This window comes from Marinomonas alcarazii (genome assembly GCF_003208215.1).
GTDB classification, from domain to species: domain Bacteria; phylum Pseudomonadota; class Gammaproteobacteria; order Pseudomonadales; family Marinomonadaceae; genus Marinomonas; species Marinomonas alcarazii.
In genome coordinates, this window is record NZ_QKLW01000009.1 from 1 (window position 1) to 115,343 (window position 115,343).

Genomic DNA, 115,343 nt, shown 5'->3' on the forward strand with positions numbered 1-115,343 from the left:
TTTGACCCCCTCCCAGCCTCCCCCTTAGCAGGGGGAGGAGTGAGAGTCTGTTTTGTTCCCTCCCTTTATCTTCAAGGGGAGGGTTAGGGTGGGGTTGGTAGGTTTTTGACCCCCTCCCAGCCTCCCCCTTAGCAGGGGGAGGAGTGAGAGTCTGTTTTGTTCCCTCCCTTTATCTTCAAGGGGAGGGTTAGGGTGGGGTCGATAAGTTTTTGACCCCCTCCCAGCCTCCCCCTTGCCAGGGGGAGGAGCTAGAGGCTGTTGGAAAAAAGGCTTATGGAATGAGCGAACGAACATTTAATTTGAGAAGTAACCAGTATTTAAGAATCGATTTGAGAAAAAATATGCCAGAGCCCGAACGGCGGCTATGGTTTCATATAAGAGGCCGGCAACTTGGTGTGAAGTTTCGAAGGCAGCATGGAGTGGGTTCTTACATAGTGGATTTCTATTGCCCTGAAAAGCATCTTGTTATCGAGGTTGATGGCGATAGCCATTACACCGATGAAGCTAGAAAATATGATATTGAACGAACAATTTATCTTAATAGAAAGGGGTTACAAGTTTTACGCTTTACCAATGAACAGGTTATGAACGAATTGGATGCTGTTCTTAATGTTATTTTGGTTGAAATTAGTTAACCCTCTCCCAGCCTCCCCCTTAGCAGGGGGAGGAGCTAGAGGCTGTTTTGTTCCCTCCCCTTATCTTCAAAGGGAGGAGCGAGAGGCTGTTCTCATTCCTATTTTTATCGGTAGAGGAATTAATAATCCTACCGCTGAAATTCGTAGACACTTCCTAAGTTCATTATCTGAGTCAGTTCGTCTAATGCACTTCGGCTTTCGATTAATAGTTGCGGGTCGGCTAGGTCTTTTTCATGCAGTTGGTCGCGGTAGTGTTTGTCGACCCAATGGTTTAAGCGTGCAAACAAGCTGTCGTTCATGAGGGTTGATGGGTTTATAGCTTGTTGCTCGGCTTGGGTTAGGGCGACGCGAAGTCGGAGGCAAGCTGGGCCGCCGCCGTTGCTCATGCTTTGTTTTAGGTCGAAGACTTTAATTTCATGGATTGGTGAGGGACCCGTAATTAGGCTGTTTAAATACGCCCAAACGGCTGGGTTGTTCTCGCATTCACCTGGTACAACCAACACCATGTCATCGTCGCTACGGCTCAGTAGTTGGCTGTTAAACAAGTAAGACTGGATGCAGTCTTGTACCGATACGGCATCGCTTGGGACTTCTATAAGGTGGAATTGAGACGCTCTTTCTCCCCAGGCGGTGAGTAAGTCTTGTTTCATTTTGGCTGTGTCTAAAAAGGCTTCTTGGTGGTAGAAGTGCGCGTTGCGATTACCTACGGCGATGACGTCGTTGTGGAATACGCCAGCGTCTATCACATCTGGGTTTTGTTGCGCGTAAACCACTTGATTGGCTTTTAAACCATGACGGCGAGCCACGGCTTGAGAGGCTTCTAAGGTATGGCGAGCCGGGAATTTAGCCGGTTTAGGGGCGTTGCTGTTGAAGGCTTCCATTCCGTAAACAAAGAATTCGATGCCTTGTTCGCCATAACCATGACAAAAACGCGTATGGTTCGCTGCACCTTCGTCACCAAAGTGGTCTACGCTGGGTAAGGCGGGGTGGTGGGCGAAGTGTTTATCGTCGTTGAACGTCGCTTGCAAAATCGCGCCTGTGGTTTCGTGTTCAATGGAGCGATGGAATTTGTTAACCAAGTTGGCTGGGGTGAAATGCACGCGTTTGTCGCTGGTGTCTCCACTTGGTGAGACGGTTGCGGCGTTGGCGGTCCACATACAAGAGGCAGAACTAACCGCTGCCAGTAGCTTTGGAGCTTGTTTGGCAGCTTGCTCTAATATACTGGCGTCCGTCCCTGAAAAGCCTAAACGACGCAGCGTCGGAATATGTGGTCGTTCGTGTGGCGCGAGTACGCCTTGTACGAACCCCATGTCTGCCAAGGCTTTCATTTTGACCAAGCCTTGTTTGGCTGCTGCTTTTGGATTAGATGGACGTGCAGAGTTGTTCAATGAAGCGACGTTACCAAAAGATAGGCCGCTGTAGTTGTGGGTTGGGCCCACTAAGCCGTCAAAATTGGCTTCTGTCGCTGTGTTCATAATTGCCTCTTGTTATACCTGAATGTGCGTTGTCTATTGGGTTTTAGATAAAGCTTTACAGCGTAATACCGTGCCCCAGTTTTTCTGGCATGGTTAGGCTATCGGCTTCGATGCTGGCAACGGGGTAAGCGCAATAATCTGCGGCATAATAGGCGCTGGCTCTGTGGTTGCCGCTTGCTCCTGTCCCTCCGAATGGGGCGTTACTGGATGCACCTGTGGTCTGGCGGTTCCAGTTGATAATGCCAGCACGGCTGTGTTGTAAGAACCATTCATATTCTGCAGCGTCGTCTGACAAGATACCTGCCGATAAGCCAAACTTCGTATTGTTGGCGATCTTCATTGCTTGATCCAAGGAGTCATATCGAATCACGGTAAGCAGTGGGCCGAAGTACTCTTGGTCGGGAAGTTTATCTAGCATGTTGGTCGCATCAATAATGCCTGGTGTCACAAAGCCGGTTTGGCTGTCGCCACGGGTCATTTCTAAGAGAGGATCAGCACCTAGCTTAATCAGTTTTTGGTAGGCTTGTAGTAAGCCGTCGGCGGCTTGTGCTGATACCACTGGCCCCATGAAAGGCTGTTCGACGGCATCGAAACGGTCGATTTTTAGCGCTTTGGTGGCTGTTACTAGGGATTGCAGAATCGCATCGCCCAGCTCGCCTTTGGGCAACAATAAACGACGGGCGCAGGTACAGCGTTGTCCTGCTGAGATAAACGCCGATTGGATGATTTCGTGCACCGCTGCGCGTTGGTCTGCGACTTTATCCGACACCAATAATGGGTTGTTGCCGCCCATTTCTAACGCTAGGATTTTCCCAGGGTGACCGGCAAAGTCGTTATGCAAAATATGACCGACTTGTGGACTACCGGTGAAGAACAATCCGTCTATGCCTTGGTGATTTGCTAGGGCAACGCCTGTTTCACGTTCCCCTTGAATCAAGTTCAGTACGCCTGCTGGCAAGCCGGCTCTTTCCCATAATTGAATGATTAGGTCGGAGGTCGCGGGGGCTTGTTCACTAGGTTTAAAAACGACGGTGTTGCCGGCAATCAGTGCAGGAACAATATGACCGTTAGGTAAATGCCCCGGAAAGTTATAGGGACCAAATACGGCAACCACGCCATGTGGACGATGACGCAGTCGCGCCGTTGCGCCTGGCATAGGGGTGGTTTTTTCACCTGTCCTTTCATGATAAGCCTGTTGGGAAATGGCGACTTTGCCCACCATGGCCGCGGCTTCGGTACGCGTTTCCCAGATTGGCTTACCTGTTTCACGGCTGATAACGGTCGCTATGTCTTCACTGTGTTCTTTAACTAGGGCTGCGAAGGCTTCAATAATACTTATACGCTCTTCTAGAGGACGGTTTGCCCAAGTAGGAAAGGCAGCACGAGCGGCTTCGATTGCTAAGTCGACTTGGCCTTGTGTGGCTGTGTTGGCTTGCCAAACTAAACTGGCGTCCGCAGGGTCGATAGAGCGCAGTGTCTGGCCTTCGCCTGCTAACCATTGACCATTAATGTAGTGTGCTTGTTTCATGGTGACTCCTGTTTATTCGTGCGTGTTTATCTTGAATAGGGGGATAATTCCACGATTCGAACGGGCTCTTTGTTGGTAATACAAAGATTATCTGCTTCTTCCTGTGTTAGGGTCATGGCGCTACCTGGTGGAATGCTGCGCTGGACGAGTATGCAGCGAAAGTCTGCTACTTTGGCATTGGAGACTAGGTAGTAATTGCCTTCGCTGACCCCTTCCGTTGTGCCTTTTGGTTGGCCTATGTTGGCAAGGCAAAGACGGCTTTCGCGTACGGCCCGAATGTCTTGAACGCGAGCTTCTAAGCTTGGCCCACCATCAAAAATGTCGACATAGTTTTCATAGCGGAAGCCTTCTTGCTCTAATAGACGACGAGCCGGCACAGTGTTTTTGTGAACTTGGCCTAAAACTTCACGGGCTTCCGGTGGAAGTAAGTTTACGTACACTGGGTTGTTTGGCATCAGTTCGGCAATAAACTGTTTATTGCCTTGTGCGGTCAGTTCATCGGCTTCTTTGAAGTCGATGGAGAAAAAATGGCGGCCAAGACTTTCCCAAAGTGGTGAAACGCCATCTTCGTTGCTTATTCCTCGCATTTCGGCAAAGACTTTTTCGGTGAAGCGTTCAGGAAATTGCGCCATAAACATGAAGCGGGCTTTTGACAGCAGCTGGCCGTTTTTTGAGTGGCGGTAATCTTCTTCTAGGAACAGCGTGCAAATTTCGCTGCAGCCGGTGAAGTCGTTGTTTAGCACCAGTGTGGGAATGACATTGTGCACTTTCAGTTCACGGGACGCATGAGTGATGCTGCCTAGGTGATAGCTGTAAAAGGGTTCGTCTAATCCGACAGTGGCTAAGATGCCGCAGGTGCCGACGATATCGCCTGTGCTGGTGTCTTCTAACACCATTAAGTAATCTTCATTATGAGGTTCTGTGACGTCTTCTTTGTTAAAAGAGCGCACCGCTCCGTCGATTTTTTTTTGTAAAATGGCTTCGTCTGATACCAAAGAGGTAAAACCAATTCCGGTTTTTTCTGCAAGTCGATATAGTGACTTTAGGTCATTTTGACAAATAGGGCGTATGACCATCATGATGGCTTTCCTCTGCTAATGTTATTTACAGTGCGACCCATTGGATGCGGTGTCCTGATGAGATACCTAATCGTTCTTGTGTCGCTTTTTCTAAGGCGAGTCCCGCGACTTGCGGTTCTGCTGGTGCGGCAGTGACTCTAAAGTGTTCTAAATGTCCGGCAGAAATAAGGTGCATTGGGCCTTTAGCGGTATCGGTTAAACTCAGTGCTTTGTCCATTTTCTGCTGGGTAATTGTGTGTAGGCTTTCTGTTCTTGCTTCGATGCTTGGGCCTGCGTCAAAAATATCGACATAGCCACGGAATTCGAACCCTTCATTGAGCAGTATTTCGGCGCTCTGGTCTGAGTTTTCATGGATTACGCCGATAGCCTCTTGCGCAGCTTCAGGCAAGGTTGGAACATAAATCGGATAACGTGGCATTAGCTCTGCGATAAAGTTTTTGTTGCTGACACCTGAAAGATAGTCGGCTTTTTTGAAGTCCATGGTAAAGAAGTGTTTCCCTAGCGCATCCCAAAATGCGGAATAGCCTTTTTTATCACTCTCGCCACGTAATTCTGCAAACAGTCGCTTAGTAAAGCGTTCAGGATAACGAGCAATAAAAAGTAGGCGAGCTCTGGACAGCAATGACATAGCGACATTGTTTTGATGAGCTTTATCGACGACCAGCGCTATTAGTCGGCTGGTGCCACTGTAGTCATGACAGAGAAAGAGAGCGGGTATGCGGTTGTGGATTTGCAACTGTGGGGAGGCATGCACGACTTCGTCTATTCGATAGCTGTAAAAAGGGGTATCGACACCCACCATTGCGTCTATTCCGCAACAGCCAACAATCTGGTCCTTGCTGGTATCTACTAATACAAACAAGTAGGATTCATCGCCCGGTTGGACTACGTCAGTTTGTAATGAGCGACGTGAAGAGGCGATTTTGTCGTTTAAGCGCTCTCTGTTGGCGGGAAAATTGGTAATGCCTATACCAGCCTGTTGGGCAAGACGTTCCAGTGCGGGGAGATCTGCAAAATCGGCTGGGCGTACTAGATACATAGCGCATTCCTGAAAAATGAGTAATCAACGATAGTATGAGAAGTATTATCACCAAGTTATGTTTGTTGCGTAAGATAGAAACTTTCTAATTGGCGACACGTTTTTGTGGTTATTGGCTTTTTATTGTCGATTTTTAAAAAGTATGAAGAGGTTTTGTATGAAAAAGGGCGTGTATCAACATTATAAAGGCGCACTTTATTGGGTTGAGAGAGTGGCGAAACACAGTGAAACAGAAGAGGAGTTAGTAATTTATCAAGCTTTATATGGCGACTTTGGCTGGTGGGCAAGACCACTTGATATGTTTCAAGAAACTGTGGAAATAAACGGTGAACGTATCCCACGCTTTGATTGGCTTAGAGCCGAGCGCGACGCGGGATAATATTTCAACGAGCTATCATGGTGTGGCAGGTTAAATCGATTGGCTAATCGGGCAGGTGCATCCACGGCGATTCACGCATAAAGTCGATAATCTGTTCTCTTAGCCAGCGATGAGCAAGGTCATTATTGAATCTTTCATGCCAGAAAATATGAATAGGGTGTCGGCCTTTGAAATCATCAAGCTCTAATACTTCTTTTGGAATCGGTAATAATTTCACTGGATAGAAGTGAGCTTTTTCACACATAACTTGCAAAAATAAGTCACCAATAGAGCGCGAGGTGACCAGCGCCATACCGCGTTTTACCGCCTGCATAGCCACCATCAAACTGTCTGTTTCTAAGTCTGGCTGGATGACGTGGCCTCTTTGTTTGAGCTTTTGTTCTGTTTTCGAAAATGAGCTGTTTCGATTGCTACGCAAATGATGGGTGACCACCTTGTGAGACAGTAAGTCTGTGACGGATATTTCATCTTGATGAAACAGTGGGTGAGCTTCACTCAACACGATACAAGCTTCCATGTAACCAATTAACTTGCTACGAATATTGCTTGGTGTATCGCTAATTCGCATGATGCCAAGGTCAACATTGCCTGTAATAAGTTCATCTAGCTGTGAGTCACCCCATGAGGCAATGGATAATCTGAGCTTTGGGGTTTGGTACTGTATTGAAGCTAATAAAGGTTCAATGAAGTTTTCTAAATCCCCTTCGTCTGCACGCAGCTTGAAGCGTCTATCTAAGTTTTTCAAATCCAATGAATTTGGGCTCATTAGCTCAGAAAGAGAGCTTAAAATAGGCTGTATTAGGTCATGAAGCTCTGATGCGCGCGCGGTTGGGCTTAACCCATACGCTTGGCGGGTGAAAAGAGAATCTTTAAAGAGCTCTCTTAGTCTTTGCAGGCTTTTGCTCAGTGCAGGTTGCGTGACTCCTAGTCTTTCAGCGGCACGAGAAACACTGCCTTCTTCCATAATAGTGACGAAGGCGACGAGTAGCTTAATGTCTAATTTTAAGATGTCGTCTAGATGCATGTTTTTCTCAACACAATAAATAGAGGCGTTTACACGATGACTGCCATCACCAATATTTGGTGTAAAGGTCTCTAATAGTTTAAAAACAGGAGCCTTATCAAAACTTGATAAGGCTCCATTCTTTGGATACAAGGTGTCGTTAGTATTCGGTCGTATTATTCAAAGTCTTCGTGATGACGATATTTGACTCGGAATAACACAGCGTAAAAGACCGGTACAGCGATCAGTGTTAGCAAGGTCGCAAAACCTAGACCGAACGAAATTACCACGGCCATGCCTTCAAAGAACCCGTCATACAGTAATGGCACCATGCCTAGAATGGTCGTGATCGCTGCCATACAGACAGGTCGAACACGACTTACTGCAGACATAAAGATCGCTTGGTATTTTTCTGTACCTTGTTCTAGTTCGTAGTTTATTTGATCGGCTAAAACGATACCATTTTTTATCGTCATACCCGATAAACTTAAGAACCCAAGCAAAGCCATGAAGCTGAACGCGGTATTCATCACGATCAATCCAGTAGAAACACCGATCAACGCTAAAGGTACGCAGAACCAAATCGTTAACGGCACTCGAATCGAGTTGAATAACAAAACGGTAATGATGAACATAAATAAGTAGCCCATTGGAAGCGCTTTAAATATGTTGCTTTGAGCGTCTGTACTGCTTTCGTATTCGCCACCCCATTCCATTGCATAACCTGGAGGCATAGGAATCGCTTCGATCGCTGCACGGGTGCGTCCAAAAATGGTCATTGCGTTTTCATCACCCAAAATCTTAGGGTCAGCCATCACAGTGATAGTACGTTTACGGTCACGACGTTCAATGATCGGATCTTCCCACACGGTTTCAAAGCCAGAGACCAGTGTAGAAAGGGTCACGTAAGAGCCTGACGCAGGGCTGTAAATTTGCAAATCACGAATTTGATCAATAGAAACGCGCTCGTTTTTTGGTGCAGTGCGTACGATTGGTAGCAAATCTGTGCCTTCACGGTACAAACCGATTTGAGATCCCGTGAAGTTGGTTAATAGCACGTCGTCCAATTCTTTTTTGCTGATCCCTAAGCGTCGAGCTTGGGCATCATTAAAGATAGGGCGAAGCACTTTAACTGGTTGGCGCCAGTTATCCTTAATGTTCTCCAAACCACCATCAGCACGATAAATTTCTTTGATTTGAGCACTGATTTGGCGAAGTTTTTCAGGATCCGGACCACTTACTCGGGTTTCCAGTTTAGCGCCACTAGCAGGCCCTAATTGTAGTCGTTGCAACTTCACATCCAGTCCTGGGTATTCTTCCTGCATTTTGTAATACAGGTCTTGCAGTAGGTCTGGAATAACGTCTGCATTTTTGGTGCGGATAATAAATTGAGCGTAACTGGAATTAGTTTGCTCCGCATTGTATGTCAGCATGAAACGCAAAGCGCCTTGCCCTGTGGTTGAGGTGACAAACTCAATACGATCATCTTTTAACAAGTCTTTTTCGATTTGTGTGACCGTATTATAAGTGCTGTCTATGTGCGTACCTTCAGGCATCTGAATGTCCATATAGAACATAGGCGTTGTGGACGGTGGGAAAAACTCATGTTTAACATACGTCCCAAATGCCCAGCCTGAAGTAATAAGGCAACCAACCAAAGTGATGATTGTTAGCCAGCGATAATGCATGGCTTTATCTAGCATAAATTTGTAGCCAGTGAAGATGAAGCCTTTGTATGGGTCCGCTAGTTCTGCTGCAGAGCCATCTTCGCTGTTGTTTTTTGCAACCGTTTCTTTGAAGAATAAATCACAAAAGAAAGGTGTTAGGGTAATGGCGGTGATCCAGCTTAGTAGCAAAGAAATCAACAGTACATAAAACAATGAGCCTACGAATTCACCAGCAGAGTCTGGCGATAATCCAATCGGGGCGAACGCTGTAACGGCAATAACGGTTGCGCCGAGTAATGGCCATTTAGTTTGTTTTACTACTGCACTGGCGGCTTGCAGTTTGCTCATGCCGCGTTGCATACCAATAAGTACGCCTTCCGTCACGACAATGGCGTTATCGACGAGCATCCCCAGCGCTATGATTAACCCACCAAGGGAAATACGCTGTAGGTTGATCTCGAAATAATCCATCACGATAAAGGTGCCAAGAATGGTCAGCAGTAGAATGAGACCAATCAAAATGCCTGAGCGAATGCCCATGAACACCAATAGCACTAGAATAACGATAGCAACAGCGGCAACAAGGTTCAGTAAGAAATCGGATACGGAACGTTCAACTTCTTTTGACTGGAAGTAGATAGGCTCCATGTTTAGACCAACAGGCTGTTGGTATTCTAATTCTTCGATTCTTTTTTCTAGGTCTGCACCAACTTTTACTACGTTGACATGGGATGAGAAGGACACGCCAAGTAAAAGTGATTTCTGACCATTAAAATCCACAATATGAGTTTGCGGTTCAACATACTCTCGTTTGACCGTGGCGATATCGCGTAGACGAATTAGATTGCCATCAGTTGGTGTACCAACAATGAGGTTTTCAAGTTCTGAGATGTCTTGAAATTCACCAGTAGGGCTAATACGAATATACTCACTGCCGACTTTTACACGGCCAGCGTTAGACACACTGTTTTGGTTTGAAAGTAAGCTTTCTAGCTGGCTTGGCGCGATGCCCATATTGGCCATTTTAGAACGAGAAATTTCAATAGTGACTTGCTCGTTCTGTTCAGCAGCAACGGTTACTTTCGCTACGCCATCGACCAATACTAATTCACGTTTGATGTAATCAACGTAATTTTTAAGATCTTTGTACGGATAGCCTTCACCATTGATCGCCAGCATGACGCCGTATACATCACCAAAGTCGTCTAGCACCATAGGGGACGCGACACCGCTTGGGAATTGGCCTTGAATATCACGAATCTTTTTACGTACTTCGTCCCAAATTTGCTTAAGCTCTTTGGCGCGATACGTATCTTTGATCGTCAATTGAACTTTTGAGTAGCCCGCTTTTGACGTTGAGGTGATTTTATCAACGTATGGCAGGTTTTGTAGTTCCGCTTCAATCGGGTAGGTGACTTCCTCTTCCACTTGTTCTGGAGAAGCACCCGGGTATTGCGTAATAATCAGCGTATCTTTGATTGTGAATTCTGGGTCTTCTAACTGACCAAGACTGTTAAATGCGATGATACCACCGATCAATAGGATCAGTGTGATCATCCAGCTTGTTACTTTGCGTTGAATAAAATAAGCCGCAATATCCATTATAGGCCTCGCTCACGTGTCCAAGGGCGAACTTGCATATCTTCAGTAAGGCTGCTTACTCCAGCGGCAACCACTTGGTCACCGGCATTTAAGCCTGAAGTAATTTCAATGTTGTTGCCTTGTAATGAACCTACCGTGACGACACGTGGGCTGACTTTCTGAGTCTCTTTGTTGTACACCCAAACGGTGCTGTTAGACTCGCCTGTCTTGGTATCTTCATGGCGAATGACAGCTTCAACAGGAATAACAACGTATCTGTTCTGTCCTACTAGGCGACTCAAATCAATGTCTACGTTTGCAGTCATGCCAGGTAATAGGGTGTGCTTTGAATCTTTATTACGAATCAGACTAAGTGACACATCATAAGCCATGGTGGTTTGGTCTGGGGTCGTATTATGTTCTTTGTAAGTGCCTGATAGCTTTTCATCTGGTGCGACATCAACAACGACATTTGGTTGGTAATCTGATTGCGTTGATTTAATGCTGACGACCAAGCTTTCTGGAACCTGAAATTCTACGTCTAAGTCGTCTATGTTTTGAATGTGCATAATAGGCGCGGCAGCACTAATGTACTGGAAGTTTTCTGTCGCTACAGAGGCAATAACACCTTTAAACGGTGCGTAAACTTTGGTGTATTGCAGTTTGTTTTTCGCCGATTGAAGTGCGTTGTTGGCTTGATCCAAGGTCGCTTTTGTCGAATCGTATTGAGATTGAGTCGTTGCGCCTTGACGTAATAGGTTTTGAATACGTTTGAATTGCGCTTCGGCAAGGCTTTGATTTGCTTGTGCAAGTTCGACTTCCAGTTTGAAATCTGTTGGGTCAAGTACAGCAAGAAGCTCGCCTTTTTCAACACGTTGTCCGGCAACAACATTAAGCTGCATTAACTGACCACCGACACGGAAGGCAATGTCTGCTTCTTCACTGGCTTTTAATTCTGCAGGAAAGCGACGAATATTGATGGCATTGCTTTCGGCAATAGAGATCAATTTGACTGGTCGAATAATGTCTTTTTCGACAACCACTTCATCTTCGCTTGATGAGCAGCCCGCAAGCAGAAGTGAAGCTGCTAGCGTCATACCAATAATCGTATTTAAACGTTTTTGGGAATTCATTCATTGCTCCGTAAATATATTGGAAATAGTTAGATGAAAGTATTTTATATCTCTTGTCTTGGGATATGAACATTTAAATATATATTAGAGATATTACTGATAAAGAATATCTTGCTGTAATCGCCTGCATTCGCCTATTGCGTTTTTTCAAGTTCCGCTAAAAAAGTTTCTAAAATTAGGTTTGCACGCGCCCCTTTGCGCGTTATGGCCGAGAATTGTGTTATGTAGTGACACTCTTTTGGCAAGATGGCGCGCATGCGACCGTCTCTAATCCAATGCTCTGCAACGTGGTCAGGTAAAAAACCTATGTAGCGCCCAGTTAGAATAAGAAAGGCAATTCCTTCACGGTCGGTCGCTGTCGCACTGGCGGTGAGAGGCTGATGTTGTGCTTTGATATCTGGAGTTTGTGCATAAGCTGGCAAGACGGCATCATATTCTTTTAATGTGCTTTTCGAAATTGAGCTGTCATCCATATTGTACAAGGGGTGCGTATCGCTGCAGTAAAGCTTAGATTCCTCTTCATACAAATGATGATAATCCAAGCCACTGAGGATTTTTAAATCTGGCACTATCCCCACGTGTAAGCGGCCATCTAATACGCCACGCTCTACATCTGTGGGTGGAATCATCCGAATATTAATCGCGACTTGTGGGCCTTTGTCTTTTAGCCCTGCTAATGCTTGTGTAATGCGTGTGTGGGGCAGGGTGACTAGGTTGTCTGTAATGCCAATGTTAAGTTCGCCTTTTAGGTGTTGATGAAGCGCATTAATATTGGTCCTAAAGTCTTCAATAGACGATAACAGCTGCAAGGTGTAATCGTAAACTTGGCTGCCTTCATTGGTCAGAGAAAAACCGGATCTTCCCCGTTGGCATAAGCGAAAGCCCAAGCGTGTTTCTAAATCTGATATTGCGATGCTGATGGCCGCTCGGCTGATATTAAGCTCAACTTCTGCAGCAGAGAAACCGCCACATTCCACCACTGTACGGTAGATGCGTAATATGCGAAGGTCGGCATCGCTGACCTGACTTTGAAATTTATTCATCCCTTTACCTTCTGTAAGTCGTTATGAAGCTTGGTTCGTAATGCGTCAGCAACTTTGTTAACTAATAACTTAAGTAAGCGTTAATAGATTGGAGTTTTTGTAATCTATTCCCCTTGGCATAGTAGTGTCAACAGACAACATTTTGAATTTGCGGAGCCTACATGGACATCATTGGACACTTAATCGACGGTAAACATTCACAACAAGCTGAACGTACTCAAGACGTGTTTAATCCGGCGACAGGTAAGGTCGCCAAAAAGGTCGCCATTGCTTCTCGCGAAACAGTGGAAGAAGCCATTGCAGCGGCGCAAGCGGCCTACCCAGAATGGCGAAACACTCCGCCATTAAAGCGTGCTCGAGTCATGTTCAATTACAAAATGTTGTTGGAAAAACATGCGGATAAGATTTGTGAATTAATTGGTGCCGAGCACGGAAAAATTTGCCATGACGCTGCAGGGGAATTGCAACGTGGTATCGAAAATGTGGAATACGCGTGTGGTGCACCAGAATTGCTAAAAGGTGAATACAGCAAAAATGTCGGCCCAAATATCGATTCTTGGAGCGAATTTCAACCATTAGGTGTGGTGGCAGGCATTACGCCATTTAACTTTCCAGCCATGGTGCCTTTATGGATGTTTCCTATGGCCATTGTGTGTGGCAATACCTTTGTTTTGAAACCTTCAGAACGTGATCCAAGTACCGCGTTATTTATTGCGGACTTGTTACATGAAGCGGGCTTACCAGCTGGCGTATTTAACGTCGTTAATGGCGATAAAGTGGCGGTAGATACTCTGTTAGAAGACAAGCGAGTGAAAGCCGTAAGCTTTGTAGGTTCAACGCCCATTGCGGAATACATTTACAGTAAAGCCAGTGCCAATGGTAAACGTTGCCAAGCTCTAGGCGGAGCAAAAAATCACGCGATTGTCATGCCTGATGCAGATATGGATAACGTGGTTAGCCAGTTACTTGGCGCGGCATTTGGTTCCTCTGGTGAGCGTTGTATGGCCTTGTCCGTTGCAGTGGCCGTTGGTAAAGCGGCAGGTGATGCTTTGGTCAGCAAAATGGCTGACGCTATGAAGCCGCTCAAAGTAGGGGAGTGTTCTGATAAAAATAATGACTTTGGCCCTGTTATAACTAAGGAGCATAAAGACAAAGTCGTTGGCTTTATTGACAGTGCAGAATCCCAAGGAGCGACTGTTGTGGTGGATGGGCGTCATCCACAGGTCGCGGGTTATGAGGATGGCTTCTTTGTTGGGGCGACATTGATTGATGGCGTGACTAAAGAGATGGAAAGCTATCAGCAAGAGATTTTTGGTCCAGTGCTTCAAGTGGTGCGTGTCGATACCATGGAAGAAGCCATGACTTTGATTAACGACCATGAATACGGCAACGGTACTTGTATTTTTACTCGCGATGGAGAAGCGGCGCGTTATTTCTCTGATCATATAGAGGTTGGCATGGTCGGCATCAATGTGCCTTTGCCCGTTCCTGTGGCCTACCATAGTTTTGGTGGTTGGAAGCGCTCTTTGTTTGGGGATTTGCATGCCTATGGTCCAGATGCTGTGCGCTTTTACACGAAACGCAAAACAATCACTCAGCGCTGGCCTTCGGCGGGCGTTCGTGAAGGAAAGAGTTTTTCTTTTCCTTCTTAAAATGAAGGGATAAGTGTTTTTGATGTGTCCCAAGCGTTTCTATTTGGTGGTTGTCCTCTTTTAGAAATGTTTTTTAATGGCCGCTTACAACTTGGTAGCGGCCATTTTTTTTCGCTTGATAAAGCGAGTCGTCAACACGTTTTATCGCTTGTTCGAGTGATTCATTGGTTTTAACCTGAATGAGGCCGAAACTGCAGCTAATGATCTGCTGCCATTCCTCCAGTGAAACATGATTGGGTAGGTCTTTGCAGATCGCCTCAATGCGTTGCTGTATCTCAGGCAGTTCGACATCGGGAAGAATGAACAGAAATTCTTCACCACCCCAACGACTTGATATATCTGCTTTGCGCATGGATTGCGATAAATAGCCTGATATTTTCACCAGTACTTCGTCGCCTTTATTGTGACCGAGCTCATCGTTGACCTGCTTGAAATTATCGACATCTACTAAGCTGATACAAAATGGTGTGCCATTGCTGCTTTGTTGTTGCATATAAAAGGTCAGTGCTTCAATCGCAAAACGCCGATTAAAGAGCTTGGTTAGTTCATCTTTTTCAGCGAGTTTGACCATCAATTCATATTGGCTCATGTACGTTGCACGTGTCAGAGCGGCAGCCACAATAAAGGGAATGCTTGCACAAGTGACATTCATTATAAAGAGTACGGAAGAGAGGCTGGTGACCGTATCTTGCTGGGATGGGTAATATAATACGAGTAGTGCAAAGGTGGTCATATGGAACAAGGCAATGGCGCTAGACCATGTGATTTTGAGACAAGGGGTTGTCATTATTAGCAATGTCATAGGCCATAAATAATACTGAAAGCCAGCTTCTGCACCGAGTATGCTGGTGGCGAAAAACGCATGAACGGATACTTCGGCGCTCATGATTAAAATAGAAATATTATGTTGCTTTAATCGGTTTAGCCTTACTGTTAGCAGCCATGCCCCTAAAGACAAGACATTGAGCCAAGCAAGTGTGGTTTGGTCGAGATAAAGAAATAAGAAAATGAAAGCAAAGTGAGCAATGGAACCCGCTGCTGACGCGATATTTAAAATCCGAGAGGTTTGCTCCAGACTGTTGGATACATGGTTTGAAGTAAAAGGGTGCTGGTGCTTTAATTGACTATTGTTCGCCACGACGGTTGCAATCCTTTACAAGTTTAGTTGACTATAGATAGGTGTTTTTCCTTATACTTTTAGAAACATAAAAAGCGTTTCTACTGGACTACTAACTTTTTCTACATTACTGGGCCGCATATGGAAAAAAAGAAATGCAATCTTGTTGTGTTATCAAGATTCTCATATCTATTTATAGCTGTATTTTTAACTGCTTGTGCAGAAACGGCGATAAATAAAAAAATAGATAACACCATAGTTGACGATTTGACCATGGAAGTAAAAGAAAATACGGTTTTTTTATCAGGTGTCTTAGGTAGCGATCTGGTTCAGCAGTTGAGTGAGATGGTGCGTAATAACCCTAATGTCACGGATATGGTGTTAGTCGATGTCCCAGGCTCTGTTGATCAACAGGCGACTATGGAAGGCGCACGTCTTATTCGCCGACTTGGATTGAATACTCATATTGCTTCGACAGGTTATGTGCTTTCTGGTGGTGTGGATCTGTTTTTAGGCGGCGTAAAACGAAGCATAGGTGCAGGAGCAGGCGTTGGTGTTCACGCTTGGTCGGATGGTACAAAAGTAAAAGCGGCCAATTTAAATGAAGCAGATCCGATTCATGCGACCTATGTGAATTTTTATTTGGAGATGGGAGTGCCAGAGCGCTTCTATTGGTTCTCATTGGATGCGGCACCAGCTGACAGGGTGTACTTTTTGTCACCCGAAGAAGTGTATGATTTTGATTTGGCGACAGAGTAGCGTCGCCTTATATTGACGTTCGCGGGAGGGCATTATGGAGCAAATAGAACTGTTCGCCATAGAAAGCCCTTGTCGAGGCGTGTGCGAAAATAGCAAAAAGGGGTTCTGCAAAGGCTGTTTACGCAGTCGAGAAGAGCGATATCATTGGTTCTCTCTTTCCAATGAAGAACGTCATCGCGTATTGGATTTATGTCAGCAACGCCGAGCGCGTCTAATAAAGGCACGCCAAGAACGATTAGAAGCGGATTCTGCCAAGGCGCTTCCCTATGGGATGGAAGATGAACCTATGGCAGATCTGTTTACATTAACGAACGACTAATTTTAACCTTGTACAGCAATGGCTACGTTAGTTTTCAAATATCGCGTCTAGCGCTTCAGATAAACGTTCAACTCCGATGACTTTCATGCCTTCAATCGGTTTTTTCGGGCAATTAGCTTTTGGCACCACGGCTCTAGTGAACCCATGTTTCGCGGCTTCACTAATGCGTTCTTGGCCAGATGGCACAGGTCGAATTTCTCCTGACAAACCCACTTCACCCAGTACGACCAAATCATGGGGCAAGATTTTATCGCGGAAGCTAGAAACAACGGCTGCGATAGCGGCGAGATCGGCACTGGTTTCCAGTACTTTGACACCACCCACTACGTTTAAGTAGACATCTTGGTCTGATGTGAGTAATCCACCGTGTTTGTGTAAGACCGCCAATAACATAGCAAGGCGATTATGATCAAAACCTACTGTGACACGTCTTGGGTTGCCTAAAGCCGAATCATCCACCAAAGCTTGAAGTTCGACCAACAAGGGGCGAGTGCCTTCCCAAACCACCATAACAAGGCTGCCAGCGGCAGGGTGGTTACTGCGGTTCAAGAAAATAGAGCTTGGGTTTTTCACCTCTTTTAGGCCATTTTCTAACATGGCAAAAACGCCTAGCTCATTGATCGCGCCAAAGCGGTTTTTCATGCCGCGAAGGGTACGAAAGCGCGAGTCTTCCGAGCCTTCTAATAGAACCGAGCAATCTACCATGTGCTCCAGTACTTTGGGGCCTGCCAAAGAGCCGTCTTTGGTCACGTGACCGACAAGCAAAACAGCCGTTTGAGTTTGTTTGGCGAAGCGCGTTAAAACAGCGGCACTTTCTCGTACTTGTGACACGCTACCTGGGGCGGATTCTACGCCATCTAGATGCATCACTTGGATCGAGTCGATCACCATGACTCTGGGTTTCACTTGCTGAGCGATGGTTAAAATCGCTTCCACATTGGTTTCCGACAGCATTTTGAGGTTTTGTGTCGGTAACCCAAGACGTTGTGCTCGCATGGCAACTTGCTGAAGGGATTCTTCACCTGTCACGTATAAGGCACTTTGTTGCTGCGCTAGCCAACACATGGTTTGCAGTAATAAGGTACTTTTACCGGCTCCTGGGTGGCCACCAATGAGCACGACACCTCCAGGAACCAAGCCACCGCCTAATACTCGGTCGAATTCGTTTGCGCCAGAGCTAAAGCGTGGCACATCGCCTAAGTCAACGTCAGATAAATTCTGAATACCTGTCACAGCGCCGGCGTAGCCTTGATAGCGCGGATCTTGGCTAGCGGAAACGCGAGCGGAAGTTTTTCCAGAGGTAAGACGTATTTCAGATAGGGAGTTCCATGCGCTGCAGGCTTGGCATTGTCCTTGCCATTTTGCGTAGTCGGCTCCGCATTCATTGCATACAAAAGCGGTTTTTGCTTTGGCCATGATAGTCTCTTGTGTTCTTTTAATGATGAATTAAAGGCTTGCGATAACGTCCATGTTATCGCTGGGTTGTGCTTTTTAGTGCTGTTTTTTCCAGTTTACGGAATAAAGATCCGTGCGGCGGTCTTTTAAGTTGTTTACTGAGCCTTCGCTGCGAGTCAATTTCAGCTTATCCAAGTCCAAATCAGAGAACATAATCATTTCTGTGTTTGGTGTGGTTTCCGCCATAACGGCATCGTGAGGATAAGAGAAGTCAGAAGGCGAAAATACCGAACTTTGTGCGTATTGAATATCTAAGTTTTCCACCTGCGGAAGGTTGCCACAGCTTCCACAGATAACGACGTAACATTCGTTTTCTATCGCGCGGGCTTGGGCACAACGACGCACACGCAAGTAACCGTTTTTGGTGTCGGTCCAGAATGGCACAAACAAAATGTCCATGTCTTGCTCCGCCAATAGACGACCCAATTCAGGGAATTCTACGTCATAACAAATGAGTATGCCCACGCGACCAGCATCAGTATTAAAGACGCGTAGGTCGTTACCACCTTGGATAACCCAGTCACGACGCTCGTGCGGTGTAATGTGGATTTTCTTTTGCTCTTCTACGGTACCGTCACGGCGACATAAGTAGCTGACGTTATAAACAATTTCATCTTCAATGACAGGCATGGAGCCTGTGATGACATTGATGTTGTAACTGACCGCAAACTGCGACATTTCATTGATAAAGCGTTCTGTGAAGCTAGCCAAAAAACGAATGGCTTCGGTCTGATTGCTTTGGTCTGGGCTAAGCCCAATCAATGGTGCATTGAAGAATTCTGGGAAGAGAACAAAGTCACTCTTGTAGTCTGAAACGGCATCTATGAAGTATTCAACCTGCTTCAACAGCTCGTCAACGCTTTCTACTTCACGCATTTGCCATTGAATCGCACCGATACGCACTTGGGTTTTGCGTGAACGAATCACGTTGGTGTCTGGTTCAAAGAAGATGTTTTTCCATTCCAATAGCGTTGCATAGCCTTGAGACTTTTCATCTTCTGGCATGTAGCGTTTTAACAAACGAGTGACTTGGAAATCGTTTGATAGCTGGAAGGTTAAAATAGGGTCGTAAATTTTACGTTCGCGTACCGCTTCTAAGTATTCCGCCGCGCTCATTTCGTGAGCGTGTTCGTGATAGTTAGGGATACGACCACCCGCTAAAATGGCACGTAAGTTATGCTGGCGGCAGAGGTCTTTCCTGGCTTCGTACAAGCGACGACCAAGACGGTAGCCTCGATATTCAGGCGCAATTAACGCATCCAAACCATACATGGCATCGCCACGAGAATCGTTTAGCACGTTCTCTTTTTGGTCGATAAGGTCGTCATAAGTATGTGGGTTACTAAAACGCTGATAGCTCACTTGAACCGACAGTGCTAAGCCGACAATTTTTCCGTGGTCTTCTAAACAGATCTGACCTTCAGGAAAATCTTTGATGAGTTTGTGAATCGTATGCTTTGGCCAAGAGCCACCAATATCGTGATAGACCTTATCCATCAATACTTTGATTTCGTCATAATCATCTTTGGTGATATTACGAATGGTTAAATGTAAGTCGTCGTGCTGCATGTTGGCCTCTATCAATCGATCTTATGTATTGCTCATGATAACGCGTATTTGTGTAAGGAGGTAAGGGATCAGTGCCTTATAAAAGGGGATATCGTTTGTTCAATAAGGATATAAAAAGAAAACCCCCGCCAAGGCGAGGGTTTTGATATTTCAAACAATTTGGTTTTTAGCAGAGTGATTAGTTCTTGCTGAATTCTGGGTACGCTTCCATACCACATTCAGAAAGGTCAACACCTTCGTACTCTTCTTCTTCGCTAACGCGAACACCCATGATGGCTTTGATGATTAACCAAACAACCAAGCTAGTGAAGAATACCCAAACGAAGATAGTAAGTGCACCCGCGATTTGTCCGCCGAATGTTGTGCCATCGTTCGTTAGTGGCACTGCTAGCAAGCCCCAAAGACCCACAACACCGTGAACAGAGATAGCGCCCACTGGATCATCAATTTTAAGCTTGTCTAGTGTCAGGATAGACACAACCACAATCAAACCACCAACTAGACCGGTTAGAGTCGCACCTAGAGCAGATGGAGTATCAGGACCTGCCGTGATTGCTACCAAACCAGCTAATGCGCCGTTTAGAAGCATAGTTAGATCGGCTTTACCGAATAGAATTCGAGCTAGGATAAGCGCACCAATTGCACCACCAGCGGCTGCCGCATTGGTATTTAGGAATACCATAGCAACAGAGTTAGCGTTTGCGATGTCGCCAAGTTTCAATACAGAACCACCGTTGAAACCGAACCAACCCATCCAAAGGATGAATGTGCCTAATGTTGCAAGAGGTAGGTTAGCACCAGGAATGGCACGTACTTCGCCGTTAGGGCCGTATTTGCCTTTACGAGCACCAAGTACCAATACACCAGCTAATGCGGCTGCCGCACCTGCCATGTGAACGATACCTGAACCTGCAAAGTCAGTGAAACCGATGTCGCCAAGGCTAAACATACCGAATACAGAACCGCCGCCCCAAGTCCAGTTACCTTCCATTGGGTAGATGAAACCTGTCATAACAACAGCGAATACTAGGAAAGCCCAAAGCTTCATACGTTCAGCAACGGCACCAGATACGATAGACATGGCTGTTGCAACGAACACAACTTGGAAGAAGAAGTCAGACGCGCCTGCGTAAATAGAACCGCCTTCAAAACCGCCGTCACGGCCAGCGAAGTCAGTCAAGGTAGAAGCAACATCTACGTCTTGAATGCCTGTTAGGAACCACTCGCCACCGTACATGATGGAGTAACCACAAACTAGGTACATGACACAAGAAATGGCAAACAAAGCCACGTTCTTAGTTAGAATTTCTGTGGTGTTTTTAGCACGTACTAGACCTGCTTCCAACATGGCAAATCCTGCTGCCATCCACATAACCAGTGCGCCGCACACCAAGAAATAAAAGGTGTCCATCGCATATTGTAAGTGAAAAATTTGATCTTGCATGTTTCGCCCCCCTAAAGGCTAGGATAATTCGAGCAGTATTTAGACTGCTTCTACACCAGTCTCGCCGGTACGAATACGAACCGCTTGTTCAAGGTTAACGATAAAGATCTTACCGTCGCCGATTTTGCCAGTGTTTGCTGCGCTTGTAATGGCTTCCACTACTTGGTCAGTCATGTCGTCTGCAATGGCAAGTTCGATTTTTACTTTCGGTAGAAAATCGACTACATACTCAGCGCCGCGGTATAGTTCTGTGTGGCCTTTTTGACGTCCGAAACCTTTCACTTCTGTTACGGTAATACCTTGTACACCGATTTCAGAAAGTGCTTCTCGAACATCATCGAGTTTAAATGGCTTGATGATGGCAGTTATAAGCTTCATACCCACTGTCTCCTTAAAAAGTCAGTTTTATTGTCGTATCGCAGGTAATTAGCTTTATTCAATATGCGTGCCATATATGGACGTTCCTACGTATCAAAGGCTTTGTAAGGATTTTGTCGTTTTTTTGAAATTAAAAAGAGTCATAAATTGCTTGGTATAGTGCGGCATATTGGTGTGCCCTATAAATATCCTGCATTAATATGGTGCAAATGATGTTTTAAATGGGCGAGTGAGCGTAGCGAAGGGCTTTATCTGCTTGCTTCTGATCAGGAAATAAACCTTTGCTTGGCATGGTTGTGTGTGCGTCATTTAGAGGATTTGTAGGGCTTCAATATTGCCTTGTTCGATTTTCTGCACAAAAAAGAAGCAATCTCTAAAAACATTTGTTCCTATAAATGGGCATCGACATGAAAGATGCGCTCTGAGAGCTTGTTGGTATCTATGCCTGACTTCTATACTATTAGGCAAAGAGACGATAAATAATCACAGCAACGATGAAAAACGAGAGTGAGATGATTGATCAATTTATAAAGCAATTGGGTACGGGATTAGGCCAAGCGGCAGAAACCTTGGGTAAGTTGCCAAAAGAAGAAATTCAGGCGCAATTGCATGAAGTGGCACGCAATACATTAAGCAAGATGGATTTGGTTACGCGCGAAGAGTTCGAGGTGCAAGCCGCGATGCTGGCAAAATATCGTGAAAAGCTCGCTGTGTTAGAAGCACGTTTAAATGAGCTAGAAAAGAACGACTAAGTTTTTCGCAGGGCTGGGACTGATTTATTTCCAGCCTTGCAACCAATCTTCAGAAGAGGTCAGTGATTGCCAAGGTAATTGGTATTGGTTTTTGTTGATGACGGCCTCAAGAATGCATTCGATAACGACGTTTTCTTCGTCTCGAATGAGTGTAGTAACGATAAAGTGTTTTTCTTTTTGCTGCGGGGACGTTGACGTCCACTTAGATAGAAGTAATTTATTTGGATTAATTCGGTTCACAACCACTTTTTCCTTTTAGTGTATTAAGTAGATATACGAAGCACGTGAATAGCTGGATTGCTTTTCTCGTCGCAAAGCGTCAGAAATAAATAAGTTGATCAAGGAGTGATCATGAGTTTAGCCACGATTTATAGTCGCGCCCGTGTTGGCGTGTCTTCCCCGTTAGTGACTGTTGAAACCCATATTTCAAATGGTCTGCCTTCCCTCAATATTGTTGGCCTTCCCGAAGCGGCCGTTCGAGAAGCGAAAGACAGAGTGCGCAGCGCGATTATCAACAGCCATTTTGAGTTTCCTACCCGACGCGTCACCATTAACCTAGCGCCAGCGGATTTGCCTAAAGAAGGTGGTCGCTATGATTTGGCGATTGCGATTAGTGTCTTGGTTGCCTCGGGGCAGTTGGGTGAGTTGAATTTAAGGGACACTGAATTCATTGGCGAATTGGCATTATCGGGAGACATTCGTGGCATTCCTGGATTATTGCCGTCTGCCATTGCTTGTCATCACGCTAATCGTCAGCTTATTCTCCCTGAAGAAAATCAGCAGGAAGCTGCGCTGGTGGAAGGCAATGCTGTATTTGCTAAACATTTAACGCAAGTGACGGCGCATTTATTGAAGCAAACAGCGTTGCCTGCTTGTGTTTCCAAGCCTGCTGAACCATTGCCGTTAGACCATAAAGACATGCGAGATGTAAAAGGCCAGTATCAAGCCCGCCGAGCCTTAGAAGTCGCCGCGGCTGGTGGTCACAATTTGCTGTTTGTTGGTCCTGCTGGAACGGGAAAAACCATGCTGGCGTCGCGACTGCCGAGCATTATGCCAGCGATGACAGAAGCTGAAGCGCTTGCTGTGGCATCGGTGCAATCGGTGGCGGGGCGTAAAATGGGCTTGGATTGGCATTGGTCAGAAAGGCCGTTTCGGTCTCCTCACCATTCTTGTTCTGCGGCGGCACTGGTTGGTGGTGGTTCAATTCCTAAGCCGGGTGAGGCGTCTTTAGCGCACTGTGGTGTGCTTTTTCTTGATGAGTTACCAGAGTTTGACCGCAAAGTGTTGGAAGTATTACGGGAGCCATTAGAAAACGGTGAAGTTCATATTTCGCGTGCTCGTGGGCAAGTTACCTTTCCGGCTCGCTTTCAATTAGTGGCTGCGATGAATGCCAGTAACGAGGCTTACAGTGGAGGGCAAGATTATTATCAATCCAGTGCTAGCCAGAAATACCTTAAAAAACTCTCCGCGCCATTTTTAGATCGCATCGATTTGCATGTAGAAGTGCCACCTTTACCGTCTAATGTGTTGGTGAATGCTGATGAAGAAGGGGAGTGCAGCGCTAGCGTTCGCGAACGAGTAGAGCGTGCTGTCGCAAGGCAAAGAGGACGCCAAGGCCTACAAAATTCGCAGTTAAGTGGTCGTCAGCTAGAGAATATTTGTGCTTTGAGCCAAGAGGACAAAGAGTTTATGCAGCAGGCATTAGAAAAATTAAAACTCTCGGCACGGGCTTATCATCGAGTATTAAAAGTCGCGCTAACCTTGGCGGATTTAAATGACTCTCCTGTTACCAGAGCGCATTTAATGGAATCGTTAAGTTATCGCAAGATGGAGAAAACCTTATCCATGGCGGTGTCTTCATAATCTACGCTGTTATTCCATCTGGAAAATACGGATAGAACAATGCGTTAGACATTGCTAGATAAGGGTTAAAAAGCATAAAAGCTGTTTTAACCTATGCCTTTTAGTTACAATTCTCAGCCCATTTTTGTCGTCCCTTCGAGGGACGATATTTGTAATGGGGCCAATAATAATTAATTGTGGGTCTGTTCGCTTTTGCTGATTTTATGGCAGCAAAACTGAGTGGACTATGTGGAGTTTTGTCTATGGTTATCCAGCTGTTCCCTGTTTGGGCTTTATTGCTATCTGCAATCGCCTTCTTTCAACCTGATTTATTCGTGGGGTTGAAAGCTCAAATCGTTCCATTGTTGACCATCATTATGCTCGCAATGGGATTGACCCTAAGTCCTACTGACTTCAAACAAGTATTGAAGAACGGTAAAGCCGTAGGCGTGGGTGTATTATTACAATTCTTAGTTATGCCGATTGCCGCTTTTGGTGTGGCTTTTGCCTTTGGTTTTGATTCTGAGCTGACTGTGGGCATGTTGCTGGTGGGCAGTGTGGCTGGCGGTACGTCCTCAAATGTTATGTGTTATTTGGCAAAAGGCGACACGGCCTTGTCTATTTCCATGACCGCGATCTCGACCTTGTTGGGCGTAATATTAACGCCATTCTTAGTGTCTTTGATGATTGGGCAAAGTGTTGATGTACCTGTTGCTGGTATGTTGATGAGCTTGTTTAAAATTGTTCTGCTTCCTGTTGCGGCGGGTGTGTTGATCAATACTTTCTTCTCAAAATTTGTCCGTAAGGCAGAACCAATTTTCCCTTATATCTCGATGTTTGCCATCGTGCTTATTATCGCCATTGTAGTGGCATTGAGCGCCTCTAAGATTGTTCAAGTTGGTCTTATGGTTGCGGCGGCAGTGATTATTCATAATGCGATTGGTTTGACCTTGGGTTACTGGGTGACTTACTTACTTGGTTTTGATGCGCGCGTTTGCCGCACCATTGCTTTTGAAGTGGGTTTGCAAAACTCTGGCCTAGCAGCGGCATTGGCAGTGAAATTCTTTACGCCTATGGCAGCACTGCCTGGCACTATTTTCAGTGTTTGGCACAACATTTCAGGGTCTTTGTTGGCGAGCTACTGGAGCCGTCGACCCGTTGCTGAAAGCAACGCTCAAGATACTGATAAATAAGATATTTGCTTAGCGTTAAAAAAGGGATGCCTGTTTGGCGTCCCTTTTTTATGTTTGTTGCCTAAACTGGCAAAAAACGCATGCCGCTGATGTTCATGGCTTGCAGTTGTTGTTTTAAGGTGTCGCTGACTAGGATCCAATCTTCAAAACCATAGATACGAAAGATGTGCATACCAGAGCGTTCGATATTGGCATGATCCAGTACTAAATGCTCAATGCTTTTGATGCTGTTATCGTCATCCACGGTATAGGCTGATTGCTGGTAGTCTATGGCCAATACGCGCCCCACGATGGAGATGTGAATCCAGCTTTCTGTATCTTGTTGTTCGTCGTTTAAATAAAATTTCACCGGCCTTACGGTGACATCTCGGGCTTGTTTATCCGCAAAGCATTCTGTAAAACGCGAGTGTAATACGAGCTCGTCATCAAACATGACATTGAGTTGGTCGGTCTGAATCTCGCCTTCTAGATAAGGTCCAGCATCCATATCGTCATTGGGCTTTAGTATGACTATGTCTCGATCACGATCAAAAACCGTGATGGTCTTTACGGTTAATTCATTAACCACTGGCATTTTTTCCCAACGCCAAAAGGTATTTGTTGTGCTCATAAAATCATGTCTCATACTGCAAGAAGAGGAAATTTAGGATTCATACCAGTCTGGATCGCTGCCATCGGTGGGTTCAAAACGAATACCAGTAGGGTTCACCGATTCAATGGCTTGCTTAATGCGATCGCTTATTACAATGGTGGTAAAGCGTCCATGCAAACGAAAGATGTCGTAGCCGGCACGGTCTGCTTTTTCTTCATCCACAACGAGCTTTCTCATGCGCTGAATGGAGCCATTTTCTCTTAGTTTTAATTCAGAGCGTTTAAAGTCAATGCAATCAACGTGAGCAGACATCGTGATTTTGCACCAATTATTATTTAACGAGCCATCTGGCAGCTTTAATGTAATGGGTTGATAAATCACCCCTTCTGGGTTGAATTTGGCAATTTCGTTAATTAGACGCTGACTAAATACTTGTTTCGGTAGGCCCGAAAAGAAAAGGTAGTCGTCGTTTAAATCTCCAAACACTTCACCTTCTTTATGAGTAGTGTCTGCGTATATTTTTTGACTAATGTAGTCTTTTTTAAATTCGGCCGATACTTGCAAAGCTTCTTGAGTCGCACCATACAACCAATACTTCATAGTCTTTCCTCTTTTAATATTTTATTAAGAGCTTGCTTGATTTGTAGGCTGTCTTCACGTAATAAATATTTAGGGTCCCAATCTTCTATATAGCCTTTGATTTCTTCAGATAAATCATGGAGTTCTTTTATGAGTTGCTTTTGATTACCGTTTTTACAGTGATTTAAGCACTCACCTTCTATCTCTATTAATTCAGATTGAATTAATTCCTTGTAGTTGGACGGATGTGGCCCGCGGTGTATCTGTAGATCATGTCGCAACATATCTGGTGCGAACACAGGTAAGAAAATACCATTTTCCGAATCATTAACGTCCCAGCCAATGAGGCGTATATTTTTTCTTAATTTTTTAAACTGTGTAGAGCCAAAAACACTAACCGGAATCAGGTGATGGCCTTGTACTGGGTAGGGGCTGCTCGCGCTTGGGTTGGCCGCCGACTGTTTCATCCGCTGTCGGGAAAGTGGGCTGATAAAGCCTTTAAAGCCTAATTCCCACGCGCTATGTTTTGGGTCGTGAAAAGGGGCTGGTAAGGCTTGCCCAGCGCCTCGTGACAACCAAGGTTGTAATTGCTCGTTTTTCCATTGTTTGTTAAAGCCCAAACGTCGGGTGGTGCGTCCGTTGTTCACGTATTTAATGGTTTTATCGTGCTTGGTTTTGCAGTCTTGCCATTGACAGTGTTTCGGTTCGTGGTCTTTTTCTTTGCCCTGGTTTGGGGTTTGGCTGTGTTTACTGTGGCCATTTATTGAGTCCGTACGCTTATTGCGTTTTTTGACCAAGGCTTCTGACAAAGACATGATGGTGTCGGATATTTGTTCGGCTATTTTAGCGGACTTTCGTCCTAGGGTTGCGGATACAGCCACGCCGCCAGTGATAGGTGCTGCCACACCACCAAGCGCTGCACCAAACGCCGTGGCACCGCTTACGGCGGTGACATCTATCCCTGTTTGAGTGGCTTGTGATGCCGTCATTGCGACAAGGGCATCTGTGGGTGCCGCTTCTAAAAAGCGTTGCGGTAAACTTAACAGTGTCTCTCGCACATGGCTGTCTTTCAGAAGAATCAGTACCATTTCCATCTGAGCGGAGGCTTCGGCATAGTCATCTCCCGCTCTGGCTTGCCATTGTTGAAAGGCTCGCTCTAGTTCATCTACATCGCCTGTTGCTAAGGCTTTAATAACAACTTGTGGCGGTACGTCTAATTGCATCTTATCTAGGAGCTCACCAAAAGACCCTAAGTCAGGCAGATACTCGGTGACGCCATTCATGCCACCTTCACCCGCCGCCAAGGCGATATCCCATGTTTTTTGATACCACGTTTGTCCGTCGAATTCCGCTGCCTGCTGCTTTAGTTCGTTAATTTTATCCGCGACGGCCTTTTCAAAATCCGTTCGGATTTGTTCTATCTTAGCTTGTTCTTCTGTTTCTTCAGCCGTTGGCTCCATATGACTTGGAGCGTATTCGCTAACAACATCCTCTGCTAAGGCTTCGGCATACAGGGCAAGTTGGTCTTCTAGTTGTTGGTTTAATGTCTTTAGAGAGGTATCTATTTCGTCTTCACTCTCTTCTGGATAAAACTCTACTTGAGCCACATCGGCCTCTAATGGGCCCATGACCACTTGACCCTTACTATCGGTTTTACCACTAATGATAGTGTTATTGGATAAAGTAATATTAAAAGGTGTTTTAGGAACAGGGGTGCTTTCTAGATCATCGTAAACATGGGCTAAAACAAAAGAGGGCAGCTTGATATAGGTGCAGTCATTCATCTTAATTGTTGTTTGTTGAGCTGCTGCTTGGGTAAGGTTATATTCTAGTACGCAAGTATTTCCGCTTAATAGTGTATCGACATAAACTTCACCACTTTGATCAGTTACACCAGAGGCTATTTCCTTTTCGCCTTGTAATAAGCGCCATGACACATCCGCCACAGGCTGACGGTCACCTGTCCAATTGCCATATTTCATTTGTTTGCCTTGATTGGCGCAGTAGAAAAAGCGAGCTTGTACGTATTGTTTCTTGTCTGCTTCATCCAGAGCCTTATAACGCTCTGATCGTTGTTGGGCGACACGTTCAGGTAATGTCTTGGTGGCTGGTTTTTCATACACCAGCTCTTTATGCAATAGGTAGACCCCAGCACCAGACGCTCCTGCACTGCCTGAGGTAATGTCCATTTTTTTCACTTCCGTTGCATAGTCAATATGCGATAAACGAGAAGTAATTTGAGTTGAAGCCGCAGCGGGGTTTAATAACCAATCGGGAGCGCCATAGTCACGATCTTTATTTTCTAGAAATAAGGGCACACGAGGTTGGTCGCATATTACTAGGGATTGACCTGTATTGAGAGCATTCAGCAAACTTTGACTTGACTGACCTGCGGGAGTTAATTCACGTAAAGTAGCTTCGGGGATATTGGCGATATCCGCTTCGATCATCGAAAGCTCGTAAGATGAGATGTGTTCAGGTGTGGCAATGAGGCGATAAGCCATATTAGAGTCCATTCTAAATAATCGAGTCAATATTTTAAGTGAGGCATAGTTATGAATAAAGCGCGATTACTGTAAAGGTATTGTGATTTTATTCTGCTTTTTTTGTATGCAAGAGGCTGCCGACAGCGTTTAGATTTCTGGGGTTGCTATTATGATTTTTATCACAGTGCGAGAAAGTGGATTGTCGGGTACACTTACGGCTGATTTTTAATAGCCTTACGAGCCTGAGTTTTCCATGAGTGAGTCCTTACCTTCCATCGCCCAGCGTCTTCGCAGTTTGAACGAAAGACAGTTAGATGCTGTGAAACAAATAGACGGTCCTTTGTTGGTGCTGGCGGGGGCTGGATCGGGAAAAACCAGCGTAATTACCACAAAAATTGCCTATCTGATTCAAACCTGTGGTTTTAAGGCAAGCAGCATTATCGCGGTGACCTTTACCAATAAAGCGGCGCGTGAAATGAAAGAACGTGTTGTCGGCATGTTGTCTAAACAAGAAAGTCGCGGCTTGAGTATCTCGACGTTCCATAATTTAGGCTTACGAATCCTTCGAAAAGAATATCGCCGTGCGGGTTTAAAAGAAGGCTTTACCTTATTTGATTCACAAGACTCTCTCAGCCTTGTAAAAGAAATTTTGGATAAAGAGTTTAATGGGCAAATGGATGCGGCGGCCTATTGTCAGAATACGATTTCCAATTGGAAAAACGATCTAACCACGCCACAAGAAGCTATGACCAATGCCGATACCGAAGAGTTTCTGTTGGCTGCGCAAGTGTATGTGCAATATCAGCGTTATTTGCGCGCTTACAACGCAGTAGATTTCGACGATTTGATCTTATTGCCGGTTAGTTTGTTAATGGCCGATGCTGAGTTGCGTGATCGTTGGCAAAACAAAGTCCGCTACTTGCTGGTGGATGAGTGCCAAGACACCAACGCCAGCCAGTATGAATTGATTCGTTTGTTAGCTGGATTTCGTCGTTGTTTCACTCTAGTAGGCGATGATGACCAATCCATTTATGCGTGGCGTGGTGCGCGCCCAGAAAATCTAGAGCGTTTATCGGTCGATTACCCGAGTTTGAAATTGGTCAAGTTAGAGCAAAACTATCGCTCGACTAAAACCATATTGAAAGCGGCCAATACGCTGATAGCGAATAATCCGCATATTTACGATAAAGCCTTGTGGAGTGATCACGAAGAGGGCGACCCGATTCGCGTTATGGTGACTCGTAACGAAGACGCAGAATCAGAGCGCGTGGCAGCGGAAATCCAGTCACGCCATTTGCGTCATGAAATTCCTTATCGTGATTTTGCCATCTTGTATCGTGGTAACCACCAAGCGCGCTTATTGGAAATCAAGCTGCAAGCCTACCGTATTCCTTACAAGATGAACGGCGGCACTTCGTTTTTCTCGCGGGCAGAAATCAAAGATTTAATGAGTTATTTACGTCTCTTGGTGAACCCATCGGACGACAATGCCTTCTTGCGCATTGTTAACTTACCGCGTCGGGAAATTGGACCTGCGACGCTGGAAAAAGTCGGTAACTTGGCAACTGAGCGTGACGTAAGCCTGTTTGAAGCATCCGGCTATAAAGAGCTTGAAGAGACGGTTTCTGGACGATCATTAAAAAGCTTGCAGGATTTTGAACGTTGGATGTCCAACTTGCGCCAGCGTTTAGAAGGCGCTTCGCCCGTGCCTGTTATTGAGCAAATGATCCATGACATGGATTATTACGGCTGGATTCAGGAGCAAACATCGTCTTCAAAGGCGGGCGATCGACGCATTGAAAACGTGCGCTTCTTGCTGGATTCCATTCAACGCATGATGGAATCCGCATGGGAGGAAGACGAAACCGCTGGTTTGGATCAGGCGATTAGTAAGCTGTTATTGATCGACATGCTCGAACGCCAAGAGGAAGAAGAGGACGAAGACAAAGTTCAGTTATTAACGCTTCATGCTTCCAAAGGTTTGGAATATCCACATGTGTTCTTGATCGGTTGTGAAGAGGAACTGTTACCTCATAGAAACAGTATAGAGAATGATGACATCGAAGAAGAGCGTCGACTGGCTTATGTGGGAATTACTCGAGCGAAAAAGACCTTGTGTATTACCTTGGCCGCGAAACGTCGCCAATATGGCGAAGAAATCGACTGTTTACCGAGTCGATTCTTGGATGAATTACCAGAAGAAGATCTTGTTTGGGAAGGGCGCAGCGACGAAGGTGAAAGCAGTAAAAAAGAGCGCGGCCAAGCTTCGTTATCGGCACTAAAAGCCATGCTTAATGGCTAAATAGCTATTTGCTTGAGCTTTTGTCGATCATGTATTGAATCGCATCATGCAGCTCGTCTTCACTGCAATCGAAACATAATCCCTTTGGCGGCATGGCTTTATAGCCACTTATCGCATCTTTTAATAACGTGTTTATGCCTTTTTCAATGCGTGGTTGCCAATCTTCAGCATGCCCAATTTTTGGCGCGCCTGCGACGCCATTCATGTGACAGGCAATGCAAAAACTGTTGTAAAGTGCCTCGCCTGAACGTGCGGCATGCGCCGAATTGCTCAGCAGCAAGCTCATAGCGAAACCACTAAATAAAAGGGCTGTAAAACTGAGCGGGAAACGCTTGCATTGCATCGGTAGAGACGCTCCTGATAACATGAATAAGTGAACAGCGAGAGAATTATCCTCGACTTCAACCACTAGGTAAATGAGAGAAAAGCAGATAAAAACATGAATCTGCGGCTTTCCGTCATTAAGCACTGGAATCCTGAAGAATTTCCTTTAGAATACGCACTCCAATTTGTTCTGGCTCACTTTGCATCGCGCAAAGTATTATTGCCACGCAACAAGTCATGCGCCCGTAGCTCAGCTGGATAGAGCGTCGCCCTCCGGAGGCGAAGGCCGGAGGTTCGAATCCTCTCGGGCGTACCATTTTGATAATGGCCACTAACTCTGTAGTCTTTGTATCTTATGCCTTATTAGGCAGATCTTTCTTTGATTTTCTTAATACTTATCTTAAAAAAAGATATGCTTAAGGAAATTCTTGACCTAATACCTCTTCTCTTAGCTTCTTTATATTGGGATTGCAGTCTCAAATTCATTGTGAGAACTTGTGTGTAACTTTGATTTTAACCATCTACGTACAAAGAGAAGGTCTTTCTCGATTAAGCTATCACTACAATTGTACAATTCAGTCAGCTCTTTAGTAGACAAGCCTACTAACTGCTTTAGTTTGAAGATTTCAACCTGCCTTGAATAGTTTGACTCTAATTTCAACAGTAACTTTTCAATAGAAAGGCTTGCTTCCATAAAAGATAATTCATCGTTAGTAGTATTACTATTAAATACACCAGCTGTACTATTTCTTTTTTTTGCTGTTTTCTTTCTCGATATATCCGATAAAACTTGATTGATCAAGGTGGCAATAGCTAGATAAAAATCTCGTTTACTATTTAATTCTTCACGAGGAAAATGAGTCATCTTAAGATATGCTTCGTGAACTAAAGCCGTAGTTTTTTCCTGATCTTCTATGATGTCTTTCGAAGAATTAGGATGGCGTTGCTTTTGAACACGAGCAATGTCTTTTAATCTTTGGTAAACAAAAGTATATAAAACCTTTTCGACATTTTTGTTTTTTTCACCAAATAAAATATATAGGTTAGTGTTATATTCCAATGCTTATTTTACTCTCTCGAATGTGGTTATAGAAAATATTTCTTTTTTCTTGTTTTTTATTTCATTTGGATTATATGAGTATTTATAAAGAGGAGCACTCTCTAAATCATCAGAAATGGGGAAGTACTCCCATTCAGTATATTGTATTATACTATTTTGATCTTTATATTTTACTGCGGCATTAACTTGAGCAATTGTTGCTGTAGCCCCTTCATTTTTAAGCCACCACATATCAATATATTTCGATGAAACATCTATTTTATAGCTTTCAACTGATTTTATGCAGTTAGAGTTTTTTTTGTTAGACTCAAAAATTTGATCGCCTTTTATTAAGATGCAACCAGTTTTAATTTCTTTTTGTCCTATCTCTCTATAGCGCCATAACCCGTTAAATTTTAAGCTATCTATATCTTCTTTTAAAGGCGTTAGCCAGAGGTATTCGGCTAAATTTAAATGAGAAAATCCATCTTGCTTACCGATGCCCTTACTCTTCTCGATCAAGATTTTACTATCTTGATCGTAATGCATTGCGACACTTCGATATTTCTCATTGCCTTCATTTTCTACGGCATAAGCAGTCAAAGAGTATCCATTAAGATCTTTAATAGAACATCCATTTAATGCACACCCGAGAATTCCCCCTTTAAAACGAGAGAAATCGTCGATTGGCTCAAAGCTTACACTTTTTTTGGTGCTAGGTTTGCGCTCACAATTTGTAAAATTGTCACCTATACTAGGGTACTCATAAATTCCTTTAGCAGTTACTTTGTAATACGTTTCACCAATTGGACCTGTATAATTTTCAGTAGAATATTTAGAAACATCATAAAAACATAAATCACCATTTTTATCTGCTTTCTGTACAACGTAATTTGTTAGTGTTTTATCTAATGGTTGAAAAACCACATCTTTAAAGTTTGTGTGTTTTGAATTTAATAATTTTTTATTTAGCTTTAATATTTCAATTTTTTTGTTTTCAGTTAAGTAGAAAGTAACATCGTCACCTGTATTGAAATTATAATATCCATTCTCTGTTAACCCCGATAAACCACTTGATGTTTCATAATATATTTCTATATCCATTTTTTCGGAGAGTTGAGCTTTTTTTGTGTCCGCAATTGTTTTAAATGACATCGTAGTTATTGTTATTATTAAAAATAATTTAATAATATCTGTTTTAGTTTTTTTGTTCACTGACATTTTTTTTGGTTTTCTCTTTATTTATGGTTGTAAATTTTCGATGGGCTTATTAGTTCTTTAATCAATTTGCCTTTCATTTCATCAGATAGATCTCGATTTGATAGGATTTTTCTTCTAGTTAGATCTAACATGGTTTCCAAAGTGGCTTGCCTGTATTTTCCATCATCGCTGTAGTGTAATAAATTTGCTATTTCGAATAGTAAACTTTCAGCTGCTTTTTTTTCAAATTCAATTTGTTGATTCTTTAAAAAGATAGATATCCACAAGGTAATTAACGTTATGAATACGATTGAAATTAATAGAGATGTAAGCCGCCTTCTTCTAATGAACTTTTTTAAAATATAAAAATAGTTTCCCTTCATCAATGATATAGGTTTTGTTTCTAATATATTTTTAATATCATTTTTTAGCTCTGTAATATTAGAGTATCGGCTAGATGACTCATGCTGAGTGGATTTGTTTATTATTTTTTCTAGCTCTTGAGAAATGTTATCTTTATTTAGTGCTTCTAATAATTTCCCAACTGAATAAATATCTATACTTTGTGTTAGTTCTTTTGACTCTAACTGTTCTGGGCTTGAATATTCAGAAGTGAATGCGGATATATCTTCTATGTCTGAGCCTGTGTTTGTTTTTATAAATAAATTGAAATCTATGAGTTTCGCCCTTCCTATCTCATCAATAATAATGTTCGACGGCTTGATGTCACCATGGATTATATTTCTTGAATGTGCATGTTCTAATGCACTGCAAATATCAATAAATATATTAAGTTTTTTGTTATGACTTATATTCTTGTTTTTTAAATAGTCTCCTAGCGTTGAGCCATCAATCCATTCCATAGAAATATAAATATGTCCTTCATGCTCTCCTCCATCAAATACTTTAGCAATATTTGGGTGATTGAGACTTGCAAGAAGTTGTGCTTCACGAAATAAAGCCCATCGACCAATAACATTAACCAAAGCAGGTTGTATAAATTTTACCGCTACAGATTGTTCAAAGGTTTGATCATTTCTTTCTGCTTTATAAACGACGCCAATCCCACCAGAGCCTAGCTTATTCTGTAGTTTATATTTCCCAACAATAGTGCTTTCTAAATAGATGTCAGAAGAGACCGCGTATGAAGCTGATACAGAGAGAATTTTTGTAAGGTCAAAGTCCGTATTGAAAGAAAGTTGATCATCAATATCTCTAAGTAAATCTGGATGTTTTCTCTTCAGGTCTTCAATGAATTCACAGCGTTCTTCCTCATCCATATAAGATGTTTTGTGAATTAATTCAGTAAGAAGTGGCATTAATTTAACCTTACGCAAGATTAGGTTTTCAGAGTTGTGTGAGTATAACTGATTAATTTAGATGAAAAAATAAAAAATAATTTACGGGTTTCCTTTCAAAATACGTATCTTTGCCTTAGGAAAATACGTTTCTAAAATCCTCCCCGATGAAATTTTAAAGTCGTAGCGTTTTTTTGTTTAAAAAACATCCAGCTAAGTCGTGGGAGATCGTGTTGAAGTCAAGTCACACAGGAATAATGCGAGTTATTAAAGCTGCGGGCTATTCATATCAAGGCTTTAAAGCAGCCTTTAAATATGAGGCCGCAGTCCGTCAAGAAACAACTCTAATTTTAATAATGGGGCCTATCGCCTTACTTTCAGATAGCACGGGTGTAGAAAAAGCAATGTTGATCTCAACTTTGTTACTCGTGCTTATTGTTGAGTTACTCAACTCAGGGATCGAGGCTGTCGTAGACCGTGTAGGGGATGAATATCATGAACTTAGCGGTCGAGCAAAAGACATTGGTAGTGCTGCTGTTTTTGTTTCTTTAGTGGCCTTAATCGCTAGTTGGAGCTTAATTTTAGGTGATGAGGTGCTGTCTTATGCCTTTAATTAGAGCTGTTTTAGCCAAAGGAAATATGCTTGGGAAGTTTGGAGTTGTACGTTTTTTTAAACGTCCTATTTCATATAGTTTTCTTAGCACATTGGTTGGGGTTTATTTGGGAACAGTTTTAAACCTTCCTATTATTAATGAATTAATAAAAGTAACAAAAGACACAGAATCATTCAGTTATACTTTGCTTATATCTGTTCCAATAATACTATCCTCATTTTTTGTTGTTATATTTCAGATTTTTTCTTTTCCTTTTGTAAATAAAATATTTTTTATACCCCTAATTATCACTTCAGCTTCTTGCTCATATGCCACTTTACATTATGGTGTTATTTGGGATATCGGAATGATTGAAAATACAATTGAAACTGACCCTGCTGAAGCATTAGGTTTTCTTTCTTTAGGTTCGATGGGGTTTGTATTTTTTCTTGGAATATTGCCTTCCATATTTATCCTTTTTAAAAAAAATAAGTTTAGAAAAAAATGGTCAAAAGAAGTTTTAGAAAGATTGGCTACTATTTTTATAGCTATATCTATTGGATTAATTGTTGCAAAAGTAAGCTATAAAGAAATTTCAGCAGTGGGACGTAATTATTCGTATATGAATAAATTAATTACACCTACTCACGTATACGGGACTTATAAATATTTAAGGCAACATGTTTTTTCTAAGCCTATTGAATATCGTGAACTTGGAAATGATGCGAAAATATTAACGAATAATTCAAATAAGCCTAATCTAATTTTTGTGGTTATTGGTGAAACGGCTCGCTCACAGAATATTCAATACAATGGTTATTCTCGTAATACAAACCCTTATACAGAAAAGTATGACTTGGTTTCATTTTCTTCAGTTGAATCCTGTGGAACAGCCACAGCACACTCTTTGCCATGCATGTTTTCAAATTTATCTCGGCAATCTTATAAAAAGGCAATCGCCAATAGTCAAAGCAATGTTTTAGATATCATTCAAAAAAGTGGCTATCAGCTTTTATGGAAGGAAAATGATGGTGGTGATAAGGGTGTCGCCAAACGTATTCCATTTGTCGAATTAGCACGAAATCGATCTGAATTTTGTGATGGCAGCTACTGTTACGATGAAGCACTAATCACGGATATAGATAAAAACATCCAAAATATGGAGGCCTCAAACAAACTGCTTGCTTTTCACATTATTGGCTCTCATGGGACGACATACTATAAAAGATATCCTAAATCTATGTCTGTATTTGAGCCAGCCTGTGAAAGGCAGGACATTGAGCAATGTACTGACCAAGAAATCGTTAATGTTTATGACAATACGATTGTTTATACCGATTTTATTCTTTCTCAATTGATTGAAAAGCTTAAAAAATATCAAGAGAAATATAATGTCGGTCTTATATATGTTTCAGACCATGGAGAGTCTTTAGGTGAAAACGGACTGTATTTGCATGGTGCGCCATATGCATTTGCTCCCGAATATCAGACTCAAGTGCCTTGGTTTGTATGGTTGCCAGAAGAAACAGCTACCGCTTTCAATATAGATCTGAGCTGTCTAAAAGCATCAAAAGATACAGACATTTCTCATGATTACTTTTTCCATTCATTACTTAGCCTTACTCGTGTTTCTACACAAGAGCTGAACCCAAAGCTGAATATATTTAACGCATGCTTGGGGGCTCAAAAATGAGATCACGACAAGCTTTTGTTAAATCTGTTATGGCGATAGTTGTCTGTTTATTTGTGTCTTGCTTTAGTGCGGCTCATGCTGATGATGGTATCGTGCGCGCTGGAGATAACCTTCAGATAGGGATTCCACTCGCAGCCGGTATAATCTCACTTTTGAAAAGCGATTATGAAGGGACTGGCCAATGGGCAGAGGGAGCCTTATGGACGTCAGTCGCGACGCATACATTGAAGTTTGCCATAGACGAAGAACGTCCAAACGGTATGGATGGTAACTCATTTCCGTCCGGACACACTTCTGCAGCGTTTCAAGGTGCAGCTTTCTTGCAGATGAGATATGGATGGGAATATGGCGTTCCAGCCTATACCGCTGCTACTTTTGTTGGTTATTCACGTGTTCATGGCGAATATCATTACTGGCACGATGTCGCTGTTGGCGCAGCTTTAGCTGTAGGCGTGCAATATCTTATTTCTGGTCAGGGAAATAGTGCTAGAGATCTTGTCGTTGCTCCAATCATTGATAGAAGTGCGTATGGACTTTATGCGTCTATGAGTTACTAGTTACTGTTTAGTTAACAAAAAGGGGCTTATTCTATCTTGAATAAGCCCCTTTTTTATTGGCTGAAGAAATTTTTAATATGAATTAATAATTAACGGTTTCTCGAGCCATTCTAAGAGTTGTTCACTCGTAGTGACGGCAGCGAAAAAACCGCCTCCATAGCCAGTCCCTCGCGTTTAAAATCGTCAATCACATTGAACAAACGATACTTTTGTTCATCGGCGAGTTGATTGTGCATAAACCGATTGACCATACTTGGTTTGGCCGAGTGGGTTCCTTTAAGGGGGCTGGTACGTTACGATTTAGACGTCGTTTGGGCGAATACGCAGATTCAGTGTTAGCTCACAATAGATTCAATAAACGCATTTATGGTTCCAACCATGACCTTTCATATTCCTTAGAAAAGAAAAACACACACCAAACCCTCTGTTAGACTGCTCTTCTGCAATATCAATAAGTAAGTTCGCTATGTACGAGTTTTCATCATTGAATTTTCCCTGATAGCGATAACAGGTTTCATTGATGGGCTGCATCTCTCAAGTGTTCAGGTGCTAAATGGGCATATCTCATTGTCGTTATGGAAAAGTGTGAGTATGTTGCCATCGTTCAGCATGAAGCGACTGGTAAAGCTATGCCTTAGTAGGTGTTATGGTTTTTATTGCCAAACAAGATACCGATAAAGCCTAAATAAAGTCTAAATATGGTCTATATCTTGATGGTTCGCTCTTTTTGGATTATTGTATCTGGGTGACACCTCTAATGCGCATTTGATAAAAAGGAAAATATTATGAGAGTTGAAACCATTAGTTACCTCAAGAAAAATGCGGCGAATTTACCACTTGAGGAACCTATGACAATTACCCAAAACGGTACACCGTCTTATGTTATTGAATCCTATGCAGAAAGAAAGCAAAGAGATGAAGCCATTGCTTTGATGAAGTTATTGTCTTTTTCTGTTGAAGATTCTAAGCAAGATAAGGTGATGTCTAGTGATTCTTTCAAGGAACGATTAGCCAATCGTAAGGTTGCGTTGAGGGCGGTTGCTGATGGCGAAAAAGGTTGAAATTTTTTACACTGAAACATTTGGTAATACTGCTGACAATTTAATTGATCATTTAAGCTTATATACTGATGAGTTAAGTGTAATTAACCGTGTAGAAAAGCTAATAGAGTCCTTCGAGAATAGGGTCATGACTTCGCCTTATTCTTGTCCAGTGTCACAAACCTTACTTTTAATCGGTATACCTAATTTTAGAGAATATCATTTAGATAGCTTCCGACTTATTTATCAAATAACGGAATTGAACGATAAAATTATAGTGCAAGCCGATGTTTTGCTTTCTCAAAAACAAAGTATAGAGCGCTCTTTGGTAGATTATTGTCTCTTGTTTAAGTAGTTTCTCACGCTGTAGCAATCCCTTCTGAATCTCTGTTTGTGTATTATTTATTGTCATCTTTTGCACTATGTTCTAGCCTTTTTATAAGTTTAAAAAACATAATTGAAACAAAAAAAGCCAGTATGGATATCCATACTGGCTAAATAAAAGGGATGATTTTCGATTTATTGCATTAGTGCTGTTTACCAGCTGTGATTTAAGGTGAGAGTGATGTCTCGGCCTGGGTTGTAGAAATCCGCTGAACCAGACCCCGCAACATATTCTTTACCAAGTAAGTTACTGATATTCATAGATAGTTGAGTGTCTTTCGTAATGTCATAGCCAAATGAAGCATCTACTATTACTGCGGATTCACTTTTCGAATCGTTGGTATTGGTGAAGTAGTAGGAGCCGATGTAACGAGCTCCTAGACCGACAGACATGTCTTGGCGTGGGAGTGTGTAATGCCCCCAAACAGAAGCGGAATGCTTGGGTGTGTATGAGATCATTTTGCCTTCGTAGGTGTCATCTTTGGTAATTTTTGGCTCCATGTATGAGTAACCACCAGAGATGCTTAGATTAGCTGTTAACTCCGCGCGAGCTTCTAGGTCCACACCTTTTACTTGGTTTTTACCAATGGTTTCGCGAACGATGCCGCTACTTTGGAAAGAGGCGGTTTCTACATTGCTTTTTTCAAGATCGTAAACAGCAATAGAGAACAGGGCGTTCATATTACTTGGTGAGTATTTAACACCGACCTCAGTCTGGTCGCCGCGGACAATTTTGGTACTTGTCGCTGATGGTGGAGCTACTGACTCTACTTGGCTTATGTAGGCAGACACTTCATCGTTAAATTTATATGTAAATGCCGAGCGGAAGGTATCTTCTGAAAAGTTATTTGATGACTTTGTGCTGGTTAAATAGTCAAACTGGTCAACATCAATTTTATCGTGACGTGCACCGAGAGTTAGGATGTATTTATCGTCTAATGCGAAGTTTTGTTGAACCAACACAGCTTTTGTTTGGAAATCGGTTTTTGTGTGGCTAGCGACTGGTAGATTAGCTGGTACACCAGTGTATACAGGATTCTTAATATTTATATCACTGATGGGAGATGTGTCGCCTCTTTTTGTGTAGCTTGAACTGGCATTTTTAGATGAGTTTTGATACTCGATACCAAATACAGTACTGCTGTCTAGGCGATCAAAACTAATGTCATATTGCCCGAGTAAGTTGCCGTTGAACTGCTCTAACTCTGAATCTTGGGCGTAATAATCACGTCCCATAATGTTGCCAGAGGTGTTTGCAGAATACTTATTCAAATATATATAACCAAAGTTATTCTCGGCATCGCTGTAGCGTAAATTTGAAATAACTTTAAAGCCATTATCAAGCTTGTGAGTAATATTGGCGCTGATGTTGGTTCGCTCTACATCGTGAAAATTATAATCAGGTTCACCATAAAATAGGTTGCTGTCATAGTTTTTGCCAGCAGGGTAGCCGCCGCTGTTTGGTGATGAGTCGGTTTTTAGGTAGTCAACGATTAGGTTGGCTCTGGTGTTGTCATTAGGCTCCCAAGCAAGACCGCCCATGATGAATTGCGAATCGTCTTTTGAGTAATCGTATTCTCGGTCACTGTCTTTGACCTTGCCCGTTAATCTGTAGGCTAGGGTTTTGTCTTCATCAAGTGTGTCGCCAACATCGATACCCACTTCTTTATGGTCGTTAGAGCCATAGGTGACGAAGGCGTTATTAAAGTTATAGAATTTTGGTTGTTTACTTACAAAGTTGATGGATCCACCTGGGTCAGCTGGGCCGAATAAGGTGGAGTTCGCACCGCGGATTACCTCGACACGCTCAAAAGCATAAGCGTCTTCTCTAATGTCTCTCATGGAACCAAGAGTGAGCCCATCGCGATAGGTTGTGGCGCTAAAGCCGCGAATTTGGAAATAATCGTTTCTGTCATCTGTGCTGTAGTAACCTGTCACGGTAGCTGGTGTATATTCAAGCACTTCTTCTGTGGTACTGGCGCCACGTTGTTTGATTTCTTTTTCAGTGATGACAGAGACAGACGCCGGTGTGTCTTGAATACTGGTGGCGACTTTACCACCAACCCAAAGCTCTTTGGCCACAACAGATTCTGAGTCATCATCGGCTATAGCTTGATCATTCACCATGATAGGGGAAAGTCGAAAGGTGCCTACTTCACTTTCTGTTTCTGCATACCCGGCAATTGGTGTAAGTACGGAGTAGCAGAAAAGTGTCGCGGCAGCGCAGTGGCTTTGCTTTAATTTTAGGGGAAGAGCGCTTTTCTTGTTCATCTTTGGTTCCTCTATTATCTAATATTATGAAAATAGTATTGCTAATGATTATTGATAATTTTCTGTCATAAATGACGGATTCAATTTGCTTTGTTTAAGTGTGTTTTATTCTCTTGTGACGTCCAATTGGTACAACCATTGGGCTGCCGGAAATAGGGTCTGTGATGACTTGGCTCTGGAGGCCAAAAACAGCGTGAATCATGTCTTCTGTTACCACTTCATTTGGCGCTCCATTGGCAAAGACTTGACCTTGTTGTATGGCGATGAGCTGGTCTGAATAACGCGCTGCCAGATTAAGATCATGTAATACCAATACGATGGTGGTGCCACGGTTTTGGTTTAGGTCAACAAGCAGGTCCAATACTTCAATTTGGTGAGCGACGTCCAAGAAGGTGGTTGGTTCGTCTAATAGCAATATGTCGGTTTCTTGTGCCAATGCCATGGCGATCCAGACGCGCTGGCGTTGACCGCCAGACAATTCGTCTATTTCTCGGTCCAAAAGCTCTGTGGTTTTGGTGGTTTCTAGCGCTTTGGCAATGGCTTCATCGTCTTCTTTGCGCCATCTTGATAGGAACCCATGATGGGGATGTCGACCTCGGCTGACTAGGTCGCTGACCGTTATCCCCTCTGGCGCAATCGGTGATTGAGGAAGCAGACCAAGCGTTTGCGCTAGTTGTCGTGTTGGCGTGTTGTGTATCGATTTGCCATCCAGTAAGACTTGACCATTAGACGGCGATAATAAGCGTGACATAGTGCGCAATAAGGTGGATTTTCCACAGGCATTGGCACCAATGATAGATGTAATTTGACCTGCTTTAATGTCTATATTGATGTCGTTAAGGATGGTTTTTTCACCATAACCAGCAGCAAGATGATCGACAACGAGTTGGTGTTTTAGTGTCATAGTGAGCCACCTTTACGATTAACACGAATAATAAGATAAATAAGGTAGGGCGCACCTAGGGCGCCAGTAATCACACCGACAGGGTAGCGACTAGGCAGCAAGAATTGTCCGATATAATCACCGCCCATGACTAAGCAAGCGCCCACTAAAGCAGAAGGAATCAGCAGCGAGCCATTGTTCTTCACAAGACGAACGGCAATGGGGCCTGATAAAAAAGCCACAAACGCAATAGGCCCTGTTATTGCGACTCCCACCGCAATAAGTCCAACAGCCGAAACAATAACGGTAATGCGCGTCATGCCAACTCGAACACCCAGTGCGTGGGCGGTATCGTCACCCATTCGTAATGCTTCTAGATCTCGGGTGCGACTCAGTAAAAATCCACCAAACACCAATAAAGAAATGATGAGCGGCAAGGCTTGATGAATTTGAGCGGAATTGACACTGCCACTGAGCCAACGCATGGCTTCTTGGCGATCCCATGCTTGAGCTTGTGATAACAAATACACAATAAAGCTTTCAATCATGGCGGAGACGCCAATACCAACAAGGATAAGTCGAGCACCTGACGCGCCATTTCGATAGGACAATCCATAGACCGCTAAGGCTACTAATAAGCCTACTGCGATTGAGAAGAAGGCCACACTGGCACCATCCATGTGCAGCACAATAATGGCAAACACTGCGGCGGCGGTCGCACCAGAACTTACTCCGATAATATCGGGGCTGGCTAAAGGGTTTCTTAGCATGACTTGGAATGCCACGCCTGCCATACCAAAGCTCATGCCGACAAGAAGAGAAATAATGGCTCTGGGAAGGCGCAACTGACCCACCACAAAAGAGGCACCAGGGACGTTTTCACCAAGCAAAACCTTTATAACGTCTTGTGGTGGAGTGAAGGATTGTCCCAAGGTTAAGGTGATTGAAAACGCAGCCACAGCCAATAAGCAAAGTAAGCTAGCCACGCATTTCCAGCGCTTGGATCGGTTTTTTCGTCCGCTGGTAACGCGTGCGAGCGTTGAGTTTGTGTTAATCATAATTCTTTCACCCTTTGTCTGCGGACAATCCAGATGAAGAAGGGGGCACCAACGAAGGCGGTGACAACGCCAACAGAAAGTTCACTGGGTCTTGCTATAACACGCCCTAGTACATCTGCGCTTAACAATAAGCAAGCACCGATAAGCGCTGAAAAAATGAGTAGCCAGCGGTTATCTACGCCGACAAGCAGTCGACATAAATGAGGAACCACGAGCCCGACAAAACCAATGGGGCCACAAATAGCCGTTGTTGCTCCGCATAGAAGTACCGCAGACAACCAAGCTAAAAGACGAATCCAAGTGACATTTTCTCCCAGTCCAGCGGCAATATCGTCTCCGAGCGCAAGCGTATTTAACTTCCTAGCAATAAATACGCTGAGTAAAAAACCAACAATTAAGAAGGGCAGAACGAGTTGGATGCTATCAAACGTGGCGCCACCGACGCCGCCTATTTGCCAAGAGTTGGCACTGCCAGCAATGTCATTTCGTGGCAAAACGACGGCCACAATAAAAGACGACAGCGCAGCCGAGGTTGCGGCACCCGCCAAGGCGAACTTAAGCGGGGTGGATTTGCCGTAACCTAACGAACTAATAAAATAGACAAAAATGGCCGTTATACCTGCACCAAGTATGGCGAGCCAAACATAGGTTTGCAGTTGGTTAATACCAAACCACGCCAAGCCAATAACCACAAAGAAAGCGGCACCCACATTAACGCCAAGAATTCCCGGATCTGCTAATGGGTTACGGGTCACACTTTGCATAATGGCACCAGATAACCCCAAGGCGCAGCCAGCAATGATGGCAAGTACTGTGCGTGGTATGCGCATCGTCACAGAGGCTTCCCCCATGGTGTTCATCTGGCCTTGTAGTGCTCCTATTATCTCTTGCCAAGAAACATCCCTCGTCCCTACAGCGATAGAGGAAAAGCACAACAGCAGTAAGACCGCCGTGACAAACAACAGAGCTATGGGCTTTTGTTTTAGAAAGCCTTTATGTTTGGCGTTGCTTTGGCTCATTTGGCTTTACGTGCCGCTTTTGCGAGCGCTTCAAGGTAATCATCTAATACCCAAGTAATAGACAAGGGCGTCGGATTAGCGGCGGTCGCTATTTTGCTATTTCCCAGCATGACGATCGAACCATTTTTAATGGCTCGCATCTTCGACATAAGAGGGTTCGATTCTAAAGGTGCCTGTAACTCTTTATTGCCATAGGTAACGAAAATATCCACGTCGTTAAACATGTCTATTTGTTCAATGCTGCTTTCGCCAGAGAAGAGCCCGTCTTTACTGATGTCTTTGATGCTTTGCGGAGAGTGCATGCCTAGGTCATCAAAAAATTTCACGCGGGTATCATTGGCAGTGTAAAAACGAATAACACTTAAATCGGTTGGATCAAGATGAGTGATAAACATGGCCGATTTGCCTTTTAGCTCTGGGTATTGATCAACGCGCTTGGCGATGTCTTTTTCAATGCTGGCAATCAGTTTTTCCCCTTCTTCTGCCATTCCCAGACCAGCACTGTTAATGCGAATCATGCTGCGCCAGTTGGTAGACCAGGGCTTGTCTGGGAAAGCGACGACAGGAGCGATCATACTTAGCGTGTCGTAATCGGATTGGCTTAAGCCGGAGTACGCCGCCAGAATAACGTCGGGCTGTGTGGCGGCAACCGCTTCGAAATCTATGCCATCTCCTTCATCAAATAATACGGGTGTCTTGGCGTTCAGTTCTTTAAGTCGCGCAGCAACCCAAGGTAACAAACCATCGCCATCGTCGTCTCCAAATGTGGCGGCAGCAAAACCAACAGGAACGATGCCTAACGCAAGGGGCACTTCATGGTTTGCCCATGCCACAGTCGCAACGCGTTTGGGTTTATGAGTAATAGTCGTCGTGCCGAAAGCGTGTTGAATCGTAATTGGGAAGCGTGAGTTGTCTGTAGCCCATGCATTGCTCAAAAATGCAGAAATAATGGTAATAACGATAATCATCTTCATATTATATTTGTGCCATGCCAATCAAATTTAGTGCGAAATAAAGGAGCGAGGGTGTTAGGTGTTACAACGTAATGAGTGAGTTTTTATGGGAATGAATCTCATAATCAATTGTAAAACGAGTCGGATAATAGAGCTAATCTTCAGAATATAATTGTATAAATCGGTCGTTTTCATCTTGAGCCAGTTGCTTTGGCGTTAGGCTAGAGTACTTTTTGATCAATTTTATATAGTGAGATTGGTCGTTAAAACCTTCTTTGGGAAAGAGTTCACCAACCTTGAGTGAGTCGAAGCTGTGGCGAAACCTCAAAATGTCACAGTAACTTTTTAGTGGTAAGCCAAGCCACTTATTAAAATAGCGGTTGATTTGGCGGCTGCTCCAGTTAGCCGCTTGGGATATCTCGGTCACGGTTATAGAACCGTGATTCTGATAAATCAGGTCTGACATGACTTTTTTACGAGGGTCTATTGGCGTTGTTCGTTGTGATGCAAAGTACAAACTAAGCTTGTTAGCAAAGGTTTCAAGGCTTGCTAGGTCGTTGAGTTCTATTCCCGCGAAGCCAATGTCGAGCGTAATGCGATCGTTCAGAATGTGCGCCACAGACGTGTTTAACAAATACTCTGCGGCCAATATTTTTAAGCGAACACCAAGTAAGACAGAGTGCTTTGGCATGGCGCCCACTTTGGCGTCTGTTTCTAGCCCAACCAAGGAAATATGCAGCGGATACTCGGCGTTGTGGAAAAAGTACAAATCAATGCCGCCATCCGGGAAAGTGGAAAGCTCTTCATCTTCATCGCTTGGATTTTCGATCATCCAAAAGCTTTCAACGAATGGGGATAAATCGTCACTTGGTTCTAATGACGTTAGTTGAATGGTCTCTTTCATTACCTAATCGCAAAAGTGGGAGGTGAGTGTCGCGCGTTCGTTCCTTCGATGGCTGCTTTAAATGTAAGTGGATAGTATAACGATTAAAAAAAGATCTTCTAGCTTCAATTGAGATAGGTTCGTATTAACGTTTGGTTATCATTATTAAATAGCAATAATCACGTATTGACATACGTCCAATTATTGCAGGGTTAAGAGTGAGCCAAAATTCATCTGACTCACTCTTATAGTGCTAAGACTTTGCCGAGCGCAGGCGACGGTAAATAGGCACGAGACACAAGATAACAAAGAGGCCAAATAGTCCCTTTGATAATGGCGAGTCAATCAAAGCCGTTAGGTCGCCTTGGTGAATCAGCAAAGTGAGTCGTAGGTTTTGCTCTATCATGTTACCAAGCACAAGCCCTAACACGATTGGAGCTAGGGGAAAGTCCAGTCGGCTGAGAATGTAACCAAGGATGCCCATTCCGAACATAATCCACACATTGAACATGTCATTTGAAAGGGCGTAAATCCCCACCAATGTTAGGCACATAATCATGGGAGCAAGGATTACTTGTGGTAAGCGCATTACTTGGGCAAAGAGACGTGTTGCCACATTCCCACCTAGAGCAAAGAGCATGAAAGAGGTAAAGAGCATTTGCCACATGAAGCCGTACACAATGTCTGGTGTATCACGGAACAGCTGAGGGCCAGGTTGTAATCCATGCACTAACAGTCCGGCAAGGATGACGGCAGAGACGCCACTACCAGGTACGCCCAATACTAATGCAGGAATCATCGCAGCGGAGTTATCTGCATTGTTGCCTGTTTCTGCTGCGGCAACGCCACGAATATCACCTTTACCAAAACGATCTGTATTTTTGGCGGTACGTTGAACTTCATTGTAAGCGAGAAACGCAGCCATTGACCCACCTGTCGCAGGTAAGATGCCAACACCAATGCCGATCAAGGAAGAGCGTAACCACGTTGGTAATAAGAATTTGAAATTTTTAAAGAAACCATCATCAGGATGGCCTTTGATTTCGATTCGTTGAGTATTCTCGCTGAAGCGCTTTTCAATCATACGAATGGCAGGCGGAATGGCATAAAGCCCCGTTAGAATAACCAGCAGGTTAATGCCGTCAATCAGTTCGAGTCGCCCGAATGTGAAGCGTTGCTGTCCTGTTACAACATCGGATCCAACTGTGCCTAATAGCAAACCAATGGCAGCAGCGATCAACCCTTTGATCGGGTCTTTTCCTAGCAGGATAGCGATAGATGACATGCCCAAGATCCCAAGCCAAAAATATTCAGCGGGACCAAACAGCAGGGTAACCATGACAAGTGGTGGTGCCAGCGCCATCAATGAGATAGCACTAAAAGCGCCACCAATCGCAGAGGACCAACAAGCCACTTTTAAGGCGAGAGCCGCACGGCCTTGCTTGGCTAATGGGTGACCATCAAAGGTGGTTACAATAGAAGGTGGCGTGCCTGGTACATTGAGCAAAATGGCGGGTACAGCACCGCCGTACATAGCGCCATTGTATATTCCAGCCATGATGCCGAGCGCTACCAGAGGCGTCATCGAGAAGGTCAGCGGAATTAAAACCGCAATCGCCATCGTCGCAGTCAGACCGGGAAGTGACCCAACGACCATCCCCGCCAAGGTACCAATGACCATAGCCAGAACATTATGCCATGCAAGAACAGCAGGAAGTGCATGAAAAATAGCTTGAAGCGTTTCCATCATATGTCCTTAAAAAGAAGTCGAGAGAAGCGTTATAAAGAACTCTTCTGGAAGAGGGCGTTCAAAAAGTGCCACAAAAATTGTGTACACAAAAAGACAAAACCCGACTGCTGAGAAGAAAAGAGGGATGGGTTTATTATATCCAGCGCCCCTCGCCATGCTGATGATCAGGATGAATGAAGTAGTGAAAAAGCCAAGATAAGGCAGGATTAGAAAATAGAGCGCAAGCATCGCGAATCCGATAAGCATGCGTTTGCTAGAAATCGCAAATCGCCAGTTTTTGGCTTCTTGGTTATAAAAGTGTGCCGCTTTGCCTATGATGCCACGCACGAGTAATGCTGCAGATAATACACCGATGATCAAAAGTAGAGCTGCAGGGAACATACGAGCATCCGTTGGCAGATCACTTATCTGAAACCATCCGAAAACTACCAGTAAAATCATGCCTAAGGCAGCATAACACTCTGCCATACGAAAGCTCATAGAATCGCTCCTAATATAAAATCTAATAGGGCCAAAGCGTAACCGCTGTGGCCCATTGAAAGCCGTTTGGCTTATTTACTCCAAGGCGTTGCAGCCCATGCAGCATCCAGTGATTTACTGACGTTAGTTAGAAAAGCGTCGTAATCTGAACCACCAAGATAATGCACTGGAACACCAGCGGACTTAGCTTTAGCAAGGTATTCAGGGTCATTCACAGCTTTTTCTACCGCAGCCGACAAAATGGCCACTATTTTTGGGTCGGTTCCAGCAGGAACAGCAAGACCGCGAGACGAGCCAGAGATCACATCCACACCTTGTTCACGGAATGTTGGTGTGTCTGGAGACATTGGACTGCGTTCTTCGCTCATGACACCAAGTAATCGCATAGAGCCATCTTCAACATATTCGTCTGCTTCAGACAAATTGAATGCCGCCACTTGAATGTGTCCGCCCAATAGTGCTGTACGCAAAGGCGCTGTTGCTCCGAATGGAACATGATTGAATTTTGCACCAGTTGCCGCTTCAACACCTAGAATCGCAATATGCTCAGATGAGCCGACGGAACCCGATGTGCCTATTGGTAATGCGCCGGGTTTGTTTTTACCGTAATCAACCAAATCTTGTAGGGTTTTTAATTTGCTGTCTGAACGCACAACAATGACACCTGGATCGTACACAAGGTTGGCAACACCCGTGAAGCTTTTAGGTGAATAGGATGTATCGCGTTCGTAAGAGTAGCTGTACATGGCAGGCAGGTTAATAAACCCCATTGTGTAGCCGTCTTTTTTGCCTGCTGCTAGTAAGGAAAAACCGACTTCGCCACCAGCGCCTGGCTTGTTGATGATGACAAGATCTTCACCAAGGTATTTTTCGATGTAAGGTTCGATAGTGCGTGCGGCAACGTCCGTTCCGCCACCTGGATTATAGGCGACGATGACATCAATGGATCTATCTGGAAAATCTTCAGCTATTGCTGCGCCTGAGCTCATCGCTGCAATACCAAGGGTCGCTAGAAGCGACAGTGAAAGTCTACGTTTAGTCATGGGGGGGTCCTTTTGTAGTGGTTGGAGCATCTGAGCCGCTTATGCGGTCTTTTTCGGAAAGCAGCGTTTTACTTGCGTCTTCCCATTCGTCACCTTCAAGTTCTGCTTTGTCGTAAGCTTGAAGACGATCGAAGTAGATATCTGCATCACTGGTAAATAATGCAGAGACAATGCCTCGCATGAGTCGGTCTGCCCCAGCTGAAATGGCTGGAATATCACCTGACAGTTTGCCGTGAGACAACATGGCGGCATCATTGAAACAATGAATGTGCGATAGCATCGGGCAGCTGCCTTGGGTCTTTTCAAGAAACTCGAAGGCGTCGCCTAAATAGGGGGCATTGAGCATAGCGGAAATGGGCTTGCCCATTGATGGATCATAAATGCCATCTTGCCAAGTGCGAATGTGTTCAGCAAAAGCGGCAAACTCCGGTCGCCCTGTGAAATCGTTACGAAAGCCTGTTGCGGCAATGATAAAGTCTGCCTGAAATGTATGCAGCGGTGTTTTTACTGCGATTTGATTTTCAGTTTCCGTAACATCTTCAACTGGGCAGCCTAAAAATGTCCGCGCATTTTCATGTTCTGTAACGCGTAATGTGGATGGACGCGGTGGTGGTACTTGCTGATCATTGACGTAGGCAAAGTATTTGTACTTCCAGTCGTCAGGCAAGTAACGCATGCCGTTCACGACACCTTGTGAGCTAATCCCTGTCATTTTATTGATGCGCGGCATTTCTTTGCGGCGTATTAGCATATCGACCTGCGCGGCACCTGCTTCAAGAGCCGTCGCAGCGTTGTCCATTGCTGATGCACCAGCACCGATCACAATCACGCGTTTGCCTTTTAAAGCGGTAAAATCGATAGGGTCGGCACTATGAGCCCAATATTTGCGGTTTAGCTTCTGCAAAAAGCTTGGTACAGCACCACCACCTAGACCAGACCGCCCGGTAGCCAGAACAAGGTGACGACAGTATTTAGTGTGAATCCCCGTGCTGTCTTCAATCTTAACGACGATAATATTTTCACCCGCGTCTTCAACATCAAACACGCGAGTTTCGTTCTGTACCGGAAGTGATAGTACATCACGATACCAACGTAGGTAGTCCATCCAAACATTTTTTGGGGCAAGGGTCAGTTCCTCAAAACCTTCTTCGCCCCATTGGGCTTCAAACCAAGCGCGAAAGGTAAGAGATGGAATGCCAAGGCAAGGACCAGCCAGTGTTTTTGGGGAACGTAGGGTTTCCATTCGGGCAAACGTTTCCCAAGGTCCCTCATATCCTTTTGGCGCGGTATCGTACAGGACAATATTATCCACTCCGGCCAATTTAAGCTTAGCTGCGCCAGCTAGGCCACACATACCCGCACCAACAAAAATCACATCCAACACACGCTGTCCGTTGTGATGTTTTTCCTCTACCCAAGACTTTGCCGGTAGCTCCAAAAGCGTAAGGTCTTTGGCAACTCGTTGGTTCAGCATGGCGATGCCGTCATGGTTATATGTCATGTTAACGCCTCTTAGTTGGAGTGTCCTAGGGGATGCATAAGTCGATTGGCCCAGCCAAAAATGGCGATAGCGTGAATTAGGTCGATGATTTCAAGTTGATCGAGGCCTGCATCTCTAAGTGCCTCTAGGTGTGAATGATCGGCCTTGGGCGGTGTCGCTGTTAACGCAAAGGAAAAATCAAGGATCGCTTTGTCACGTTTGGATAAGGTGTCTGTGCGCTCAGCAAAAAGTGCAGAAGTTACCTCGGTTGAATTTGTTAACTTTGCATGTTGGCGAGCATGTACGTTTGCGCAGTAGCGACAACCATTGATGATTGATGCGCCAAGAGCACCAAGTTCGCGGTCTTCTCGGGGCAACCCCCCTTCGACATACATTATGTCGTTAAATAAAGTGGTGCGAGAGACGTAGCTCTCTGGGTCATGGGCCAGTGTGCGCACATAAGGTGACACTTTTTTTGCGGATGGCGTTACCTTCATCGCTGCTAATTGTTCTTCCGTCGCATCAGCTATCTCTACTGGAGGCAAATACGGAGTCCAGGTTAAAGGCTTTAATTTTATTTGGACAATTGAATTCATGCTGATGCCTTCATTAGTGATAGACCATGTGTTAAGCGGATCTGAAAGCAGGCATAGGCACAAAGCTCTGATATGGCGATGATTTGCGGTACAGAGAAGCCAACTGACTGAAGGTCTGACAGGTGCTTCTCAGATGCTTTGTCGGGCTCTGACGCAATCATATCGACATGTTTCGCAAGCATTGCCAATTTTGGATCTTCACTGGATTCACCATTAGAAAATGCGAGTAGGGCTTTATCTTTCGGAACAGGATATTCTTTGAGAAGGTCGTCTGGTTTTGCCGCGGTTTTTGTGATTCTGCGAGCGACAGCTGCGCGTAAGTCATAGCTTAAATCAAGAGGATTTTGAGGGGTTAATACTGCTCTACGGCAGCTTTTTGCGCCTTCGTAAAATTCTGGTCGGAGTGTTTGGATGGTTTTATCCAACGTGTTGGGCGCGTTTTCCGTATTATTGTCTATGACATCTGGAGTATCGATCATTTGATTTCCCTTTGTAATTAACGCCTCAATATTTATGTGTATTATGACTAAAATGGATTGTAAGTGCTTTTTTATGCCTTTAATGTACTATGCATTAAATAGATCATACGGAGATATGTATGTCAAATAAGAATAATGAGATGCCAGATATTCGCGGTATTCAAGCGTTTGTTGCCGTTATGGCATCGGGTTCAATGACTGGTGCAGCAAAACAATTAGGCATTGGGCAGCCTATTATTACTCGGGTGATTCGTGATTTAGAGGCCACTATTGGCTTTCCTGTTTTTGAGCGTAATGGCCCGCGCATTTCGCCAACCCCTAAAGGTTTACGTTTTTTTGAAGAAGCCCAGCGGCTTTTGGCAGGTTATGAACAGCTAGCTGATCGTGCCGCGGCGATCCGTGATACACAGGTACGCTCTCTGACTATTGCGGCAACACCTACAATGGCAGCAGGTCTTGTTCCTACTATGCTTTCTTTGATGGAAGGTGGGCTTCCTGCCATGGTTTCTTTGATGACATTGGATGCGGAGCATCTCGCTCAAGCTTTGCAGTCTGGCGCGGTAGATTATGGCGTTTGCGCCTTGCCATTATCCCATGCAGGTTTAGATTGTTTAGCAATATCTAGCTCACGATTAGTGGCGGTGTTACCTGAAGATGATGCTTTGCAGGCTGTATCCTTTGATCTATTTGCTGAAAGACGTCTTTTGACGCTCGCCAATAGCTACCGAATTCGCCACAAAATCGACATGGTGCTGAATGAAAAATGCGTTGTGGCGAATGAGGTGATGTCTAGCAATAATTCTCTTAATGCTATTTTAGCGGCTCGAGAAGGGCTTGGGATTGCGATTGTGGATCCTGTTTCGGCATACGGTATAGGCCTTAGAGGCATCAAGGTTGTACCAACTGAGCAAGACATTCCTTACGAATGGGCTTTGTTTCGTCGCGTTGGACTAGATGACATGTCTTTTGATGATATTTTAAGGAAAGGCTTTCTTGAGGCGTCTGAAAAAATTTCTGCACAAGTTTTATAACCTGTTAGGCTAAGCTTATTTTCAGTGGTGTTTGTTTGAGGCTTACTTTTTAGCTTCAATAAACAATAAATTTTGGAGCATTTCCGAAAAGCCGAGGGTTGAAACGTGATCAGACAAGCAAGACGTATTAATGGTTATTACCTTGCTGTGTTCGTGGCGATTGTATTCTCTTGGTGGGGCTTTTTAGATACTAAGGCGGCTGATTATATTTCCTCATCTTTGGTGCAGGCGTTCGGTGCGTTTGGTTTAGCCAAGCTGTTTAATGCGACGGTATCGGTGCTGCAAAGCATTCAAATTAGCGTGTTTGTCAGCTCGGTGACCATTGGTGAGTTATTAGACCCATTTAACGACATGGTGGAAGACTTCTCTAGCGTGATGAAAGTGGCCGTGTCATCGCTTATTTTCCAGAGCATTTTGTTAAAAATCATTGCTACTGTGTATTTCAAAGTCTTTGTTACCTTGTCGGGTTTGTTGTTTGGTTATTTGTATTGGACAAAGAGCCGTTTTACCGAAGTGGCTTATAAAGTCTTTGTGACGGCGGTTGGTGCGAAGTTTTTATTGGTGCTGGTGGTGTTGTTATCGGCCTTGGTGGATGTGTCTTTTTTGAATGAAGAAAAGACGCAAGCGATCGATAAAATCCAAGTGCATTCTAATGAGATGAACGAAGTGACCACGGGGCTAGGCGTTGCTGCGGATCTTAAGCAGTCTCTCGATAAAGATAAACAGCTATTACAAATTCAGTTAGATGAAGCGCAACAAGCCTTATCGAAACATGACGAGCGTTTGGTGGATTTAACCGCTCAGAACGAGTCTTTGAATCGCTTAATATCAGCGCGTAAAGAGACATTATCTACTTTGGATATTCTGTTTAATAACGACGACACTCTGGCTGGGTTACGAACACAACAAAGCCTTTTAATGGCCGAGCGTCAACGAGCAGAGCAAGACATCAAAATATCGCAAAACAAGGTTGAGACACTGCGACAATCCATCAACGACTTGGGCAATATTACTTTAGAAGACCAAGGCTTTTTCTCATCGCTCAAACCAAACCCATTTGGCTTAAGCAATTTCAAAGACAAGATCAGCGAGTATGTAGAAACCCTCAATGGCTTGGTAAACGACTTCCTGACTTTGTTGGCGTTGTTTGCCTTTAATACTGTATTGATCCCAGTGTTATTTCTCTATTTGGGCGCAAAAGGCTTCAAATTAGTGTGGCAAATGAAGCCGTCTGACTTAATAGCGCGAGCCAAAAAAGGTGTGAAAGACAACCTATAATAGCTCGGCTATTTTTATTTATGTCTTAACCAGCCTTTCGCAGCGTCTGTGATGGCAATAATAGAAGGATTAGAGAGGCGTTGCTCGGTAGCAATGGCGAAGAACTGCTCGCGTATTTCTTCCGTGCTACCGATGATCTCCACCTGAAACTGCTTCGCCACCTCCATCGCAATGGCCGATGGGACGATAAACACGCCAGCGCCTGCTTGACCAAAGGTTTTCATCAAGGCTCTGTCGTCAAATTCCCCCATAATTTTCGGATGAATATGGTGCTTTTCTAGCCATTGTAAGAGTTGAATTTGTATTAACGATTGATCGCTCGGAATCAAAAAAGGTGTGCCTATTAGGCTCTTTGGAAAATCCGCTTTACCTTGTTCTATTAGATTTGGTGCTGCCATAAAAGACGTACCACATTCGCCCAAAAAGTGATTAAAACCACGCACACTCAAATGCGATGGAATCGGACCATCAGCAATAATAAGATCCAATTTATGCAAGGCTAATTCGCCCAATAAATTCTCTAAGCTGTTTTCTTTGCAGACAAGTCGTACCGGATTTTCTAACGTCATGGCTGGCGCTAATAATCGATAAGCGATGGATTTTGGTATCGAATCCGCAATGCCGACGCGCAGTAATTGCGTTCTATCGGTGGATGCGATGCGCACCGATTGTTCCAGCTCGCTGCCTAAGGAAAAAATCTCATCGGCGTAACTTAATACCATGTGACCAGTATCTGTTAATTCTAGGTTGCGTCCGACTTTGTTAAATAAGGCTTTTCCCAGCTGTTCTTCTAATAAGCTGATTTGTCCACTGATGGTTTGTGGCGTTATGTGCAAATGTTCACTGGCTTTTGTAATGCTGCCTTGCCTCGCCACCATCCAAAAATAATGCAAATGCTTGAAATTGATCATATTTCACCAATACTTCGAGAAAAGCTGATTGTTTACATAAATAATTCGATTATATCTTATGGGATTTTGTGAGTAACTTGAAGTTTCCAACATAACTTACTCATTCATGAGTGAAGGAGAACAAGATGAGAATCAAAGTACAAGCGCGTCGTCTAGCTCTTACCAAAAGCCTAAAAGCGTATGTGAAACGTCGTCTTAATTTTGCCTTGAATTCCCGTTATGACAATATTCAAAAAGTGACGGTCACGCTTACCGACGTGAACGGTCCTAAAGGTGGTGAAGACAAACACTGCCAAGTTCTGGTTAAACTCAATGGCCAGAAAGAAGTGGTAATTAGTGAACAACAAGCGGATCTATATTGTGCCATAGACAGTGCCGCTAGCCGTACAAGTCGCACAGTGACACGACGTATCGAGCGATTACAGCACAAAGCCACGCGCCTAAAAGCCGCTTTCCATAAGATGAGACCGCAGAAGAAAATGCCGCGTGACATCTATGAAGAATACGAAGACGAATACGGCTATTACCAACATGCCTGAGTAACAAACTCGATTCCCTGAACCGATAGGTGTAACAAACGGCCAAGGCGAACCCATAAACGGGTTCGCCTTTTTTGGGCTCTAAATACGCTATATTATTAATCAGTCATCTTTTTTTTGTTTCATTGCGTATAGTCTGTATTGTAAGAATTAGCGACGTTCGTTCCCGATAAGACAATAAGGAGATTATATGATCACGGTTCATCATTTAGAAAATTCTCGCTCTCAGCGCATTTTATGGTTGTTAGAGGAGTTAGGGCTTGATTATGAGATAGTCGAGTATAAGCGTGATCCGGAGACGGCTTCTGGCCCAGAGTCTTTGAAGAAGGTCCATCCATTGGGTAAGTCGCCCGTTATTACGGATGGCGATTTAACGGTGGCGGAGTCGGGAGCGATTATCGAGTATTTGTTGGATCAGTATGATGTGGAAAAGCGTTTGAGACCAACGGATGGCAAGGCGTTGCTGGATTATCGTTATTGGCTGCATTTTGCTGAAGGTTCTTTAATGCCGTTATTAGTGATGAAATTGGTCATGATGAAGATTCCTGAAAGTCCAATGCCTTTTTTTGTGAAGCCGATTGCCAAGGCGATTTCTGGCAAAGTTCAAGAGAAATTCATCCTGCCACGTATTACCCCGCAGATGCAGTTTATTGAAAAAACTCTGGGTGAGAGTACTTGGTTTGTTGGTGAAGAACTAACGGCTGCGGATATACAAATGAGCTTTCCTTTGCAGGCTTCAAGTACTCGAATGAGCATGACTGAATTTCCAAATATTGCGCGTTTTATTAAACAAATAGAGGCTCTGCCTGCTTATCAAAAAGCCCTAGCAAAAGGTGGTGCTTTCACCACTTTATAAGATTGACGTGTTAGTTTCTTTCATAAAAAAGAGTAAGCCAGGCGCTTGCTCTTTTTTATTGCCCTAATTATTTTGTTTCGTTGATATTGATTCTCATTTGTAGTATTTTCTCGCCTCTTAAGAATATTCTTATTTAAATGAGGTCATACGCTGTCATGAATCCTGAGCGTCAAACATCCCAACAGGTTGGTGAGCTTTATGCTGAGCATAACTCATGGCTAACGGGGTGGATTCGTAATCGCTTAGGTTGCCATGAGTTGGCGGCGGATATTGCGCAAGACACTTTTGTTCGATTGCTCAAGAAGCCAAAGTACTTCTCGAGCATGGGCGAAGCGCGCGCTTTTCTAAGTACCATTGCGAAAGGCTTATATATTGATCATTGGCGTCGTAAGCAGGTTGAGCAGGCTTGGTTGGAGTCTTTGGCACATTGCGAAGAAGAATTCGTGCCTTCTGCCGAGCATACGAGTGCGATGATTGAATTGCTGTGTGAGCTAGACGCTATGATTGCTAAATTGCCTAAAAAAGTAGCGAATACACTTATTCTATCCCAATTGCATGGCTTAACTTATCGCGAGATAGCAGAGCGTTTGTCTGTTTCAGAAAGAATGGTTAAGCGTTATATGGCACAGGCCATGTTGCAGTGTTTGTTATTTAAATCTGATCGGTCTCTTTAACGTCTATGTCATCTTCTGCTCGGTCCAATTATGCCCATTTAGAGGCCGCTTCAGAGTGGTTTGCAGTGCTGTCTGATAAACCTGTTGCAGAGGAAGATTTGCGCGCATGGCAGGCTTGGTTGAATGAAGATGAAGGGCACCGCAAAGCTTGGCAACAAGTTGAATCTGTTGGCGCAATGTTTTCTTCTTTCCAATCTACCCAGCAGTCCGCTAGTTATGTGTTAGAGCATAGCCATGCCATGAGTCGTCGTCAGTTGATGAAGGGCGTACTGGGGATAACAGGCGTTGCGGCATTAGGCTGGACTGGCTGGCAACATACGCCGATACCAAGTATGGCATCAGCGTGGATGGCCGATTTCCATACTCGGGTTGGGCAAGTTTCTCGCCATGATTTGGAAGATGGTACTCAGGTTTGGTTAAACACCAATAGCGCTATTAATCGATCTATTGATGGGCAATACCGCAGTGTGTCGCTCGTGACAGGAGAGATGATGATACAAACTCTGCCTGCGGAAGAGGGATACGGTTTTTCTGCAGCATGTCGAGATGGTGTTGTTAATGTTGGCAAGGATCAAGCGCGCTTTTGTGTACGTCAGCTATCAGATACTGAAACGGTTCTCGCTGTGTATGAGGGGGTCGTGTCGCTTACGCCGTTAGAGTCGGATGTGGCACAAACCTTTCAGGCTGGGCAAGAAGTGACTTTTACTGCGTACTCTATGAGTAAGGCTAAGCCTGCTTCTTTGTTATATGACACTTGGCGGAATGGGTTGTTGATTGTTGAAGACATGTCTTTAGCCGATTTTATCGCTGAGATAGACCGTTACCATTATGGCTATATCAACCTTGATTCCAGTATTGCCGATTTACAAGTTGTGGGCACCTTTCCTAATCACGACCTAGATATTGTTTTATCTATGTTGTCTAAGTCATTTCCTATTCGGGTTCAGCGTCCGCTGCCTTGGTGGGTGAGTATTTCAGCGGCTTAGCCTTAACGGAAATTATTTTTTAAAAAAAGCATTTTTTATGTCCCCTTTTCTTACCTATGTTCGGTAATAGTAATAAGAAGTATTATTATTACGGAGTTTTCATGACCCTTTTTGATTTACCTCAGCGACGAAAAAACAGCCGCTGCGTCTTGTCATTGTTTTTTGTTAATACGTTACTTGCTGGCGGTGTTGGTATGGCGCTTACACCTACAGTGTATGCTGAGTCGATTTCGGCAGAAACCTACAGTTTTAATATTTCAGCTGGACCTCTAGCTAAAGCGATTAACGACTTTGCGGCAATATCTGGAGTCTATTTGGGCGGCAATGGGCAGCTGTTGCAAGGTAAAAATACGCAAGGGGTCGAAGGTAATTACTCTGCTAGACAAGCATTGGATTTGTTATTGGCCGGTACGGGGCTTTCTTATGAAATTGGAGAAGGGCGAAGTATTGTATTAATTGATTCAAATTATATTTCTGAAGGCAGTGACGGAATAACGCTCGCGCCATTGTTGGTGCAAGGTCAGCAGAACAGAGCAGAAGTGGGCAAGCAGGTTATTAATCAAAACGAAATTGAATCGATGGCTGGCGCGAATGAAAACTTAACGGATTTGTTGAAAGGCAATGGTAGTGTCCGTTTTAGCCGCTCGTCAAGCTCTTCTGCTAATAGTGCGACGATGCGTCCCGATGAAGTGTCCATTAATGGACAATCTCATTATCAAAATTTATTCGTCATCGATGGGATGAGTGCAAATAATGACTTAAACCCTGGAAACGCCGAAGACTCTTTTACCAATCCGATTAGTCCTACTAACTTAAGTATGCTATCTGGGAGTTCTTCTCAAAGCTTTTATGTCGACCCTAGTGCTCTTGATTCTGTTGAGGTATATGACTCAAATGTTCCTGTTGAGTTTGGTGGTTTTATGGGTGGGGTTGTGTCATCAAAGTTAAAACGTTACGACAGTGACAACTACACATCTATTAAATACGCAGTTTCAAAAGATGAGTGGGACGAAATGCATGTTGATGAAGATTTTGAAGAGGACTATGAAGAAGGGGAATCGTATTCTGGTGAATATACACCAGAGTATCTTAAGCAGCGATATACAATAACTGGTGCGCAAGGATTAAGTGAAAAATTAGGCTTGACGTATACTGCTTCTAGAGCCACCTCTAATTTCGCCCAAGTGTATGATAAGCGAGTGAAAACAAAGTATTCCGATGTGAATTATGGGCATCAAGGAATAGAGTATGATGATACAGTCGATAATATTATGCTGCGCTTTGATTATCGTGCAAACAATAACTTGAACATCGGCTCATCTATTATGTATGCGAATCGCCATCATGATGGGTTAACAAGTGCAACATTTGATTCTGCATTTATAAAATCCCATAAAGCGGTAGGAATCAATACTGATATTGAGTACAAAGCCACGAATGGACGTTTACTGACGACGCTGTCTTATAATGAGGCCAGTGACTCAATCCAGTCAGATGATTCTACTTATTCTTACCACCCTGTAGATAGGGAAAGTGGTCGTTGGCCCTATTCTGGTGGTTATGGCAATGTCAATCAGCAGCAAAATACCACTAACTTAAAGTTTGATTGGCTGCAAAATGCTTTTCAAGTTGGGCGTTTCGAGCACTCTCTTCGAACTGGGCTTGAGTTGGGTTTTATTAAGCAATTTTATCAAGTAGACGGGGATATCATTAATGAAATTTTTGCCTGCCGTGATGCGAATAATGGCTTGTGCTTGGATGCTGATAATGATGGCTCTTTAGATCGTGATGATGAATATCTAAGAAGTCGTAATATCATTTCAGATAATAAATTTCAAAAAACTTATCATTCAATCGGTATTTATTTTTCCGATACGGTGAAATATGGTGATTGGTCTTATTATGCAGGAATCCGTGCTGATTATGATTCAACCTTAGAAAACCTAAATTTCTCACCAAGATTGACTGCTGAATGGGATGTCTTTAGTGATCAAAAAACTCGTATTAAGGCTGGTGCAAATCGGTATTATGGACGTAGCTTTTTTCAATATGAAGTTAATAATACACTTCGCTCTTGGCGGACAGCGACGACTTTTAATGAGGATGGAAGCGTAAAAACTGTCAAACAGCGAGAAGATACCTCATTTTCAGACTATGATCTGAAAACACCTTATTCTGACGAAATCTCTATTGGCGTTGTTCAGCAAATTGGCTTTTTGGATGCCAGCTTGCAGTTTGTTAATCGTGAGAGCCGAGATATCGTAACTCGCGCCGAAACAGAAGACGGGTTGGATTATTACTCTAACGAGGGGCGTAGCTCTACGGACACAGTTTCTCTGACATTATCTGCACGTAATCCTTTGGAGCTGGGTAGTACGAAAACCTACGGTAGTTTCTCTATTAGTTATCAAGAAAGTGAAACCAACACGCTTAAATCCGCTTCGTATGAAGATCCTATATCATCTAAAGAAATTTATTATAAGGGTAGTGTTATCTATGAATCTCAACTGCCTAAATCCGACTTTAATATTCCTTATAATGTGAACTTTGCAACTCGAACAGAGTTTCTAAATTGGCATGTTATTTGGGCGAATACCATTAACGTGAAATCCGGCGGTACCATTGCTCAAGACACAAAAGAGAATTATGCTGGTTCAACTCGAGACTATGACATCTATGATGATCTAAAGTTTGATAAGCTGATTACCTTGGATACCTCTATTGAATGGAAACCTGAATTGTTCGAATCAGTCGAGGGGTATCTAAAAGTGTCGATCGATAATGTGTTTGATGATTACATCGATGTATCGACAAATTCAAACAATTATTCTTACACTTTAGGCCGATCGACCAGTATAGAAGTTGGCATGCGTTTTTAAGCCGATGATCTTCCTATTTCCTTTCTTTCTTATAAACAAATGCTCTGTCGAGCATTTGTTTATGGCTGTTTTTAAATAACTTCTTTGCGAGCTGTTTTATGCTTTTTTTACAGAAATTTCTGAGTATTGCTGGAGGGATTTGTTTGCTTGCTCTTACTGCCCAAGTGCATGCAGACGACAACGCTTTACCTTGGGATAAGCGAGTAGTACACGGCGAGCTGGAAAACGGTTTTCGCTATTACCTGTTTGATTCAAGGCAAGAAGCAGATGCTCCTAAAGGTCTGACGCTCGCCAACTTGGTGGTGCTTTCTGGTGCCATTGATGAAGAAGAAAATCAGCTGGGCGTGGCGCATATGGTGGAGCATATGGTATTTCATGAAAGTGATGGATTGCCAAGTGGTGTGCGAAAAGCGTTGACCGATATGGGGTTAAAGCAAGGCCGTGATTTTAATGCCATGACGAATAGTGAAAATACCCGCTATATGGTGAACTTGAAAAACACCACAGCAGAGCAGTTGAATACTGTGTTAGGGATTTATCAGCAAATTGCTTTCCACGCCAAGATCAAAGCGTCGTCATTGGATAAAGAGCGTTTAATTATTCAAGAGGAGTGGCGTGGTAAGTTGAGTCATCGTTCTCGAGTGAATGATGAGAAAAAAGCGTTATTGCGGGTTGGTTCCTTGTATCCCGAACGTCCCGTGATTGGCACACAAGCAACCATAAAAAATACACCCGCAGATCAACTTAGAACTTTTTACCAAGATTGGTATGCCCCTAATAATATGGCGCTGGTGATTTATGGGCCTGTTGATAGTGCAGAACTAGAGAAACAAATTAAACGTACGTTTGGTAGTGAGTCAAAAAGGAGATTACCAAAGCGGCACCCTAAAGATCCTCTTTTAGATACTGATCTTAAGATAGGTCAACTGACTGATCCTGGCAGTAAAATGAACCGAGTGGCGTTTTTGTACCGTTTCAAAAATGAGCAGTCCAACACGGATGAGAGTCGTCGTGATGGTTTGATTGATTACATGACACGAAATTTGTTAACCGATCAAATTCGCAGACAAAGAGAGATATTGCCAGACCATGTACGTGTGTTATCCAGTACTAAAGGCTCCGTGTCGCCAAAAGTGGATATCCTGGGTTTTTCGGTAAATGTTGATGAAGGTTACCACGCGCTAGGTTTGAAAACGTTAATCCAAGAGTTAGAACGCATCAAGACGCATGGCTTTTATCAGCAAGACTTTGATCAGATTCATCAGAAAGTGCAAAGGGTCGCCGAACGTAATAAAGACGCGGCGAAAAGTCGCGGTTCTATTTGGTCGATTAAAATGGTGGATGCAGTGACTTCTAATAAAGTGCTGTACGATCCTAAAGAAAGTAATGATCGTCTGTTGCAGCTGGTAAAAACCATTTCATTGGACGATGTGAATGCACGTTTGAGACACTGGCTATCTTCACCAGATCGCATTCTCTATACACAAGCAGTAGGCGGAAAAAATATTGATATAGGCTCAGCGGAATCTGTTGTGGCTCTTTTTGCTAAGGCCAGATCTCGCCAGCTTGGAGCGTTAGAGAAAGAAAAAACCGTGGCAATAAAAGTTCTGCCTGAGACGGCAAGCAGCGGTTCTGTATCACTTACATCAAGAAACACCGAATTGGGCGTGTCGAATTGGTCTTTGTCCAATGGTGATCAGCTTACCTTGTTAGATCCAAGTGTTTTGGCTGATCGTTATCAAATCCCAACGTTAGACAGTGATACAAAAAGTTATTTTACCGCTGTTTCAGCTGCGGGTTACAACGTAAAGCAAGGCTCAACATGGGCGGAGCAAATTGCGGTGCAAATGGCGAATGCCACGGGGATTTACGGTTGGACAGATGAAGAGTTTCAGCAGTGGCGTAAAGACAATAATGTGTTCTTGTCCTCTAAACAAAAAGCACAAAGTCTGGCTTATCGAGGGTCTATTGAGAATCATGGCTTAGATAAGTTGTTGGGTGCCTACAGGGTAAATCAAGTCACGCCGAATATTGATACAGATGTGTATGACAGCATCATGGCAAGTTTGAAGCGAAACGCGAGTGTAGACGTTGTTCGTCCTATTGAAACGTTTTCTCGACGCTTGGCTCAAGCTCGCTTTGGGAAAGACCAAGCGGCTCTAGCTTTGTCTGATTTAACGCCTTTGTCGTTAGAGAAGTTAGATCAAATACGTCATAAGCAAGTCGCTTTGCCAGTGCACTACTTTATGGTTTCTCGTTTGCCTGAAAAGGAAGTGACAAACTTAGTGGCTGCGTATTTAGCGAATATTCCGCGTGACACGGCCTCGTATGATCAATCGAGTTATGACACGGCGCCTGTTGTACAGCAAGCAGGGCAGGCAATAGTCGATGTCTCCTTGAACCCAGAACCGAAAGCTGAATATCGTCTGTATGCGTATCAATCAGTGCCTTGGTCGCCTATTGCCGCGCTGCAACTTACTTACTTAGGCGAGCGGTTAGAAGCGCAGCTAAAGCAGCGTCTACGTAGTGAGGTTCAAGGTGTTTACAGTGTCAGAGTGGGTTTGGAACTGAATAAAGACACTGATCGCGCTGAGCTAAAAATTCAATATTCGAGCTCGCCAGCAAGATTAGATGATTTGGCCGAGATGACCAAAAGCGTGCTATCTGAATTACCAAGCATAGTGACAGAAGAGTGGGCAAAAGAAATACAGGCTGCTTTCGCAGAGGTTGAACAAAATCGTTTAGAAAAAGCGTTTGACGCTACTATGGTACATCGTCTTGAATTGAGCGAAATACTGTATGGTGATGCGCGCTATCTTGGTGAAATGGATAAGCTGACGTCGGGCTTAACGTTAAACAAACTAAAAGCCTTCGCCGATACGCTTAATTTTAACGATAGGGTGACAGGGTTTTATCGTCCCTTAGATTAACCGTTCCATCGTAAGTCTAAAAACACGTTAAATGCCCAGCAATGACATTGCTGGGCATTTTTTATGTTCAAACAAAGTAGAGCAGCTCGACTTATTAGATTGTCATGAATACTATGAAAGTCATTGTTCTGTGATTTGTCTTTTAGTAAGGAAAGCATTCATGTCGCGTCCTGTGAAGTTACTCAGTGTTTCTATTGGTCTTATCTGCCTTTTGCTGGCGCTGAACTTTGGTTTGCGTTCATCGATGGGCTTTTTTATGTCGCCCATTTCCCAAGAGTTTGGCTACGGACGAGAAGTGTTTGCCTTTGCGTTGGCTTTGCAAAATTTATGTTGGGGGTTGTTTCAGCCTATTGCTGGGGCGTTTGCAGATCGCTACGGTACTTTAAAAACCTTGTTCATTGGGGCTGGTTTGTATGCGTTGGGCTTGTATGTCACTGCCGGTGCTGATGGCGTATTAGGACTTAATATGGGCGCAGGCGTACTAATGGGCATGGGCATCGCAGCGACAGGCTTTGGTGTTGTATTGCCTGCGATGGCGCGCATGGTGTCGCCCGAAAAACGCTCTTTTGCTTTGGGGTTAGGTAGTGCGGCTGGGTCTGCTGGTCAGTTGTTGGTCGTACCTATCGCTCAGGACTTTATTGCTTCTTATGGTTGGAGCAATGCATTGATGTTGTTGGCCGTATGTGCGCTGATGATGGTGCTATTGTCGAGTCCATTTCGTCTAGAAAAAGAAAGCGGAGCGGCGAATTCGTCAGCAGTTGAGGCCTCTCAAACCATGAAAGAAGCATTGCGCGAAGCCAGTGCTTATTCGCATTACTGGTTGTTGGTGGTTGGCTTTTTTGTGTGTGGTTTTCAATTAGCCTTTATCACGGTTCACATGCCAGCGTTTTTATCTGACCAAGGTTTTTCCCCTGATATTGCGGTCGCCAGTTTGGCGTTAATAGGCCTGTTTAATATTTTTGGCTGTTTATTGTCTGGCAGTTGGGCAGGAAAGTACTCGAAGAAAAAATTACTCACCATCATTTATGCGCTAAGAGCCTTGGCGATTGCCTTGTTTATGACATTACCGATGACCGATATGTCGGTCTATGTGTTTTCTATAGTCACTGGTTTGCTTTGGCTAGCGACTGTGCCACCGACATCGGGATTAGTTGCGCAAATGTTTGGCCTACGTTACATGGGCTTGTTGTACGGCATAGTGTTTTTAGGTCATCAACTGGGCTCGTTTAGCGGTGTTTGGTTGGGCGGTTATTTGTACGATAAGACCGGTTCCTATGATGTTGTCTGGTGGGCGGCGTGTATTATTGCTTTGGTGACGGCGTTGATTCATATCTTAATCGACGAGCGTCCAGTGGCACGTCTTCGTGCCACTGTGGCTTGAGGTCTTTTATTCAGCGGCTTGCCACTGCTGTTGGAAAAAACGTTGAATGTTGTCTCCTTCCCATTGAAACAAATACAGCCAGCCGTTATCGATCAGTTGGCTGACGATGTCGTGTTTGGCTGCGATTTGAGCAATAGCGGCTTTTGGTGCAGCAATGTAAACCGCAAGTCTGACAGGTGTGTGCATCCATTTCTCACCATCGCTTAGGGATTGCATAGAAAGCCCTATTCGCAAGTCCCCGCCGTTGCCTTCAAACACGCCAATGTTGCCACCAACGGCATTGTGCAAGACTTTATTACCGCAGCCGAATTTGAAGTTATCGGTCACTGATAAGTTGTATTGCATGTTGATCCAATGAGTGACCAGCATAGGCGCAGTCAGAATGCGCTCTAGAATACTGAAGTCGGGGTCATTATGTTGATCATAATCGTGAAGAAAACTGCGGCCTTGTAAGTCAAGGTGACGTGTTTGCTGGCGTGGCGCGATGATAAAAGAGTGATTGTTGGCAAGCCCCCATTCTGGGTTCACTTGTGACCAATCATTCGCGCGTTTGGTAAAAGCCTTCGAGCGTTGTTGGTCAGATGTATTGAGTAAGGATGAATCTAATTTTACTGCACGTTCTTGTTGCGCCAAAAATTGGGCTTGTTCAAACCAATTTGCCAATGTGCTGTTAATGTCTTTCGAGCCATCTGTGGTATCAAAGCAGGTCAATTGATCTGTGGTGGTATTGTGCAGCGCAGCGACAAATTGGGTATCGGTAGGAATATTGACGCCCATATTATTTAGTAGAGTACGAACCTTGCTGTCATTTAATAGCGATGCCAAGACTCTAACGTTCACTTCGCCACTTTGTCCGCCACAAGCGCCACACTCCAATCCTGCCGCATGAAGGTTGTTGCTGGTGTGACTGCCATGACCGACCAACATGACGATTGGTGCGTAAGTTGTCAGGTTAAGGTTGTCTAAAATGGCTTTTGCTAAATCCGCCTTGTCTTGATCGGTTAAAGCGACACCTTGCTGAGTTAATTGCCAGCCAGTGCTTGGCGCTAGGCGATTGGCTGGGTGTTCCTGTCTCTTGGAGAAGAGCGTTTGCTTGAACATTTTAAAGGCGTACCACCATCCCATGGACTCGACCATGGAAAATGACGCTGGCGCAGCGTGTCCCCAACGATGCCAACGGGCTTCTTTTTGCTGGTGGTGAACATGATGTTTATCGCTTGTTAATTCGGTGGCAGTAATAGAGGCCGCTAATAAACCGGGAAGCTGTGGTCGTGCATAGTGACTGTCTTTCGCTTTGTATTCGATAGGTAAGCCAAAAAAACCGGCAAAGCCGAGAGTTTGGATCTTATTCGATTGTTTTTCCAGAGCACGTCTAAATACTTCTGAACGAACATCGATACAAAAAATCGCTTGTAACTCTGGTGTTGTTGGTTCGATGGATGGCGGTTTCGAAGACGTCAGGGTCTGCTCTAAGATGCTTTGTTCGCTGTATTCCAACGCCAGGGCCCAGACCTTGGATGCCAAAAGCGCATCGTGATGTGCTTGAATTAGCGTTGGAATGGCGCTTTTTTGAGCGGACCATTTTGCTTCTATTGCGTTGTGTAAGGTTAATGATGTGTGTTTTAGGTAACGCCAAATAACCAGTTCCCAAGCCATTTTAATGGCCAGCAGCGACTCTACATGGTTTTCTTTCGCTAAGTTTTCGTTGTTATCTCCCTTGGACCAATTCAAGTAGGCTAAGTAGCTACTCCAGCCATTAATGTCCAGCAACAATGCCTGAGCATAGAAGTGCAGTGCTTGATCATCCAGCGAGAGTTCTTCGAGCGCTAACGCAAATAGCTCGTCTTTGCTGCTAGGTAAATCATGGAAGAAATGAGTGAGTTTGGCTTCTCCCATGATAATGCTGAGACCCTTGTCTTCATTGGTGACTTCTAGCCAGTGACTGTAAAGGTCTAGCTCGTTGTCGATGTTTTGTTGCCTCAGTGTCGGGCTCTGTTGCTGATAATGAGCTGCGCAAAATTGGCTGACCTGATGGGTAATTTCGTCATGCCATGACATTTTGTTAGCGGGCCTTTGTTGGTCAGCAAGATCGGCAATGTTGCGCCATGGCGTTGGGGCGGCGCTAGGTTGAGTTAGGTGCTCAAGCAATGCGTGCGGCGTCATGTCGATTTCATAATAGTGCGCCGCTCTGCTGAGGCTATCTTGTGATATTCGACCTTCTTCAAACCAAGTGCGATAAGAGGCAATAGGCAAATGGGTTTTGATGCCAGCCAAGGCGGATAGCTCATCTGAGACCTGATCAAAGGTTTTGTTGACCAATGACCACAGTGGATTGACCGCGATGAGCTTATCCAGTGGCCAATGCGGTGCAATAGTGCTGGTCGCATCAAGCAATAGGTCTTTTTGCTGCATGCTTAAAGTGTTTGGCGTCTTGATTGTCATGCGCTTCTCCTAAGGTTTTGGCGACGGTTGATTGGCATTTACGGCATGATGCTGTTCTTTTGCTCTAGCGGGTAACGTGACTGGCCAAAATTTAAGAACAAGGCGAGTGAGCCATTCATCCAAATAAAGTCCAGCAAATAGGGCAATAGATAAGTGACGAATGGCAGGCCAGCGCACTTGATAATGTAACAGCGCGCTCAAGATAAACAGCAGACTAAATAAAACCATGGCCCAGATGTCGGCTGGGGAAAAAGCCTCAACAGTGTGCATTGAATAGTTTGGTAACACGAAGTGCATGGCGTACTTTAACGTGGCATAAACCACACACAATAATGTCCCCATTATGAAGGTATAAACTACTGACCGCGAATGTTCGCAAGTGCGCCACTGTACGATAAGGACAGTGAGTGCGAGAGCGAATAACCACCAAGCACTAAATGCTCCTTCAAAGCCGAACAGCGTTCGGATAATAACCACGCAGGCGGTGCTTAACCCAAGAGCGATTAGCCAAGTTTGTGCGTTAGGCACGACGGCTTTGTTCGAATCCGAGAATTGAGTATTGTTTTTTGCCGCACTGGAAAGACGCAATCTAATGGCGTCATTGACCGCGTTGCCGGAGTTGAGAAAAGAATAGGCTTTGTAAAACGAATGGGCGAGCAAATGCAGCAGGACTAATTCGTATAAACCTAGGGCAAATTCCAACAGCATCAAACCCATTTGCGCACACGTCGACCAAGCAAGGCGAACTTTCACACTGATTCGAGTGGTCATGATCAGGGCGCTGGCGAGGGTCGATAAGCCGGCAATAATTAACAACAGCCAAACCGCTACGGAACTTTGCGCAACCACTGGCGTAAACAAAAGCAGTAGATAACCACCTAAGTTGATCACGCCAGCATGCAACAAGGCGCTAACGGTCGTTGGCGATTCGACCACTTGTATTAACCAACCATGGAAAGGCAATTGAGCGCATTTGATTAATGCCGCCAAGGCAATCAAACAAGCCGCCACTTGCTCTTGCCATTGTAAGGCGAATCCTGCGTTAGATTGGGCCACAGCGGTGTTGATAATGGTGTTGATGTATAAGCTGTCATATTGCTGGTAAAGCAAGGCAAAAGCGGAAAATAAAGACAACTCAGCGACTCGCGCCAGCATAAATTTTTTGTGCGCAGCAAGAATGGCTCGTGGACGATCCGCATAAAAGGTTAATAAATTATTGAGTGACAAACTAATGCCTAACCAACCGAACCAAAAAATCACCAAGTGGTTAGTAGTGACTGTGATGGCAACAGACGCCAAGGTAAACATCAACCAACGATAGTAACGATTTAGATTAGCCTGTCCTGCCATGTAGTTGCGCGAGAAACTGATTAATACCCAGCCCATAACGGTGACTAGGCCGAGCATGATTTGGTTTAGGGCGGTATGACGAATTAAGGTAGAAGATTGCCAAGCATCGGTAAAAAAATAGCTTATTGGAAAGGTAGAAAGAAAAATAATCAGCAAAACAAAACTTAATCGAGACGCTTTGTGCGCCACACATTGCGTTTTTTCTCGCCCGAGATACCAGCCTCCCAGAAACAGAGCAAAGGGGATAACGATCGGTAAAAAACTTAACGCGACTAAGGACATACACACCTACAATCTTTGGTTTGAAGAAGTTGGGGCGATTATGAAGCCTTTATTTTGTTAATAAAAATACATATATTGTTATTTAACGTTCACTTTTGATTATGTATTTAAAGGGTGATAGACAATGAGTCGATTGAATTATCATCATCTGTATTATTTTTGGCGGGTAGCCAAGAGCACGAGTCTGACTGAAGCCGCGGAATCATTGCATATCTCTCAATCGGCTTTGTCGGCGCAGATCAAGCAGCTTGAACAGAGTTTGGATGTGGCATTATTTGTTCGCCAAGGGCGTAAGCTGGTGTTGACTGACGTGGGACGTCGAGTGCTGGCCTATGCGCAAGATATTTTTAATACCGGTGAAGAGTTAGAAAAATTTATCCAGAAAGACAGTGCTACGCAGCTTCAGCATATTACCATCGGTGTGCAGAGTAATTTATCGAGGAATTTCATCGAGAGTTTTATTGCCCCTTTGTTAAAAAGCGAGAATGTGGATTTTTCGCTTTCATCAAGAGGCATGGCGGATTTGCTCAATGGCCTTGTTAATCACGAATTAGATTTGGCGTTGACCAACCGCGCTATTTTAAGCGAAGGGCATGATACCTCATGGCAAAATCAACTGGTGGCCAGGCAAGCTGTTGCCATTGTCGGACCGTATGGCGAAAAGCCTGATACGCCTTTTCCAATAGGTTATGAAGGTAAAAAATGGGTCGTACCGGGACGAAATACCGACATTCGTTCCTCTTTCGAATCCTTTTGTGCCACTCATCAGTATCAGCCAGATATCAAGGCAGAAGTGGACGACATGGCGATGTTGCGATTGTTAGCAAGGGACAGTGGTTATCTGTCTGTCTTACCGCCTGTGGTGGTAAAAGATGAGATTCAATCGAAAGTGCTACAAGATTATGAAAGCATTCCCCAAGCGTTTGAGAACTTTTACGCCATTACGATGCCACGCAAGTTCACTTCGTTGCTGGTGTTGGAGTTGATAAAAACCGCGACACATCAGTATGCTGTTGATCATTCAATTTAAATGCAGGGCCAAGATTTAAAAGGAAATGAAATATGACACCTTTGCAAGTCTATCAGACGCGTCTAGAGCAAGAACGAGTGACGTTTGATAACAGCCAGCAGCCTGCGTTACAAGAATTGGAGCGAGTGTATCAGCTGTTAGTCTCGGCACCATCAGACCGTGATGAGCTAGAGCCAATTAAAGGTGTTTACCTTTGGGGCGATGTGGGTCGTGGCAAGACATTCTTGATGGATTTGTTTTATCACTGTTTGCCTGATGGAATGGCGTTAAGGTTGCATTTTCACCACTTTATGGCGCGCTTGCATCGAGAGTTAAACCTTGCTTTTGGCCAGAAAAATCCCCTAAAAGGCATTGCTAAGCGTTTATCTGCAGAGTGTAGAGTATTGTGCTTTGATGAGTTTTTTGTCTCTGATATCGGTGACGCCATGTTGCTGGGTGGTTTGGTTGAGGCGCTGTTTGAAGAAGGCGTTGTGTTGGTGGCAACGTCGAATATTGCGGTGGAAGACTTGTTCCAGAACCAGCTGCAAAAAGAACGCTTCGCTCCAGCAATAGCCTTGCTACAAGGGCATTTGAATAGCATTCATCTTGGCGGTGAAGAAGATCATCGATTACGGCATACCGGCGGTTCACCGATTTATTTTGTTAAACATGAGCAAGACATGTCGGTTTTGTTTAAGCAGCTGGCAAAGGGAAACATCAACCAGCAGTCGCTGCAAGTTTGTCGTCGATCGATACCGGTTGTTGAAGCCGCAGACAATATTGCTTGGTTCGATTTTTATGCTTTGTGCGATGGACCAAGATCGTCGTTGGATTACATTGAGCTGGCGCAAACTTATCCGCTGATAATGCTGACAGGCATTCCTGAACTTAGCAGCGAACCCTATGAACACATCAAAGCGCGTGGCACCGAAGATGGCGCGATTGGCTCAGGGAAAACCGGTGATCGTGCTGTGTCGTTAGGCATTAATGACGATGCAGTGCGGCGCTTTATTAGCTTGGTGGACGAGTGTTATGACCATCAAGTGGTTCTATTATTGAATGCCGACGTGCCTTTAGACAGCCTGTATCTAAATGGGTCATTGTTGTTTGAGTTTCGTCGTACCTACAGTCGTTTAATTGAAATGAAGTCTCATTATTATCAAACATTGCGAACCCGCACAGAGGATTGATTTTGTTGACCAAAAAGGCAGGCTAAATAATTGATTTCATTCTGACTATTTTCATTAAGTTTTTCGTAAAAGCTTGATAAAACCAGAATGCGCGACCACTATATTTAATAATAAAGAATTTAAAAGACATTAATAAAATGACAATAAGGAGGGCGATCATGCAGTACGAAGATCGCGTTGATGCGTTAGTCGCACCGAAAGGTTCGTTAGAAATGTTGTCTCAAGATGAGATTTCTCGTCTGTCAGAAGAATCCGGTCCCCTACATGACCTATTCCATCGTTGTGCCTTAGCGATATTGAATTGCGGCAGTGATTCAGATGATCCGCAAGCGGTTATGGAAGAGTTTAAAGATTTTGAAATTCGTATTGTGCAACAAGAGCGAGGCGTAAAACTGCAGCTGAAAAATGCACCGGGCAGTGCATTCGTTGACGGTAAGATGATCAGCAGTGTGCGTGAGATGTTATTCAGCGTATTGCGCGACATTATTTTTACCCAGCATGAGATTTTGGCCCGTGGTCTTGAAGACGCCAGCTCAGATAAATTAACCAATGTGGTGTTTGAATTACTACGTAATGCCAATGTGTTCCGCCGCATTCAAAATCCAGACATGATTGTTTGCTGGGGCGGTCACTCTATTGCTCGTCACGAGTATGATTACACCAAACGTGTGGGCCATGAGTTAGGTTTGCGTGAGCTGAATATTTGCACTGGTTGTGGACCTGGGGCAATGAAAGGGCCGATGAAAGGCGCTGCCATCGCTCACGCCAAGCAACGTATTAAAAATGGTATTTACCTAGGTTTAACGGAGCCGGGCATTATTGCAGCAGAATCTCCAAACCCGATTGTGAATCAGCTGGTGATCATGCCAGATATCGAGAAGCGTCTTGAAGCCTTTGTCCGTGCCGGACACGGTATAGTGGTTTTCCCTGGTGGTGCCGGAACCGCAGAGGAAATTCTGTATATCTTGGGGATCTTATTACACCCGAAAAATGCTGGCGTGCCTTTCCCATTGGTATTTACAGGGCCAAAAGAAAGTGCCGATTATTTTGAGCAAATACACGCTTTCATCGGTGAGGTATTAGGTTCGGAAGCGCAGAATAAATACCGTATTATTATTGAAGACGAAGTGGAAGTGGCCCGTGCCATGAAACAAGGCATGGAAGAAGTTCGCCAGTATCGTAAAGCCCATCAAGATGCGTTTTACTACAACTGGAAACTGCATATTCCAGAAGAGTTCCAATATCCGTTTGAGCCAACCCATGAAAAAGTACGTGAGTTGAATCTGCATTTCAATCAAGAAACGCATTTGCTTGCCGCGGATTTACGTCGTGCTTTTTCCTCTATCGTTGCCGGTAATGTGAAAGCGCAAGGTGTGGCGTACATCAAAGAGTTTGGGCCGTTCGAGATTCATGGCGATAAAGCGTTATTGGCGAAACTGGATGCCTTATTACAAGCGTTCGTTCGTCAGCAGCGGATGAAGTTGCCGGGCAGTGCTTATGTTCCTTGTTATAAAGTCATCACAGATTAACTGGATGGCTACTGCGCTCGTGACGCCATCCCTAGCAGGTGGTGACTGCGCTCGCCAATTCTTTGTTAATACAGTGATACTAAAAAAGGGCTTCTCGTGAAGCCCTTTTCTGTTTTTGGTTGTTGTCTATTTGCTTCGGGTTTAAGAAGAGCCTAGCCAAATACTGACCAGCCGATGCTTTCGGAGAGCGCTTCCAGTGCCGCCATGCCAGCGAGTGAGTTGCCTGACTTATTGAGTTCGGGTGACCAAACACAGACAGAAAAGCGATTTGGCACAATGGCGATAATGCCACCACCAACACCACTTTTGCCTGGCAGCCCAACGCGGTAAGCAAAGTTGCCAGCTTCGTCGTATAAGCCGCTGGTGGCGAGCAATCCATTAACTTGGGTTGTCTCTCGTGCGCTTAGCACTTGCTCACCACTGAGCTGTGAGTAGCCTTTGTTGGCAAGGAAACTAAAGGCTTTGGCAAGATCCACACAATTCATGCGCATGGCGCAGTTATCAAAGTAGCTGTGTAAAACGCTTTCTACGTCGTTTTCAAAGTTACCAAAGGCTTTCATTAAATACGCCATGGACGCATTGCGTGCACGGAATTCGTATTCTGAATCGGCAACCACTTTGTCTGAGCTTAGGTGGGAGTTATCCGCTAAGCGTCGAATGAATTCACGCATGGCGTAGTGCGGAGAAGCAAAGCGAGACTGATTCATATCACTGATGACTAATGCGCCAGCATTGATAAAGGGGTTTCTAGGTACACCTGACTCGTATTCGAGCTGCACAAGTGAATTAAACGGGTTTCCAGAAGGTTCACGTCCAACTCGCTTCCACATGTCTTCGCCATAGTGTTTGATGGCAAGGGTCAAGCTAAAGACTTTAGAGATACTTTGAATAGAAAAGTCTGTATAGGCTTGGCCTGCGTGATAGAGCTGACCATCGTTACTGTAGATGGCAATACCAAATTGGTTGGGATCGACATTCGCCAGCGCGGGAATGTAATCTGCGACTTTGCCTAAACCGATTAATGGTTTTACTTTTTGTTCTATTGAATTTAGTAGATCTTCCACGAGGTTCTCAGTGTTATTCTTTTATGGCAAGTGAATGAGTCGGTACTTAGCTGGGTGGCTAGTATAGGTATTTACTGGAAGATTTCTAGCAAATTTGGTGCTTTTGTCGATACTTTCAGACACACCGTTTATGAATCTGGTGTGTCTGAAAGTAGAAGGTCTTTAGTTGCTTTTCGTTTTTTGTATATGTTCTACATGTAGATTAATTAACTGCCCTGAAATCGTCGCGCTGTTGGGAATATTTGGTAAGTCATCAATTGAGTACCAGTTGGCTTCTTCTATTTCACCTGGCGCAGGGGTGATGTCACCACTTTCATAATCCGCAAAAAAACCGGCCATTAACTGATGTGGGAAAGACCAAGGCTGGCTGCTTACATAGCGAATGTTGGTGACTTCTAAACCGACTTCTTCTCTAATTTCTCTTGCCACAGCTTGTTCTAAGGTTTCCCCTGCTTCGACAAACCCCGCAATATTACTGAATCTGTCTTTCGGTGCTTGTGGGCCACGAGCAAGTAGAATTTGATCGCCTTTGCGGATCGATATAATGACGCAAGGGGAAATGCGAGGATAATGACGTAGGTTGCACGTCTGGCATATTTTTGTGTGCTCAGCTGGGTGTCTTTCTTTCATTGGCGAGCCACATCGACCACAAAACTGATGATCACGATCCCATGTTGATAGCTGGTGTGCGCGGCTTAATAAAATGTAATGGTGTTGGTCTTGTAAGAAGAGCAGCTCTCTTAGACCCATTTCAGAGAAGCCTTTGGGGATAGATTCAAAGCGACACACGAAGATATCCTGACCATGCCATTTGCCACAGTAGATGGCGCTCATTTTTGAGTTAGGTTGGAAGTGTGTAAAAGGCGTAAGAAATTGATTTTCTGACTCTACTAATACTTGGTTGCGATGTAGCAAAATATAGAGCGCATCTTGATGGGGAAGAGGGTGTGTTTGAGTACCTATTTCTAACATGTGATTGCTCGGTTTGCGTCTAAAAGAATTACGCTAACGCGATCATCTTCTAGACGCAATAACCTAGGTAGATTTAATTCCAGTCGAGAATCACTTTTCCTGATTTGCCAGACTCCATGGTTCCGAAGCCTTGCTGAAAGTCATCAATATCAAAGCGATGGGTGATAATTGGGCTGATGTCTAAGCCAGATTGAAGCATGGCAACCATCTTGTACCAAGTCTCATACATTTCTCGTCCATAAATGCCTTTGATGATAAGACCTTTAAAAATGACCTGATTCCAGTCGATTAAAGTGTCTTTTCCTGGAATGCCTAACATGGCAATTTTTCCGCCATGGTTCATGCATTCCAGCATGGAGCGAAACGCCGTGTCATTGCCAGACATTTCTAAGCCCACATCGAAGCCTTCGTGCATGTCTATTTCACTCATGACGTCTTTTAATGATTCACGACTGGCGTTAACGGTACGAGTCGCCCCCATTTTTTTCGCCAGATCCAGACGGAAGTCGTTCACATCGGTAATCACCACATTGCGCGCACCGACGTGCTTAGCAATAGCCGCGGCCATGGCGCCAATGGGGCCAGCGCCTGTGATTAAAACGTCTTCACCGATTAGGTCGAAAGACAGGGCAGTATGAGTGGCGTTGCCAAACGGGTCGAATATCGCTGCCATGTCATCGCTGATGTTATCTGGAATTTTGAATGCGTTACTGGCTGGAATGACCAAGTATTCGGCAAAAGCGCCAGTGCGATTGACGCCAACGCCAAGGGTTCTTCGGCATAGATGGCGACGACCTGCACGACAGTTGCGGCAATGTCCACATGTAATATGGCCTTCTCCAGAAACGCGGTCACCGATCTTGAATCCAGACACTTCTGGCCCTATTTCGGTGATCACACCAACAAACTCATGACCAACTGTCATGGGTACTGGAATGGTGTTCTGTGCCCAATCGTCCCATTGATAGATGTGCATGTCTGTTCCACAGATTGCCGTTTTGCTTATTTTGATCACGACATCGTTATGTCCGCATTCGGGACGCGGTACGTCTGTCATCCAAATGCCTTTTTCTGCGTGAAGTTTCGCAAGCGTTTTCATTATTTACTTCCTTTAATAATGCCCATCTCGCGCCCGACCTTAGCAAAGGCGGCTATGGCGCGATCAAGTTGTTCCGTTGTGAGTGATGCTGACATTTGTGTGCGAATTCTGGCTTTGCCCATAGGTACGACGGGATAAGCAAATCCTGTCACAAATATTCCTTCTCTATATAGCGCATTTGCCATCTCTTGTGCGAGTTTCGCATCGCCTAAAATAACAGGAATGATTGGATGATCGCCAGGGACTAGGTTAAAGCCTAAAGCGCTCATTTGGGTGCGGAAGTGTTGGCTATTGGCTTTTAATTGCTTGCGAGCAGAATCTCCTTGCTTGAGGGATTCGATAATGTTTAAGCTGGTGGCGGTAATCACAGGCGCCAGTGAGTTCGAAAACAAATAAGGGCGAGAGCGTTGGCGTAACCAGTCGACAATGTTTTTAGAAGCGCTGGTGTAGCCACCAGAAGCGCCACCTAGGGCTTTACCTAATGTGCCAGTGATAATGTCGACACGACCTAGTACATCGCAATACTCATGGCTACCACGACCATTTTCGCCCAAAAAGCCTACCGCATGGGAGTCGTCAACCATAACTAATGCATCGTACTGGTCTGCAAGGTCGCAGATAGATTTAAGGTCGGCAATGATACCGTCCATAGAAAACACGCCATCCGTGACAATTAATTTGGTTTTAGCACCATCTATATCCGCTTGTTGAAGTTTCGCTTCCAGTTCTTTCATGTCGTTATTGGCGTAGCGATAGCGTTTTGCTTTACATAAACGAATGCCATCAATAATGCTGGCGTGATTGAGCGCATCACTGATGACGGCATCTTCTTCATTCAGCAATGTTTCAAATAAGCCGCCGTTTGCGTCAAAGCAAGAGGAATACAAAATGGTGTCTTCCATTTGCAAAAAGTCGCTTAGGCTTTTTTCTAATTGGGTGTGTATGTTTTGTGTACCGCAAATAAAGCGAACAGAAGCCATGCCGTACCCGTATTCATCCAGTGCTTGATGGGCGGCTTGAGTGACATGCTTATCGTTTGCCAAGCCAAGGTAATTGTTCGCGCAAAGATTGATTAGAGGCGTTTTATCGGCGGTAGTAATTTGGCTGGCTTGTGGCGTGATAAGCGGACGCTCTATTTTATAAAGGCCTTCTTGCTTAAGTGTTTGAAGTTGGTTTTCCAGATTTTTGTAAAAAGTGGATTTGCTCATGTTCTTTCCTCTTGTGGAGATTAGCATTCCCTTTTGTGATGGATCCTTTATGTCTATTGAGTGTAGGAGGGTGCCTTCAATATGAGTAGATGCAGTGACATCATAAAGCAGGCATAACAGTTTCGGTTTTTGAATGGCTGGTCATGTTTGCCGTTCGTCCGTAGAATGTGGGCAAATATTAAGCAAAGAGGAAACCACATGTTGTCAAAGGTTCATTACAGCATCTTACTTGGTGCGTTGAGCGCAAGCATGGCCGCTCAAGCTCAGGATTATTTACCGGTTCTGCAATATCATCATGTAAGTGCCAGTTCACCTAAATCGACTTCTGTTACACCAGAACAATTTACTGAACATATGGATTACCTAAAAAATGCAGGCTTTCAAGTAGTCGATCTACGTTCTGCGTTAGACGATTTAAAAGCCAATAAGCCATTGCCCGAGAAATCCGTCGCTATTTCGTTTGATGACGCTTATCGCAATATTTACCAAGCTGGCTTCCCAATCTTAAAGGAAAGGAATTTTCCTTTTACTGTGTTTATCAACTCAGAACCAGTAGAGCGTAAGAGCCGTAGCTTTTTAACATGGGAGCAGATGAAAGAGATGGAGCAGTTTGGCGGTGTGTTCGCCAACCATACGATTAGCCATCCTTATATGTTGCGCAAAGAGAAAGGCGAAACGGATGAGGCCTGGATGTCACGCATGGAAAAGGAAGTGGATACGGTAGAAAGTTTGCTTGTGAAGCATCTTGGAAGCTCACCGAAGATGTTGGCTTACCCATATGGCGAATCAAATGGAAGGATTCGAAGCATGATGGCAGAAAAGGGCATTATGGCATTCGGTCAGCAGTCTGGTGTGGTAAGTGCCGATTCGGACTTTGAAAACCTGCCGCGTTTTCCAGCCTCAGGTGCTTATGCCAAGCTATCAACATTAAAAACAAAGCTGAACGCGAAACCTATGCCTCTTTTATCTGAAAATGCGGGTGGCGATTACGCTGGTGAAGAGCCTGTTTCGATTAACCTGACTTTTAAAGAGGGCAAGTATCGTTTAAAAGACTTGGCGTGCTATGTGTCCGGTCAAGGAAAGGCGACTCTTGAGTGGGTTTCTGAAAGAGAAGTGAAGGCAACTGCTAGCAAGCCTTTTGGCGTAGGCCGTGGCCGTATTAACTGCACTATGCCTGATAATTCGGGCAAGCATTATTACTGGTATTCCAATGTATGGATCCGTTCTTCTGCTGATCAGGGCTATGTGAGTGAAAAAAGTTAAACTTTTTTAAAAAAGAGGTTGCACTGAAATTTCAAATCAGTATTATACACCTCGCTCGCAACGGAGGGGTGGCAGAGCGGTTTAATGCACCAGTCTTGAAAACTGGCGTAGGTTAATAGCCTACCGAGAGTTCGAATCTCTCCTCCTCCGCCATCTTCTAAAGATGGTAGTTGTAAGCAAGATAAAATATTAGTTCCTCGATAGCTCAGTTGGTAGAGCAAATGACTGTTAATCATTGGGTCACTGGTTCGAGTCCAGTTCGAGGAGCCATTCGGAGTATAGCGCAGTCTGGTAGCGCGCCTGCTTTGGGAGCAGGATGTCGGGGGTTCGAATCCCTCTACTCCGACCATTTATTTTATCATCATCATTAGTAATGGTGGGCGTAGCTCAGTTGGTAGAGCTCCGGATTGTGATTCCGGCGGTCGTGGGTTCAAGCCCCATCGTCCACCCCATTACTAGATAGTTGGGTCGTTAGCTCAGTTGGTAGAGCAGTTGACTTTTAATCAATTGGTCACTGGTTCGAATCCAGTACGACCCACCAACTATCTCTATACAGAATTCTAGTCTGATTAATTCCTCGATAGCTCAGTTGGTAGAGCAAATGACTGTTAATCATTGGGTCACTGGTTCGAGTCCAGTTCGAGGAGCCAATCGGAGTATAGCGCAGTCTGGTAGCGCGCCTGCTTTGGGAGCAGGATGTCGGGAGTTCGAATCTCTCTACTCCGACCATTAATAAATCAGCATAAAAATTATGAGCGGGTCGTTAGCTCAGTTGGTAGAGCAGTTGACTTTTAATCAATTGGTCACTGGTTCGAATCCAGTACGACCCACCATTCTTCTCATAATTATCTCTTCTATGTCCTAAAATCCTCATCTACGTATTGTTTTCTTCATAGAAAGCTTCAAAATCGTCTATCGTCTATCGTCTATCGTCTATCGTCTATCGTCTATCGTCTATCGTCTATCGTCTATCGTCTATCGTCTATCGTCTATCGTCTATCGTCTATCGTCTATCGTCTATCGTCTATCGTCTATCTATCGTAGGTGCTTGTGATCGCTGTGGTAAGGTGGTTGTTGGGGGTTGGGTGATCTTTTCGGGCTTCTTAGGTCTGCAGGATGCAAAGCGTGCTTACTGGTTTCTTAGCTATATAATACTGATTGTTTTGTGAGGGGTGTGGTTAACTCGAATGGACTCTTATGTGTGGCTGCGATGATTGCATGTAATGTCGTTTTTGGGTGATGTCAGGAAGAGGTTGGTGTTGTTTAGGGTTGTGTGTGATGTAGATGGCGTTATTGTGGTGCAATAAAGTAGGTTGGATTGATGGTTTTTTGTGTTGGTTAAATAAGAGGTTTTTTTTGGTTGTGATGAGTAAGGGTTGTTTTCTAGATGGGTGTATTTTGGCTGTGAACGTTTGTTGTTGTGAGTGAGATTTGGGAATTTGATTTTGTATTGCAGAGGATGAGATGTTGAATCTTAAGAAGATACTGCTAATGGTGGAGGGAGGTGGATTCGAACCACCGAAACTTTCGTGGCAGATTTACAATCTGCTCCCTTTGGCCACTCGGGAACCCCTCCACAGCAGCGCGACGTATAATATACATCGCGCTTTACTATGTAAACAGTTTTTTAAGATTTATTTAGCAATTTCTCTAATTTTGCTTTCATGCGCTCTTCAGGAGACAGGTTATCGTAAATGTCTTCCTGTTTAGGGGCGCTTTTAGCGGGCTTAGGTTTTGAATTTGCTTTGTTTTTAGCTTGTGTCTTTGGTTTGCTGCTACGAGCTGGTTGAGAGGTTTTCTCTCTGGCTGGTCGGCTCGTTGTCGCCGTTTTAGCTTTTGCTGGAATCATGGACTCAGGAAGGGCTGGCTCGTTGTTTACAGCAACACCTTCTAGGTCTATCCGTGGTTGGCCTGACAGTAAGCATTTTTTGTATCTGTCTGAGCGCGTATAAGCGGCTAGGGCGCGTTTTTGCTTGCTAGCGTTGAAGTCATCGTCCAGAACCATGTCTTTGTCTATGCCGACTTTCAGGGGCTTAGGTTGATTCCAGTCAAACGCTTTCGGATAACGGTCTTCGAGCATTTTGATTAGGCGGCGATTGTTTTTCTGGTTTTTTTGACGCTTTTTTTGTTCTGGCGTCAATGTCGCTGCTTCTGTCGTGCTGTCACTTGCTTCTTGTACGCTAGTGTCGTTATCGACTAGTTTGTCGTCTTCTTGCAAGCCGTTAAGCTCTGTTTGTTGTGTGGTCATGTAATCAATCTGTTCTGTTGTCGTGGTTGTGGTGCTGTTATCAGCATGCTCGTGCATTAAGTCAAAATCGAGTTGGTATTCTACTCTATCTTGCTCTTTTACTTGCTCGGGGGCTGGCGCTGTACTTAAAAGGTCGAGAGAGTCTTCAATATAAAGCTGCAGTTGATCTTCTGTTGAGCGGTCGGCCATGTGTTGTAGCAAATCCATTGAGGCACTGTATTCAATGGAGGTGGATGTTTTTTCTTGTAGTTTTTGTATTTCCTCGTTCGCTGATTTTAGCTGCTCTGTTAGCCAGTTGATTTTAGCTTCGAGTTTTGCAATAAGTTGTTCCATAGAAACACAAGGCTCAATTTTTTATTGGGGTCAGCGGAATTTGTGGTGCATTACTTATGCCAAGCATTTCTTTTCGCTGATCCTCATTTGGTAGTGTAATGGGGATATTCTTTCCACTTTGCCACCAAGCGTAAGTCGTTGTGATTAAAGCGCTAGTGATGAAAAAAGGTAATAGTTTCATCTTGCTTAGAAAGTGAGTCCTGCACCAACCATGACATGCTTGTCATAGGTGTCACTGCTGCTGTTTAGTATTTTCACAAAAATATCTAAACGAGATACATCGGAAATCCCTATGCGAAAGCCTGCTTCTGGGTAGTAAACGGTCTCATCGAAGAATGAGACGCCTCCACCGATGAATGACCACATAGGGATCCCTGGTAAGATTTGCAATGCAGGTGTTGAGCTATAATAGCGCGCGCCTAAAGAGACAGAGTTCTCGAATGTTTCTCCGATAACAAAGGATAACCCACCATAAAAAGACACGTTTTCTGGCAGGGTGTACTCCATTGATGCACTTAGAATGGAGGTGACATTTGTTTCACCTTCATCCGTTGTCGGTCGCGCAGCTGTCGATGAGAAATTTACTAAACTCGCAATTTGACCTTCAGCGGATGCGTGTGCACTAACTAAAACTAAAGTTGCAAGTAAAAGTGATTTCATTGTTTTTCATCCATCTGATTTAAGCGGTTCAACATCTGAGAAAGAGACGATTCCCAGTTAGATTGTTGTTCTTTTGTTTGATTTAGAGTGCTTTGGATTTCGCTTTTTTCTTCACTCAGTTCGTAGTTTTGCATCTCTAATTCTGATATGCGTTTACGTAGTGAGCCAATTTCTTCTACAGCTTCGTTGATGCGTTGCTCTAGGTGGTGTAGTAATTCGTTATTCATTGTACTGTCCTAAAAAAATAAAGCGGCCTTCGTGTATAGGCATTGTTTTGTAAAGTTACCAAGCAATCACGACATCTTGTTGTTGCACGTTCAAAATGTGAGAGTCAACAACCAGTTCTCCAACCGAAAAGTTAGGTTGGACCTGTTTAATTGTAACACTGATATTAGCATTATTCAGCTGAGTTTGAGATGACTGCAGCTGATTGAACACTTCATAACGGCGATACACATTGAATTTATCACCTTGTTTGATTCCTGACAAAGATCCTGCTGATATATGGATCCTGTTGCCCTCAGTTCGGAAAATATTAGCAATAAAAGGTTGGCAACGTAACTGGTTGCTTGTGTCTAATGCACTTTCTTTTAAGGCTTGTTGTACCACTTTTCCGTAATGAATAGACCAAAACTTGGCGCTGCCAAAGCCTACTTTAGCATGGTCAGAAATGTCCCAGTTACCTATTTCGTCATAACGTTGCTCAAATAGTAGGGCACCGCTGAATCCGTCATAGATATAGATATCGACCACAAAGTTTCTTTCTTTATCAATTTCTTCATCAAGAAGGTCTTTTGAATTTTTGTCGTCTGGAAATCTTAGATAAACCTCTCCAATGTCTCTAATGACACCGCTGACAATGTACTGAACTCCTAACTGCTCGCTAATTCTTGTCACGTTAGTCAGAGAGCCGTCATAGTTAGTGGAAGAGGGAGCATTGATTAAATCTGGGTAGATGGCAATGTTGGTGGCGGTTAACGCCCTTAAGTAGCCTTGTTTATTTATTTCATCGGCGAGGTCTTTAGGGAGTTCTCTGGATATATTGCTTAGCCCGCCCAATCTTGCTTGTAGTGGGTCTTGCAGCTCAAATCCGGTTATGCCAACGGTTTTTTTATAATAACTAGTAGGGCCAGTGCTGCATTGAGAGTCTGGGGTAACGTCGACACGAGCAATAATGCGAAGGAAGTCACCATTTTGTTCTTCAGATAAAATTCTCGCTTTTTGAACATAGCCAGAACTGCGAATTTCTAAGTTGGACTCAAGTTCTCCATTGTTTAACGCATCTTTGATATTGACTCTAGATCCAGACTCTAAAACTGCTTGCTTAATGGCTTGTTGGGTTGCTCTGTAACGGGCGTCAGCAATATCGTTGTTGTATATAACGGCTTCGCCAACCGCGTCTACGCTTTTGGCGAGGGTTATGTTTGGCAATAAAAATGCCAAAGCGACGAATATTATGCGTTTTAAAATCAACATTAGTTATTCAATGCTATAAAAATTTGCAGTAGGTGCCGAGTTTTGCACGTCGACAGAACGATATCCAGGCTGAACCCTGCAATTTGGATTTGCTTGGATGTTTCCAGAGTTAACACATTCACGGAAGTTTTCCTGCAATGCCATTTCCACTATGGTTTCGAAAGTGCCGTCTTCATGCTCTCGCTGAGAAATTACCTTTGCGCCTACTAAGTAAGCATCCACGTAAGTTCTAAGCTCATCGTTTTGCATTACCATGTTGCTGAGGGAGCTTGAACCATCAATTTTTAAGCCGTAAACACGTTCAGAAAGGTTTCGATAAGCATCTAGCATGGAGCTGCGTAGTGACATGATGCGAGCTTGGGATTTAGTGAGGCGTTTATTGGTCATCATGGCAGCATAGCCTGTAGCCGTTACTATGATGGGTTCTTTTTTAATGACAGAAACAGAGTTGTTTGTGTTAACAGCCCTGTTTTGTGTGTAGCCAGTGCTAGGTCCGGTATTAAAATTGTTTCCGTTACAAGGAGCAACCGTGGTACATGGCGTTCCATTGGGGTCTTGCTGATAAAGGTTTTGACACCCTGCAAGCATGAGTGCACCTATGGCTATAAAGAAAATACGAAGTGATACTGTCATGGTGGTGCCCTTTGTATGGAAGTCTTTTTCTCAATATTCTGCGTTTTAAAGTAGTACTTGTTGTACCGTTACTTTACCTAATCGGTCATTTGTTGCAGGTCTTAAGGATTTACTGTGTATTGAAAATACTTTTTGTTTTCAATATGGCAAATCTAATGCACAAAATGTAAACCATTTTACGCTCTAGCGTCCATGTTTGAGCGCTTAAAAAAGCACTTTTTCTTTGTTTTTGATAGTAAATATCCTCATATCGTTAATTTTATAACGTTTTCAGGCGAGTTTTGTGTCGAGGGTCGTTTTTCGCATTGTTCATTTTCTCTTTTGTGCTTGATGAAAGTAGAGGTTGCTTAGTAGTATACTGTTTTTTTATACAGTGCTTTAATTATGTCGCTAAATAGAAAAATTATACACATTGACGCTGATTGTTTTTATGCGGCCGTTGAGATGCGAGATGATCCTAGTTTGCGCGATAAGCCTATTGCTATTGGTGGGCCTGAAAATAGTCGTAGTGTACTTGCTACTGCAAATTATGCGGCTCGCGTTTATGGGGTGCGTTCGGCTATGCCGACTTCGGTCGCGAAGCGTCTTTGTCCTGCCTTACTTGTTTTGCCTGGTGATATGAAGAAATACCGAACGGCTTCTGAGCAGATGCACGCTATTTTTCGAGAATTTACCGATATTATTGAGCCACTGTCGTTAGATGAAGCCTATCTTGATGTGACTAATTCGGTTGACTTCCAAGGCAGTGCAACGCGAATTGCTCATGAAATAAAGGTTCGAATTTTCCGTGAGGTAGGAATTACCGTTTCTGCTGGTGTTGCGACCAATAAGTTTATTGCTAAGGTAGCGAGCGATTGGAATAAGCCTGATGGGCTGACCGTCGTGACGCCAGAGACGCAACTTGAATTTGTTTCTGATATACCCGTGAAAGCCATTTCGGGGATTGGTCGAGTTGCGCAAGAACGATTAGCGGCTTTGGGTGTGTTTAAGTGCGCAGATTTACAGAAGTTGGATTTTGCTTTGTTGCAGAAGAGCTTTGGTAGTATGGCTTATCGTTTGTCTCAACTTGCTTTGGGGATCGATGATCGCCCTGTGGTGATTTCTAGAGAAAGAAAAAGTGTCTCTGTAGAGCATACATTTGCGAAAGATTTGTTGGACCTCAAGGAGTGTCGTGCGGTTTTGCCTATGCTGTTGGCTGATTTGAAAAAACGCATGAAAGGTCGAGACTATGAATCTCAGCTGAGTAAATATTACCTAAAAATTAAGTTCGATGATTTTAAGCAAACAACGATTGAGCGCCCAATCAAGGGGAAATTATCAGAAGACGCTTTTTCTGAATTGTTACAACTGGCCTTTTCTAGATCGCCACGTTCAGTGCGCCTAATTGGTGTGGGTTATCGTTTGACGCCCCCGCAGCCGTACCAATTGAATTTACCTTTTACTTCCTAATGTAAAAAACAATCAAGAATCGAGTCGTTTACTATACTTAAATGATGACCCTTACGGAGGTGCTCGTTATGTTTAAGCAACAGAGTGATTTTGATTTCGTAAATTTAAGTATGCCTGACACATTATCTCACCGATTGCGGTTCGAAGTTGAACAGACGTTAAGTTGTTTGTATGCAGATGCTGCCTTGGTAGATCAAATGGATCGGTTGTATTTGCCTTTCTCTTATTGGTTGAGTCAAAAAGCACATGCAGGGCAAGGCCCCTTAATTGTCGGAGTGGGTGGTGCGCAAGGTTGTGGAAAAACGACTTTTTGTAGTGTTGTCAGCCGCATTCTTAATAAAGGTTTTGACCTAAACTGTGTGGTGATCAGTTTAGATGATTTATACAGTACACAGCACGACAGAATGAAGTTTGCTAGCCAAACCTCGCCCATGTTTGCTGTGCGTGGTGTGCCTGGCACCCATGATGTCCGCTTTGCTTTAAGCTTATTTGACCGATTGCATAATCTGAAAGAGGGTGAGGTGATGAAGTTCCCTTGCTTCGATAAGTCGATCGATGACAGAAAATCGGTACATTTGTGGAAAGAGGTTCAGGGCCCTGTCGATGTGGTGTTGTTTGAAGGCTGGTGTGTTGGTGCGCCACCTATGACTGATGTGATGAGTTCGCCCATGAATGCGCTTGAAAAAGAGAAGGATGCGCAAGGGATTTGGCGAAATAAGGTGAATCAATTTTTAGAAGAGGACTATAAAACGTTATTTTCTAAGATTGACCTAATGGCTTGGATGCAGGCGCCTAGCTATGACGTTGTATATCATTGGCGTAATAAACAGGAGCGAATGCTGGAGAGTCATCTCCATGATATTCATGGGATTTTGCTTGATACTATTGATCTAAAAGTAATGTCTTCAACGGAACTGAAGGAATTCATGCAGTATTATGAAAGATTGACCCGACATATGTTGGCGGTCATGCCGAATAGGGCAGATGTTTTGTTCACGCTAAGTGACAAGCAAGAAGTTATGAGTATGCGTTTTCCGGTAGAGCACTAACTTCTTGTGAGCGCTGGAATGAATAACGATACCATGCAAAAAAGTCAGAGTGAGTGAAATACCTCAATATGATAGGCTATGGCAAATTGCGATAGCCTATTTTTTTGGAGTATTTAAAAGATGACCAATGTATTGCCTTCTGTAGTGGTAGAAACTCATGAGCAGCCAGATGCTGCGATTATTTGGTTGCATGGCCTTGGGTCTGATGGTCATGACTTTGAGTCTTTGGTGCCAGCGCTGTCATTGCTTCCGACATTAAAGGTTCGCTTTGTTTTTCCGCACGCACCGCGACGTCCCGTTACTATTAATGGTGGTATGGAAATGCGTGCATGGTACGACATCTACGAGATGACGCTAGAGCGTAAAGTTGATATGGCTAATATCGATGAGTCCTGTGCTCAAGTTGAGCAGTTGATACAGGCGCAAATTGATCAAGGTATTTCCCCAAATCGCATTATACTGGCAGGCTTTTCTCAAGGTGGTGTGATTGCATACCAGACAGCGTTACACACGAAACATGCCGTCGCTGGGGTGCTCGCTTTGTCAACCTATTTGGTTAATGGTGATAAAGTCGTTGAAGCTGATTCTTGTGTTAATGGGCAGGCCCCAATTCTTATTCATCATGGTTTGCAAGACCCTGTCGTTGCCCCTGAATTGTCTGTTAAGGCGAGGGACCTCTTGGTATCTAAGGGGTATTCTGTTGAATATAAAACCTATGAAATGCCTCACTCAGTTTGCCCTGAGCAAGTACAAGACATTTCACATTGGTTGAATGTTCAGTTAGCTGACTAAGTCTGCAATATTTATTTTATTAAAGGGGGGGACGTGCAAAATAACGTGTTTGAATGGTTGGACTTTGCCAAACGGCTGGCTGTGAAGGCGGGCGAAATGATTGTGGCAGCGCGAGCAGACTCAACCTTTGTACGTGATTATAAAATGGATCATGAATTGGTGACGACGACAGACATTGCAGTCGATCAATACATTTGTTCCAACATTCATACACGTCACCCTTCGCATTGTATTTTGTCTGAAGAGTCTTCGCCGACGTTGGACCTTGCTAGTGTCAGTGAAAGTACTCCTGTGTGGGTGATTGACCCTATTGATGGAACGGTGAATTTTGCTCATGGGCATCATCATGTTGCTGTTTCCATTGGTTTGTATGTTGGAAATGAGCGTATTTTAGGTGTTGTTCATGCCCCTTTTTTAGAGGAGTGTTATTGGGCAATTAAAGGGGAGGGGGCTTACTGTAATGGGAAACCTCTGTTGGTATCCGGTGCTAAAGAACCACGAAATGCTTTGGTAGCGACGGGCTTTCCTTATCAAAAAGATGCCTTGTTGCCGATTCTTGAACGAGTTTCACGTATTTTGCACCACTGTCAGGATGTACGTCGTAACGGCTCTGCCGCGTTGGATTTATGTTGGGTCGCATCTGGCCGTTTAGATGCTTATTTTGAGAGTGTCAAACCTTGGGATATGGCGGCAGGTACTTTGATCGCAGAAGAAGCGGGTGCTCTGGTTGGGCGTTACCTTCAATCTTCTGATCGTTGGCCGGATGTGGTCAATGGTGAAGGTCTTTTGGTTTCTACACCGGGTTTGTTTGAAGCTATGTTAGCGCTTACTAATCTCGAAAAGTAAGATTGTGTTATTTAGATAGGGTGTTTTATGTCTTTTACTGCGTTTTTAGTCGTTTTAATTGGTTGTGTTGGTGTGATTGCTGTTTCTCTTTGGTTTATCGGTCGCCAATTGAAGATGAATAAATTGCGAGAGGAAAAGATTCGCGCAGGAGAAGATCGTTTCTTAGAAGAGCGGCAAAAAAGAATTGATAGTATTCGGGTTCTGTTGAAAGCGGTTGGTACAGAAGAGCTTAATTGGATTGAGGCCAGTATTCGAATCAAGCATTTGTTAGATCAGCTTAGCGAAGATTTATCGACTCATGAAGATATTTCGGCATTTTATATTATTACAGAAAAGACAATGCACATACCGACTCACGAGCAGTGGCGAGATTTGCCTAAGCCTGCGAAAATGAAGTTTCGTCTTGAGATGGATGGTTATGAGGTGGAGTATGCTGAACACCTGCAAAGAGCGAAAGATTCATTATTAGCCTACGATTTTAAGTAATGCTCATTCAGCTGTTGGTTTCTATCGGTTGTCTGTTCTTGCTGCTGGTTGCCTTGACGTTGTTTTTTATTCGTCATCAATCAAAAGTACCTTATTACAGGATGACCCAAGCGCAGTGCGTTACTTTGTTAGACAAAGCGATTAAAGGTGTTTTACCAGAGCATGAATGGAATGCTTTCTTGGGCATGAGTGTTCGGGACGATGGTGCCGTAGATGCGTTAAGAGAGCAGTGTTTATTGATTGATGAGTCTGGAGTAAAAGGAATGTACTCTGTTAATGGGCGATCTTGTGTGCTTTTTAATAAAAAGGGTGTATCTCAACTGGAAAAGTTGCTCGATGAGTGGCAGCATAAATCAAACTATTTAATCTGACCGAATTTGAAGTGGAACAGTAAGGGAATTAAGAATTATGAATGAGTTAGAGTCGTTATTTGAACAGGGTTCAGAGTTAATGCCTTGGCTGACCGATAGCCTTATTAATTTGGGTGTTGGTCTTGTTATTTTCTTTATTGGTAAGTTCATCGCTTCCAAAATTGCTCATTGGTGTGAGAATAGATTGCTGAAAGCGTCTGTTGATCAGGCTGTGGCAGGCTTTGCTTCCAGTATTTTGTATGCCTTGATGTTTGCTGGCGTAACGCTTATGGCGTTAGGGCAAGTTGGTGTTGAGACGACCTCCTTCATAGCGATTCTTGGTGCTGCAGGTTTGGCTGTTGGTCTTGCATTGCAGGGATCCTTGTCTAACTTTGCGTCAGGTGTGCTGATTATCTTGTTGCGACCATTCCGCTCTGGTGACTTTATTGACGCTGGCGGTCAAATGGGTACGGTAAACCGTATTGAACTGTTTCATACTTATCTAAAAACGCCTGATAATCGTGTCATTATCGTGCCGAACTCTTCAGTAATGAATGGCTCTATCGTGAACTTCTCTCGCGAATCTACTCGTCGTTTAGACCTTGTTATTGGTATTAGTTACGATGCGGATATTCGTTTGGCAAAACAAATCATGGAAGAAATTGTGAATGCTGATGAACGCATTCTAAAAGATCCTAAGTGTTTAATTGCCGTTTCTGAATTGGCTGATAGTTCGGTGAATTTCTTCTTGCGCCCTTGGGTGGCGTCGGGGGATTACTGGACTGTACGTGCTGACCTTTTAGAAAAAATTAAATACACCTTTGACGAGCGTGGTGTTGGTATTCCATACCCTCAAATGGATGTTCACGTTCATAAGCAAGAGTCGTAATTTGTAAAAATTATCGTCTGATTGCTAAATAAGTGTAATGCCGTCAGTAATAGCTGGCGGCATTTTTGTTTTTATTGCTTGGTTTTATTGTTCAAAGAAGGCTGCTGTTCATGAGTCGTTATCGTCCACCATCTCCACCCAAATCTGCATACATAACCCACGAAGGGGCTCAAACCTTGTTGACTGAGCTTAAATACTTGTGGAAAGAAAAGCGTCCAGCCGTCACGGAAACCGTTCGAGAGGCGGCGGCGCAAGGTGACCGTTCTGAAAATGCGGAATATATCTATGGTAAAAAACAGCTTCGAGAAATAGATCGACGTGTGCGCTATCTCGAAAAACGTTTGGATGTTTGTACTGTGGTAGATCGCCTTCCAGCAGACCAAACACGCGTTTTTTTTGGTGCTTGGGTCACTCTAGAAGATGAAGAAGGCGAGTTGCGCACACATCGAATTGTTGGGCCTGATGAGCTTGATCACAACTCCGCTTATATAAGTGTTGATTCGCCTGTTGCCAAAGCCCTCTTGAAAAAACAAGAAGACGATGATGTGACAATTCGTTTAGCAACAGGAGAGAAAACCTACACGATCGTGAATATCGAGTACCATCCAATCCCATCCTTATAGCTCACAATATCTATATTAGGGTGAGTTAAGAGCAACAGTGAGGGGATAAAATTTGCTGTTGCTCTTTGGTTGCGTTAACGAATCGAAAGCTTATCAATGCAGCTTAGTAAGTGTTGATTAAATGTCTCATTTGTCACTATTCCCTTCTCTGCGTCAAAGTTGTCATAGAAGTTTGGTAGTGAAATGGCACCGATTAGGTTCGCTGAAAAATAGGGTGCTGAAGCCTGTGCGGCAGCTAAAACACTTTGTGCGCCGCTTGGGCCTGGCGAGGTCGACAGCATAATAACGGGCTTACTTTGAAAGACTTTCATGTTGATTCGAGATGTCCAATCAAACAGATTTTTATAAGCCGAGGTATAAGAGCCGTTATATTCGGCAAAAGACATGACGATACTATCTGCAGCACCAATGGCATTGTAAAAATCGTGGGCGAGTTTTGGGATGCCGGATTCTTTTTCTCTGTCTTCACTGTAAATTGGCATTTCAAAGTCATTGATATCGATTAGCGAAACATCCGCATTGTTTATTTTCTGTGCAGCGTAAAAAGCCAATTGTTTGTTAATGGAGTTTTTGCTGTTACTTGCACCAAAAGTAAGTACTTTCATTTTAGTTTCCTTTGTTGACGTGAGTAGTTGGAATAGATTGTTTTTTCAAAGTGGCGGCACCTGCAATGGCTAGAACTAACGTAAAAGCCCCTGCTAATAAGTAAAAATCGCTGAATCCTAATTTGGCGATAAGCGCTGAGGTGGCAAAAGGTGAAACGAATTGCCCAATGAAGATGCTGCTGGTCAGTACACCAGAAGCGAGTCCGCGTTTGTGGCTTGGTACAAGCGCCATGCCTTTTATCATGAAATTTGGCATTACCAATCCCATGCAAGCGCCCATGAGGCCGCAACCGAGAATCACAGAGCTGAACGATGTGGCTTGTGATAGCACGAGCATGGCGATGCTCATGGCAATAAAGCCGATGAGTGCGACGCCATAGCTTTGGATTTTGGCAACCAGCTTACCAAAGAATACGCTGGTTATCGCGGCGATTAATGTCCCCATTCCGATTGCTAAGCCTGATTTACTTGGATCAGAGATGCCAATATCGGCCATAAAAAATGGAATTTGTGTTGGTAGGATATAAAAGACGATTAAGTGGCAGAAAAGGAGAATAGAGCAGCCAATAAGCGGTAGCTTCCAGTTCGCATTGCCATCATCCTGCTGGTGATCGCTTGGTTGATTGGTTGGCTTGTTGTCACGAATAGACAGGAATATGAGAGGAAGTAACAGAATAGCAATGGCGTAGATATAAAAAGGCAGTCGAGCGCTGATACCTGCTAAATAGCCCGCCGTGACGATGAAAAGAATGCCGCCAATATTAGAGAAAGATTGTTGCAGTCCCATAAATTGGCTTCTTTTCTGACCAGAATAATAATCGGTTATTAGCGCTGTTACGGCGGTCATTAGTCCAGCGACACATATGCCCAGAATGGCTCGGCTGATAATAATGCCTTCTAAGTCTTGCAGCTGTGCGCCAGCCGCACCGGCGATGGCAAAGACGGTAGTCGCAATGATTATTTGATTTCGGCGACCGAACTTATCCGCAGTCCAGCCTAAGATCGGTGCAAAAATCACCACAAACAAAGCAGGTATGGGTAATAGCATTTTTACCCAAAAATCGGCTGAGGGTGTTCCTGAGAATTCATTCGCTAAACCAGGTAACGCCGGAGCAATAGTGGCATTGGACATGACGGTCAGTGTGGAAATCAGCAGCAGGCAAAGTGCCCTGAGTTCTAATCGGTTATTTTTCATTTAGGTTCTCTTCCTCGTTAGGCTATGTTTCACAGAGCTTGAGTCCGCTTGGATTTGTGCCTATTCTGCTACCTAAACTTAAGTTGAGGTCAAGTATAAAATGCGAAAAATAATAATGCCTGAGTGGATTTCGGTGGGCGTGTTAAGTGAGAGGACGGGCGTGTCTGTGTCGGCGTTGCATTTCTATGAAAGAAAAGGGCTGATTAAAAGCCAAAGAAACGCTTCTAACCACAGACAATACCCAAAGCACGTCATTCGGATTGTGTCACTGATTCAAGTGGCTCAGCGAACAGGGTTTTCTCTGGATGATATTCTATTGGAGCTGGAAGGCTTACCGAATCGTACGCGCGTCACCCTAGAAGATTGGGAGGCGTTGGGTTCCCGATGGCAAAGAGAGTTAGATAAAAAGATCATCCAATTGACGGAGCTGAAAGAAATGATGGCCGATTGTATTGGTTGTGGTTGTCTGTCGTTGGAAAGATGTCGGCTGCTTAATCCTTATGATGAGTTAGGTGAAAAGGGCACTGGACCAAGGCTCATGACGGAATAGACAGAGTTTCTTGGCTTGTTTCAGTGAGTTTTTGTGCGAGTTAGCCTAATAGGTATTTTGTTTTCAGTTGGTGTCTTTTATAGATACCATGGACTTTAAGTGATGCGAAATTAAAGTCTTAGTTGTATTTAAGGGTTCTATGAAAATTCATTATGGTATGGCGCAATGGCAGCATCCGGCTTGGGTAAATTGGTTATACCCAACGTCTTTGCCGACTGGTGAGCGCTTAGGTCGGTACTCACAGGTGTTTTCTACCGTTGAAGTTGGCAGTACTTTTTATACTAAGGTCGATGATGCTCAGTTGTTGCGTTGGTACGAGTCTGTGGCTGATGGTTTCAAATTCAGTTTCAAAGCGCCTCAAACAGTGACACATCGATTGTTAGAGCGTCCTTGGCATGAAGTGCAGCAAGATTGGTTGGCTTTCATGCTGTCGTTACAGCCGTTACAGAATAAGCTTGGGCCCACTATGTTGCAGTTTCCTGCCGTATGTGACGAACGCGCTTTAGATGTCATTTTAGCTTTGTGTGATATGTGGACTTTGTCGAGCCCTTTGTCTGTCGAGGTGCGTAATCTTGCTTATTTCGATAAAAACCAAACAGAGCAGCGTTTTTTAGCCGGTTTGTCTGATCGTAATGTGAATCGTGTGATCATGGATTCTCGGCCCGTGTTTTCGACGGATGCCTATTGTGAAAGTTTGATCGATGCACAAAAGAAGAAGCCAAGGGTGCCTTGTCATCCGGTAGTGACTGCTCGTCACCCTGTCGTGCGTTTTATTGGGCATCCTGATTTGCCACGTAATGAATTATGGTTAGATCAGTGGGCTAAAAAATTGTCTCAATGGTTGTCGGCAGGGCTTACCTCGAGTGTGTTTGTTCATTCCTCCGATAATATTGCCGCACCCACTTTGGCGGCGCAATTAGATGAAAAAGTTCGTCTTTTAAACCCGCATTATCAAAGTGCTTTGGCTTTACCGCAAAGTCAGGAGCAGGTTACCCTTTGGTGAGATGATTTTGGATTAAACTAACTAGGTTTAGTGGGAGGGGGTTGTGTATTCGTTAATATTTTATGTACCTGAGTCGCATTTGGAGTCGGTAAAGCAGGCGTTGTTTTCTGCTGGTGCTGGCGCGATGGGGGATTATGACTCCTGTTGTTGGCAGGTAAAAGGGCAAGGGCAGTTCCGTCCCAGAAAAGGGGCGACACCGTTTTTAGGTGAGCTTGATGAGTTGGAGATAGTGGATGAATATCGGGTTGAGATGATTTTGGAGGATGAGCTAAAGGCGGGGGTGCTGTCCGCCTTGTTATTGGCTCACCCCTATGAAGAGGTGGCCTACCACTTTATTCCTGTACAGTATTGAAGTGAATAGTGTCTTCATGGAAGCCGTATTGGCCTTTTTTATGATCTGTGATGAAAAGTTCAATGGTTTTTCTGACGCTGCTAAAGGCCAGTTCATCCCAAGGAATTTCATCAAGAGCAAATAAGGCAACTTCTGAGCTTTCTTCCGTAGCGTGGAAGTCATCTCTTTCTAGTTCTGCGATGTAGAAAAGGTGTACTTGATTGATGTGAGGGATGCTGATCATGCTAAATGCTTGCTTGCATATGGCGACAGATCCGCTTTCCTCTAATGTTTCCCTTAATGCGCCTTCGCTGGTTGTTTCTTGGTTTTCCATGAAGCCAGCTGGTAATGTCCAGAAACCTAGACGTGGCTCTATGTTTCTTCGGCATAATAAGATTTTGCCGTCATAAAGCGGAATGGTACCGGTTATTAGCCTAGGGTTGTCGTAATCGATAAACTCGCAACTTGGGCAAACCGCACGTAGTCGATTGTCTCCAGCAGGGACTGTCATATTAACGGCGTGACCGCATTGCGGGCAGTATCTCATTATGCTTCCTTAACGCTTTAGCTGAAGTTTTGCATATTTAACGACTTTGTCTTCGATTTCTTGGATTTCAATCATGTAGTGACCAACCCATAAACTGATAGGGTGCTCAGGAATGAATTCCAGTGTTTCGATGATAAGACCATTTAATGTTTTTGGTCCGTCTGTCGGTAAGTGCCAATCTAGTGTTTTGTTTATTTCTCGAATGTGTGTCGAGCCTTCGATTCTAAAAGAGCCGTCATCAAGCGTTTGGATTTCTTCTTCTTCGTCTTGAGTTGGTGGGGTAAATTCACCCACGATTTCTTCAAGTACGTCTTCTAAGGCTGCGATACCCTGAACATCACCATACTCATCCACCACGATGCCCATCTGTTGATGGTCTTTTTGGAAGTTCAGCAATACTGTGTTTAGCGAGGTGCTTTCAGGGATGAAATACGGTTCAACCGTCGCTTTTAAAAGTGCTGCTTTTGATGGTGTTGGGTCACGTAGAAAGATAGCCGCATGACGAGCATGGAGAATACCGATAACCTTATTTATCTCGCCATTATAAACAGGCATACGTGTGTGTCTGCTCTGGCAAATTTGTTCGATAATCTCTTCGATTGAGTCTTCAATATCGATGCCAATCACTTCGTTTCGAGGCACCATAATATCTTCAACAGAAACTCTCTCTAGATCGAGGATGGATATCAGCATTTCTTGGTGGGCAGCAGGGATTAAGCCACTGGCCTCGTTTACTACGGTTCTTAGTTCTTCAGAATCTAGCGTGTCGTGATTCTTTTGAGACGCATGCACGCCGATTAGGCGTAAAAGTCCATTGGACAGGCCGTTAACTAACCAGACAAGTGGGTAAAGTGTTTTTAGTAGAATAGCGAGAACCCAAGATGCTGGAAAAGCGATTTTTTCTGGATGGATCGCAGCCAATGTTTTTGGCGTGACCTCAGCAAAAATGAGTACGACTAAGGTAAGAGCCGCGGTGGCGATAGCGACACCCGCATCTCCCCATAGTCTTACAGCAATAATGGTTGCTATAGCAGACGCAAGAATATTGACAAAGTTGTTTCCAATTAAGATAACGCCGATAAGTCTATCTGGACGTTCTAAAAGAGTGTTTACTTTGATCGCTGATCGGTTCTTGTTCTTCACAAGGTGTTTGAGTCGATATTTGTTTATCGACAACATGCCTGTTTCGGAACTCGAAAAAAAAGCTGAAAGTAAAATAAGACAAAAAAGTATTCCACCAAGAACACCTAAGGGTACTTCGTTCAAAAAGGGATCGCCTCGATTATGTAGATAACTGGATTATTGGTTCTTAAGATCTGACTGTCAAACATACTTTAACATCATGCACTGTTAATATTGTAAAATTTGCAGCGCAATTTTACTGCCAAAGTAGCCTAGCATGAGTAAGAAAAAACCGCTTAGAGTCAATTTGACGGCTAACTGACCGCGCCAACCGGCTATGTATCTGCCAAGCAATAGCCCTGCAAAGACAAACCATGACGCAATTGTGAAAAATGTTTTATGGACTAAATGTTGAGCAAACATATCCTCAATGAAGTAAAAGCCAGTAGCGATTGTGATGGTCAGCAAAATAAATGCAGCCCAAATAAATTCAAACATCAAGCGCTCTAACACTTGCAGTGGCGGTACTCTTAATAGCTGTTTTAGTTTGTGGTGCTTTAGTTGGTATTCTTGCATGGCAAGTAAAATGCCGACACCACAAGCCGTTGCGAATAAGCTGTAAGCGACCGAAGCGATCAAAATGTGGGCGCTAGTGCCCCAAGAGTTACTGTGTAACTGCTTTAAATCCCATGGCTCAATAGCATTCAGGGCAATCATAATGGCGCCAAGAGGGAATGCAGCACCAAGCAGTAGTGACAAATCTTTATTGCGATTGCTTAGCCATAATAAGCTGTTGCCGATTAAAGCAATGAGCAAGCCAATCGTTAAAAAGTTAAAACCATCTCGATTTAATAGTATTTGCGTAAGTGCGAAGGTATGCGTGACGATCGCAATTGCTCCTACATACTGTGTATAAAGGCTTTTGGGGCGAAAAAAGTACGCTGTGCCGGCAATCAAACAAACGATACAAGCAAGCCAAAGCGATAATTGAGTCATGAAACTAACGGTTCCGCTGGGTAAAGGTATAGGGTGTAAATCATTTATCCGTTATAATAGAGACAATTTCACCTTGGATAAACTGAAACTGTAGGTTTTTTCCATTTAGAGTCAAAATTTGAGGGCAATATGTTCGACAATTTATCGAATCGCTTAACTTCCTCGCTTGATCGTATTCGAGGCCGAGCTAAATTAACAGAAGACAACATACAAGAAGTGTTACGCGAAGTGCGTATGGCTCTGCTTGAAGCCGATGTTGCCTTGCCTGTTGTTAAAGACTTTATCGCAGCGGTTAAAGAGCGCGCGATAGGAACCGAAGTTTCTAAAAGTTTGAGTCCAGGTCAAGTATTCCTGAAGATCGTTAAGCAGGAACTTGAGAATGTCATGGGGCAGGCCAACGATGGCTTAAACCTTCGTGTTGCTCGCCCTGCGGTTATTTTGTTAGCAGGTTTGCAAGGTGCAGGTAAAACAACATCTGCAGCTAAGCTTGCTAAGTACTTGAAAGAGCGTGAGAAAAAATCTGTCTCTGTGGTGAGTGCGGACATTTATCGTCCAGCCGCTATTAAACAGCTTGAGACCCTAGCTGGAGAAGTCGGTGTTGACTTTATTTCCAGTGATTTGTCGCAAAAGCCAATCGATATTGTTAACAATGCTATCGACTATGCCAAGAAAGCACATAAAGATGTCTTGATTGTCGATACCGCAGGCCGTTTGTCTGTCGACGAAGACATGATGGCCGAGATTAAAGCCTTGCATGCGGCGGTTAATCCGATTGAAACCTTGTTTGTTGTTGATGCAATGACAGGTCAAGATGCTGCGAACACAGCTAAAGCATTTGGTGATGTGTTGCCTCTTACAGGTGTGATCCTGACTAAGACTGACGGTGATGCTCGTGGCGGTGCTGCATTATCTGTTCGCCACATTACTGGTAAGCCGATTAAGTTTTTGGGTGTGGGGGAGAAAACCGATGCTCTAGAACCGTTCCACCCAGACCGTTTGGCTTCACGTATCCTTGGTATGGGCGACATGCTTTCCTTAATAGAGGAAGCAGAGCAAAAGATCGATAAAGATAAGGCTGAAAAGCTTGCAGGCAAACTGAAGAAAGGCAAGGGCTTTGATTTAGAAGACTTTAAAGAACAGCTTCAGCAGATGAAAAACATGGGCGGAATGACCTCTATGTTGGACAAGCTTCCTGGTATGGGGCAGCTGGGCAATATTCAAGATAAAGTGAACGATAAAATGTTCGTTCAAATGGAAGCATTGATTAATTCCATGACACCTGCTGAGCGCCGTAATCCTGATGTGATTAATGGTTCTCGTAAAAAACGTATTTCAACAGGTGCAGGTTTGCAAATTCAGGATTTGAACCGTTTGCTTAAGCAGCATAAGCAGATGCAGAAAATGATGAAGAAGATGTCCGCGAAAGGTGGTATGCAAAAAATGATGCGCGGCCTTGGTGGAATGATGCCTGGAGGCTTTCCTGGCGGTGGTGGTTTCCCTAAATAAAGGGGCTATCTTCTTGTTTTTATTGGATGGACTAAAAAAACTTCCAATTAAAGTGAAAGGGCGAGTAAATCGCCCTTTCGTTTTTCTAGTTTATCGACTAGAATATGCCGCCTTCTTGTAGTATGAGTCAAAAATTCGACTCGGCAAGAGGTGTTTCGTTAAGCAATAAGGAACCAATCATATGGTAACTATTCGTCTTTCTCGTGGTGGCTCTAAAAAGCGCCCATTCTATCACTTGAACGTGGCTGATAGCCGCAATGCTCGTGATGGTCGTTATATCGAGCGTTTGGGTTTCTTTAACCCTGTTGCTCGTGGTCAAGAAGAACGTCTACGCATCGATCTAGATCGCGTAAACCACTGGGTTAGCCAAGGCGCTCAACTTTCTGACCGTGCTGCGCAGCTTGTAAAAGATGCTAGCAAAAACGCTTAATATTGAGGTAATGCTATGTCTAAACTAAAACAAGCGGCCGCTCCTGAGCAAGCCCTTGTGGTTGGACGCATTACATCAGTATATGGTGTTAAAGGGTGGGTGAAGTTGTATTCGCACACCGAGCCAATGCAAGGAATCTTTGATTACAAACATTGGTGGTTGAAAACTCCTAGTGGGTGGAAAACCGTAGAATTAAGCCAAGGGCGTTTGCAAGGACGTGGTTTGGTGGCGTCAGTTAAAGGCTATAGCGACAGAGATCAAGTAAAAGAAATCTGCGGTATGGACATTTATATTGATGCAGCAGAGCTACCAGAACTGGATGAAGGTGATTATTACTGGAGTCAACTGGAAGGTCTGAGGGTTATTACCAAAGAGGGTGTCCTCTTAGGGAAGGTTTCTCAACTTATGGAAACTGGTGCGAATGATGTAATTGTTGTCCGCGCGTGTGAAGGTAGCTTTGATCGTGAAGAGCGATTGATTCCGTATGCTCCAGGAACCTATGTTTTAAACATCGATTTAGAACAGCAGGAAATGGTTGTTGACTGGGATCCAGAATTTTAAACAGATAAGCTGAGGTCACAACGTGAAGGTTAGCGTTATATCGCTCTTTCCGGAAATGTTTCAGGCCATTACCCAATATGGAGTAACGGGCAGAGCCATTAAGTCTGGGTTGGTTGAGGTGGATTTTATTAATCCCCGTGATTTTACTCATGACAAGCATAAGACTGTAGATGATCGACCTTACGGTGGTGGTCCAGGGATGTTGATGAAAGTTCAACCTCTCAAAGATGCCATTGAAAGTGCCAAGTTATCGGTACCCAATGCAAAAGTTATTTATCTATCCCCTCAAGGGCGTACGCTAACGCAAGAAGGCGTGCAGCAGCTTGCTAAACAAGCAGAATTTATTCTGGTAGCAGGTCGCTATGAAGGCGTTGATGAACGTTTGATTCAGTCTGAGATTGATGAAGAATGGTCAATAGGCGACTTTGTCCTAAGTGGTGGTGAGTTACCGGCTATGGTGCTCATGGATGCTGTATTTCGTATGGTTCCAGGAGTATTGGGAAAGCAAGCGTCTGCGGATGAAGATTCATTTTCTGATGGTTTGCTGGATTGTCCGCATTACACTCGCCCAGAAGTGCTAAATGGTGAACCTGTGCCATCAGTGCTGCTTAGTGGCAACCACGAGGAGATTAGACGCTGGCGATTAAAGCAAAAGCTCGCAAGAACTTTTCAACGCCGGCCAGACCTTCTGCAGAACCTTGAGTTGGACAAGGAACAGCAGTTGTTGTTAGAAGAGTTTATTCGCGAAACTGAAGATTCAACCTCGGCAGAGTAGGAATTGCGAGCTTATCAGAAAGAAGAACCTTCGAGCTGATAAGAAACCATATCATTAGGAGTCACATCCATGAGCAATAAAACTAAACTGATTCAGCAGTTAGAAGCTGAACAAATGACAAAAGAAGTCCCAGCCTTCGGTCCTGGTGATACTATTGTTGTTCAGGTTAAAGTTAAAGAAGGTTCACGCGAGCGTCTACAGGCCTATGAAGGTGTTGTAATCTCTAAGCGTAACCGTGGTCTTAACTCAGCATTTACCGTTCGTAAAATTTCTAGCGGTATCGGTGTTGAGCGTGCTTTCCAAACGTACAGCCCTTTGGTTGAAAGCATCGAAGTTAAACGCCGCGGTGACGTGCGTCAAGCTAAGATCTACTACCTACGCGAGCGTTCTGGTAAATCTGCACGTATTAAAGAAAAATTGGCTAAACGTTAATTTTATCTTATTAAAAAAAGGCGACGCGAGTCGCCTTTTTTTATGGAACTAACCCCCTCTCGTATGGCCTAATGGAGACTGTTTTATCATGTCTTTGGGGTTTTTCATGAAGCGTTCTTTTTTGTCTTTCTGTAGCTCTGCTGTCGCAGGCGCATTTCTTTTCTCGTTTTCCGCTACTGTTTTTGCAGATCAAGCTGCTGTTTTATCCGCTATACAAACTGCATTACCTCAATACGAAGTCGAAAGCGTTGACTTACACGATGAAGCCGGCCTGTACGTTGTCGCCCTAAAAAATGGACCAACGCTGCATGTTACTCAAGATGGTAAGTATTTTGTCGCTGGTGATCTTTATCGAGTTGACGGTACAAAACTGGAAAATGAAACAGAAAAAGCAAAACTTGCTAAGATTGAATCATTGCCTGAGTCACAAATGATTGTTTTTAAAGCAAAAGATGAGAAAGCGCATATCACAGTCTTTACTGATGTAGATTGTGGTTATTGTCGAATGCTTCATAAAGAAGTTCCCAAGCTTAATGAGGCTGGAGTGACCGTTAGATATTTGGCATATCCAAGAGCCGGTATTGGTTCTGAGACTTATACAAAAATGGTTAGTGTCTGGTGTTCAGCAGATCCTAAAGAGTGGTTGGCACAAGCAAAATTAGGTGCAGAGATCCCTGAAAACAAATGTGTTAACCCCGTTGCAGATCAATACAAATTAGGTAATGAGGTGGGTGTTAGAGGCACACCAAGCATTGTGTTGGAAAGTGGTGAGTTCTTGCCTGGCTATTTACCTGCTGCTGAGTTAGTAAAACGCCTTGGGTTATAGTCATATTGCGAAATATTCCACCAAACATGAGCCTTCTTCAGCCTTTTCTACGTTGGGTTTGAATAGCTCTGGCGTTATAATAAGTTAGATTGTCACTTCGTTAAGTGTCTTATAAAAATTAGATTATCTCTGTGGGGTATTGTTTTGAAACCGGTAAAAGTCGGAATTTGTGGGCTGGGGACAGTGGGGTCCGGTAGTTTTAACATTCTTCTTAATAATGCAGAAGAGATTACACGTCGAGTTGGTCGCAGTATTGTTATTGAGCAGGTTGGTGCGCGTCGTGATAACGATGCTTGTGATACCTCTAATATCAATGTTACCCGTGATATTTTTGATGTAGTCAACAATCCAGAGATTGATATTGTTCTTGAGTTAATTGGTGGCACTACGGTTGCCAAAGAGCTTGTTCTTACGGCTATTGAAAATGGTAAGCATGTCGTTACTGCAAACAAAGCTCTGATTGCTGAGCATGGCAACGAAATTTTTGCTAAAGCTCAAGAAAAAGGCGTAATTGTTGCCTTTGAAGCGGCTGTGGCTGGCGGTATACCTATTATTAAGCAAATTCGTGAAGGCTTGTCTGCCAATAAAATTGAATGGTTGGCGGGCATCATTAATGGCACTGGCAACTTTATTTTGACCGAAATGAGCCAGAAAGGTCGCGATTTTGAAGATGTCTTGGCTGAAGCTCAGGCGCTAGGCTATGCAGAAGCTGATCCTACTTTTGATATTGAAGGGATTGATGCGGCGCATAAATTAACGATTCTGGCGTCTATCGCGTTTGGTATCCCTTTACAATTTGAAAAAACCTACACAGAAGGAATTAGCCGAATTACTGCTGAAGATGTGGCATTTGCCGATGATCTTGGTTATGCGATCAAGCATTTAGGTATTGCTCGCCGCTCTAAAGCAGGAATTGAGTTGCGTGTTCACCCGACGCTAATTTCTCACAAACAACTGTTGGCCAATGTTAATGGCGTGATGAACGCTATTATGGTGCAAGGCGATGTCGTGGGCCCAACCCTGACATACGGTGCCGGTGCTGGCGCATCGCCAACGGGTTCTTCTGTTATTGCTGACGTGATCGATGTTGCTCGTACTCTAACGGCAGATCCAACGAATCGAGTGCCTCATTTGGCTTTCCAAGCGGACTCTTTGTCTAATGTTCAAGTATTGCCCGTTGAAGAAATTGAATGTGGCTTTTTCTTGAATATGACCATTAAAGATCGTGCTGGTGTGCTGGCGAATATTACTCAAATCCTATCCGTCAATGACATTAGTATAGAGTCTCTTATTCAGCGTGAGCGTGAAGGCAGTGAGTTAGTGCCTTTGGTGGTGATGACTCATGATGTTAAAGAACGCAATATGAATGCTGCGATTGCGGCAATTGAAGCCTTGCCGGATGTTGCTGGAACAGTACAACGTATCCGTGTTGAAAACTTGGCCTAAGAGAGAATAACTATGAAATACATTTCGACTCGTGGTAAAGCGCCAGCGCTTTCTTTTGGTGATGTGCTATTGGCCGGTTTGGCAAATGATGGTGGTTTGTATGTACCAGAAACCTTGCCTCATTACAGCAAAGAAGAAATCGCTTCGTGGGCGAATTTAAGTTATCAAGAGCTGGCTTTTAAAGTCATGTGGCCTTTTGTGGAAGGCGATATTCCGGCTGACGCATTTAAGACTATGATTAATGATGCTTATGCCAGCTTCAATCATACTTCTATTGCGCCTATGGTACAGGTCGGTAACAACGAATGGATTCTTGAGTTGTTCCGTGGTCCAACCTTGGCATTTAAAGATTTTGCCTTGCAGTTGCTTGGCCGTTTGATGGACTATGTTTTGTCAGAGCGCAAAGAAAAGCTGGTTATCCTCGGTGCGACATCGGGTGACACTGGCTCTGCCGCGATTGAAGGTTGCCGTCATTCTGAACATCTGAATATCTTTATTTTGCACCCATATCAGCGTGTATCTGAAGTACAACGTCGTCAAATGACCACTGTTATTGGCGATAATGTATTTAATATTGCTGTGAAAGGTAATTTCGATGACTGCCAGGGCATGGTGAAATCCAGCTTTGCAGATCAGTCTTTCTTGAAGGGCGCTAAGTTAGGTGCAGTGAATTCGATTAACTGGGCTCGTATCATGGCTCAGATCGTTTACTATTTTTCTTCTGCCTTGTCTGTTGGCGCACCACATCGTAAGGTGTCTTTCTCTATACCAACGGGCAACTTTGGCGATATTTTTGCTGGTTACTTGGCGAAGAAAATGGGTCTGCCGGTCGATCAGTTGGTAGTGGCTACCAACCAAAACGATATTTTGCATCGCGTCATCGCAGAGAATGACATGAGCCGTCAATCTTTGAATGTCACCTTGTCGCCAAGTATGGATATCATGGTTTCCAGTAACTTCGAGCGTTTGTTGTTTGATGCTCATGGTCGTGATGGCGCAGCAATTGATGATTTGATGGCACGTTTTAACAAGGGCGATGTGTCGTTAAATGATCAAGCTTGGTCTTTTGTAAAAGAGAACTTTGATAGCTACAAAGTGGATGATAAGAAAACCTGCGAAGTAATTGCTGATGTGTTTGCTAAAACACAATACCTTCTTGATCCGCATACAGCGATTGGACTTGAAGCGGCTCGTCATTGCTGGAAAGATCAATCTGTTCCAATGATCACTTTGGCAACGGCACATCCAGTGAAATTCCCAGAAGCGGTTGAAAAAGCTGGTTGTGAAACGCCAGTACTGCCCGAGCACATGAAAGATCTTTTCGAGCGTGAAGAGTCTTATACTGTGTTGGACAACAGCTTGAGCGATGTCCAAGCTTTTGTAGCAGATAAAATCTAGCTCAAAGCCATTTAATAAGACTGATAATAACGGCCAATCAACGATTGGCCGTTTCTTTTTCCTCTATACTTTTGTGTCTTTCATATGAACATTATTTTACTCGATCCTAATAACACGCTTGCTGACGGTCTGTACGGGCTGACTCAACGCCAACAAACGCATATTTCAAAAGTGATTAAGGCTAATCGAGGCGATGTTCTGCGGGTGGGCATGTTAAATGGAAAAATTGGTGAAGGTATTTATGAGCCGCCAAGCGAAGACAGAGCTGGCTATATTCATTCGCTCAATCTCATTTCATTACCGCCTAAGCCTTTGCCAATGGTGTTGGTAATGGCTCTGCCAAGACCGAATATGCTTAAGCGCACCTTGCAAAATATAACCGCGATGGGAGTAAAAGATTTATATCTTATTCATTCTGCTAAGGTGGAAAAAAGTTATTGGCAAAGCCCTGTGTTACAGACGGAATCTATTCAGCAGTGTTTGTTGGAAGGCTTAGAGCAAGCTAAAGACACAGTCATGCCTAATTGGAGTTTGATACCTAGATTTCGTCCTTTTGTTGAGGATCAATTGCCCGCTATTTTAGAGGATAAAGTTGGGCTACTTGCACACCCTTATTTGGCTAAGCCTTGTCCAATAAATATTCAGCAGCCTTGCGTTCTTGCTCTTGGTCCAGAAGGAGGATGGAACGAATTTGAGGTGAGTAAGTGGCATGAAGCTGGAATGGAATCGGTGCATCTAGGTGATCGTATATTAAAGGTTGAGACCGTTGTACCTGTTTTATTATCCCGCTTGTATCCGGCCTAATACCTTTGGTGTGGCTTATATTATTAAATGTTGTTATTTGTAACTAGGCGAGATTATTTAAGGAGGCGTTTCTTTCTTTGGTGTAGCATTGTCCCTATTAGCCGTGTGTTATCTTAAAACGCAGGGTTGGAGGGCAAGAATGACTGACTCAAATAAACAAGCCAATAATAAGATAAATAACAAAGAAAAAAGCTCCCTGCTCACTTTTTTATATGTTGGTAGCACGGCCAACGGTTTTTCAGAAGATACTCGACGTGTCTTCATTATCAATCTTTTCGCTTCTGTTGGTGTTCTATTCACATTCCCTTTAGGAATTGTTTCTATATGGCAAGGTAAAACCCTTCTTGGGTGCAGTTTGCTGGCTATCGCTGTTTTATATTCACTAAACCATATCTATTTACGGCATACCCACAATCATAAGTTATCAGGGGATTTTGTCATTTATCCTTTGTATATTTTGATGATCTATCTTGTTTATACAGGCGGTGTAAATGGTACGGGACATGTTTGGGTTTATTGTATTCCTGCCGTTGCATTGTTTCTACATGGTATGAAAAGAGGGCTAATTGAGTTAGCTTTTTTTACTCTAGCATTAATTTTTGTTATGTATTTTATGGATAGCCGATTTTCAGAGTTTGGCTATCATGAAACGTTAAAATCGAGAATTCTTTTTTCGTTTATCGTAGTCGTTTTTCTATCGGGCATTTATGAATATTCAATGTCGCGCTTTAATCAAGAGTTGAAAGAGACGACGACAAAGCTGAAGTTATACGCCTATACCGATCCATTAACGGGACTGTTTAACAGAAGAGGGATGTTGCAACGCTTAGAGTTAAGTGCTGAGAAAAGTATTTATTTGTTATTAGCTGATGTCGACTTCTTTAAACGAATTAATGATGAATATGGCCATGATGTCGGTGATTATGCGTTAACTCAATTAGCGAAAATATTTCAAGAGTCGCTACCGAAGGAAGATGATTTGGTTGCAAGGTGGGGGGGCGAAGAATTTTTGATTGCGGTTTGTGGGCAGACTGAATTTGAGGTGTTTGAATTTGCTGAAACCCTGCGACAACGAGTGGCCTCTTATGAATTTTCTCATCTAGATTTGCGTTTTCATATGACTTTAAGCTTTGGGATTGCAGTAATGAATAACACGACTTCATTACGAGAAGCCATTACGTTAGCTGATAATCGCTTGTATCAAGCAAAGCGCTTGGGCAGAAACCAGACTTGTCGAGCCTAGTTTTAACTTTATCCTTACATTAAAAAACCACCCTAGGGTGGTTTTTTAGTATTTCAGGTATGTCTTTATCGATTTAGTGCTGTTTTGGTTTTGAACCAAATACACCGAAATAAGCGATGTATAGGTAACAAAAAATGGGCATGATAAATGAGATCTGCAGTCCAATAGAGTCAGCTATTAAGCCTTGAAGCATAGGGAGGATTGCGCCACCTACAATAGCTAGGCATAACAAACCGGAACCACGGCTTGTCTGCGGTCCAAGATCTTTCAGTGCAAGGCTGAAAATAGTTGGGAACATAATAGAGTTGAATAGGCCAACTAATAAGATGGACCACATAGCCACATGGCCATCGTTTAAAATGGCGCTGGTGATTAACGCTATGACCGCAAGCGCATTGATCGTTAATAGCATTCCAGCTGATATGCGCTGCATTAAAGCTGCACCAATAAAGCGTCCTACCATTGCACCACCCCAGTAATAGGCAACGTAATGAGCGGCTTCTCCTTCAGCAAGGCCGGCAATGTTTTCTAGCCCAAAAAAGTTAACCAATAAACTGCCAATAGCCACTTCTGCGCCAACGTACATAAAGATGGCCACAGTACCTAGCACAAGATGACGATGCTTAAGAATGCTTTCGCTTGGCGTATCTGTCTCTGTGCTTTCTATGCTAGAGGGGGTTGGAAGGCTAATTCGAGTAAAAATAGCGGCTAGAGCAATCAGTAATATAGCCAAACCAATATAAGGAACAATAACGCTTTCAGCTTCTTGCGCTTTGGTCGCATATTGGCCTGCAACAGTGAACAACAGAACGCCACCAACAAGAGGGGCCACTGTTGTTCCCAAAGCGTTAAATGCTTGAGATAGAGTTAAGCGGCTGGATGCTGTCTCAGTTGGACCCATAACGGTGACAAGTGGATTTGCTGCAACCTGTAGAATCGTGATGCCGGAAGCAAGGACAAACAGAGCGCTAAGAAATACGCTGTACTGCTGTGCTTTAGCTGCGGCAACAAATAGCAGACAACCTGCTGCAGCAATCATGAGGCCAATACCAATGCCGCGTTGAAACCCTACCTTTTTTACCAAGTTACCCGCAGGAACAGAGACAATAAAATAAGCGCCAAAGAAACACATCTGAATCATCATTGCTTGTGTGTAATTAAGGTCGAACACACCTTTTAAATGCGGGATTAAAATGTCATTTAGGGAGGTGATAAAACCCCACATGAAGAACAATGAAGTAAGAGCTATCAAGGCAAAACGCTGATTTGATTGTGGCTTGTTTGCCACAGAGGTTCGATTATTCATATTTTTTCCGATGAGTTAAAACGAGAGTTGCTCAGTTTTTATCTTTAGGATATCTATCCAAATCAAAAAAGTGCGGCATCATACCATCGAAAATTTTTTTGTGGGGATGAAGTGAGGCTAAGTGAATAATTGTTCTATAAAGTTCCTTTATTGGCCTTCTATTGTAAGAAAGTCTCGCCTATTTACTGCAAATGTAACAAAGTATAACGCTGTGATGTGTTTGATTTCTATACACTTTTAGACAGCTTTTAGCTAGGTAACGCAAGAGTCTATTCGTATGGGGGAGGATGTGTCTATAAGTCAGTGGTATGCGCTGTTTTTTATCGTGTCGTTATTGTTGGTTGATCTGTACCATAATGCCTTCGGATAATTGAATGGCATTTTCCCAACGAGCGTTGAGTATTCTGTCTGCTTTGAAGAAGGATTACTGTTCTGTAAAATTGAATAGCTTGTTTGTGTTACTCTTCTTTATTTTTTTGTAACCAGTTTAGTTATTGAGTATTCATAGATATGCGAATAGAGCGTCGATCCATTCCAGCTATTACCGAAGACTTACCAGCAGAAATGCCTTCGAGTTTACGTCGTATTTTTATGGCGCGAGGGGTGAGTTCTGGTCTAGAGCTTGATTATCGGCTACCCAATTTATTAAGACCTGATTCTTTATTTGATCTAACGACGGCGGCTAAGATTTTGGCGGATGCCATTGTGACTGGGCAAAAGATTCTAATCGTTGGGGATTTTGATGCCGATGGTGCGACCAGTACGAGTCTTGGTATCTTGGCATTAGAAGCGATGGGGGCGATTGCGCCTGAGTATTTGGTGCCAAATCGCTTTGAGTTTGGTTATGGCCTGACGCCTGAAATTGTTCAGGTAGCAAAGCAAAGTTCCCCCAATGTTTTGGTGACGGTCGATAACGGTATTGCCAGTATTGATGGTGTTCAAGCAGCCAAAGCGTATGGTATGAAAGTCGTGGTGACAGACCACCATTTGCCCGGCGATACACTTCCTAATGCCGATGCTATTGTGAACCCAAACCATCCAAATTGTGGTTTTCCAAGCAAAAACTTAGCTGGCGTTGGGGTGATTTTCTACGTGATGTCGGCATTAAGAGCGGAGTTGAATCGTCGTAACTGGTTTGCTGATCAGCATATTCCAGAGCCGAAAATGGCAGACTATTTAGATTTGGTTGCGCTTGGTACGGTAGCCGATGTGGTGCCTTTGGATGCGAACAATCGCATTCTTGTTCAGCAAGGTATTAAGCGTATTCAAGCTGGTTTGGCGCGCCCTGGAATCCTTGCTTTATTAGAAGTAGGGCGTAGGGATTATACTCAGTTAAAGGCTTCTGATTTGGGGTTTGTCGTTGGGCCAAGGTTGAATGCTGCCGGACGGCTTGATGATATGTCGGTTGGTATTGAATGTCTGTTGGCGACTCATTCGCATCAAGCACGTCAGTATGCCCAGCAATTAGACCAGTTTAATCGCGAGCGCAAAGCCATCGAGTCTGATATGAAAGAGCAGGCAGAATTGGTGCTTGAATCTTTGTTGGACGAAGAGCAAGAGATGCCCAATGGTATGTGTTTTTATGATGCGGATTGGCACCAAGGTGTGATTGGTATCTTGGCTTCGCGCATGAAAGACAAGTGTCATCGTCCGGTTATTGCTTTTGCCCGAGTAGGTGAAGATGAGTTAAAAGGCTCTGCTCGTTCTATTCCCGGTGTACACATTCGTGATGCTCTGGATTTGTTGGCCAAACGCTATCCGCAGTTACTTAGTAAGTTTGGTGGTCATGCTATGGCCGCTGGCATGTCGATTAAAGAATCTCATTATGAGGCTTTTCAGCTGGCATTCGATACGATTATTACGGAATGGGTAACGCCAGAGCAATTAGAGGCAACCTTGTTGACTGATGGTGCCTTGTCTGCAGAAGATTTTAGTTTGAGTTTCGCAGAGCTGGTTCGTTTATCTGGTCCATGGGGGCAGATGTTTCCGGAGCCTTGTTTTGATGGTGTTTTCGATATTTTGCAGCAGCGTATTGTGGGGGAAAAACACTTGAAATTAATGGTGCGAGAACCGAGCAGTGGGCTATTGTTGGATGCGATTAGTTTCTTTGTCGATTTAAGTCAATGGCCGAATGAACAAGCCACACAAGCCCGATTAGTTTATAAATTGGATGTTAATGAATTTCGTGGTCAGCGTAACCTGCAGCTGCTGGTGGATTATTTAGAGCCAGCATAGTGGCAAACAAATAGTAAAAAATAGAAGATTCGCTTTTTTGCCGAACAAATTGGTTTTGGCACTGCGTATCAAGGCAAAAGTTGAGGTATAATGCCGCTCCCTCATACATCACTCTAATTTTACTGGAGCTCATTCATGACTGCACTGGTTCTTGACGGCAAACTTTGCGCCAAAGAAACTGAAAATCGCCTACAAGCTCAAGTTTCTGAGCTTAAAGAGCGTACCGGCTGCACCCCAATTTTAGCAACAATCTTAGTGGGTGCTGACCCAGCATCAGCCACTTATGTAAAAATGAAAGGCAATGCTTGTCGTCGCGTCGGCATGGATTCTATGGCAATTGAACTGCCTGAAACGACTACAACAGAGCAGCTTTTAGAAAAAATTAATGAGCTAAATAGCAACCCAGATGTGCATGGTATATTGCTACAACATCCAGTTCCTGCACAAATTGATGAGCGTCTGTGTTTCGACGCGATTGCTGCCCATAAAGATGTGGATGGCGTGACTTGCCTTGGTTTTGGTCGTATGGCCATGAAAGAGCCCGCTTACGGCGCTGCGACTCCAGCGGGAATTATGCGCTTGCTTGCAGAATACGATATTAATTTGGAAGGTAAGCACGTTGTTGTGGTAGGTCGTAGTCCAATTCTTGGAAAACCAATGGCGATGATGATGTTGAACGCCAATGCTACGGTAACAATGTGTCACTCTCGCACTCAGAATTTATCTGAATTTGTGAAGCAGGCCGATGTGGTTGTTGGTGCTGTGGGTAAACCAGAGTTGATTAAAGCCGAGTGGATTAAAGACGGTGCTGTCGTGGTTGATGCTGGTTATCACCCAGGTGGTATTGGTGATATCGAACTGGGTCCATTGAAAGATCGCGTTGCGGCCTATACGCCAGTTCCGGGTGGTGTTGGTCCAATGACCATCAATACTTTGATTCTGCAAACACTAGAATCTGGCCTGAAACAACTAGGCTAAGCAGGCTTGAAAGGTCTGAATAATAGCCCCATATTGTTGAGATAAGATCACAACATGGGACAGAAAGCCGCGCCATTAGGTGCGGCTTCTTTTTTATAAACTGAACAGTAAAAGGTTGGCATGATATGTCCACAGAAATGTTAAAAGACGCATTGGACTTCGATTTGATCGCCGATGTTTTTGTTACTGAATCTATTACTGCGTCACCCTCCGAGTTGCATGGTCAGCTTTGCGGATATTTGGCTTCTGGCGTGACGTTGCCATTGGAAGATTGGCTTAAGATGGTGGTAGAGTTTTGTGACATTGAAGGCTGGAAAGAAGAGGCAAGTCGAGCTGTTATTGTTGAACTTTATACGGCGACGCTGACTTTGTTCCAAAACGGCGAGTTTGCACTTGTGCCAAGCATTTCAGATGAAGATGCGGAATTATGTGAACGAGGCGTTACTTTATCTCAATGGGCGCACGGATTTTTAGCGGGTTACGGATTATCTGGTCAAAAAAATGAACTGTCTGATGAAACCAAACAAATCCTACGTGACTTTGCCAATATCTCTGGTATGCAAGCGGAAATGCGTGCATTAGAAGACAACAATGACAATGAAGCGGATTTAACAGAATTAGTGGAATATGTCAGATTATCAGCGATGATGATGTACACAGAGCATCATGATATCAACCCAGATGTTGATCATACTAAACAGAGTTCTTTGCATTAAGGGTGTCGCGCTACAATGCGTCTACGCCCTATGTTATCGACAGTATTTAATGGAATGCCAATTATTAAGTGAGACCTTCTATGAAAATTGATACTCAAACTTATCAAGCACGCCGCGAACGCTTGATGCAATCTTTACCTGAAAACAGTGTGGTGGTTGTTCGAACGGGTGAACTGGCGACACGCAATAATGATTGTGAGTATGAGTTTCGTCCTCATAGTAGTTTTTTCTACTTAACAGGATTCCCTGAGCCAAGTGCCTACGCCATTATTCATGGTGATGGCGAGATGACGTTAGTTACTTTGCCAAAAGACCCTGAGCGCGAGCAATGGGATGGCTTTCGCTTTGGCAGTGAAGGCGCAATAGCGAACTTTGGTGCGAATGAAGCCGCCCCATTAGAGGAATTAGACGCTGTTGCTTTTTCTGCTCTGGACGGCGCCGAGCATGTTGTGTATCTGTTTAATGATGATGTTTTGCGCGAGAAAATTGCGGGTTGGCGTGATGCGATTGCTGCACGAGTTAGGGTAGGTGCGATGGCTCCAACCAGCTTTATCGATCTCGCGCCCCAAGTTGCTGAAATGCGTTTACGTAAGGATGCAGAAGAGATTGCCATCATGGAAGCAGCCGCACAAATTAGCGTCGAAGCTCATAAGCAGGCTATGCGTGCTGTTCGTCCTGGGATGAATGAATACCAGTTAGAAGCCGAATTGAATTATGTGTTTATGAAATCTGGTGCACGCCAGCCTGCGTATAACAACATTGTGGCGTCAGGCAGCAATGCTTGTGTTTTGCACTACATTAAAAATGATGAAGAGATTCAAGCGGGCGACCTGATTTTAATTGATGCGGGGGCCGAATTGGGTTGTTATGCGGCGGACATTACTCGTACTTTTCCTGCAACGGGTAAATTTAGCGAGCCACAAGCTGCTTTATACCAAGTTGTATTAGACGCTTACCATGCAGGTATGAAAGAGCTTAATGTGGGGACGCCTTATGAAGCTTGCCATAATGCAGCGGTGCGGACACTCACTCAAGGTTTAGTGGCTCATGGTTTGTTAACGGGCGATGTGGATTTCCTGATCGAGAGCAAAGCATACAGAGACTTTTATATGCACAATACTGGGCATTGGCTAGGTCTGGATGTGCATGACTGTGGTGCTTACAAAATCGCCGGTGAATCTCGCTTATTGGAAGAAGGCATGGTGCTCACTATTGAGCCTGGCCTTTATGTTTCAGCCGATAATGAATCCGTAGATGCAAAATGGCGAGGCATAGGTATTCGTATTGAAGACGATGTGCTTATTCGTGCCGATGGCCCTTATGTTTTAACTCATGGCTTACCCAAAGAAATCGCTGACATTGAAGCTTTCATGGCTGAAAGTCGATAATCAGTATAATGACCAGACGGAGTAATAAAGATGGCTAAATCGTATGATTTGATAATAGTGGGTGCCGGCATGGTAGGTACTTTGTCTGCGATATTATTAGCCAAATCCTCTTTACGAATTGCGCTTGTTGATAAACATAACGGCGAATATCGTCTGTCGACTCCGCCAGCCTACGATGCTCGAGTGAGTGCTATTTCCAGTCAGTCTAAGGCTTTACTCGAAGCGGCAAACGTCTGGCAGGGCATTGCCCGAGATCGTATCGCCTCTTATGACAATATGGTGGTGTGGGATGGTCTTGGTGAGGGGCATGTAGATTTCAATGCCGGAGAAGCGGTGATGCCTGAGCTTGGGCATCTCGTTGAAAATGCGGTGTTGAACCAGCAGTTAATGGAGCAAGCCCGACACGCAAAGAATATCGATTTGTATTTGGGTGATACGCTAGATTCTCATGAGTTAAGCGAGTCTGGTGTGAGAGTAGAGTTAGCTTCTGGTCATGCGCTTGATGCTCAGGTGATCATTGCCGCGGATGGCGCACTATCTAAGCTGCGTATGGAAAACGCCTTTGACACAATTGAGTGGGATTATGGACACCATGCCATTGTGACCACAATTGAGATTGCCCAGCCCCATGAAAATACCGCATGGCAGAGCTTCGGTGAAGAAGGCATTTTGGCCTTTCTTCCGCTTCCGTCTGTCGAACAAAAACATTTTGTTTCTATCGTTTGGTCGGTGCCGCCACAAGAAGCAGAATCTCTTATGGTGCTTGATGAAGAGACTTTTTGTCGTCGTTTGCATTACGCAATGAACAAGCGTTTTGATGTCTTAGGCATTACACAAACTCGCCAGTCTATTCCATTACGGCAGCGCCATGCTAAACAGTATGTGAAAGCAGGCTTAGCCTTAATTGGCGATGCAGCACATACAATCCATCCTTTAGCTGGACAAGGTGCGAACTTGGGCTTTGGTGATGTAAAGGCGCTGGTGGAAGTGTTAGAAAAAGCCCATGGACGTGGCGAGCACCTTGGTGCGAGTAAAGTGTTGCGTCGTTATCAGCGCGCTCGGATGTTGGATAACATTGCAATGGCGGCAGGGATGGAGTCGTTTAAACGGTTGTTTTCTACCCAGCAGCCATTCATCGTTCAGTTAAGAAATATAGGCATGAAGCGCTTTAACCAGAACGCGTCATTGAAAAAGAAGTTGGTTGCTAAGGCTGCAGGATTGTCTTAGTTCTACTAATGAATTTGCCAATGTTTGTTTCCTATGGCGAAGGTTTTTGGCTTACTTGCAAAACGCTACTTATCTCTGGTTGCAAAAAGGCGCCGCTGTTTTATTCTGCTTAAACAGATAGATAACCAACCCTTGTAAGGTGAAATGGTATGCAGGTAAAAGATCTTCTAAGGCAAACTGATAAACTTCCCAATGTTCCTGATGTCGTTCGGGAGCTCATTTTGTTACTGAATGATCCAGATGTGAATTATTCTGAATTAACAGAAAAAGTCTCCCATGATCAGACTATTTCATTGAAAGTGCTGCGTCTGGTTAACTCGGCTTATTTTGGATTATCGAGAAAAATCTCGTCAATCGATGAAGCGACGGTCTTGCTGGGGACCGAAAAATTGAAAACCTTAGTGATCGCTTCTGGTTTTGCAGGCTCTGTTGCGAAAGTAGAAGGTCTAAAACTTCCAGAGTTTTGGGCGGACTCTTTTCGAGTTGCTGAGTTGGCGCAATGGTTGGCAAAACGTACGCCGCTTGTTCAAGCCGATGAGGCCTTTACTGTTGGTATTGTTCACAATATAGGTCGTTTATTATTACACCTTACAGAACCGGCTATCGCTCAAGAAATTCAAATATTAGTGGCTAACCGAAAAGCGGGTCGAGTAAAAGCTGAGCAAGACTTACTGGGTTTTACGTCTCAGGACGCTGGAAAAGCGTTAATGGACTTATGGAAGTTTCCTCCTAGCTTAGGTCTGGCTGTGCAGTTGCACAAACGCCCGTTTGCAAATGAAGACCCTAATCCTTTGGCATGTGTGTTAAATCTAGCTTGTTATTTGAACGCTTGTATCCGCACTGAGCGAGAATACGATTTGGTGCGTGAAGGCTTTCCTATGGCAGTAGCGAAAGCGGCAGGTTTAACGGAAGGTATCGTGTATGAATTAGAAGATGCCTTGATGATTGGCGATGGGTTAAATCAACTTATTTAATATTCCTTTTATCACCTA

At 43.9% G+C, this 115,343-nt stretch carries 105 protein-coding genes, 10 tRNA genes and 1 pseudogene; 63 read left to right on the plus strand and 53 right to left on the minus strand.

The annotated features are described in order from the left end of the window. The first annotated feature begins 278 nt into the window (after nucleotides 1-278). A complete protein-coding gene (locus DFP75_RS15040; protein ID WP_110577010.1) occupies nucleotides 279-635 on the plus strand; it encodes an endonuclease domain-containing protein in 357 nt (118 codons plus the stop codon). A gap of 128 nt (nucleotides 636-763) precedes the next feature. Here DFP75_RS15040 and astB read toward each other — a convergent pair whose 3' ends face one another. The 4 genes from astB to DFP75_RS15060 are packed head-to-tail and all read right to left on the minus strand — an operon-like array spanning nucleotide 764 to nucleotide 5,756. Beyond that, on the minus strand, nucleotides 764-2,110 hold the full coding sequence (gene astB / locus DFP75_RS15045; RefSeq protein ID WP_110576883.1) for an N-succinylarginine dihydrolase: 1,347 nt from the start codon (nucleotides 2,108-2,110) through the stop codon (nucleotides 764-766). Nucleotides 2,111-2,165: 55 nt separating this feature from the next. Continuing rightward, nucleotides 2,166-3,638: a succinylglutamate-semialdehyde dehydrogenase gene (astD, locus tag DFP75_RS15050; protein WP_110576884.1), complete on the minus strand. Its 1,473-nt coding sequence runs from the start codon at nucleotides 3,636-3,638 to the stop codon at nucleotides 2,166-2,168. Between the two features lie 26 nt (nucleotides 3,639-3,664). Next, a complete protein-coding gene (gene astA, locus DFP75_RS15055) occupies nucleotides 3,665-4,717 on the minus strand; it encodes an arginine N-succinyltransferase (protein WP_110576885.1) in 1,053 nt (350 codons plus the stop codon). Nucleotides 4,718-4,742: 25 nt separating this feature from the next. Next, a complete protein-coding gene (locus DFP75_RS15060; protein WP_110576886.1) occupies nucleotides 4,743-5,756 on the minus strand; it encodes an arginine N-succinyltransferase in 1,014 nt (337 codons plus the stop codon). A 157-nt stretch (nucleotides 5,757-5,913) separates the two neighbouring features. On the opposite strand from DFP75_RS15060, the gene DFP75_RS15065 reads away from it, so the two are divergent. Next, entirely contained in the window at nucleotides 5,914-6,135 is a 222-nt protein-coding gene (locus tag DFP75_RS15065) for a DUF1653 domain-containing protein (RefSeq protein ID WP_110576887.1), read from the plus strand. A gap of 43 nt (nucleotides 6,136-6,178) precedes the next feature. Here DFP75_RS15065 and DFP75_RS15070 read toward each other — a convergent pair whose 3' ends face one another. From DFP75_RS15070 to DFP75_RS15085, 4 genes are all read right to left on the minus strand, one after another. Further along, entirely contained in the window at nucleotides 6,179-7,159 is a 981-nt protein-coding gene (locus DFP75_RS15070) for a LysR family transcriptional regulator (protein WP_110577011.1), read from the minus strand. Nucleotides 7,160-7,314: 155 nt separating this feature from the next. Continuing rightward, nucleotides 7,315-10,407, minus strand: a complete 3,093-nt coding sequence (locus tag DFP75_RS15075; protein WP_110576888.1) for an efflux RND transporter permease subunit — start codon at nucleotides 10,405-10,407, stop codon at nucleotides 7,315-7,317. Then, complete coding sequence (locus DFP75_RS15080) at nucleotides 10,407-11,519, minus strand: efflux RND transporter periplasmic adaptor subunit (RefSeq protein WP_110576889.1); 1,113 nt, start codon at nucleotides 11,517-11,519, stop codon at nucleotides 10,407-10,409. Before DFP75_RS15080 ends, DFP75_RS15075 begins: the two co-directional genes overlap by 1 nt. 134 nt (nucleotides 11,520-11,653) lie before the next feature. Further along, nucleotides 11,654-12,562 carry a LysR family transcriptional regulator gene (locus DFP75_RS15085; protein ID WP_110576890.1) on the minus strand — a complete coding sequence of 303 codons (909 nt, stop codon included), beginning with the start codon at nucleotides 12,560-12,562 and terminating at the stop codon, nucleotides 11,654-11,656. A gap of 161 nt (nucleotides 12,563-12,723) precedes the next feature. Here DFP75_RS15085 and DFP75_RS15090 point away from each other — a divergent pair, with 161 nt between their 5' ends. Continuing rightward, nucleotides 12,724-14,214, plus strand: coding sequence for a CoA-acylating methylmalonate-semialdehyde dehydrogenase (locus DFP75_RS15090; protein WP_110576891.1), 1,491 nt, complete (start codon nucleotides 12,724-12,726; stop codon nucleotides 14,212-14,214). 73 nt (nucleotides 14,215-14,287) lie between these two features. Here the strand turns inward: DFP75_RS15090 and DFP75_RS15095 are convergent, their stop codons facing one another. After that, on the minus strand, nucleotides 14,288-15,352 hold the full coding sequence (locus DFP75_RS15095; RefSeq protein WP_110576892.1) for a GGDEF domain-containing protein: 1,065 nt from the start codon (nucleotides 15,350-15,352) through the stop codon (nucleotides 14,288-14,290). A 252-nt stretch (nucleotides 15,353-15,604) separates the two neighbouring features. Between DFP75_RS15095 and DFP75_RS15100 the strand changes: the two genes are divergently transcribed. Further along, complete coding sequence (locus DFP75_RS15100) at nucleotides 15,605-16,090, plus strand: COG3904 family protein (RefSeq protein WP_245927071.1); 486 nt, start codon at nucleotides 15,605-15,607, stop codon at nucleotides 16,088-16,090. Nucleotides 16,091-16,124: 34 nt separating this feature from the next. After that, complete coding sequence (locus DFP75_RS15105) at nucleotides 16,125-16,409, plus strand: DUF1289 domain-containing protein (RefSeq protein ID WP_110576893.1); 285 nt, start codon at nucleotides 16,125-16,127, stop codon at nucleotides 16,407-16,409. Between the two features lie 27 nt (nucleotides 16,410-16,436). Here DFP75_RS15105 and radA read toward each other — a convergent pair whose 3' ends face one another. From radA to glnK, 4 genes are all read right to left on the minus strand, one after another. Beyond that, on the minus strand, nucleotides 16,437-17,825 hold the full coding sequence (gene radA, locus DFP75_RS15110) for a DNA repair protein RadA (protein WP_110576894.1): 1,389 nt from the start codon (nucleotides 17,823-17,825) through the stop codon (nucleotides 16,437-16,439). 75 nt (nucleotides 17,826-17,900) lie between these two features. Beyond that, nucleotides 17,901-19,433 (minus strand): carbon-nitrogen hydrolase family protein, encoded by a 1,533-nt coding sequence (locus DFP75_RS15115; protein WP_110576895.1) that lies wholly within the window; start codon nucleotides 19,431-19,433, stop codon nucleotides 17,901-17,903. 178 nt (nucleotides 19,434-19,611) lie between these two features. Continuing rightward, on the minus strand, nucleotides 19,612-20,877 hold the full coding sequence (locus DFP75_RS15120) for an ammonium transporter (protein WP_110576896.1): 1,266 nt from the start codon (nucleotides 20,875-20,877) through the stop codon (nucleotides 19,612-19,614). Between the two features lie 39 nt (nucleotides 20,878-20,916). Further along, nucleotides 20,917-21,255, minus strand: a complete 339-nt coding sequence (glnK, locus tag DFP75_RS15125; protein WP_110576897.1) for a P-II family nitrogen regulator — start codon at nucleotides 21,253-21,255, stop codon at nucleotides 20,917-20,919. 512 nt (nucleotides 21,256-21,767) lie between these two features. On the opposite strand from glnK, the gene DFP75_RS15130 reads away from it, so the two are divergent. Next, nucleotides 21,768-22,007 carry an accessory factor UbiK family protein gene (locus DFP75_RS15130; protein WP_110577012.1) on the plus strand — a complete coding sequence of 80 codons (240 nt, stop codon included), beginning with the start codon at nucleotides 21,768-21,770 and terminating at the stop codon, nucleotides 22,005-22,007. Nucleotides 22,008-22,031: 24 nt separating this feature from the next. On the opposite strand, the gene DFP75_RS15135 is transcribed toward DFP75_RS15130, so the two are convergent. Next, nucleotides 22,032-22,247: a TIGR02450 family Trp-rich protein gene (locus DFP75_RS15135; RefSeq protein ID WP_110576898.1), complete on the minus strand. Its 216-nt coding sequence runs from the start codon at nucleotides 22,245-22,247 to the stop codon at nucleotides 22,032-22,034. Between the two features lie 111 nt (nucleotides 22,248-22,358). On the opposite strand from DFP75_RS15135, the gene DFP75_RS15140 reads away from it, so the two are divergent. After that, nucleotides 22,359-23,870 (plus strand): YifB family Mg chelatase-like AAA ATPase, encoded by a 1,512-nt coding sequence (locus DFP75_RS15140; RefSeq protein ID WP_110576899.1) that lies wholly within the window; start codon nucleotides 22,359-22,361, stop codon nucleotides 23,868-23,870. Between the two features lie 242 nt (nucleotides 23,871-24,112). Then, entirely contained in the window at nucleotides 24,113-25,042 is a 930-nt protein-coding gene (locus DFP75_RS15145; protein WP_110576900.1) for a bile acid:sodium symporter family protein, read from the plus strand. Between the two features lie 61 nt (nucleotides 25,043-25,103). Here the strand turns inward: DFP75_RS15145 and DFP75_RS15150 are convergent, their stop codons facing one another. The 3 genes from DFP75_RS15150 to DFP75_RS15160 are packed head-to-tail and all read right to left on the minus strand — an operon-like array spanning nucleotide 25,104 to nucleotide 28,717. After that, nucleotides 25,104-25,652 (minus strand): imm11 family protein, encoded by a 549-nt coding sequence (locus DFP75_RS15150; protein ID WP_110576901.1) that lies wholly within the window; start codon nucleotides 25,650-25,652, stop codon nucleotides 25,104-25,106. A gap of 33 nt (nucleotides 25,653-25,685) precedes the next feature. Beyond that, the gene (locus DFP75_RS15155) at nucleotides 25,686-26,234 is read right to left on the minus strand and encodes an imm11 family protein (protein WP_110576902.1); all 549 of its coding nucleotides are present in this window, start codon (nucleotides 26,232-26,234) and stop codon (nucleotides 25,686-25,688) included. Beyond that, entirely contained in the window at nucleotides 26,231-28,717 is a 2,487-nt protein-coding gene (locus DFP75_RS15160; protein ID WP_181417039.1) for an AHH domain-containing protein, read from the minus strand. The genes DFP75_RS15155 and DFP75_RS15160 overlap by 4 nt, the downstream gene beginning before the upstream one ends. A 235-nt stretch (nucleotides 28,718-28,952) precedes the next feature. On the opposite strand from DFP75_RS15160, the gene rep reads away from it, so the two are divergent. After that, on the plus strand, nucleotides 28,953-31,001 hold the full coding sequence (gene rep, locus DFP75_RS15165; RefSeq protein ID WP_110576904.1) for a DNA helicase Rep: 2,049 nt from the start codon (nucleotides 28,953-28,955) through the stop codon (nucleotides 30,999-31,001). A gap of 4 nt (nucleotides 31,002-31,005) precedes the next feature. Here the strand turns inward: rep and DFP75_RS15170 are convergent, their stop codons facing one another. Continuing rightward, a complete protein-coding gene (locus tag DFP75_RS15170; protein WP_245927072.1) occupies nucleotides 31,006-31,470 on the minus strand; it encodes a c-type cytochrome in 465 nt (154 codons plus the stop codon). A gap of 94 nt (nucleotides 31,471-31,564) precedes the next feature. On the opposite strand from DFP75_RS15170, the gene DFP75_RS15175 reads away from it, so the two are divergent. After that, nucleotides 31,565-31,641 (plus strand) — tRNA-Arg (locus DFP75_RS15175). 141 nt (nucleotides 31,642-31,782) lie between these two features. On the opposite strand, the gene DFP75_RS15180 is transcribed toward DFP75_RS15175, so the two are convergent. The 3 genes from DFP75_RS15180 to DFP75_RS15190 are packed head-to-tail and all read right to left on the minus strand — an operon-like array spanning nucleotide 31,783 to nucleotide 34,883. Continuing rightward, complete coding sequence (locus DFP75_RS15180) at nucleotides 31,783-32,385, minus strand: ECF-type sigma factor (protein ID WP_110576906.1); 603 nt, start codon at nucleotides 32,383-32,385, stop codon at nucleotides 31,783-31,785. A 3-nt stretch (nucleotides 32,386-32,388) separates the two neighbouring features. Further along, nucleotides 32,389-33,585, minus strand: coding sequence for a hypothetical protein (locus DFP75_RS15185; RefSeq protein WP_110576907.1), 1,197 nt, complete (start codon nucleotides 33,583-33,585; stop codon nucleotides 32,389-32,391). A gap of 17 nt (nucleotides 33,586-33,602) precedes the next feature. Continuing rightward, nucleotides 33,603-34,883: a serine/threonine protein kinase gene (locus DFP75_RS15190; RefSeq protein ID WP_110576908.1), complete on the minus strand. Its 1,281-nt coding sequence runs from the start codon at nucleotides 34,881-34,883 to the stop codon at nucleotides 33,603-33,605. Between the two features lie 212 nt (nucleotides 34,884-35,095). On the opposite strand from DFP75_RS15190, the gene DFP75_RS15195 reads away from it, so the two are divergent. The 3 genes from DFP75_RS15195 to DFP75_RS15205 are packed head-to-tail and all read left to right on the plus strand — an operon-like array spanning nucleotide 35,096 to nucleotide 37,705. Next, complete coding sequence (locus DFP75_RS15195; protein WP_181417040.1) at nucleotides 35,096-35,479, plus strand: diacylglycerol kinase; 384 nt, start codon at nucleotides 35,096-35,098, stop codon at nucleotides 35,477-35,479. After that, nucleotides 35,466-37,148: a phosphoethanolamine transferase gene (locus DFP75_RS15200; RefSeq protein ID WP_110576910.1), complete on the plus strand. Its 1,683-nt coding sequence runs from the start codon at nucleotides 35,466-35,468 to the stop codon at nucleotides 37,146-37,148. Before DFP75_RS15195 ends, DFP75_RS15200 begins: the two co-directional genes overlap by 14 nt. Then, a complete protein-coding gene (locus tag DFP75_RS15205; RefSeq protein WP_110576911.1) occupies nucleotides 37,145-37,705 on the plus strand; it encodes a phosphatase PAP2 family protein in 561 nt (186 codons plus the stop codon). The genes DFP75_RS15200 and DFP75_RS15205 overlap by 4 nt, the downstream gene beginning before the upstream one ends. 122 nt (nucleotides 37,706-37,827) lie before the next feature. On the opposite strand, the pseudogene DFP75_RS18635 reads toward DFP75_RS15205, so the two are convergent. Continuing rightward, nucleotides 37,828-38,227: pseudogene (locus tag DFP75_RS18635) on the minus strand (transposase family protein); the annotation flags it as partial. A gap of 263 nt (nucleotides 38,228-38,490) precedes the next feature. Here DFP75_RS18635 and DFP75_RS15210 point away from each other — a divergent pair. Together DFP75_RS15210 and DFP75_RS15215 are read left to right on the plus strand one after the other, a co-directional pair. Beyond that, nucleotides 38,491-38,766 carry a type II toxin-antitoxin system Phd/YefM family antitoxin gene (locus tag DFP75_RS15210; protein ID WP_110576912.1) on the plus strand — a complete coding sequence of 92 codons (276 nt, stop codon included), beginning with the start codon at nucleotides 38,491-38,493 and terminating at the stop codon, nucleotides 38,764-38,766. Further along, on the plus strand, nucleotides 38,750-39,100 hold the full coding sequence (locus tag DFP75_RS15215; protein ID WP_110576913.1) for a type II toxin-antitoxin system RelE/ParE family toxin: 351 nt from the start codon (nucleotides 38,750-38,752) through the stop codon (nucleotides 39,098-39,100). The genes DFP75_RS15210 and DFP75_RS15215 overlap by 17 nt, the downstream gene beginning before the upstream one ends. A 182-nt stretch (nucleotides 39,101-39,282) precedes the next feature. On the opposite strand, the gene DFP75_RS15220 is transcribed toward DFP75_RS15215, so the two are convergent. From DFP75_RS15220 to DFP75_RS15275, 12 genes are all read right to left on the minus strand, one after another. Beyond that, nucleotides 39,283-41,400: a TonB-dependent siderophore receptor gene (locus DFP75_RS15220; protein WP_110576914.1), complete on the minus strand. Its 2,118-nt coding sequence runs from the start codon at nucleotides 41,398-41,400 to the stop codon at nucleotides 39,283-39,285. Nucleotides 41,401-41,494: 94 nt separating this feature from the next. Further along, entirely contained in the window at nucleotides 41,495-42,304 is an 810-nt protein-coding gene (locus DFP75_RS15225; RefSeq protein WP_110576915.1) for an ABC transporter ATP-binding protein, read from the minus strand. After that, a complete protein-coding gene (locus DFP75_RS15230) occupies nucleotides 42,301-43,341 on the minus strand; it encodes a FecCD family ABC transporter permease (RefSeq protein ID WP_110576916.1) in 1,041 nt (346 codons plus the stop codon). Before DFP75_RS15230 ends, DFP75_RS15225 begins: the two co-directional genes overlap by 4 nt. After that, entirely contained in the window at nucleotides 43,338-44,360 is a 1,023-nt protein-coding gene (locus DFP75_RS15235; RefSeq protein ID WP_110576917.1) for a FecCD family ABC transporter permease, read from the minus strand. The genes DFP75_RS15230 and DFP75_RS15235 overlap by 4 nt, the downstream gene beginning before the upstream one ends. Continuing rightward, on the minus strand, nucleotides 44,357-45,334 hold the full coding sequence (locus tag DFP75_RS15240) for an iron-siderophore ABC transporter substrate-binding protein (RefSeq protein WP_110576918.1): 978 nt from the start codon (nucleotides 45,332-45,334) through the stop codon (nucleotides 44,357-44,359). Before DFP75_RS15240 ends, DFP75_RS15235 begins: the two co-directional genes overlap by 4 nt. 133 nt (nucleotides 45,335-45,467) lie before the next feature. Further along, nucleotides 45,468-46,217, minus strand: coding sequence for a helix-turn-helix domain-containing protein (locus tag DFP75_RS15245; RefSeq protein WP_110576919.1), 750 nt, complete (start codon nucleotides 46,215-46,217; stop codon nucleotides 45,468-45,470). Nucleotides 46,218-46,449: 232 nt separating this feature from the next. Continuing rightward, complete coding sequence (locus DFP75_RS15250; RefSeq protein ID WP_110576920.1) at nucleotides 46,450-47,943, minus strand: tripartite tricarboxylate transporter permease; 1,494 nt, start codon at nucleotides 47,941-47,943, stop codon at nucleotides 46,450-46,452. A 9-nt stretch (nucleotides 47,944-47,952) separates the two neighbouring features. After that, nucleotides 47,953-48,426, minus strand: a complete 474-nt coding sequence (locus tag DFP75_RS15255) for a tripartite tricarboxylate transporter TctB family protein (protein ID WP_110576921.1) — start codon at nucleotides 48,424-48,426, stop codon at nucleotides 47,953-47,955. Between the two features lie 71 nt (nucleotides 48,427-48,497). Next, nucleotides 48,498-49,469, minus strand: a complete 972-nt coding sequence (locus DFP75_RS15260; protein ID WP_220032646.1) for a Bug family tripartite tricarboxylate transporter substrate binding protein — start codon at nucleotides 49,467-49,469, stop codon at nucleotides 48,498-48,500. After that, on the minus strand, nucleotides 49,462-50,970 hold the full coding sequence (locus DFP75_RS15265) for a flavin-containing monooxygenase (protein WP_110576922.1): 1,509 nt from the start codon (nucleotides 50,968-50,970) through the stop codon (nucleotides 49,462-49,464). The genes DFP75_RS15260 and DFP75_RS15265 overlap by 8 nt, the downstream gene beginning before the upstream one ends. Nucleotides 50,971-50,981: 11 nt before the next feature. Continuing rightward, on the minus strand, nucleotides 50,982-51,545 hold the full coding sequence (locus tag DFP75_RS15270; protein ID WP_110576923.1) for a peroxidase-related enzyme: 564 nt from the start codon (nucleotides 51,543-51,545) through the stop codon (nucleotides 50,982-50,984). Next, the gene (locus DFP75_RS15275) at nucleotides 51,542-52,024 is read right to left on the minus strand and encodes a hypothetical protein (RefSeq protein ID WP_110576924.1); all 483 of its coding nucleotides are present in this window, start codon (nucleotides 52,022-52,024) and stop codon (nucleotides 51,542-51,544) included. The genes DFP75_RS15270 and DFP75_RS15275 overlap by 4 nt, the downstream gene beginning before the upstream one ends. Before the next feature lie 119 nt (nucleotides 52,025-52,143). On the opposite strand from DFP75_RS15275, the gene DFP75_RS15280 reads away from it, so the two are divergent. Both DFP75_RS15280 and DFP75_RS15285 read left to right on the plus strand, forming a co-directional pair. Continuing rightward, complete coding sequence (locus tag DFP75_RS15280) at nucleotides 52,144-53,055, plus strand: LysR family transcriptional regulator (protein WP_110576925.1); 912 nt, start codon at nucleotides 52,144-52,146, stop codon at nucleotides 53,053-53,055. Nucleotides 53,056-53,160: 105 nt separating this feature from the next. Beyond that, entirely contained in the window at nucleotides 53,161-54,333 is a 1,173-nt protein-coding gene (locus tag DFP75_RS15285) for a hypothetical protein (protein WP_110576926.1), read from the plus strand. Nucleotides 54,334-54,347: 14 nt separating this feature from the next. Here DFP75_RS15285 and nhaR read toward each other — a convergent pair whose 3' ends face one another. Then, nucleotides 54,348-55,244 (minus strand): transcriptional activator NhaR, encoded by an 897-nt coding sequence (gene nhaR / locus DFP75_RS15290; RefSeq protein ID WP_110576927.1) that lies wholly within the window; start codon nucleotides 55,242-55,244, stop codon nucleotides 54,348-54,350. A 125-nt stretch (nucleotides 55,245-55,369) separates the two neighbouring features. On the opposite strand from nhaR, the gene DFP75_RS15295 reads away from it, so the two are divergent. The 7 genes from DFP75_RS15295 to DFP75_RS15325 all read left to right on the plus strand — a co-directional run bounded on the left by DFP75_RS15295 (nucleotide 55,370) and on the right by DFP75_RS15325 (nucleotide 65,489). Further along, nucleotides 55,370-55,783: an HPF/RaiA family ribosome-associated protein gene (locus DFP75_RS15295; RefSeq protein ID WP_110576928.1), complete on the plus strand. Its 414-nt coding sequence runs from the start codon at nucleotides 55,370-55,372 to the stop codon at nucleotides 55,781-55,783. 190 nt (nucleotides 55,784-55,973) lie between these two features. After that, nucleotides 55,974-56,639, plus strand: coding sequence for a glutathione S-transferase family protein (locus tag DFP75_RS15300; RefSeq protein ID WP_110576929.1), 666 nt, complete (start codon nucleotides 55,974-55,976; stop codon nucleotides 56,637-56,639). A gap of 155 nt (nucleotides 56,640-56,794) precedes the next feature. After that, on the plus strand, nucleotides 56,795-57,313 hold the full coding sequence (locus tag DFP75_RS15305) for a sigma-70 family RNA polymerase sigma factor (protein WP_110576930.1): 519 nt from the start codon (nucleotides 56,795-56,797) through the stop codon (nucleotides 57,311-57,313). A gap of 5 nt (nucleotides 57,314-57,318) precedes the next feature. After that, the gene (locus tag DFP75_RS15310; protein WP_110576931.1) at nucleotides 57,319-58,299 is read left to right on the plus strand and encodes a DUF4880 domain-containing protein; all 981 of its coding nucleotides are present in this window, start codon (nucleotides 57,319-57,321) and stop codon (nucleotides 58,297-58,299) included. Between the two features lie 101 nt (nucleotides 58,300-58,400). Further along, nucleotides 58,401-61,178 (plus strand): TonB-dependent receptor, encoded by a 2,778-nt coding sequence (locus tag DFP75_RS15315; RefSeq protein ID WP_181417041.1) that lies wholly within the window; start codon nucleotides 58,401-58,403, stop codon nucleotides 61,176-61,178. Between the two features lie 98 nt (nucleotides 61,179-61,276). After that, on the plus strand, nucleotides 61,277-64,108 hold the full coding sequence (locus tag DFP75_RS15320; protein WP_110576933.1) for a M16 family metallopeptidase: 2,832 nt from the start codon (nucleotides 61,277-61,279) through the stop codon (nucleotides 64,106-64,108). Nucleotides 64,109-64,268: 160 nt separating this feature from the next. After that, complete coding sequence (locus DFP75_RS15325; protein WP_110576934.1) at nucleotides 64,269-65,489, plus strand: MFS transporter; 1,221 nt, start codon at nucleotides 64,269-64,271, stop codon at nucleotides 65,487-65,489. Between the two features lie 6 nt (nucleotides 65,490-65,495). Here the strand turns inward: DFP75_RS15325 and DFP75_RS15330 are convergent, their stop codons facing one another. Both DFP75_RS15330 and DFP75_RS15335 read right to left on the minus strand, forming a co-directional pair. After that, on the minus strand, nucleotides 65,496-67,931 hold the full coding sequence (locus DFP75_RS15330) for a YbcC family protein (protein WP_110576935.1): 2,436 nt from the start codon (nucleotides 67,929-67,931) through the stop codon (nucleotides 65,496-65,498). 9 nt (nucleotides 67,932-67,940) lie between these two features. Then, nucleotides 67,941-69,563, minus strand: coding sequence for an NADH-quinone oxidoreductase subunit L (locus DFP75_RS15335; RefSeq protein WP_110576936.1), 1,623 nt, complete (start codon nucleotides 69,561-69,563; stop codon nucleotides 67,941-67,943). 124 nt (nucleotides 69,564-69,687) lie between these two features. Between DFP75_RS15335 and DFP75_RS15340 the strand changes: the two genes are divergently transcribed. The 3 genes from DFP75_RS15340 (at nucleotide 69,688) to ppnN (ending at nucleotide 73,291) form a co-directional block, all read left to right on the plus strand. Next, complete coding sequence (locus tag DFP75_RS15340) at nucleotides 69,688-70,593, plus strand: LysR family transcriptional regulator (protein ID WP_110576937.1); 906 nt, start codon at nucleotides 69,688-69,690, stop codon at nucleotides 70,591-70,593. Nucleotides 70,594-70,625: 32 nt separating this feature from the next. Continuing rightward, nucleotides 70,626-71,762: a cell division protein ZapE gene (gene zapE, locus DFP75_RS15345; protein ID WP_110576938.1), complete on the plus strand. Its 1,137-nt coding sequence runs from the start codon at nucleotides 70,626-70,628 to the stop codon at nucleotides 71,760-71,762. Nucleotides 71,763-71,920: 158 nt separating this feature from the next. Continuing rightward, entirely contained in the window at nucleotides 71,921-73,291 is a 1,371-nt protein-coding gene (ppnN, locus tag DFP75_RS15350; protein WP_110576939.1) for a nucleotide 5'-monophosphate nucleosidase PpnN, read from the plus strand. Between the two features lie 152 nt (nucleotides 73,292-73,443). On the opposite strand, the gene glsB is transcribed toward ppnN, so the two are convergent. The 4 genes from glsB to DFP75_RS15370 form a co-directional block, all read right to left on the minus strand. Next, on the minus strand, nucleotides 73,444-74,355 hold the full coding sequence (gene glsB / locus DFP75_RS15355) for a glutaminase B (protein WP_110576940.1): 912 nt from the start codon (nucleotides 74,353-74,355) through the stop codon (nucleotides 73,444-73,446). Between the two features lie 162 nt (nucleotides 74,356-74,517). Further along, a complete protein-coding gene (nudC, locus tag DFP75_RS15360) occupies nucleotides 74,518-75,327 on the minus strand; it encodes an NAD(+) diphosphatase (RefSeq protein ID WP_110576941.1) in 810 nt (269 codons plus the stop codon). Between the two features lie 73 nt (nucleotides 75,328-75,400). Next, entirely contained in the window at nucleotides 75,401-76,426 is a 1,026-nt protein-coding gene (tdh, locus tag DFP75_RS15365; protein WP_110576942.1) for an L-threonine 3-dehydrogenase, read from the minus strand. Further along, entirely contained in the window at nucleotides 76,426-77,634 is a 1,209-nt protein-coding gene (locus tag DFP75_RS15370) for a glycine C-acetyltransferase (RefSeq protein WP_110576943.1), read from the minus strand. The genes tdh and DFP75_RS15370 overlap by 1 nt, the downstream gene beginning before the upstream one ends. A gap of 198 nt (nucleotides 77,635-77,832) precedes the next feature. Here DFP75_RS15370 and DFP75_RS15375 point away from each other — a divergent pair, with 198 nt between their 5' ends. The 9 genes from DFP75_RS15375 (at nucleotide 77,833) to DFP75_RS15415 (ending at nucleotide 79,730) form a co-directional block, all read left to right on the plus strand. Continuing rightward, entirely contained in the window at nucleotides 77,833-78,897 is a 1,065-nt protein-coding gene (locus tag DFP75_RS15375; RefSeq protein ID WP_110576944.1) for a polysaccharide deacetylase family protein, read from the plus strand. Nucleotides 78,898-78,959: 62 nt separating this feature from the next. Next, nucleotides 78,960-79,050 (plus strand) — tRNA-Ser (locus tag DFP75_RS15380). 41 nt (nucleotides 79,051-79,091) lie between these two features. Next, nucleotides 79,092-79,167, plus strand: a tRNA-Asn gene (locus DFP75_RS15385). Nucleotides 79,168-79,169: 2 nt separating this feature from the next. After that, a tRNA-Pro gene (locus DFP75_RS15390) sits at nucleotides 79,170-79,246 on the plus strand. 27 nt (nucleotides 79,247-79,273) lie between these two features. Continuing rightward, a tRNA-His gene (locus DFP75_RS15395) sits at nucleotides 79,274-79,349 on the plus strand. 13 nt (nucleotides 79,350-79,362) lie between these two features. Beyond that, nucleotides 79,363-79,438, plus strand: a tRNA-Lys gene (locus tag DFP75_RS15400). Nucleotides 79,439-79,471: 33 nt separating this feature from the next. Next, nucleotides 79,472-79,547 (plus strand) — tRNA-Asn (locus DFP75_RS15405). Between the two features lie 2 nt (nucleotides 79,548-79,549). Next, a tRNA-Pro gene (locus DFP75_RS15410) sits at nucleotides 79,550-79,626 on the plus strand. A 28-nt stretch (nucleotides 79,627-79,654) separates the two neighbouring features. Beyond that, a tRNA-Lys gene (locus tag DFP75_RS15415) sits at nucleotides 79,655-79,730 on the plus strand. Nucleotides 79,731-80,389: 659 nt separating this feature from the next. Here DFP75_RS15415 and DFP75_RS15420 read toward each other — a convergent pair. The 6 genes from DFP75_RS15420 to DFP75_RS15445 all read right to left on the minus strand — a co-directional run bounded on the left by DFP75_RS15420 (nucleotide 80,390) and on the right by DFP75_RS15445 (nucleotide 84,247). Then, nucleotides 80,390-80,473, minus strand: a tRNA-Tyr gene (locus DFP75_RS15420). A 51-nt stretch (nucleotides 80,474-80,524) separates the two neighbouring features. Then, entirely contained in the window at nucleotides 80,525-81,478 is a 954-nt protein-coding gene (locus DFP75_RS15425; RefSeq protein ID WP_110576945.1) for a ProQ/FINO family protein, read from the minus strand. Nucleotides 81,479-81,664: 186 nt separating this feature from the next. Continuing rightward, complete coding sequence (locus tag DFP75_RS15430; RefSeq protein ID WP_110576946.1) at nucleotides 81,665-82,138, minus strand: hypothetical protein; 474 nt, start codon at nucleotides 82,136-82,138, stop codon at nucleotides 81,665-81,667. Then, on the minus strand, nucleotides 82,135-82,365 hold the full coding sequence (locus DFP75_RS15435) for a cell division protein ZapB (protein WP_110576947.1): 231 nt from the start codon (nucleotides 82,363-82,365) through the stop codon (nucleotides 82,135-82,137). The genes DFP75_RS15430 and DFP75_RS15435 overlap by 4 nt, the downstream gene beginning before the upstream one ends. Nucleotides 82,366-82,420: 55 nt before the next feature. Then, nucleotides 82,421-83,614, minus strand: coding sequence for a flagellar assembly protein FlgT (locus tag DFP75_RS15440; protein ID WP_110576948.1), 1,194 nt, complete (start codon nucleotides 83,612-83,614; stop codon nucleotides 82,421-82,423). 3 nt (nucleotides 83,615-83,617) lie between these two features. After that, nucleotides 83,618-84,247 (minus strand): LPP20 family lipoprotein, encoded by a 630-nt coding sequence (locus tag DFP75_RS15445; protein ID WP_110576949.1) that lies wholly within the window; start codon nucleotides 84,245-84,247, stop codon nucleotides 83,618-83,620. A 384-nt stretch (nucleotides 84,248-84,631) separates the two neighbouring features. On the opposite strand from DFP75_RS15445, the gene dinB reads away from it, so the two are divergent. The 8 genes from dinB to greB all read left to right on the plus strand — a co-directional run bounded on the left by dinB (nucleotide 84,632) and on the right by greB (nucleotide 90,731). Beyond that, nucleotides 84,632-85,696, plus strand: a complete 1,065-nt coding sequence (gene dinB, locus DFP75_RS15450) for a DNA polymerase IV (protein ID WP_110576950.1) — start codon at nucleotides 84,632-84,634, stop codon at nucleotides 85,694-85,696. A gap of 68 nt (nucleotides 85,697-85,764) precedes the next feature. Next, nucleotides 85,765-86,745, plus strand: a complete 981-nt coding sequence (locus DFP75_RS15455) for a hypothetical protein (protein ID WP_110576951.1) — start codon at nucleotides 85,765-85,767, stop codon at nucleotides 86,743-86,745. Between the two features lie 120 nt (nucleotides 86,746-86,865). Then, nucleotides 86,866-87,537 carry an alpha/beta hydrolase gene (locus DFP75_RS15460; RefSeq protein WP_110576952.1) on the plus strand — a complete coding sequence of 224 codons (672 nt, stop codon included), beginning with the start codon at nucleotides 86,866-86,868 and terminating at the stop codon, nucleotides 87,535-87,537. A 33-nt stretch (nucleotides 87,538-87,570) separates the two neighbouring features. Continuing rightward, nucleotides 87,571-88,383 carry an inositol monophosphatase family protein gene (locus DFP75_RS15465; RefSeq protein WP_110576953.1) on the plus strand — a complete coding sequence of 271 codons (813 nt, stop codon included), beginning with the start codon at nucleotides 87,571-87,573 and terminating at the stop codon, nucleotides 88,381-88,383. 27 nt (nucleotides 88,384-88,410) lie between these two features. After that, nucleotides 88,411-88,869 (plus strand): DUF2489 domain-containing protein, encoded by a 459-nt coding sequence (locus DFP75_RS15470; protein ID WP_110576954.1) that lies wholly within the window; start codon nucleotides 88,411-88,413, stop codon nucleotides 88,867-88,869. Then, on the plus strand, nucleotides 88,869-89,240 hold the full coding sequence (locus DFP75_RS15475) for a hypothetical protein (RefSeq protein WP_110576955.1): 372 nt from the start codon (nucleotides 88,869-88,871) through the stop codon (nucleotides 89,238-89,240). The genes DFP75_RS15470 and DFP75_RS15475 overlap by 1 nt, the downstream gene beginning before the upstream one ends. A 37-nt stretch (nucleotides 89,241-89,277) precedes the next feature. Beyond that, nucleotides 89,278-90,108, plus strand: a complete 831-nt coding sequence (locus DFP75_RS15480; RefSeq protein ID WP_110576956.1) for a mechanosensitive ion channel family protein — start codon at nucleotides 89,278-89,280, stop codon at nucleotides 90,106-90,108. 110 nt (nucleotides 90,109-90,218) lie between these two features. Beyond that, nucleotides 90,219-90,731, plus strand: coding sequence for a transcription elongation factor GreB (gene greB, locus DFP75_RS15485; RefSeq protein WP_110576957.1), 513 nt, complete (start codon nucleotides 90,219-90,221; stop codon nucleotides 90,729-90,731). Between the two features lie 74 nt (nucleotides 90,732-90,805). On the opposite strand, the gene DFP75_RS15490 is transcribed toward greB, so the two are convergent. After that, the gene (locus DFP75_RS15490; RefSeq protein WP_110576958.1) at nucleotides 90,806-91,336 is read right to left on the minus strand and encodes an NADPH-dependent FMN reductase; all 531 of its coding nucleotides are present in this window, start codon (nucleotides 91,334-91,336) and stop codon (nucleotides 90,806-90,808) included. Between the two features lies 1 nt (nucleotide 91,337). After that, nucleotides 91,338-92,531 carry an MFS transporter gene (locus tag DFP75_RS15495; RefSeq protein ID WP_110576959.1) on the minus strand — a complete coding sequence of 398 codons (1,194 nt, stop codon included), beginning with the start codon at nucleotides 92,529-92,531 and terminating at the stop codon, nucleotides 91,338-91,340. A gap of 100 nt (nucleotides 92,532-92,631) precedes the next feature. Between DFP75_RS15495 and soxR the strand changes: the two genes are divergently transcribed. The 3 genes from soxR to DFP75_RS15510 all read left to right on the plus strand — a co-directional run bounded on the left by soxR (nucleotide 92,632) and on the right by DFP75_RS15510 (nucleotide 94,436). Continuing rightward, nucleotides 92,632-93,081 carry a redox-sensitive transcriptional activator SoxR gene (gene soxR / locus DFP75_RS15500; RefSeq protein ID WP_110576960.1) on the plus strand — a complete coding sequence of 150 codons (450 nt, stop codon included), beginning with the start codon at nucleotides 92,632-92,634 and terminating at the stop codon, nucleotides 93,079-93,081. A gap of 139 nt (nucleotides 93,082-93,220) precedes the next feature. Then, a complete protein-coding gene (locus DFP75_RS15505) occupies nucleotides 93,221-94,084 on the plus strand; it encodes a DUF72 domain-containing protein (protein WP_110576961.1) in 864 nt (287 codons plus the stop codon). Nucleotides 94,085-94,127: 43 nt separating this feature from the next. After that, nucleotides 94,128-94,436: a YqfO family protein gene (locus DFP75_RS15510; RefSeq protein ID WP_110576962.1), complete on the plus strand. Its 309-nt coding sequence runs from the start codon at nucleotides 94,128-94,130 to the stop codon at nucleotides 94,434-94,436. On the opposite strand, the gene DFP75_RS15515 is transcribed toward DFP75_RS15510, so the two are convergent. The 3 genes from DFP75_RS15515 to DFP75_RS15525 all read right to left on the minus strand — a co-directional run bounded on the left by DFP75_RS15515 (nucleotide 94,417) and on the right by DFP75_RS15525 (nucleotide 97,080). Continuing rightward, a complete protein-coding gene (locus tag DFP75_RS15515; RefSeq protein ID WP_110576963.1) occupies nucleotides 94,417-94,962 on the minus strand; it encodes an NUDIX hydrolase in 546 nt (181 codons plus the stop codon). The genes DFP75_RS15510 and DFP75_RS15515 overlap by 20 nt on opposite strands. 9 nt (nucleotides 94,963-94,971) lie before the next feature. Further along, on the minus strand, nucleotides 94,972-96,228 hold the full coding sequence (locus tag DFP75_RS15520) for an HlyC/CorC family transporter (RefSeq protein WP_110576964.1): 1,257 nt from the start codon (nucleotides 96,226-96,228) through the stop codon (nucleotides 94,972-94,974). 84 nt (nucleotides 96,229-96,312) lie between these two features. Further along, on the minus strand, nucleotides 96,313-97,080 hold the full coding sequence (locus DFP75_RS15525) for a cytochrome C assembly family protein (protein WP_110576965.1): 768 nt from the start codon (nucleotides 97,078-97,080) through the stop codon (nucleotides 96,313-96,315). 129 nt (nucleotides 97,081-97,209) lie between these two features. On the opposite strand from DFP75_RS15525, the gene ffh reads away from it, so the two are divergent. The 10 genes from ffh to DFP75_RS15575 all read left to right on the plus strand — a co-directional run bounded on the left by ffh (nucleotide 97,210) and on the right by DFP75_RS15575 (nucleotide 106,501). Further along, nucleotides 97,210-98,586 (plus strand): signal recognition particle protein, encoded by a 1,377-nt coding sequence (gene ffh / locus DFP75_RS15530; RefSeq protein WP_110576966.1) that lies wholly within the window; start codon nucleotides 97,210-97,212, stop codon nucleotides 98,584-98,586. Between the two features lie 181 nt (nucleotides 98,587-98,767). Next, a complete protein-coding gene (rpsP, locus tag DFP75_RS15535; RefSeq protein ID WP_110576967.1) occupies nucleotides 98,768-99,016 on the plus strand; it encodes a 30S ribosomal protein S16 in 249 nt (82 codons plus the stop codon). A gap of 15 nt (nucleotides 99,017-99,031) precedes the next feature. Further along, nucleotides 99,032-99,577 (plus strand): ribosome maturation factor RimM, encoded by a 546-nt coding sequence (gene rimM, locus DFP75_RS15540; RefSeq protein WP_110576968.1) that lies wholly within the window; start codon nucleotides 99,032-99,034, stop codon nucleotides 99,575-99,577. A gap of 22 nt (nucleotides 99,578-99,599) precedes the next feature. After that, nucleotides 99,600-100,352, plus strand: a complete 753-nt coding sequence (gene trmD / locus DFP75_RS15545; RefSeq protein WP_110576969.1) for a tRNA (guanosine(37)-N1)-methyltransferase TrmD — start codon at nucleotides 99,600-99,602, stop codon at nucleotides 100,350-100,352. A 69-nt stretch (nucleotides 100,353-100,421) separates the two neighbouring features. Further along, the gene (gene rplS / locus DFP75_RS15550) at nucleotides 100,422-100,784 is read left to right on the plus strand and encodes a 50S ribosomal protein L19 (RefSeq protein ID WP_110576970.1); all 363 of its coding nucleotides are present in this window, start codon (nucleotides 100,422-100,424) and stop codon (nucleotides 100,782-100,784) included. A 106-nt stretch (nucleotides 100,785-100,890) separates the two neighbouring features. Further along, complete coding sequence (locus tag DFP75_RS15555; protein WP_110577014.1) at nucleotides 100,891-101,610, plus strand: thioredoxin fold domain-containing protein; 720 nt, start codon at nucleotides 100,891-100,893, stop codon at nucleotides 101,608-101,610. Between the two features lie 144 nt (nucleotides 101,611-101,754). After that, nucleotides 101,755-103,056: a homoserine dehydrogenase gene (locus DFP75_RS15560; RefSeq protein ID WP_110576971.1), complete on the plus strand. Its 1,302-nt coding sequence runs from the start codon at nucleotides 101,755-101,757 to the stop codon at nucleotides 103,054-103,056. A gap of 12 nt (nucleotides 103,057-103,068) precedes the next feature. After that, entirely contained in the window at nucleotides 103,069-104,454 is a 1,386-nt protein-coding gene (gene thrC, locus DFP75_RS15565; protein ID WP_110576972.1) for a threonine synthase, read from the plus strand. Nucleotides 104,455-104,538: 84 nt separating this feature from the next. Continuing rightward, on the plus strand, nucleotides 104,539-105,258 hold the full coding sequence (locus DFP75_RS15570; RefSeq protein ID WP_110576973.1) for a 16S rRNA (uracil(1498)-N(3))-methyltransferase: 720 nt from the start codon (nucleotides 104,539-104,541) through the stop codon (nucleotides 105,256-105,258). 139 nt (nucleotides 105,259-105,397) lie between these two features. Next, nucleotides 105,398-106,501 carry a GGDEF domain-containing protein gene (locus DFP75_RS15575; RefSeq protein ID WP_110576974.1) on the plus strand — a complete coding sequence of 368 codons (1,104 nt, stop codon included), beginning with the start codon at nucleotides 105,398-105,400 and terminating at the stop codon, nucleotides 106,499-106,501. A 73-nt stretch (nucleotides 106,502-106,574) separates the two neighbouring features. Here DFP75_RS15575 and DFP75_RS15580 read toward each other — a convergent pair whose 3' ends face one another. Beyond that, on the minus strand, nucleotides 106,575-107,807 hold the full coding sequence (locus tag DFP75_RS15580; RefSeq protein ID WP_110576975.1) for a sugar MFS transporter: 1,233 nt from the start codon (nucleotides 107,805-107,807) through the stop codon (nucleotides 106,575-106,577). 510 nt (nucleotides 107,808-108,317) lie between these two features. On the opposite strand from DFP75_RS15580, the gene recJ reads away from it, so the two are divergent. The 6 genes from recJ to DFP75_RS15610 all read left to right on the plus strand — a co-directional run bounded on the left by recJ (nucleotide 108,318) and on the right by DFP75_RS15610 (nucleotide 115,325). Then, nucleotides 108,318-110,042, plus strand: coding sequence for a single-stranded-DNA-specific exonuclease RecJ (gene recJ / locus DFP75_RS15585; protein ID WP_110576976.1), 1,725 nt, complete (start codon nucleotides 108,318-108,320; stop codon nucleotides 110,040-110,042). A 135-nt stretch (nucleotides 110,043-110,177) separates the two neighbouring features. After that, complete coding sequence (gene folD / locus DFP75_RS15590) at nucleotides 110,178-111,020, plus strand: bifunctional methylenetetrahydrofolate dehydrogenase/methenyltetrahydrofolate cyclohydrolase FolD (protein WP_110576977.1); 843 nt, start codon at nucleotides 110,178-110,180, stop codon at nucleotides 111,018-111,020. Nucleotides 111,021-111,145: 125 nt separating this feature from the next. After that, on the plus strand, nucleotides 111,146-111,736 hold the full coding sequence (locus DFP75_RS15595) for a UPF0149 family protein (RefSeq protein ID WP_110576978.1): 591 nt from the start codon (nucleotides 111,146-111,148) through the stop codon (nucleotides 111,734-111,736). 80 nt (nucleotides 111,737-111,816) lie between these two features. Beyond that, nucleotides 111,817-113,124 carry an aminopeptidase P N-terminal domain-containing protein gene (locus DFP75_RS15600; protein WP_110576979.1) on the plus strand — a complete coding sequence of 436 codons (1,308 nt, stop codon included), beginning with the start codon at nucleotides 111,817-111,819 and terminating at the stop codon, nucleotides 113,122-113,124. Nucleotides 113,125-113,154: 30 nt separating this feature from the next. After that, the gene (locus DFP75_RS15605) at nucleotides 113,155-114,351 is read left to right on the plus strand and encodes a UbiH/UbiF/VisC/COQ6 family ubiquinone biosynthesis hydroxylase (protein WP_110576980.1); all 1,197 of its coding nucleotides are present in this window, start codon (nucleotides 113,155-113,157) and stop codon (nucleotides 114,349-114,351) included. Between the two features lie 149 nt (nucleotides 114,352-114,500). Next, on the plus strand, nucleotides 114,501-115,325 hold the full coding sequence (locus DFP75_RS15610; RefSeq protein WP_110576981.1) for an HDOD domain-containing protein: 825 nt from the start codon (nucleotides 114,501-114,503) through the stop codon (nucleotides 115,323-115,325). Nucleotides 115,326-115,343: the final 18 nt, after the last annotated feature.

Excerpts from the sequence above, each read along its gene's own strand:
- DFP75_RS15040 (WP_110577010.1), top strand. The coding sequence starts at position 279 with ATGAGCGAACGAACATTTAATTTGAGAAGTAACCAGTATTTAAGAATC.
- astB (WP_110576883.1), bottom strand. The coding sequence starts at position 2,110 with ATGAACACAGCGACAGAAGCCAATTTTGACGGCTTAGTGGGCCCAACC.
- astD (WP_110576884.1), bottom strand. The coding sequence starts at position 3,638 with ATGAAACAAGCACACTACATTAATGGTCAATGGTTAGCAGGCGAAGGC.
- astA (WP_110576885.1), bottom strand. The coding sequence starts at position 4,717 with ATGATGGTCATACGCCCTATTTGTCAAAATGACCTAAAGTCACTATAT.
- DFP75_RS15060 (WP_110576886.1), bottom strand. The coding sequence starts at position 5,756 with ATGTATCTAGTACGCCCAGCCGATTTTGCAGATCTCCCCGCACTGGAA.
- DFP75_RS15065 (WP_110576887.1), top strand. The coding sequence starts at position 5,914 with ATGAAAAAGGGCGTGTATCAACATTATAAAGGCGCACTTTATTGGGTT.
- DFP75_RS15070 (WP_110577011.1), bottom strand. The coding sequence starts at position 7,159 with ATGCATCTAGACGACATCTTAAAATTAGACATTAAGCTACTCGTCGCC.
- DFP75_RS15075 (WP_110576888.1), bottom strand. The coding sequence starts at position 10,407 with ATGGATATTGCGGCTTATTTTATTCAACGCAAAGTAACAAGCTGGATG.
- DFP75_RS15080 (WP_110576889.1), bottom strand. The coding sequence starts at position 11,519 with ATGAATTCCCAAAAACGTTTAAATACGATTATTGGTATGACGCTAGCA.
- DFP75_RS15085 (WP_110576890.1), bottom strand. The coding sequence starts at position 12,562 with ATGAATAAATTTCAAAGTCAGGTCAGCGATGCCGACCTTCGCATATTA.
- DFP75_RS15090 (WP_110576891.1), top strand. The coding sequence starts at position 12,724 with ATGGACATCATTGGACACTTAATCGACGGTAAACATTCACAACAAGCT.
- DFP75_RS15100 (WP_245927071.1), top strand. The coding sequence starts at position 15,605 with ATGGAAGTAAAAGAAAATACGGTTTTTTTATCAGGTGTCTTAGGTAGC.
- DFP75_RS15105 (WP_110576893.1), top strand. The coding sequence starts at position 16,125 with ATGGAGCAAATAGAACTGTTCGCCATAGAAAGCCCTTGTCGAGGCGTG.
- radA (WP_110576894.1), bottom strand. The coding sequence starts at position 17,825 with ATGGCCAAAGCAAAAACCGCTTTTGTATGCAATGAATGCGGAGCCGAC.
- DFP75_RS15115 (WP_110576895.1), bottom strand. The coding sequence starts at position 19,433 with ATGCAGCACGACGACTTACATTTAACCATTCGTAATATCACCAAAGAT.
- DFP75_RS15120 (WP_110576896.1), bottom strand. The coding sequence starts at position 20,877 with ATGCAAGATCAAATTTTTCACTTACAATATGCGATGGACACCTTTTAT.
- glnK (WP_110576897.1), bottom strand. The coding sequence starts at position 21,255 with ATGAAGCTTATAACTGCCATCATCAAGCCATTTAAACTCGATGATGTT.
- DFP75_RS15130 (WP_110577012.1), top strand. The coding sequence starts at position 21,768 with ATGATTGATCAATTTATAAAGCAATTGGGTACGGGATTAGGCCAAGCG.
- DFP75_RS15140 (WP_110576899.1), top strand. The coding sequence starts at position 22,359 with ATGAGTTTAGCCACGATTTATAGTCGCGCCCGTGTTGGCGTGTCTTCC.
- DFP75_RS15145 (WP_110576900.1), top strand. The coding sequence starts at position 24,113 with ATGGTTATCCAGCTGTTCCCTGTTTGGGCTTTATTGCTATCTGCAATC.
- DFP75_RS15150 (WP_110576901.1), bottom strand. The coding sequence starts at position 25,652 with ATGAGCACAACAAATACCTTTTGGCGTTGGGAAAAAATGCCAGTGGTT.
- DFP75_RS15155 (WP_110576902.1), bottom strand. The coding sequence starts at position 26,234 with ATGAAGTATTGGTTGTATGGTGCGACTCAAGAAGCTTTGCAAGTATCG.
- DFP75_RS15160 (WP_181417039.1), bottom strand. The coding sequence starts at position 28,717 with ATGGCTTATCGCCTCATTGCCACACCTGAACACATCTCATCTTACGAG.
- rep (WP_110576904.1), top strand. The coding sequence starts at position 28,953 with ATGAGTGAGTCCTTACCTTCCATCGCCCAGCGTCTTCGCAGTTTGAAC.
- DFP75_RS15185 (WP_110576907.1), bottom strand. The coding sequence starts at position 33,585 with ATGTCAGTGAACAAAAAAACTAAAACAGATATTATTAAATTATTTTTA.
- DFP75_RS15190 (WP_110576908.1), bottom strand. The coding sequence starts at position 34,883 with ATGCCACTTCTTACTGAATTAATTCACAAAACATCTTATATGGATGAG.
- DFP75_RS15200 (WP_110576910.1), top strand. The coding sequence starts at position 35,466 with ATGCCTTTAATTAGAGCTGTTTTAGCCAAAGGAAATATGCTTGGGAAG.
- DFP75_RS15205 (WP_110576911.1), top strand. The coding sequence starts at position 37,145 with ATGAGATCACGACAAGCTTTTGTTAAATCTGTTATGGCGATAGTTGTC.
- DFP75_RS15210 (WP_110576912.1), top strand. The coding sequence starts at position 38,491 with ATGAGAGTTGAAACCATTAGTTACCTCAAGAAAAATGCGGCGAATTTA.
- DFP75_RS15215 (WP_110576913.1), top strand. The coding sequence starts at position 38,750 with ATGGCGAAAAAGGTTGAAATTTTTTACACTGAAACATTTGGTAATACT.
- DFP75_RS15220 (WP_110576914.1), bottom strand. The coding sequence starts at position 41,400 with ATGAACAAGAAAAGCGCTCTTCCCCTAAAATTAAAGCAAAGCCACTGC.
- DFP75_RS15225 (WP_110576915.1), bottom strand. The coding sequence starts at position 42,304 with ATGACACTAAAACACCAACTCGTTGTCGATCATCTTGCTGCTGGTTAT.
- DFP75_RS15230 (WP_110576916.1), bottom strand. The coding sequence starts at position 43,341 with ATGATTAACACAAACTCAACGCTCGCACGCGTTACCAGCGGACGAAAA.
- DFP75_RS15235 (WP_110576917.1), bottom strand. The coding sequence starts at position 44,360 with ATGAGCCAAAGCAACGCCAAACATAAAGGCTTTCTAAAACAAAAGCCC.
- DFP75_RS15240 (WP_110576918.1), bottom strand. The coding sequence starts at position 45,334 with ATGAAGATGATTATCGTTATTACCATTATTTCTGCATTTTTGAGCAAT.
- DFP75_RS15245 (WP_110576919.1), bottom strand. The coding sequence starts at position 46,217 with ATGAAAGAGACCATTCAACTAACGTCATTAGAACCAAGTGACGATTTA.
- DFP75_RS15250 (WP_110576920.1), bottom strand. The coding sequence starts at position 47,943 with ATGGAAACGCTTCAAGCTATTTTTCATGCACTTCCTGCTGTTCTTGCA.
- DFP75_RS15255 (WP_110576921.1), bottom strand. The coding sequence starts at position 48,426 with ATGAGCTTTCGTATGGCAGAGTGTTATGCTGCCTTAGGCATGATTTTA.
- DFP75_RS15260 (WP_220032646.1), bottom strand. The coding sequence starts at position 49,469 with ATGACTAAACGTAGACTTTCACTGTCGCTTCTAGCGACCCTTGGTATT.
- DFP75_RS15265 (WP_110576922.1), bottom strand. The coding sequence starts at position 50,970 with ATGACATATAACCATGACGGCATCGCCATGCTGAACCAACGAGTTGCC.
- DFP75_RS15270 (WP_110576923.1), bottom strand. The coding sequence starts at position 51,545 with ATGAATTCAATTGTCCAAATAAAATTAAAGCCTTTAACCTGGACTCCG.
- DFP75_RS15275 (WP_110576924.1), bottom strand. The coding sequence starts at position 52,024 with ATGATCGATACTCCAGATGTCATAGACAATAATACGGAAAACGCGCCC.
- DFP75_RS15280 (WP_110576925.1), top strand. The coding sequence starts at position 52,144 with ATGTCAAATAAGAATAATGAGATGCCAGATATTCGCGGTATTCAAGCG.
- nhaR (WP_110576927.1), bottom strand. The coding sequence starts at position 55,244 with ATGATCAATTTCAAGCATTTGCATTATTTTTGGATGGTGGCGAGGCAA.
- DFP75_RS15295 (WP_110576928.1), top strand. The coding sequence starts at position 55,370 with ATGAGAATCAAAGTACAAGCGCGTCGTCTAGCTCTTACCAAAAGCCTA.
- DFP75_RS15300 (WP_110576929.1), top strand. The coding sequence starts at position 55,974 with ATGATCACGGTTCATCATTTAGAAAATTCTCGCTCTCAGCGCATTTTA.
- DFP75_RS15305 (WP_110576930.1), top strand. The coding sequence starts at position 56,795 with ATGAATCCTGAGCGTCAAACATCCCAACAGGTTGGTGAGCTTTATGCT.
- DFP75_RS15310 (WP_110576931.1), top strand. The coding sequence starts at position 57,319 with ATGTCATCTTCTGCTCGGTCCAATTATGCCCATTTAGAGGCCGCTTCA.
- DFP75_RS15315 (WP_181417041.1), top strand. The coding sequence starts at position 58,401 with ATGACCCTTTTTGATTTACCTCAGCGACGAAAAAACAGCCGCTGCGTC.
- DFP75_RS15320 (WP_110576933.1), top strand. The coding sequence starts at position 61,277 with ATGCTTTTTTTACAGAAATTTCTGAGTATTGCTGGAGGGATTTGTTTG.
- DFP75_RS15325 (WP_110576934.1), top strand. The coding sequence starts at position 64,269 with ATGTCGCGTCCTGTGAAGTTACTCAGTGTTTCTATTGGTCTTATCTGC.
- DFP75_RS15330 (WP_110576935.1), bottom strand. The coding sequence starts at position 67,931 with ATGACAATCAAGACGCCAAACACTTTAAGCATGCAGCAAAAAGACCTA.
- DFP75_RS15335 (WP_110576936.1), bottom strand. The coding sequence starts at position 69,563 with ATGTCCTTAGTCGCGTTAAGTTTTTTACCGATCGTTATCCCCTTTGCT.
- DFP75_RS15340 (WP_110576937.1), top strand. The coding sequence starts at position 69,688 with ATGAGTCGATTGAATTATCATCATCTGTATTATTTTTGGCGGGTAGCC.
- zapE (WP_110576938.1), top strand. The coding sequence starts at position 70,626 with ATGACACCTTTGCAAGTCTATCAGACGCGTCTAGAGCAAGAACGAGTG.
- ppnN (WP_110576939.1), top strand. The coding sequence starts at position 71,921 with ATGCAGTACGAAGATCGCGTTGATGCGTTAGTCGCACCGAAAGGTTCG.
- nudC (WP_110576941.1), bottom strand. The coding sequence starts at position 75,327 with ATGTTAGAAATAGGTACTCAAACACACCCTCTTCCCCATCAAGATGCG.
- tdh (WP_110576942.1), bottom strand. The coding sequence starts at position 76,426 with ATGAAAACGCTTGCGAAACTTCACGCAGAAAAAGGCATTTGGATGACA.
- DFP75_RS15370 (WP_110576943.1), bottom strand. The coding sequence starts at position 77,634 with ATGAGCAAATCCACTTTTTACAAAAATCTGGAAAACCAACTTCAAACA.
- DFP75_RS15375 (WP_110576944.1), top strand. The coding sequence starts at position 77,833 with ATGTTGTCAAAGGTTCATTACAGCATCTTACTTGGTGCGTTGAGCGCA.
- DFP75_RS15425 (WP_110576945.1), bottom strand. The coding sequence starts at position 81,478 with ATGGAACAACTTATTGCAAAACTCGAAGCTAAAATCAACTGGCTAACA.
- DFP75_RS15430 (WP_110576946.1), bottom strand. The coding sequence starts at position 82,138 with ATGAAATCACTTTTACTTGCAACTTTAGTTTTAGTTAGTGCACACGCA.
- DFP75_RS15435 (WP_110576947.1), bottom strand. The coding sequence starts at position 82,365 with ATGAATAACGAATTACTACACCACCTAGAGCAACGCATCAACGAAGCT.
- DFP75_RS15440 (WP_110576948.1), bottom strand. The coding sequence starts at position 83,614 with ATGTTGATTTTAAAACGCATAATATTCGTCGCTTTGGCATTTTTATTG.
- DFP75_RS15445 (WP_110576949.1), bottom strand. The coding sequence starts at position 84,247 with ATGACAGTATCACTTCGTATTTTCTTTATAGCCATAGGTGCACTCATG.
- dinB (WP_110576950.1), top strand. The coding sequence starts at position 84,632 with ATGTCGCTAAATAGAAAAATTATACACATTGACGCTGATTGTTTTTAT.
- DFP75_RS15455 (WP_110576951.1), top strand. The coding sequence starts at position 85,765 with ATGTTTAAGCAACAGAGTGATTTTGATTTCGTAAATTTAAGTATGCCT.
- DFP75_RS15460 (WP_110576952.1), top strand. The coding sequence starts at position 86,866 with ATGACCAATGTATTGCCTTCTGTAGTGGTAGAAACTCATGAGCAGCCA.
- DFP75_RS15470 (WP_110576954.1), top strand. The coding sequence starts at position 88,411 with ATGTCTTTTACTGCGTTTTTAGTCGTTTTAATTGGTTGTGTTGGTGTG.
- DFP75_RS15475 (WP_110576955.1), top strand. The coding sequence starts at position 88,869 with ATGCTCATTCAGCTGTTGGTTTCTATCGGTTGTCTGTTCTTGCTGCTG.
- DFP75_RS15480 (WP_110576956.1), top strand. The coding sequence starts at position 89,278 with ATGAATGAGTTAGAGTCGTTATTTGAACAGGGTTCAGAGTTAATGCCT.
- greB (WP_110576957.1), top strand. The coding sequence starts at position 90,219 with ATGAGTCGTTATCGTCCACCATCTCCACCCAAATCTGCATACATAACC.
- DFP75_RS15490 (WP_110576958.1), bottom strand. The coding sequence starts at position 91,336 with ATGAAAGTACTTACTTTTGGTGCAAGTAACAGCAAAAACTCCATTAAC.
- DFP75_RS15495 (WP_110576959.1), bottom strand. The coding sequence starts at position 92,531 with ATGAAAAATAACCGATTAGAACTCAGGGCACTTTGCCTGCTGCTGATT.
- soxR (WP_110576960.1), top strand. The coding sequence starts at position 92,632 with ATGCGAAAAATAATAATGCCTGAGTGGATTTCGGTGGGCGTGTTAAGT.
- DFP75_RS15505 (WP_110576961.1), top strand. The coding sequence starts at position 93,221 with ATGAAAATTCATTATGGTATGGCGCAATGGCAGCATCCGGCTTGGGTA.
- DFP75_RS15515 (WP_110576963.1), bottom strand. The coding sequence starts at position 94,962 with ATGAGATACTGCCCGCAATGCGGTCACGCCGTTAATATGACAGTCCCT.
- DFP75_RS15525 (WP_110576965.1), bottom strand. The coding sequence starts at position 97,080 with ATGACTCAATTATCGCTTTGGCTTGCTTGTATCGTTTGTTTGATTGCC.
- ffh (WP_110576966.1), top strand. The coding sequence starts at position 97,210 with ATGTTCGACAATTTATCGAATCGCTTAACTTCCTCGCTTGATCGTATT.
- rpsP (WP_110576967.1), top strand. The coding sequence starts at position 98,768 with ATGGTAACTATTCGTCTTTCTCGTGGTGGCTCTAAAAAGCGCCCATTC.
- rimM (WP_110576968.1), top strand. The coding sequence starts at position 99,032 with ATGTCTAAACTAAAACAAGCGGCCGCTCCTGAGCAAGCCCTTGTGGTT.
- rplS (WP_110576970.1), top strand. The coding sequence starts at position 100,422 with ATGAGCAATAAAACTAAACTGATTCAGCAGTTAGAAGCTGAACAAATG.
- DFP75_RS15555 (WP_110577014.1), top strand. The coding sequence starts at position 100,891 with ATGAAGCGTTCTTTTTTGTCTTTCTGTAGCTCTGCTGTCGCAGGCGCA.
- thrC (WP_110576972.1), top strand. The coding sequence starts at position 103,069 with ATGAAATACATTTCGACTCGTGGTAAAGCGCCAGCGCTTTCTTTTGGT.
- DFP75_RS15570 (WP_110576973.1), top strand. The coding sequence starts at position 104,539 with ATGAACATTATTTTACTCGATCCTAATAACACGCTTGCTGACGGTCTG.
- DFP75_RS15575 (WP_110576974.1), top strand. The coding sequence starts at position 105,398 with ATGACTGACTCAAATAAACAAGCCAATAATAAGATAAATAACAAAGAA.
- DFP75_RS15580 (WP_110576975.1), bottom strand. The coding sequence starts at position 107,807 with ATGAATAATCGAACCTCTGTGGCAAACAAGCCACAATCAAATCAGCGT.
- recJ (WP_110576976.1), top strand. The coding sequence starts at position 108,318 with ATGCGAATAGAGCGTCGATCCATTCCAGCTATTACCGAAGACTTACCA.
- folD (WP_110576977.1), top strand. The coding sequence starts at position 110,178 with ATGACTGCACTGGTTCTTGACGGCAAACTTTGCGCCAAAGAAACTGAA.
- DFP75_RS15595 (WP_110576978.1), top strand. The coding sequence starts at position 111,146 with ATGTCCACAGAAATGTTAAAAGACGCATTGGACTTCGATTTGATCGCC.
- DFP75_RS15600 (WP_110576979.1), top strand. The coding sequence starts at position 111,817 with ATGAAAATTGATACTCAAACTTATCAAGCACGCCGCGAACGCTTGATG.
- DFP75_RS15605 (WP_110576980.1), top strand. The coding sequence starts at position 113,155 with ATGGCTAAATCGTATGATTTGATAATAGTGGGTGCCGGCATGGTAGGT.
- DFP75_RS15610 (WP_110576981.1), top strand. The coding sequence starts at position 114,501 with ATGCAGGTAAAAGATCTTCTAAGGCAAACTGATAAACTTCCCAATGTT.